At 67.0% G+C, this 113,256-nt stretch carries 105 protein-coding genes, 1 pseudogene and 1 riboswitch (1 of these 107 only partly in view); of the genes and pseudogenes, 30 read left to right on the forward strand and 76 right to left on the reverse strand.

Annotation, left to right across the window (positions count from 1 at the left end):
• Positions 1-59 precede the first annotated feature (59 nt).
• Positions 60-749, forward strand: a complete 690-nt coding sequence (locus AC5Y5O_RS22990; RefSeq protein WP_096286386.1) for an iron-dependent transcriptional repressor DtxR — start codon at positions 60-62, stop codon at positions 747-749.
• Between the two features lie 7 nt (positions 750-756).
• Here the strand turns inward: AC5Y5O_RS22990 and AC5Y5O_RS22995 are convergent, their stop codons facing one another.
• Positions 757-1,815, reverse strand: coding sequence for a DUF4192 domain-containing protein (locus tag AC5Y5O_RS22995; protein WP_096286384.1), 1,059 nt, complete (start codon positions 1,813-1,815; stop codon positions 757-759).
• Positions 1,816-1,928: 113 nt separating this feature from the next.
• Here AC5Y5O_RS22995 and sthA point away from each other — a divergent pair, with 113 nt between their 5' ends.
• Complete coding sequence (gene sthA / locus AC5Y5O_RS23000) at positions 1,929-3,335, forward strand: Si-specific NAD(P)(+) transhydrogenase (RefSeq protein WP_096291012.1); 1,407 nt, start codon at positions 1,929-1,931, stop codon at positions 3,333-3,335.
• Here sthA and AC5Y5O_RS23005 read toward each other — a convergent pair whose 3' ends face one another.
• Complete coding sequence (locus AC5Y5O_RS23005) at positions 3,336-4,157, reverse strand: trypsin-like serine peptidase (protein WP_096286382.1); 822 nt, start codon at positions 4,155-4,157, stop codon at positions 3,336-3,338. It lies immediately after the preceding gene.
• A 205-nt stretch (positions 4,158-4,362) separates the two neighbouring features.
• Between AC5Y5O_RS23005 and AC5Y5O_RS23010 the strand changes: the two genes are divergently transcribed.
• From AC5Y5O_RS23010 to AC5Y5O_RS23020, 3 genes are read left to right on the forward strand one after another with little or no spacing between them, the layout of a single operon-like run.
• Positions 4,363-5,337 (forward strand): proteasome assembly chaperone family protein, encoded by a 975-nt coding sequence (locus tag AC5Y5O_RS23010; protein WP_096286380.1) that lies wholly within the window; start codon positions 4,363-4,365, stop codon positions 5,335-5,337.
• 35 nt (positions 5,338-5,372) lie between these two features.
• Positions 5,373-6,404, forward strand: a complete 1,032-nt coding sequence (locus AC5Y5O_RS23015) for an alpha/beta fold hydrolase (RefSeq protein WP_500027626.1) — start codon at positions 5,373-5,375, stop codon at positions 6,402-6,404.
• 34 nt (positions 6,405-6,438) lie between these two features.
• On the forward strand, positions 6,439-7,125 hold the full coding sequence (locus AC5Y5O_RS23020; protein WP_500027628.1) for a PhzF family phenazine biosynthesis protein: 687 nt from the start codon (positions 6,439-6,441) through the stop codon (positions 7,123-7,125).
• 3 nt (positions 7,126-7,128) lie between these two features.
• Here the strand turns inward: AC5Y5O_RS23020 and AC5Y5O_RS23025 are convergent, their stop codons facing one another.
• The 3 genes from AC5Y5O_RS23025 to AC5Y5O_RS23035 form a co-directional block, all read right to left on the reverse strand.
• A complete protein-coding gene (locus tag AC5Y5O_RS23025; RefSeq protein ID WP_096286376.1) occupies positions 7,129-7,614 on the reverse strand; it encodes a peroxynitrite isomerase in 486 nt (161 codons plus the stop codon).
• Between the two features lie 5 nt (positions 7,615-7,619).
• Positions 7,620-8,084 carry a transcriptional regulator NrdR gene (nrdR, locus tag AC5Y5O_RS23030; RefSeq protein WP_096286374.1) on the reverse strand — a complete coding sequence of 155 codons (465 nt, stop codon included), beginning with the start codon at positions 8,082-8,084 and terminating at the stop codon, positions 7,620-7,622.
• Positions 8,085-8,240: 156 nt separating this feature from the next.
• On the reverse strand, positions 8,241-8,750 hold the full coding sequence (locus AC5Y5O_RS23035; protein ID WP_500027631.1) for a LysM peptidoglycan-binding domain-containing protein: 510 nt from the start codon (positions 8,748-8,750) through the stop codon (positions 8,241-8,243).
• Positions 8,751-9,042: 292 nt separating this feature from the next.
• On the opposite strand from AC5Y5O_RS23035, the gene lexA reads away from it, so the two are divergent.
• Positions 9,043-9,744 carry a transcriptional repressor LexA gene (gene lexA / locus AC5Y5O_RS23040; RefSeq protein ID WP_096286370.1) on the forward strand — a complete coding sequence of 234 codons (702 nt, stop codon included), beginning with the start codon at positions 9,043-9,045 and terminating at the stop codon, positions 9,742-9,744.
• A 17-nt stretch (positions 9,745-9,761) separates the two neighbouring features.
• On the opposite strand, the gene AC5Y5O_RS23045 is transcribed toward lexA, so the two are convergent.
• The 8 genes and pseudogenes from AC5Y5O_RS23045 to AC5Y5O_RS23080 form a co-directional block, all read right to left on the reverse strand.
• Entirely contained in the window at positions 9,762-10,721 is a 960-nt protein-coding gene (locus tag AC5Y5O_RS23045; RefSeq protein WP_500027689.1) for a sunset domain-containing protein, read from the reverse strand.
• 126 nt (positions 10,722-10,847) lie between these two features.
• Positions 10,848-12,170 (reverse strand): annotated as a pseudogene (locus AC5Y5O_RS23050) (LGFP repeat-containing protein); the annotation flags it as partial.
• Positions 12,171-12,696: 526 nt separating this feature from the next.
• On the reverse strand, positions 12,697-13,857 hold the full coding sequence (locus AC5Y5O_RS23055; RefSeq protein ID WP_096286366.1) for an acyl-CoA dehydrogenase family protein: 1,161 nt from the start codon (positions 13,855-13,857) through the stop codon (positions 12,697-12,699).
• A gap of 75 nt (positions 13,858-13,932) precedes the next feature.
• Positions 13,933-15,393 carry a GTPase HflX gene (gene hflX, locus AC5Y5O_RS23060; protein ID WP_096286364.1) on the reverse strand — a complete coding sequence of 487 codons (1,461 nt, stop codon included), beginning with the start codon at positions 15,391-15,393 and terminating at the stop codon, positions 13,933-13,935.
• Between the two features lie 46 nt (positions 15,394-15,439).
• The gene (gene dapF, locus AC5Y5O_RS23065; protein WP_096286362.1) at positions 15,440-16,318 is read right to left on the reverse strand and encodes a diaminopimelate epimerase; all 879 of its coding nucleotides are present in this window, start codon (positions 16,316-16,318) and stop codon (positions 15,440-15,442) included.
• 4 nt (positions 16,319-16,322) lie between these two features.
• Positions 16,323-17,264, reverse strand: coding sequence for a tRNA (adenosine(37)-N6)-dimethylallyltransferase MiaA (gene miaA / locus AC5Y5O_RS23070; RefSeq protein WP_096286360.1), 942 nt, complete (start codon positions 17,262-17,264; stop codon positions 16,323-16,325).
• A gap of 76 nt (positions 17,265-17,340) precedes the next feature.
• Positions 17,341-18,036: a class III extradiol ring-cleavage dioxygenase family protein gene (locus AC5Y5O_RS23075; protein ID WP_096286358.1), complete on the reverse strand. Its 696-nt coding sequence runs from the start codon at positions 18,034-18,036 to the stop codon at positions 17,341-17,343.
• A 35-nt stretch (positions 18,037-18,071) separates the two neighbouring features.
• Positions 18,072-19,010 carry a DMT family transporter gene (locus tag AC5Y5O_RS23080; RefSeq protein WP_165796339.1) on the reverse strand — a complete coding sequence of 313 codons (939 nt, stop codon included), beginning with the start codon at positions 19,008-19,010 and terminating at the stop codon, positions 18,072-18,074.
• Positions 19,011-19,779: 769 nt separating this feature from the next.
• Here AC5Y5O_RS23080 and AC5Y5O_RS23085 point away from each other — a divergent pair.
• Complete coding sequence (locus tag AC5Y5O_RS23085; RefSeq protein WP_096286356.1) at positions 19,780-21,114, forward strand: DUF349 domain-containing protein; 1,335 nt, start codon at positions 19,780-19,782, stop codon at positions 21,112-21,114.
• Here the strand turns inward: AC5Y5O_RS23085 and AC5Y5O_RS23090 are convergent.
• Genes AC5Y5O_RS23090 through recA form a run of 4 tightly spaced genes read right to left on the reverse strand, consistent with a single transcriptional unit; the run spans position 21,111 to position 24,799 of the window.
• The gene (locus tag AC5Y5O_RS23090) at positions 21,111-21,731 is read right to left on the reverse strand and encodes an Rv2732c family membrane protein (RefSeq protein WP_423790869.1); all 621 of its coding nucleotides are present in this window, start codon (positions 21,729-21,731) and stop codon (positions 21,111-21,113) included. The two genes, AC5Y5O_RS23085 and AC5Y5O_RS23090, sit on opposite strands and share 4 nt — an antisense overlap.
• Positions 21,728-23,227: a tRNA (N6-isopentenyl adenosine(37)-C2)-methylthiotransferase MiaB gene (gene miaB / locus AC5Y5O_RS23095; RefSeq protein ID WP_096286352.1), complete on the reverse strand. Its 1,500-nt coding sequence runs from the start codon at positions 23,225-23,227 to the stop codon at positions 21,728-21,730. Before miaB ends, AC5Y5O_RS23090 begins: the two co-directional genes overlap by 4 nt.
• Before the next feature lie 44 nt (positions 23,228-23,271).
• Positions 23,272-23,793: a recombination regulator RecX gene (recX, locus tag AC5Y5O_RS23100; RefSeq protein WP_096286350.1), complete on the reverse strand. Its 522-nt coding sequence runs from the start codon at positions 23,791-23,793 to the stop codon at positions 23,272-23,274.
• Entirely contained in the window at positions 23,759-24,799 is a 1,041-nt protein-coding gene (gene recA, locus AC5Y5O_RS23105; RefSeq protein ID WP_096286348.1) for a recombinase RecA, read from the reverse strand. Before recA ends, recX begins: the two co-directional genes overlap by 35 nt.
• A gap of 155 nt (positions 24,800-24,954) precedes the next feature.
• Positions 24,955-25,090: riboswitch (cobalamin riboswitch) on the forward strand.
• A 43-nt stretch (positions 25,091-25,133) separates the two neighbouring features.
• Here recA and AC5Y5O_RS23110 point away from each other — a divergent pair.
• Complete coding sequence (locus AC5Y5O_RS23110; RefSeq protein ID WP_096286346.1) at positions 25,134-25,808, forward strand: (2Fe-2S)-binding protein; 675 nt, start codon at positions 25,134-25,136, stop codon at positions 25,806-25,808.
• Positions 25,809-25,886: 78 nt separating this feature from the next.
• On the opposite strand, the gene AC5Y5O_RS23115 is transcribed toward AC5Y5O_RS23110, so the two are convergent.
• Together AC5Y5O_RS23115 and AC5Y5O_RS23120 are read right to left on the reverse strand one after the other, a co-directional pair.
• Positions 25,887-26,081, reverse strand: a complete 195-nt coding sequence (locus tag AC5Y5O_RS23115) for a DUF3046 domain-containing protein (RefSeq protein ID WP_423790868.1) — start codon at positions 26,079-26,081, stop codon at positions 25,887-25,889.
• 23 nt (positions 26,082-26,104) lie between these two features.
• Positions 26,105-27,271, reverse strand: a complete 1,167-nt coding sequence (locus AC5Y5O_RS23120) for a glycosyltransferase (protein WP_096286342.1) — start codon at positions 27,269-27,271, stop codon at positions 26,105-26,107.
• Positions 27,272-27,320: 49 nt separating this feature from the next.
• Between AC5Y5O_RS23120 and AC5Y5O_RS23125 the strand changes: the two genes are divergently transcribed.
• Positions 27,321-27,752 (forward strand): limonene-1,2-epoxide hydrolase, encoded by a 432-nt coding sequence (locus AC5Y5O_RS23125; RefSeq protein ID WP_096286340.1) that lies wholly within the window; start codon positions 27,321-27,323, stop codon positions 27,750-27,752.
• Here AC5Y5O_RS23125 and pspM read toward each other — a convergent pair.
• The 4 genes from pspM to pgsA all read right to left on the reverse strand — a co-directional run bounded on the left by pspM (position 27,749) and on the right by pgsA (position 30,489).
• Positions 27,749-28,558 carry a phage shock envelope stress response protein PspM gene (pspM, locus tag AC5Y5O_RS23130; RefSeq protein WP_500027634.1) on the reverse strand — a complete coding sequence of 270 codons (810 nt, stop codon included), beginning with the start codon at positions 28,556-28,558 and terminating at the stop codon, positions 27,749-27,751. The genes AC5Y5O_RS23125 and pspM overlap by 4 nt on opposite strands.
• Before the next feature lie 14 nt (positions 28,559-28,572).
• Positions 28,573-29,403, reverse strand: coding sequence for a phage shock protein PspA (pspA, locus tag AC5Y5O_RS23135; protein WP_096286338.1), 831 nt, complete (start codon positions 29,401-29,403; stop codon positions 28,573-28,575).
• A gap of 102 nt (positions 29,404-29,505) precedes the next feature.
• Positions 29,506-29,841 carry a transcriptional regulator ClgR gene (clgR, locus tag AC5Y5O_RS23140; RefSeq protein ID WP_096286336.1) on the reverse strand — a complete coding sequence of 112 codons (336 nt, stop codon included), beginning with the start codon at positions 29,839-29,841 and terminating at the stop codon, positions 29,506-29,508.
• A gap of 57 nt (positions 29,842-29,898) precedes the next feature.
• Positions 29,899-30,489: a CDP-diacylglycerol--glycerol-3-phosphate 3-phosphatidyltransferase gene (pgsA, locus tag AC5Y5O_RS23145; protein WP_500027636.1), complete on the reverse strand. Its 591-nt coding sequence runs from the start codon at positions 30,487-30,489 to the stop codon at positions 29,899-29,901.
• Positions 30,490-30,545: 56 nt separating this feature from the next.
• On the opposite strand from pgsA, the gene AC5Y5O_RS23150 reads away from it, so the two are divergent.
• Positions 30,546-31,064, forward strand: a complete 519-nt coding sequence (locus tag AC5Y5O_RS23150; RefSeq protein WP_207768497.1) for an amino-acid N-acetyltransferase — start codon at positions 30,546-30,548, stop codon at positions 31,062-31,064.
• 6 nt (positions 31,065-31,070) lie between these two features.
• On the opposite strand, the gene AC5Y5O_RS23155 is transcribed toward AC5Y5O_RS23150, so the two are convergent.
• Positions 31,071-33,599, reverse strand: a complete 2,529-nt coding sequence (locus tag AC5Y5O_RS23155) for an FtsK/SpoIIIE family DNA translocase (RefSeq protein WP_500027639.1) — start codon at positions 33,597-33,599, stop codon at positions 31,071-31,073.
• 217 nt (positions 33,600-33,816) lie between these two features.
• On the opposite strand from AC5Y5O_RS23155, the gene AC5Y5O_RS23160 reads away from it, so the two are divergent.
• Genes AC5Y5O_RS23160 through AC5Y5O_RS23170 form a run of 3 tightly spaced genes read left to right on the forward strand, consistent with a single transcriptional unit; the run spans position 33,817 to position 35,830 of the window.
• Entirely contained in the window at positions 33,817-34,131 is a 315-nt protein-coding gene (locus tag AC5Y5O_RS23160; protein ID WP_096286330.1) for a putative quinol monooxygenase, read from the forward strand.
• Positions 34,128-34,952, forward strand: a complete 825-nt coding sequence (locus tag AC5Y5O_RS23165; protein WP_096286328.1) for a mycofactocin-coupled SDR family oxidoreductase — start codon at positions 34,128-34,130, stop codon at positions 34,950-34,952. The genes AC5Y5O_RS23160 and AC5Y5O_RS23165 overlap by 4 nt, the downstream gene beginning before the upstream one ends.
• A 5-nt stretch (positions 34,953-34,957) precedes the next feature.
• Positions 34,958-35,830 carry an SAM-dependent methyltransferase gene (locus AC5Y5O_RS23170; RefSeq protein WP_500027642.1) on the forward strand — a complete coding sequence of 291 codons (873 nt, stop codon included), beginning with the start codon at positions 34,958-34,960 and terminating at the stop codon, positions 35,828-35,830.
• Position 35,831: 1 nt separating this feature from the next.
• Here the strand turns inward: AC5Y5O_RS23170 and AC5Y5O_RS23175 are convergent, their stop codons facing one another.
• The 3 genes from AC5Y5O_RS23175 to AC5Y5O_RS23185 are packed head-to-tail and all read right to left on the reverse strand — an operon-like array spanning position 35,832 to position 38,221.
• Positions 35,832-36,482, reverse strand: coding sequence for a hypothetical protein (locus AC5Y5O_RS23175; protein WP_096286324.1), 651 nt, complete (start codon positions 36,480-36,482; stop codon positions 35,832-35,834).
• Between the two features lie 13 nt (positions 36,483-36,495).
• Positions 36,496-36,822, reverse strand: coding sequence for a type VII secretion target (locus AC5Y5O_RS23180; protein ID WP_096286322.1), 327 nt, complete (start codon positions 36,820-36,822; stop codon positions 36,496-36,498).
• A 52-nt stretch (positions 36,823-36,874) separates the two neighbouring features.
• Entirely contained in the window at positions 36,875-38,221 is a 1,347-nt protein-coding gene (locus tag AC5Y5O_RS23185; RefSeq protein ID WP_500027643.1) for an EspA/EspE family type VII secretion system effector, read from the reverse strand.
• 232 nt (positions 38,222-38,453) lie between these two features.
• Between AC5Y5O_RS23185 and AC5Y5O_RS23190 the strand changes: the two genes are divergently transcribed.
• Positions 38,454-38,801 carry a YbaB/EbfC family nucleoid-associated protein gene (locus AC5Y5O_RS23190; RefSeq protein ID WP_096286318.1) on the forward strand — a complete coding sequence of 116 codons (348 nt, stop codon included), beginning with the start codon at positions 38,454-38,456 and terminating at the stop codon, positions 38,799-38,801.
• 83 nt (positions 38,802-38,884) lie between these two features.
• Here AC5Y5O_RS23190 and AC5Y5O_RS23195 read toward each other — a convergent pair whose 3' ends face one another.
• The gene (locus tag AC5Y5O_RS23195; RefSeq protein ID WP_096286316.1) at positions 38,885-39,199 is read right to left on the reverse strand and encodes a type VII secretion target; all 315 of its coding nucleotides are present in this window, start codon (positions 39,197-39,199) and stop codon (positions 38,885-38,887) included.
• A 47-nt stretch (positions 39,200-39,246) separates the two neighbouring features.
• Positions 39,247-40,572, reverse strand: coding sequence for an EspA/EspE family type VII secretion system effector (locus AC5Y5O_RS23200; RefSeq protein WP_096286314.1), 1,326 nt, complete (start codon positions 40,570-40,572; stop codon positions 39,247-39,249).
• A 257-nt stretch (positions 40,573-40,829) separates the two neighbouring features.
• Between AC5Y5O_RS23200 and AC5Y5O_RS23205 the strand changes: the two genes are divergently transcribed.
• Positions 40,830-41,177, forward strand: coding sequence for a YbaB/EbfC family nucleoid-associated protein (locus AC5Y5O_RS23205; protein ID WP_096286312.1), 348 nt, complete (start codon positions 40,830-40,832; stop codon positions 41,175-41,177).
• A gap of 56 nt (positions 41,178-41,233) precedes the next feature.
• Here the strand turns inward: AC5Y5O_RS23205 and AC5Y5O_RS23210 are convergent, their stop codons facing one another.
• The 10 genes from AC5Y5O_RS23210 to AC5Y5O_RS23255 all read right to left on the reverse strand — a co-directional run bounded on the left by AC5Y5O_RS23210 (position 41,234) and on the right by AC5Y5O_RS23255 (position 52,457).
• A complete protein-coding gene (locus tag AC5Y5O_RS23210; RefSeq protein WP_096286310.1) occupies positions 41,234-42,910 on the reverse strand; it encodes a ribonuclease J in 1,677 nt (558 codons plus the stop codon).
• Positions 42,911-42,930: 20 nt separating this feature from the next.
• Entirely contained in the window at positions 42,931-43,833 is a 903-nt protein-coding gene (gene dapA, locus AC5Y5O_RS23215) for a 4-hydroxy-tetrahydrodipicolinate synthase (protein WP_096286308.1), read from the reverse strand.
• An 82-nt stretch (positions 43,834-43,915) separates the two neighbouring features.
• Complete coding sequence (thyX, locus tag AC5Y5O_RS23220; protein WP_096286306.1) at positions 43,916-44,668, reverse strand: FAD-dependent thymidylate synthase; 753 nt, start codon at positions 44,666-44,668, stop codon at positions 43,916-43,918.
• Between the two features lie 61 nt (positions 44,669-44,729).
• Positions 44,730-46,304, reverse strand: a complete 1,575-nt coding sequence (locus AC5Y5O_RS23225; RefSeq protein ID WP_243393841.1) for an MFS transporter — start codon at positions 46,302-46,304, stop codon at positions 44,730-44,732.
• A gap of 334 nt (positions 46,305-46,638) precedes the next feature.
• A complete protein-coding gene (locus tag AC5Y5O_RS23230) occupies positions 46,639-47,724 on the reverse strand; it encodes a restriction endonuclease subunit S (protein ID WP_096291008.1) in 1,086 nt (361 codons plus the stop codon).
• Positions 47,721-49,103, reverse strand: a complete 1,383-nt coding sequence (locus AC5Y5O_RS23235) for a class I SAM-dependent DNA methyltransferase (protein ID WP_243393840.1) — start codon at positions 49,101-49,103, stop codon at positions 47,721-47,723. The genes AC5Y5O_RS23230 and AC5Y5O_RS23235 overlap by 4 nt, the downstream gene beginning before the upstream one ends.
• Positions 49,103-50,329 (reverse strand): winged helix-turn-helix domain-containing protein, encoded by a 1,227-nt coding sequence (locus tag AC5Y5O_RS23240; RefSeq protein WP_096286302.1) that lies wholly within the window; start codon positions 50,327-50,329, stop codon positions 49,103-49,105. Before AC5Y5O_RS23240 ends, AC5Y5O_RS23235 begins: the two co-directional genes overlap by 1 nt.
• Before the next feature lie 41 nt (positions 50,330-50,370).
• Complete coding sequence (locus tag AC5Y5O_RS23245) at positions 50,371-51,066, reverse strand: cell division protein DivIVA (RefSeq protein WP_096286300.1); 696 nt, start codon at positions 51,064-51,066, stop codon at positions 50,371-50,373.
• Positions 51,067-51,121: 55 nt separating this feature from the next.
• Positions 51,122-51,592: a dihydrofolate reductase gene (locus AC5Y5O_RS23250; protein WP_096291007.1), complete on the reverse strand. Its 471-nt coding sequence runs from the start codon at positions 51,590-51,592 to the stop codon at positions 51,122-51,124.
• A gap of 64 nt (positions 51,593-51,656) precedes the next feature.
• On the reverse strand, positions 51,657-52,457 hold the full coding sequence (locus AC5Y5O_RS23255) for a thymidylate synthase (RefSeq protein WP_096286298.1): 801 nt from the start codon (positions 52,455-52,457) through the stop codon (positions 51,657-51,659).
• A gap of 42 nt (positions 52,458-52,499) precedes the next feature.
• Between AC5Y5O_RS23255 and AC5Y5O_RS23260 the strand changes: the two genes are divergently transcribed.
• The gene (locus AC5Y5O_RS23260; RefSeq protein ID WP_096286296.1) at positions 52,500-53,249 is read left to right on the forward strand and encodes a dienelactone hydrolase family protein; all 750 of its coding nucleotides are present in this window, start codon (positions 52,500-52,502) and stop codon (positions 53,247-53,249) included.
• Here the strand turns inward: AC5Y5O_RS23260 and AC5Y5O_RS23265 are convergent.
• From AC5Y5O_RS23265 to AC5Y5O_RS23280, 4 genes are read right to left on the reverse strand one after another with little or no spacing between them, the layout of a single operon-like run.
• On the reverse strand, positions 53,246-54,475 hold the full coding sequence (locus AC5Y5O_RS23265; RefSeq protein WP_096286294.1) for a glycosyltransferase: 1,230 nt from the start codon (positions 54,473-54,475) through the stop codon (positions 53,246-53,248). The two genes, AC5Y5O_RS23260 and AC5Y5O_RS23265, sit on opposite strands and share 4 nt — an antisense overlap.
• Before the next feature lie 5 nt (positions 54,476-54,480).
• Positions 54,481-55,578 carry an acyl-CoA dehydrogenase family protein gene (locus AC5Y5O_RS23270; protein WP_096286292.1) on the reverse strand — a complete coding sequence of 366 codons (1,098 nt, stop codon included), beginning with the start codon at positions 55,576-55,578 and terminating at the stop codon, positions 54,481-54,483.
• Positions 55,575-56,756 carry an acyl-CoA dehydrogenase family protein gene (locus tag AC5Y5O_RS23275; protein WP_096286290.1) on the reverse strand — a complete coding sequence of 394 codons (1,182 nt, stop codon included), beginning with the start codon at positions 56,754-56,756 and terminating at the stop codon, positions 55,575-55,577. The genes AC5Y5O_RS23270 and AC5Y5O_RS23275 overlap by 4 nt, the downstream gene beginning before the upstream one ends.
• Positions 56,753-57,535 (reverse strand): SDR family oxidoreductase, encoded by a 783-nt coding sequence (locus tag AC5Y5O_RS23280; RefSeq protein WP_096286288.1) that lies wholly within the window; start codon positions 57,533-57,535, stop codon positions 56,753-56,755. Before AC5Y5O_RS23280 ends, AC5Y5O_RS23275 begins: the two co-directional genes overlap by 4 nt.
• 129 nt (positions 57,536-57,664) lie before the next feature.
• On the opposite strand from AC5Y5O_RS23280, the gene AC5Y5O_RS23285 reads away from it, so the two are divergent.
• Positions 57,665-57,994, forward strand: a complete 330-nt coding sequence (locus AC5Y5O_RS23285; RefSeq protein WP_096291006.1) for a PE-PGRS family protein — start codon at positions 57,665-57,667, stop codon at positions 57,992-57,994.
• Between the two features lie 19 nt (positions 57,995-58,013).
• Here AC5Y5O_RS23285 and AC5Y5O_RS23290 read toward each other — a convergent pair whose 3' ends face one another.
• Positions 58,014-61,241 carry an acetyl-CoA carboxylase family protein gene (locus AC5Y5O_RS23290; protein WP_096291005.1) on the reverse strand — a complete coding sequence of 1,076 codons (3,228 nt, stop codon included), beginning with the start codon at positions 61,239-61,241 and terminating at the stop codon, positions 58,014-58,016.
• Positions 61,238-62,770 (reverse strand): class I adenylate-forming enzyme family protein, encoded by a 1,533-nt coding sequence (locus AC5Y5O_RS23295; RefSeq protein WP_207768496.1) that lies wholly within the window; start codon positions 62,768-62,770, stop codon positions 61,238-61,240. The genes AC5Y5O_RS23290 and AC5Y5O_RS23295 overlap by 4 nt, the downstream gene beginning before the upstream one ends.
• Positions 62,771-62,807: 37 nt before the next feature.
• On the opposite strand from AC5Y5O_RS23295, the gene AC5Y5O_RS23300 reads away from it, so the two are divergent.
• Entirely contained in the window at positions 62,808-63,641 is an 834-nt protein-coding gene (locus AC5Y5O_RS23300; protein WP_207768495.1) for a thioesterase family protein, read from the forward strand.
• Positions 63,642-63,770: 129 nt separating this feature from the next.
• Here AC5Y5O_RS23300 and AC5Y5O_RS23305 read toward each other — a convergent pair whose 3' ends face one another.
• Positions 63,771-64,874 (reverse strand): oxygenase MpaB family protein, encoded by a 1,104-nt coding sequence (locus tag AC5Y5O_RS23305; protein WP_165796337.1) that lies wholly within the window; start codon positions 64,872-64,874, stop codon positions 63,771-63,773.
• A 381-nt stretch (positions 64,875-65,255) separates the two neighbouring features.
• On the opposite strand from AC5Y5O_RS23305, the gene AC5Y5O_RS23310 reads away from it, so the two are divergent.
• Positions 65,256-66,218: a DUF7064 domain-containing protein gene (locus tag AC5Y5O_RS23310; RefSeq protein WP_207768494.1), complete on the forward strand. Its 963-nt coding sequence runs from the start codon at positions 65,256-65,258 to the stop codon at positions 66,216-66,218.
• A 64-nt stretch (positions 66,219-66,282) separates the two neighbouring features.
• Here the strand turns inward: AC5Y5O_RS23310 and AC5Y5O_RS23315 are convergent, their stop codons facing one another.
• The 4 genes from AC5Y5O_RS23315 to dapB all read right to left on the reverse strand — a co-directional run bounded on the left by AC5Y5O_RS23315 (position 66,283) and on the right by dapB (position 71,635).
• A complete protein-coding gene (locus AC5Y5O_RS23315; protein ID WP_096286278.1) occupies positions 66,283-69,438 on the reverse strand; it encodes an adenylate/guanylate cyclase domain-containing protein in 3,156 nt (1,051 codons plus the stop codon).
• A gap of 555 nt (positions 69,439-69,993) precedes the next feature.
• Positions 69,994-70,395 carry a flavodoxin family protein gene (locus AC5Y5O_RS23320; RefSeq protein WP_165796385.1) on the reverse strand — a complete coding sequence of 134 codons (402 nt, stop codon included), beginning with the start codon at positions 70,393-70,395 and terminating at the stop codon, positions 69,994-69,996.
• A 50-nt stretch (positions 70,396-70,445) separates the two neighbouring features.
• On the reverse strand, positions 70,446-70,901 hold the full coding sequence (locus AC5Y5O_RS23325; protein ID WP_096286274.1) for a hypothetical protein: 456 nt from the start codon (positions 70,899-70,901) through the stop codon (positions 70,446-70,448).
• Positions 70,898-71,635: a 4-hydroxy-tetrahydrodipicolinate reductase gene (dapB, locus tag AC5Y5O_RS23330; protein ID WP_096291004.1), complete on the reverse strand. Its 738-nt coding sequence runs from the start codon at positions 71,633-71,635 to the stop codon at positions 70,898-70,900. The genes AC5Y5O_RS23325 and dapB overlap by 4 nt, the downstream gene beginning before the upstream one ends.
• A 111-nt stretch (positions 71,636-71,746) precedes the next feature.
• Between dapB and AC5Y5O_RS23335 the strand changes: the two genes are divergently transcribed.
• The gene (locus tag AC5Y5O_RS23335; protein ID WP_096286272.1) at positions 71,747-73,105 is read left to right on the forward strand and encodes an HNH endonuclease signature motif containing protein; all 1,359 of its coding nucleotides are present in this window, start codon (positions 71,747-71,749) and stop codon (positions 73,103-73,105) included.
• Here the strand turns inward: AC5Y5O_RS23335 and AC5Y5O_RS23340 are convergent.
• Both AC5Y5O_RS23340 and AC5Y5O_RS23345 read right to left on the reverse strand, forming a co-directional pair.
• Positions 73,095-74,183, reverse strand: a complete 1,089-nt coding sequence (locus tag AC5Y5O_RS23340) for an NAD(P)H-dependent amine dehydrogenase family protein (protein ID WP_096286270.1) — start codon at positions 74,181-74,183, stop codon at positions 73,095-73,097. The two genes, AC5Y5O_RS23335 and AC5Y5O_RS23340, sit on opposite strands and share 11 nt — an antisense overlap.
• Before the next feature lie 5 nt (positions 74,184-74,188).
• Positions 74,189-75,214: an aromatic ring-hydroxylating dioxygenase subunit alpha gene (locus AC5Y5O_RS23345; protein ID WP_096286268.1), complete on the reverse strand. Its 1,026-nt coding sequence runs from the start codon at positions 75,212-75,214 to the stop codon at positions 74,189-74,191.
• 215 nt (positions 75,215-75,429) lie between these two features.
• Between AC5Y5O_RS23345 and AC5Y5O_RS23350 the strand changes: the two genes are divergently transcribed.
• Both AC5Y5O_RS23350 and AC5Y5O_RS23355 read left to right on the forward strand, forming a co-directional pair.
• Positions 75,430-76,008 carry a TetR/AcrR family transcriptional regulator gene (locus AC5Y5O_RS23350; protein ID WP_096291003.1) on the forward strand — a complete coding sequence of 193 codons (579 nt, stop codon included), beginning with the start codon at positions 75,430-75,432 and terminating at the stop codon, positions 76,006-76,008.
• 15 nt (positions 76,009-76,023) lie between these two features.
• Complete coding sequence (locus AC5Y5O_RS23355) at positions 76,024-76,548, forward strand: GNAT family N-acetyltransferase (protein WP_243393839.1); 525 nt, start codon at positions 76,024-76,026, stop codon at positions 76,546-76,548.
• A 4-nt stretch (positions 76,549-76,552) separates the two neighbouring features.
• Here AC5Y5O_RS23355 and AC5Y5O_RS23360 read toward each other — a convergent pair whose 3' ends face one another.
• The 5 genes from AC5Y5O_RS23360 to aldR all read right to left on the reverse strand — a co-directional run bounded on the left by AC5Y5O_RS23360 (position 76,553) and on the right by aldR (position 81,441).
• On the reverse strand, positions 76,553-77,647 hold the full coding sequence (locus AC5Y5O_RS23360; RefSeq protein WP_096286266.1) for a PDR/VanB family oxidoreductase: 1,095 nt from the start codon (positions 77,645-77,647) through the stop codon (positions 76,553-76,555).
• 2 nt (positions 77,648-77,649) lie between these two features.
• Positions 77,650-79,416, reverse strand: a complete 1,767-nt coding sequence (locus AC5Y5O_RS23365; RefSeq protein ID WP_096286264.1) for an SDR family oxidoreductase — start codon at positions 79,414-79,416, stop codon at positions 77,650-77,652.
• A 3-nt stretch (positions 79,417-79,419) separates the two neighbouring features.
• Complete coding sequence (locus AC5Y5O_RS23370; RefSeq protein WP_096286262.1) at positions 79,420-80,328, reverse strand: metal-dependent hydrolase; 909 nt, start codon at positions 80,326-80,328, stop codon at positions 79,420-79,422.
• Between the two features lie 120 nt (positions 80,329-80,448).
• Entirely contained in the window at positions 80,449-80,910 is a 462-nt protein-coding gene (locus tag AC5Y5O_RS23375) for an SRPBCC family protein (protein ID WP_096286260.1), read from the reverse strand.
• A 15-nt stretch (positions 80,911-80,925) separates the two neighbouring features.
• The gene (gene aldR, locus AC5Y5O_RS23380) at positions 80,926-81,441 is read right to left on the reverse strand and encodes an HTH-type transcriptional regulator AldR (protein WP_207768492.1); all 516 of its coding nucleotides are present in this window, start codon (positions 81,439-81,441) and stop codon (positions 80,926-80,928) included.
• A gap of 68 nt (positions 81,442-81,509) precedes the next feature.
• Here aldR and ald point away from each other — a divergent pair, with 68 nt between their 5' ends.
• Positions 81,510-82,625, forward strand: coding sequence for an alanine dehydrogenase (gene ald / locus AC5Y5O_RS23385; protein WP_096286258.1), 1,116 nt, complete (start codon positions 81,510-81,512; stop codon positions 82,623-82,625).
• Between the two features lie 3 nt (positions 82,626-82,628).
• Here ald and bla read toward each other — a convergent pair whose 3' ends face one another.
• From bla to AC5Y5O_RS23420, 7 genes are all read right to left on the reverse strand, one after another.
• The gene (bla, locus tag AC5Y5O_RS23390) at positions 82,629-83,510 is read right to left on the reverse strand and encodes a class A beta-lactamase (protein ID WP_423790867.1); all 882 of its coding nucleotides are present in this window, start codon (positions 83,508-83,510) and stop codon (positions 82,629-82,631) included.
• 6 nt (positions 83,511-83,516) lie between these two features.
• On the reverse strand, positions 83,517-84,545 hold the full coding sequence (locus AC5Y5O_RS23395) for a nitronate monooxygenase (protein WP_096286256.1): 1,029 nt from the start codon (positions 84,543-84,545) through the stop codon (positions 83,517-83,519).
• A gap of 59 nt (positions 84,546-84,604) precedes the next feature.
• Positions 84,605-85,987, reverse strand: coding sequence for a M16 family metallopeptidase (locus tag AC5Y5O_RS23400; RefSeq protein WP_096290999.1), 1,383 nt, complete (start codon positions 85,985-85,987; stop codon positions 84,605-84,607).
• Complete coding sequence (locus tag AC5Y5O_RS23405; RefSeq protein ID WP_096286254.1) at positions 85,965-88,241, reverse strand: polyribonucleotide nucleotidyltransferase; 2,277 nt, start codon at positions 88,239-88,241, stop codon at positions 85,965-85,967. Before AC5Y5O_RS23405 ends, AC5Y5O_RS23400 begins: the two co-directional genes overlap by 23 nt.
• Positions 88,242-88,574: 333 nt before the next feature.
• The gene (gene rpsO, locus AC5Y5O_RS23410) at positions 88,575-88,844 is read right to left on the reverse strand and encodes a 30S ribosomal protein S15 (protein ID WP_096290998.1); all 270 of its coding nucleotides are present in this window, start codon (positions 88,842-88,844) and stop codon (positions 88,575-88,577) included.
• 123 nt (positions 88,845-88,967) lie between these two features.
• Positions 88,968-95,501, reverse strand: coding sequence for a PPE family protein (locus AC5Y5O_RS23415; RefSeq protein ID WP_500027661.1), 6,534 nt, complete (start codon positions 95,499-95,501; stop codon positions 88,968-88,970).
• Positions 95,502-95,673: 172 nt separating this feature from the next.
• Positions 95,674-96,645, reverse strand: a complete 972-nt coding sequence (locus AC5Y5O_RS23420) for a bifunctional riboflavin kinase/FAD synthetase (RefSeq protein WP_096290997.1) — start codon at positions 96,643-96,645, stop codon at positions 95,674-95,676.
• A 144-nt stretch (positions 96,646-96,789) separates the two neighbouring features.
• Here AC5Y5O_RS23420 and mntR point away from each other — a divergent pair, with 144 nt between their 5' ends.
• Positions 96,790-97,482, forward strand: coding sequence for a manganese-binding transcriptional regulator MntR (gene mntR, locus AC5Y5O_RS23425; RefSeq protein ID WP_096286250.1), 693 nt, complete (start codon positions 96,790-96,792; stop codon positions 97,480-97,482).
• Here mntR and AC5Y5O_RS23430 read toward each other — a convergent pair.
• The 3 genes from AC5Y5O_RS23430 to AC5Y5O_RS23440 all read right to left on the reverse strand — a co-directional run bounded on the left by AC5Y5O_RS23430 (position 97,479) and on the right by AC5Y5O_RS23440 (position 100,794).
• Positions 97,479-98,735: an acyl-CoA dehydrogenase family protein gene (locus tag AC5Y5O_RS23430; protein ID WP_096286248.1), complete on the reverse strand. Its 1,257-nt coding sequence runs from the start codon at positions 98,733-98,735 to the stop codon at positions 97,479-97,481. The genes mntR and AC5Y5O_RS23430 overlap by 4 nt on opposite strands.
• Before the next feature lie 2 nt (positions 98,736-98,737).
• Positions 98,738-99,928, reverse strand: coding sequence for a lipid-transfer protein (locus AC5Y5O_RS23435; protein ID WP_096286246.1), 1,191 nt, complete (start codon positions 99,926-99,928; stop codon positions 98,738-98,740).
• A 62-nt stretch (positions 99,929-99,990) separates the two neighbouring features.
• Positions 99,991-100,794: a crotonase/enoyl-CoA hydratase family protein gene (locus tag AC5Y5O_RS23440; protein ID WP_096286244.1), complete on the reverse strand. Its 804-nt coding sequence runs from the start codon at positions 100,792-100,794 to the stop codon at positions 99,991-99,993.
• Between the two features lie 66 nt (positions 100,795-100,860).
• Here AC5Y5O_RS23440 and AC5Y5O_RS23445 point away from each other — a divergent pair, with 66 nt between their 5' ends.
• A complete protein-coding gene (locus AC5Y5O_RS23445) occupies positions 100,861-101,637 on the forward strand; it encodes an SHOCT domain-containing protein (protein WP_096286242.1) in 777 nt (258 codons plus the stop codon).
• Positions 101,638-101,794: 157 nt separating this feature from the next.
• Here the strand turns inward: AC5Y5O_RS23445 and truB are convergent, their stop codons facing one another.
• The 3 genes from truB to pptH are packed head-to-tail and all read right to left on the reverse strand — an operon-like array spanning position 101,795 to position 104,372.
• Positions 101,795-102,703 (reverse strand): tRNA pseudouridine(55) synthase TruB, encoded by a 909-nt coding sequence (truB, locus tag AC5Y5O_RS23450; RefSeq protein WP_096286240.1) that lies wholly within the window; start codon positions 102,701-102,703, stop codon positions 101,795-101,797.
• Positions 102,700-103,386, reverse strand: coding sequence for a 4'-phosphopantetheinyl transferase PptT (gene pptT / locus AC5Y5O_RS23455; protein WP_096286238.1), 687 nt, complete (start codon positions 103,384-103,386; stop codon positions 102,700-102,702). Before pptT ends, truB begins: the two co-directional genes overlap by 4 nt.
• Positions 103,383-104,372, reverse strand: coding sequence for an ACP phosphodiesterase PptH (pptH, locus tag AC5Y5O_RS23460; protein ID WP_096286236.1), 990 nt, complete (start codon positions 104,370-104,372; stop codon positions 103,383-103,385). Before pptH ends, pptT begins: the two co-directional genes overlap by 4 nt.
• Before the next feature lie 171 nt (positions 104,373-104,543).
• On the opposite strand from pptH, the gene AC5Y5O_RS23465 reads away from it, so the two are divergent.
• Together AC5Y5O_RS23465 and AC5Y5O_RS23470 are read left to right on the forward strand one after the other, a co-directional pair.
• Positions 104,544-105,122 (forward strand): DUF3558 domain-containing protein, encoded by a 579-nt coding sequence (locus AC5Y5O_RS23465; RefSeq protein ID WP_096286234.1) that lies wholly within the window; start codon positions 104,544-104,546, stop codon positions 105,120-105,122.
• 102 nt (positions 105,123-105,224) lie between these two features.
• The gene (locus AC5Y5O_RS23470) at positions 105,225-106,931 is read left to right on the forward strand and encodes a CocE/NonD family hydrolase (RefSeq protein WP_500027664.1); all 1,707 of its coding nucleotides are present in this window, start codon (positions 105,225-105,227) and stop codon (positions 106,929-106,931) included.
• On the opposite strand, the gene AC5Y5O_RS23475 is transcribed toward AC5Y5O_RS23470, so the two are convergent.
• Both AC5Y5O_RS23475 and AC5Y5O_RS23480 read right to left on the reverse strand, forming a co-directional pair.
• Complete coding sequence (locus AC5Y5O_RS23475) at positions 106,890-107,462, reverse strand: DUF1802 family protein (protein ID WP_500027666.1); 573 nt, start codon at positions 107,460-107,462, stop codon at positions 106,890-106,892. The two genes, AC5Y5O_RS23470 and AC5Y5O_RS23475, sit on opposite strands and share 42 nt — an antisense overlap.
• Positions 107,459-107,728: a DUF2277 domain-containing protein gene (locus AC5Y5O_RS23480; RefSeq protein ID WP_096286228.1), complete on the reverse strand. Its 270-nt coding sequence runs from the start codon at positions 107,726-107,728 to the stop codon at positions 107,459-107,461. The genes AC5Y5O_RS23475 and AC5Y5O_RS23480 overlap by 4 nt, the downstream gene beginning before the upstream one ends.
• A 43-nt stretch (positions 107,729-107,771) precedes the next feature.
• On the opposite strand from AC5Y5O_RS23480, the gene AC5Y5O_RS23485 reads away from it, so the two are divergent.
• A complete protein-coding gene (locus AC5Y5O_RS23485; RefSeq protein ID WP_096290996.1) occupies positions 107,772-108,521 on the forward strand; it encodes an enoyl-CoA hydratase in 750 nt (249 codons plus the stop codon).
• Here AC5Y5O_RS23485 and AC5Y5O_RS23490 read toward each other — a convergent pair.
• Positions 108,518-108,691: a hypothetical protein gene (locus tag AC5Y5O_RS23490; RefSeq protein WP_500027668.1), complete on the reverse strand. Its 174-nt coding sequence runs from the start codon at positions 108,689-108,691 to the stop codon at positions 108,518-108,520. The two genes, AC5Y5O_RS23485 and AC5Y5O_RS23490, sit on opposite strands and share 4 nt — an antisense overlap.
• Positions 108,692-108,715: 24 nt before the next feature.
• On the opposite strand from AC5Y5O_RS23490, the gene AC5Y5O_RS23495 reads away from it, so the two are divergent.
• Both AC5Y5O_RS23495 and AC5Y5O_RS23500 read left to right on the forward strand, forming a co-directional pair.
• Positions 108,716-108,886 (forward strand): hypothetical protein, encoded by a 171-nt coding sequence (locus AC5Y5O_RS23495; RefSeq protein WP_500027671.1) that lies wholly within the window; start codon positions 108,716-108,718, stop codon positions 108,884-108,886.
• 46 nt (positions 108,887-108,932) lie between these two features.
• Positions 108,933-109,514: a hypothetical protein gene (locus tag AC5Y5O_RS23500; RefSeq protein ID WP_096290995.1), complete on the forward strand. Its 582-nt coding sequence runs from the start codon at positions 108,933-108,935 to the stop codon at positions 109,512-109,514.
• A 6-nt stretch (positions 109,515-109,520) separates the two neighbouring features.
• On the opposite strand, the gene AC5Y5O_RS23505 is transcribed toward AC5Y5O_RS23500, so the two are convergent.
• The 3 genes in view from AC5Y5O_RS23505 to infB are tightly spaced (each overlapping or abutting the next) and all read right to left on the reverse strand, a layout consistent with a single transcriptional unit that may run on beyond the window.
• Complete coding sequence (locus AC5Y5O_RS23505) at positions 109,521-110,531, reverse strand: DHH family phosphoesterase (RefSeq protein WP_500027673.1); 1,011 nt, start codon at positions 110,529-110,531, stop codon at positions 109,521-109,523.
• Positions 110,506-110,994 (reverse strand): 30S ribosome-binding factor RbfA, encoded by a 489-nt coding sequence (gene rbfA, locus AC5Y5O_RS23510; protein WP_500027675.1) that lies wholly within the window; start codon positions 110,992-110,994, stop codon positions 110,506-110,508. The genes AC5Y5O_RS23505 and rbfA overlap by 26 nt, the downstream gene beginning before the upstream one ends.
• Positions 110,994-113,256: the 3' portion of a translation initiation factor IF-2 gene (infB, locus tag AC5Y5O_RS23515; RefSeq protein WP_096286220.1), read on the reverse strand. Its footprint extends 569 nt past the window's final position; 2,263 of the gene's 2,832 nt are visible here — the last part of the coding sequence; the start codon falls outside the window, past its right edge — the gene reads right to left on this strand; the stop codon is at positions 110,994-110,996. Before infB ends, rbfA begins: the two co-directional genes overlap by 1 nt.

Below are 113,256 nucleotides of genomic sequence, written 5' to 3' on the forward strand. Positions count from 1 at the left end.
AGCGTTGAACCCATTTCGGCAGCTGGCCAAGTAGACTCGGCGTCAATGGAGGGTGCTGAATGAACGACCTGGTTGATACCACCGAGATGTACCTGCGGACCATCTACGACCTCGAGGAAGAGGGCGTAACGCCGCTGCGCGCCAGGATCGCCGAACGGCTCGACCAGAGTGGGCCGACCGTCAGCCAGACCGTCTCCCGGATGGAGCGCGACGGACTGCTCCACGTGGCCGGTGATCGGCACCTGGAACTCACCGACAAAGGCCGGGCCCTGGCCATTTCCGTGATGCGCAAGCACCGGCTCGCCGAACGACTGCTCGTCGACGTCATCGGTCTGCCATGGGAAGAAGTGCACGCCGAGGCGTGCCGGTGGGAGCACGTGATGAGCGAGGACGTCGAGCGCCGGCTGGTCAAGGTGCTCAACAATCCCACCACCTCCCCGTTCGGCAACCCGATTCCCGGTTTGCTGGACCTGGGCGTCGGCCCCGATTCCGGCGCCGACGACGTCAATCTGGTCCGGCTGACCGAGTTGCCGGCGGGATCGCCGGTCGCGGTCGTCGTCCGTCAGCTCACCGAACATGTCCAGGGCGACATCGATCTGATCGCACGGCTCAAGGACGCCGGTGTCGTGCCGAATGCGCGCGTCACCGTGGAAACCGGGCCCGCCGGGGTCACCATCCTGATACCCGGCCATGAGAACGTCACCCTGCCCCACGAGATGGCGCACGCCGTCAAGGTCGAAAAGGTCTGACTCGCCGCTATCCGGCACAGCGCCCAGATGCCCGTCGCGGCGGTAGCCGTACCCCGAGCCGCTTGGCCAGCCGGTAGCCGCTCGCCGCGAGTTCGCGGATCTGTTCCGGCCGCAGCCCCGACTGCAACGCCGTATCGAGCATGCCCGCCATTCGATGTTCCGGATCGCAGCGCAGCGCGGCCTCCAGCGACACCCCGGCCAGCGGGCCATCCCCGCGGACGTAGGCACTGAACGCGAGCAACACCAGCGCTTCGACCCGCCACGGCGCGGGCAGGGCGCGGGCCAGCGATGCCCACAACGTCTCGGCTTCCCCGGCCTTCTCGCCCACCGCGAGGGCGTACAACGTGTCGCGCACCTGGGCGTCGTCCAGCGCGCAGCCCAGCGCGGCCAGCTCGGTGTCGGACAGCGATTGACCGCCGCAGACGCGAGACGCCGCGGCGATCGCCCGTTTGACGTCTCGGCGGGCGCATCCGGCGGGATCCTTTCGATGGGCCGCCGCACGCCGTGCGGACTGGCGTTGCAGCCGTCCGGCCAGCGCGGCGCTGCGGTCCGGATCGTCGACGGCGATGACGGCCTGCAGGTCGGCGCGACGCGCATACAACCGTCGGCCTTCCAGCACCGCCGCGGCGGCCAGGGGCGACGCGGACGGATCGTCCACCGCGCCGCCCGCGCCGCACTCGTCGACGCAATGCCAATGGCCGCCACGGGCCACCCGATCCACCACATGCGCCGCCAAAAGCTCAATGTTGTTCTCCAACAACACTTCTGCGAGCATTGCGCAGAGCTGCCGGTATTCGTCGTTGCACTGCGGGCAATGGGCGCCCTCGTCGTTGACGATCACGGCGATCGCGGCCTCGGGCGCCGCCGCGGCGGCAACCTCGGCCAGATGCCCGGTCCGGCCGGCGAGCTCGCCGGAGAGATCGACGCGCAGCACGGCGCCGAGCTCGCCGCGATCCAACGACACCAAGACCAATGAATTCTCCGGAACGAAGCCGAGAACGGCCGGTAGCGCCGCAATCAGTGCGCCGGGACGGTTCAGTTCAAAATCGGGTGTGAGCGGTGACATGAGGCCAACGCTGCTGGCCGCCACCGTCAGACGGCGCTCGCGCAACGCGATCGAGCGATCCGTCTGTGGAGAAAGTCTCGACTGTGGGCTCTATCGTCTATCTCATGGGATCGATGCAGGAATACGACATGGTCGTGATCGGCTCGGGGCCGGGCGGCCAGAAGGCCGCCATCGCCTCGGCCAAGCTCGGCAAATCGGTGGCGATCATCGAACGCGGCCAGATGCTGGGCGGCGTGTGCGTGCAGACCGGCACGATCCCGTCAAAGACGTTGCGCGAAGCGGTGCTCTACCTCACCGGCATGAGCCAGCGCGAACTCTACGGTGCGAGCTATCGCGTCAAGGAAAAGATCACCCCCGCCGACCTGCTGGCTCGCACCCAGCACGTGATCGGCAAGGAAGTCGACGTCGTACGTAACCAACTGATGCGCAACCGGATCGACCTACTGATCGGGCACGGACGCTTCATCGACCCGCACACCATCGAGGTCGAAGACCCGTCCCGGCGCGAAAAGCTCACCATCAGTGGCAAATACGTCGTGATCGCCACCGGCACCAGGCCGGCACGACCGTCCGGAGTCGAGTTCGACGAAGACCGCGTGCTCGACTCCGACGGGATCCTGGATCTCAAGACGTTGCCCACCTCGATGGTGGTCGTCGGCGCCGGGGTGATCGGTATCGAGTACGCGTCGATGTTCGCCGCACTGGGCACCAAGGTCACCGTCGTCGAAAAGCGCAGCGACATGTTGGACTTCTGCGACCCCGAGGTCATCGAGGCGCTGAAGTTCCACCTGCGCGACCTCGCGGTGACGTTCCGGTTCGGCGAGGAAGTGACCGCGGTCGACGTCGGCTCGGCCGGCACCATCACCACCTTGGCCAGCGGCAAGCAGATTCCGGCCGAGACGGTGATGTATTCCGCCGGGCGCCAAGGGCAGACCGACCACCTCGATCTGCACAACGCGGAGCTGGAGGCCGACAACCGCGGCCGCATCTTCGTCGACGACTTCTTCCAGACCAAGGTGCCCCACATCTACGCCGTCGGCGACGTCATCGGCTTCCCGGCCCTGGCCGCGACCTCGATGGAGCAGGGGCGCCTAGCCGCCTACCACGCATTCGGGGAGCCGACCGAAGGCATCACCGAGCTGCAGCCGATCGGCATCTACTCCATTCCCGAGGTCTCCTACGTCGGGGCCACCGAGGTGGAACTGACCAAGGCCTCGATCCCCTACGAGGTGGGCATGGCCCGCTATCGCGAGCTGGCCCGCGGCCAGATCGCCGGCGACTCCTACGGCATGCTCAAGCTGCTGGTGTCCACCGAAGACCTCAAGCTGCTCGGGGTGCACATCTTCGGCACCAGTGCGACTGAGATGGTGCACATCGGGCAGGCCGTGATGGGGTGCGGGGGCACCGTCGAATACCTGGTCGACGCGGTGTTCAACTACCCGACATTCTCCGAGGCGTACAAGGTGGCGGCACTGGACGTGATGAACAAGGTGCGCGCGCTCAACCAATTCCGCCGCTGACTAGCAGGTGTCGTCCAAGTCCACGGGTATCGGATCGCCCGGGCCGCCGGCTTCCGCGCGGGTCAGCAACTGGGCGATGTGGTCGTCGAACGGCGCGGAGTAGGACACGTTCTCGGCGCATCCCCCGCGTTCGAGTCCACCGATCAGCCCGACGACCGTCGTGCCGCTGACCCAGGGGGCCCCGCTGGTACCGCCGACGAGCCCCTGGCATACCAACGAGGGATATCCGGTGTCGGTCACCGCTGTGCTGCCCTGACAGCCGATCGGCGAGCCGCCGACGCCGGAGGGATAGCCCACCACGGTGACGCGGCTGCTGGGCGGTGGTGCGGTGCCCAGGGTCAGCGCCAAGCCGGCCCGCGCCTCCACCGATCCGCCATGGTCGCTGTTGACCCGCGCGATCGCGTAGTCGGCGTGCGGGTCTTTGCTAGCAACCCAGCGCGGATCCAGGTAGACGTTGTCGGCCGTCCAGAGATCGGGTGGCACCCCATCGCCGGACAAACCGGGCACGAAGGTGATCTGGGCAGCTCCGGCCAGGCAGTGCGCGGCGGTCAGCACCAGGTTGCCGGTCGCGGAATGCAGTACCGAACCCGTGCACACATGCTGGGTGCTGCCGTCCAGGAAGATTGCTCCCACCCGCCGGTCCGGATCCACCGGGGCCGCAACCGCGCCCGGCTCGGGCTGGCTGAGACGCTGGACGGTCTTACTCGTTTTCGGTGCCTGCGTGGTAGTGGGCAACGACACATGCAGCACCGGACGCCCGCACGACGCCAGTAACGTCGCCAGGCCGACCAGTGGGCATAGCAGCAACATCCGGACGCGCATCGATCCCCATCATGCCCGACCACAGCGGTGGAAGCGGAATTCCACGCTTGGCGCCGCGGTTGTAGATTTGCTGGACTAAACCGATCGGGCGGCATTGTTCCATCCGGATTACGTTCACGCGTCATCCCGTTTCGAGTAACAGTGCCTGTTGATTCGGGAGACACTGGGTAGGGCACCCTGGAGAAACCCCCGGGAGGAGGCAACGATGTCCAACGAGCGCAACGACGACGATCTCTACTACCAGCCAGGGCAACCCGGCATGTACGAGCTGGAGTTCCCGGCGCCGCAGTTGGTGACCTCGGACGGCCGCGGCCCGGTGCTGGTGCACGCTTTGGAGGGGTTCTCGGACGCCGGCCACGCGATACGGCTGGCCGCCACCCACCTGAAGGAAACCCTGGACACCGAGCTGGTCGCGTCTTTCGCGATCGACGAACTGCTGGACTACCGGTCGCGACGGCCGCTGATGACCTTCAAGACCGACCATTTCACCAACTACGACGACCCGGAGCTGAGCCTGTTCGCACTGCGCGACAGCGTCGGCACCCCGTTTCTGCTGCTCGCCGGGATGGAACCGGATCTCAAATGGGAGCGCTTCATCACCGCGGTGCGTCTGCTGGCCGAACGGCTGGGCGTGCGCCAAACCATCGGCCTGGGCACCGTCCCGATGGCGGTCCCACACACGCGGCCCATCACGATGACCGCGCACTCCAACAACCGCGAGTTGATCACCGATTTCCAGCCGTGGATCTCCGAGATCCAGGTCCCGGGCAGTGCGTCGAACCTGCTGGAATACCGATTGGCACAGCACGGGCACGAGGTGGTCGGATTCACGGTTCACGTTCCGCATTACCTGACGCAGACCGACTATCCCGCCGCCGCGCAGGCGCTGCTCGAGCAGGTCGCCAAGACCGGGTCGCTGGAGCTGCCGCTGTCGGCGCTGACCGAGGCGGCCGCCGAGATCCGGGGCAAGATCGACGAGCAGGTCGAGGCGAGCGCCGAGGTCGCTCAAGTGGTGGCCGCACTCGAGCGCCAGTACGATGCCTTCATCGACGCTCAGGAAAACAGGTCGTTACTAACGCGCGACGAGGACCTTCCTAGCGGCGACGAACTTGGTGCCGAGTTCGAGCGATTCCTAGCCCAACAGGCGGAGAAGAAGCGCGACGACGACAACCCGGCTTAACCGCCCTGCGGGGCGCGACAACAAGGGTGGGCGAGATGACTGAGCGGAAGCGCAAGAGCAATCTTCGTCCAGTGCGCGAAGTGACGACTCCCAGGCTCGAGTTCCGCACCATCCACGGATACAAACGTGCCTTTCGTATCGCCGGCTCCGGGCCGGCGATTCTGTTGATTCACGGCATCGGTGACAACTCCACGACGTGGAACACCGTGCAGGCCAAGCTCGCTCAGCGGTTCAAGGTGATCGCCCCCGACCTGCTGGGGCACGGACGGTCCGACAAACCTCGCGCGGACTACTCGGTGGCCGGCTACGCCAACGGAATGCGCGACTTGCTGTCCGTGCTCGATATCGAGCGCGTGACCATCGTCGGTCACTCCCTCGGCGGCGGGGTGGCGATGCAATTCGCTTACCAGTTCCCACATTTGGTCGAGCGGCTCATCCTGGTTGCCGCGGGCGGTGTCACCAAGGACGTCAACGTCGCCTTCCGGTTGGCTTCGCTGCCGATCGGGACGGAGGCGTTGGCACTGCTGCGGCTGCCCCTGGTGTTGCCGGCAGTCCAGCTGGCGGGGCGGCTGGCGGGCCTGGCGATCGGATCGACCGGCTTGGGCCGCGATCTTCCGAACGTGTTGCGCATCCTGGACGACTTGCCCGAGCCGACGGCCTCATCGGCCTTCAGCCGGACTCTGCGGGCCGTGGTCGACTGGCGCGGGCAGATCGTCACGTTCCTGGACCGATGTTATTTGACCGAGGCCATCCCGGTGCAGATCGTCTGGGGCACCAAGGATGTGGTGGTTCCCGTCCGCCATGCCTGGATGGCACACGCCGCAATGCCCGGCTCGCGCCTGGAGATCTTCCAGGGTTCCGGCCACTTCCCGTTCCACGAAGACCCGGCCCGTTTCATCGACGTCGTCCAGCGCTTCATCGACACCACCGCACCCGCCGAATACGACCAAACCGCGCTGCGCGAGCTGCTGCGCACCGGCAGCGGTGAGCGCACGGTCACCGGCCCGGCCGACACCCGCGTCGCTGTGCTCAACGCGATGGGTTCCGACGAGCGCAGCGCGACGTAGACAATTCGTTTGACCGGGCCCGTACAGTCGGGCCATGGGCATCGACGTGACGGTGTTGCGCGTCTTCACCGACCGAGACGGCAACTTCGGTAATCCGTTGGGCGTTGTCGACGCCGGTCAGGTCGCGCCCGCCGATCGCCAGCAGCTGGCCACCCAATTGGGTTACAGCGAAACGGTATTCGTCGATCTACCGCCGGCCGGAGCCACCACCGCCCGTACCACGATCTACACGCCGCGCACCGAGATTCCGTTCGCCGGGCACCCGACCGTCGGGGCGGCATGGTGGCTGCGCGCGAACGGTACGCCGGTCAACACGCTTGCGGTGCCGGCCGGCATCGTGGGGGTGCACTACGAGGACGACGTGGTGGGTGTGCGCGCCCGCCCGGAATGGGGCCCGGAGGTGGGCTTCCACGAATTCGAGTCCGTTGACCAGGTCCTCGCTGCCGACACCAGCGAATTTCCCGACGACTCCGCGCATTACCTGTGGGCCTGGATCGATCAGTCCGCCGGGGTTGTGCGTTCCCGGATGTTCGTCGCGAATCTCGGTGTGCCAGAAGACGAAGCGACCGGCTCGGCGGCCATGCGGATCACCGGCCATCTCTGCCGCGACCTGAGCATCATCCAGGGCAAGGGATCGATGCTGGAAACGTCGTGGAACCCCGAGGGCTGGGCCCGCGTTGCCGGCCGCGTCGTCAACGACGGTGTGACGCAACTCGACTGAGATTCAGGACTTGCGGTGCAGCTCCGCGGACAGATGATGCTGCAGGGGCTGCCCGACCGCACCCATCCGCACCGAGTAGGAGAGCTGGTCGCCGTCGATTCGCACGGTTCGGCCTAACGCGGAAACCTCTTTGGCGGTCGGGGTCAATCCGACCGACGTGGTGGCCAACTCGATTTCGATGACGCCGCCGGTCACCCGGTAGGACCCGACCTCGATTTCGGTCACGCCGCTGGGGTGGGCCAGCACCATCTCGACGTGGCCGGGCCGCGGCACCCGAAGGTAGCCGGTCTCGGCATGCATCGGCTTGCCGTCGTCGGCCCCTTTGGTCTTTTGCCCGTATGCCAGAAACGGTTTCCCCACATGGGAAAACACGATTTCCTCGAGATAGTCGAAGGGCTGGATGGTCGGGTATTCGCCGGAACCGCGGCCGGCCCAGGTGCCGAGCAGCGGCGCGAGCGCCTCGAGATCCGGATGCAGGTCCGGGGGCATCGCGGTCAACTCGGTGTCGATACTTGGCGGTGCTTGCGGAGCGCGGCGATCTCGCGCTCGAAATCGTCGGCCGACGAAAAGGACCGGTATACCGAGGCGAACCGCAGATAGGCCACCTCATCCAGGTCACGCAACGGGCCGAGGATCGCCAAGCCGACCTCGTGGCTGGGAACCTCCGGCGATCCGGCGGCGCGGACGGTGTCTTCCACCTGCTGAGCCAGTAGATTCAGCGCGTCCTCGTCTACCTGGCGGCCCTGGCAGGCGCGCCGCACACCTTTGATGACCTTTTCGCGGCTGAACGGCTCGGTGACACCGCTGCGTTTGACGACGGCCAGGATCGCGGTTTCCACGGTGGTGAACCGGCGTCCGCACTCCGGGCAGGATCGGCGGCGCCGAATGGCTTGGCCTTCATCGGTTTCCCGGGAGTCGATCACCCGGGAGTCGGGATGGCGACAGAACGGGCAGTGCATGACCGCTCCTTCGCTGTGCCGGCATCTCGGAAGAACACTCCGAGCGTACCCGTGCGCTCCCCGGGCGGGCCAATGTAGCCACGACGCATGCGCCGTCACTGACGGCAGGACCGAGGAGCCTTGGCGTAGAGCGGTTTTCGCGATACGCGGCTACGGTCAGCCGACCGGCGCGATCAGGGTCTGGCCGGCAGCCAGCGCCGGGGAACTCAGGTTGTTGAGTTCGCGGATGCGGTCGGCGACCTGGCGGGCCGGCGCTTCCGGCGCGACCCGGTGCGCTACATCCTGAAGCGATTCGCCCGGCTCGACCTGCACGACCGACAGCCGGTCCGGAACAGGAGCAGCCGCGGAGTCGCCGTTGGCGATCTGACCGAGATTCGCGACCAGGCCCAACCACAGCGTGATGACGCCGGCCATCAGGGCCAGACCCACCGTCGTCCCCAGCGTGACCGGGCGGCGGCGATGCGGTGCTTGCGACTCCGCGACACCGGTACCGCGGTAGCGCATCGGCGCTCCCGCCGGCCGGGCCTGCACCGACCGGCGCGACCGCAGCACGCGCTCCTGCTCGTAGCGGGGCCGTGCGACGTCATAGCGAGGCCGCGCGACGAGCCCATCGCTGGGGCGCCGCATGGTGCTGGTCCGCGGCGAGACTGTATGCATGAGCGTCATGGTGCGTTCCTCCGGTCGTCGAATCCTCGCTCGTGTGTTCGACACTATCGCTCGTGTGTTCGAAATCCGAACATTTGAGCGAAGCGTGTCGCACGGGCCAAACGCTAGACCCCGCCACCGACAACTTCTGCCGGTCGCCGTCCCTTCCATGCAGCACAGGTACCCGGTCTACGCAAAAGTTACACACGTGTGATTCGGCCGTTCTAGGGTCTTTAGCCACTATGTGCTTGCCATGACACGCCAGTCGAACACATGTTTGATTCTTCGGGTCAGGGAGGCTACATTCAGTGCCATGAGCGACAGCAACGACACCTCGGCAACCGGCCCGGACGGCCGCACGCGTTCCGTGGATTCATCGCTTACCCAGCGGCAACGCACCATCTTGAATGTCATCCGGGAGTCGGTGACCACCCGTGGTTACCCGCCGAGCATCAGGGAGATCGGCGACGCCGTCGGCCTGACATCGACCTCTTCGGTGGCCCACCAGCTGCGCACCCTCGAACGCAAGGGATATCTGCGCCGGGACCCGAACCGCCCCCGGGCCGTCGACGTCCGCGGCGCCGACGACGCGGTGGCGGCCGCGCCGGCCACCGAGGTCGCCGGGTCGGACGCGTTACCGGAACCCACGTTCGTCCCCGTGCTCGGGCGCATCGCGGCCGGTGGACCGATCCTGGCCGAGGAAGCCGTCGAGGACGTCTTCCCACTCCCCCGCGAGCTGGTCGGCGAGGGCACGCTGTTCTTGCTCAAGGTGGTCGGCGACTCGATGGTCGAAGCCGCGATCTGCGACGGCGACTGGGTGGTGGTGCGGCAGCAGAATGTCGCCGACAACGGCGACATCGTCGCCGCCATGCTCGACGGTGAGGCCACCGTCAAGACGTTCAAGCGCGCGGGCGGTCAGGTGTGGCTGATGCCGCACAACCCGGCGTTCGATCCCATCCCCGGTAATGACGCGACCGTGCTCGGCAAGGTCGTGACGGTGATCCGCAAGGTATAGCGCCGTGCGCTACGGCGTCAGTCGGCTTTCACGAAGCCGTTGACCAGCGCGGCTTCCTCGCTGGAAAGCCAGATCTCGGCGAGCGTGTCGTGGTAGAGGTCGCTGCCCGGCGTGTAATAAAGGCCGAAGCGAGCACTCGCCTTGATCGGGTAGCCGTCGGGCATCTGATACGGGTCCTCCAACGGCAGGTGGATCGTCGGGCGCCCGGCGGGGCCTAATGCCCCGATCGCCGCCACCGGTACTACGTCCGCCTCGTCGTCGGCATCCGCGGCTGCATGCCGCCCCGCCGCTCTGGGTGCGACGCCGGCCGCGGCGCCCAGCGCCGCCGCCAGGCTGGCTGCGGCACCACCCGCGGCGGCTCCAGCGGCCCCGCCGGCAGCACCGGACGCGCCACCGGCGCCGGCCAGATCAGGAGGCGTGTGCGGCACGGCGACATCGGGGTACGCGGTCTCCTGCTCCTCGGCGGGGTAGGCGGCCTCGTCCTCCTCGGCGCCCGGGAAGCCCGCCTCCGGGTAAGCGGCGGACGGGTAAGCGGCGCCCGGATAGCCCGCCTCCGGGTAAGCGGCGTCCTCGTCGAGGAGTTCGGGATAGCCGGCCTCCGGATAGGCGCCTTCGGGTGAATAAGCGCCTTCCGGGCCCGCGGCAGCGGCGTATTCGTCCTCGGCGACGACGTCGGGATACGCGCTCTCCGGTACGTCGGGACTAGCCGGATAGCCGACTTCCGGCAGCTCATCGCCGTAACCGGCGTCGGACAGATCGTCGGCCGACACGACTGGGATGGAATCGGTGTCGACCGAGTCGGGATCCCGCTCGTCGACCGCCAGCTCATCCCATTCTTCCTCGGTGACGGGATGCGACGGCTCGTCATACCCGCCGTCCTCGTCGATTTCGGCCGTTTCGGGTGCGTGCGGCCACCTGGCCAGCGGCGCGTGCTCGGCGTCCCGGAGATCCTGTTCGTGGGTGTCGGTGAACGACATGTGCTCGGCGTAGTCGGGACCCCAGCGCGGCTCACCCGTGTCCCCGTAGCCGCCGACGGCGTCGCGCTCCAGGTCGTAGGGTGCGCTGTTGCGACCGGCACGATGCCGGCGCCAGCGCAACGCCACGAACACCGCCAGCAGCACCAGAATCAGCAGCGGAACCAGGGCGAACAGATACCACCAGCTCCAGCTGAACCACTTCTTGGCGTGCGCGGGCATCGCCGAACCGCTCGGCTGGTTCTGCCCCGACACCTGCAGACCCGATAGCAGCGGAGCCAGGTTGGCCGGGTCCGTGGAGAAGGTGTTCTTCGCGCGGTTCCACGAGATTTTGCCGCCGGTGAACTTCTGCGAGATCACGTCGCCGTCGACGGTCTGATCGCCGACCGGCGCGCCCAGCTTTCCGGTGGGACCACGCAGCTTGTCCCAGGCGGCCTTCATGGCGCCGCGCACCACGAAGGCGCCGTGGTCGGAGGTCCAGAAGATGACCGGCTTGTCGGCCCCGGAGAAGGTGGCGATCCGGCTGTTGGGGCTGATGCCGCCGTCGGATTCGTTAGCGGTCGGGAAACCCAGGTCACTGCTGACCGGGCCACCGACCGACTCGTACTTCGCCAGGATGTCGCTTTCCAGCGCGCTCGCACCGGTCGCCGGGCTGAAGAACACCTTGCCGCCGGCGAAGTTCTGGACGATGCCGTCACCGCCGATGGGGTTCGGACCGCCCTGCTTGGCGCCCAGCGGACCGTTGGCACCGCCGGCCGCGCGCCAGGCCATGTTGATGGCCGCGGTGGGATCGATCGCTACCTGCAGGCCCTTGAGCTGCTCGGCCAAATTCGCTGGCTCAGTGGTGAATTCCTTGGTTTTGCGGTTCCAGGAGATCTGGCCGCCGCTGAACTTCTGCGAGGACACTTCGCCGTCGTAGGTCTCATCGGAGACCGGGGCTCCCAGGACGCCACCGGAGCTGCCGAGTTTGTCCCAGGCGGCGTTGAGGGCGCCGCGCACGACGAACGCGCCGTGATCGGGCGTCCAATAGATCACCGGCTTGTCGCTGGCCGAGAACGTCGCCACCCGACTGTCCGGGCCCGCCAGACCGGGCACCTCGTTGATGGTCGGAAAGCCCAGATCGCCGCCGGCCGCACCGCCGAGCATGTCGTATTTTTCCAGGATCGGCCCGTAGATGAATTTCGCCCCGGTGGCCGTGGTGAAGAAGAACTTGCCGCCGTCGAAGTCACACGCGAAGCCGTCGGCAACCGGGTAGACGTCGCCCTTGCGGGGACCCAGCGGAGAGGTGTCGCCGCCGGCCTTGGTCCACTCGGCCATGATGGCGGCTTCGGCGTCACCGATCGGAGACGCCGAAGCGGTAGGTGCCAACAGCACGATGGCCAACGCTGTGGTCGCCACGCTGATGAGCGCCCGACCAGCGAGCCTGCGCACGTGACCTCTCTTCCCGTTCACCAAGCCTCCCAGCCGACGGATATGCCCTTTTGTATGGCCATGCCCGTACCCTGCGGCCCCTGCGCGCGGTTGGTGCCCCAAACGCGGGTTACGAACCCCACCGAGTTCGTATTATCGCCGGGCTCGCATAACTTTGCTCCAGCGAACAAGAAATACGAAGGCAATTCGCGAATATTACGAAAACGGAGACCACTCCGATGTCGAAATGATGCGGGACGACGATCATGTCGCGACCGATCCTGCCTCAAGACACGCCGGGGGCGGGTGATTACGCGCTCCGAGCACCCGATGGACATGCGCCGACCGTACGCGAGGCGCCGGCTATCCACTCGAGCAAAGGAGCTATTCATGGGCATCGACTATTTTGCCGTAAACCCAAGCAATGACAGCGTAAGCCGACTATTTGTGCGTGGTTCGTGTCACCATCCGCACGGATACCGCGCGTCTGCCGACGATTCGTTGTTGCGTGACAGCAAGATTGGTCCACCGACGCCGACGTTAGCCGATATGCGTCATGATCACGCGGCTAGACCCCGAGGCTGCGCCCGACGATCTCCTTCATGATCTCGGTTGTGCCGCCGTAGATCGTCTGCACCCGGGCATCGAGATAGGAACGAGCAACCGAGTATTCGCGCATGTAGCCATAGCCTCCGTGCAGCTGCAGACACCGGTCGATCAGATGCACCTGCTTTTCGGTGGAGTACCACTTGGCCATCGCGGCCTGCTCTGCCGTCAGCTTCTTGTCCAGGTGCAGCCGCAGGAACTCGTCGACCATGATGCGCACCACGGTTGCCTCGGTCGCCAGCTCGGCCAGCACGAAACGGCTGTTCTGGAAACTGCCGATCGGCTTGCCAAAGGCCTTGCGCTCCTTGGTGTATTGCAGCGTCTGTTCGAGCACCTGCTCCATCGCCGCGGCGGCCATGACCGCGATGTTGATCCGCTCCTGCGGCAGGTTCTGCATCAAGTAGATGAAGCCCTTGCCCTCCTCACCGAGCAGGTTTTCGACGGGAACCTTGACGTCGGTGAACGACAGCTCCGCCGTGTCCTGGGCGTCGAGGCCGATCTTGTCCAGATGGCGGCCGCGCTCAAAGCCTTCCATGCCGCGTTCGACGGCGAGCAGCGAAAAGCCTTGTGAGCCCTTGTCCGGATCAGTCTGCGCGACGACGATCACCAGGTCGGAGTTGATTCCGTTGGTGATGAACGTCTTTGCGCCGTTGAGCACGTAGTGATCGCCCTGTTTGACCGCGCGGGTCTTGATGCCCTGCAGGTCGCTGCCCGTGCCCGGTTCGGTCATCGCGATTGCGGTGATCATTTCGCCGGTGCAGAACTTCGGCAACCAGCGTTGCTTCTGCTCGTCGTTGGTCAGCTCCAGCAAATACGGCGCGATGATGTCGTTGTGCAGTCCGAAGCCAATTCCGCTGTATCGCCCGGCGGTCGTTTCCTCGGTGATGATCGTGTTGTACCGGAAGTCGGCATTGCCGCCGCCGCCGTACTCTTCGGGCACCGCCATGCCCAGGAATCCCTGCTTGCCGGCCTCGAGCCAGACGCCGCGGTCGACGATTTTCGCCTTCTCCCACTCGTCGTGGTACGGCGCCACATGGCGCTCGAGGAAGGCCCGGTAGGACTCGCGGAACAGATCGTGTTCGGGTTCAAACAGTGTGCGCTGGTACTTGATTGCACTGCCCATGGATAACCTCCGGCCGCCGGGAACTCTGCCGCCCAACATATACCAACCAGACGGTTGGTAGGCAGCCGCCCAGGTCTAGCCCTGGGGAGTCGAACCGTTGGCCGTGGCGAATTGACGCAGGCTCGCGGCCAGCGCCACCGGAACCCGGGCCTTGATCCGCGTGCCAAAGGAGTCGTGCTCCTCTTCCTCGATGCGGCCGTCGGCGTGCACCCGGGCCACCAGATCGCCGCGGTCGTAGGGAATCACCACGTCGACGGCGGCGTCGATGGGGGCGGCCAGTTCGGCCATCCGCCGGCGCAGCTCGTCGATGCCCTCGCCGGTGCGCGCGGAGACGAACACCGCACCCGGCAGCCCGTGCCGCAGCTTGGCCAGCATCAGGTCGCTCGCGGCGTCGATCTTGTTCACCACCAACAACTCCGGCGGCGGCTCCCCCTGGTGGTCGGAGACCACTTCGGAGATCACCTGGCGCACCGCGTTGATCTGGGCGACCGGGTTGACGTCGGAACCGTCCACGACGTGCACCAACAGATCGGCGTCGACGACCTCCTCGAGCGTCGAACGGAATGCCTCGACCAGCTGGGTGGGCAGGTGCCGCACGAACCCGACGGTGTCGGTGAGCACGAGCGGACGGCCGTCGGGGAACTCGGCACGCCGGGTGGTGGGCTCCAGGGTGGCGAACAACGCGTCCTGCACCAGCACGCCGGCCCCGGTGAGCGCGTTGAGGAGGCTGGACTTGCCGGCGTTGGTGTACCCGACGATCGCGACGGACGGCATATCGCTGTGCACGCGGCGACTGCGTTGGGTGTCGCGGGCCTGCTTCATGTCCTTGATCTCGCGGCGCAGCTTGGACATTCGCTCGCGGATGCGGCGCCGGTCGGTCTCGATCTTGGTCTCTCCGGGACCACGCAGCCCCACCCCGCCGCCGCTGCCGCCGGCGCGACCACCGGCCTGCCGGGACATCGACTCACCCCAGCCGCGCAGCCGCGGCAGCATGTACTCCATCTGCGCCAGCGACACCTGCGCCTTGCCTTCGCGGCTGGTGGCGTGCTGAGCGAAGATGTCGAGAATCAGCGCGGTGCGATCGATGACCTTGACCTTGACGGCCTTTTCCAGGGCGGTCAGCTGCGCCGGGGATAGTTCACCGTCGCAGATCACGGTGTCGGCGCCGGTGGCCACGACCACGTCGCGCAACTCCTGGGCCTTGCCCGAGCCGATGTAGGTCGACGGGTCGGGCTTGTCGCGGCGCTGGATCAGCCCCTCGAGCACCTGCGAGCCGGCGGTTTCGGCCAGCGCCGCCAGCTCGGCCAGGCTCGCCTGGTTGTCGGCCGCGCTGCCCTCGGTCCACACCCCCACCAGCACGACGCGTTCCAGCCGCAGCTGTCGGTATTCGACCTCGGAGATGTCGGCGAGTTCGGTCGACAGCCCGGCGACGCGGCGCAGGGCCGAGCGGTCTTCGAGGGCGAGTTCACCGACGCTGGGCTCGGACGCGGGATGGTCGGCCGGCGGATCGGGGTACGGCAGTTCGGGATGTGTCATAGGCAATTAGCAATAGTGCACGCCAATTCCGCGGCGTGCATCCGAATTATTGGGCGTTCCACCAGTCCTCGCTCACTAGGCCACGGGCCAGCAGCACCGACGGCCCGCGCAGGAAGCTGGTGGCGTCGGTGATGGTGACGACGACGTCGCCCCCGGGTACCCGGACGGTCAGGGTGCCGGTGTCGGACCCGGCGTCCGCGAGCGCGGCCACCGCGGCCGCGACGGTTCCGGTTCCGCACGAACGGGTTTCGCCGACCCCGCGCTCATGGACCCGCATCCGCACCACGCCCTCGACAGCCGCGGTGAGTACTTCGACGTTGACGCCTTCGGGGAACTGCGCCCGGTCGAACTGCACCGGCGCGGCGACATCCAGCGCGGCGAGCGCGTCGCTACTCAGCTGCGGGTCGACGCACGCCAGGTGCGGATTGCCCACGTCGATCGCCAACCCGCTCAAGCGCCGGCCGCCGACTACGGCTTCAAAGGCCGGTCCCCCGCTGCCCATCCGGTTGGCCTTACCCATGTCGACGGTGACGTCGGCGCTGGTGGCGTCGACGTGGTGCATGGTGACCATCCGCGGCCCCGCCAGCGATCCGACGACGAACTCGTCGCGGGTCTCCAGGCCGCTGGCACGCAGGTAGTGGGCGAACACCCGCACGCCGTTGCCGCACATCTGCGCGGTCGACCCGTCGGCGTTGCGATAGTCCATGTACCAGTCGTCCGCGCCGACACCGTCGGGCAGCCGATTGAGCACGCCGACTTCCACGGCCGCACCCGCGGTGGTGATCCGCAGCACGCCGTCGGCGCCCAGCCCGCGGCGGCGGTCGCACAGCGCGGCCACCCCGGCCAGGGTGAGCGACAGCTCGGCGTCGAGGTCGGGCAGCAGCACGAAGTCGTTCTGGGTGCCGTGGCCCTTGGCGAAGATCACCTGTTCAGGGTACGTGCCGCCACGCCCGCAAGGTGTCGGCGACGACCCGGGCGCGGTCGGACCCGGTCGCGGCGCCCACGTCGACCCAGTGCACGCGGTGATCACGGCGAAACCACGACCGTTGCCGTCGCACGTAGCGGCGGGTGCCCACGAACGTCAGCTCCTGCGCGTCGCGCAGCGCCGCGGGGTCGTCGGTATCGAGCGCGGCAAGGACCTGCGCGTAACCCAGCGCGCGTGACGCGGTGACGCCGTCGCGCAGGCCCTCGAGGAGCAGCGCACGCACCTCGTCGACCAGACCCTCGGCGAACATGGTGTCGGTGCGTCGGGCTAATCTCTCGTCGAGAATCGTTGTGTCACAATCTAATCCGACGATAATGCTGCCCCAGCGAGGAGCGCCGATGCGGGGCGCGGACGCCGCGAACGGCCGGCCGGTGAGCTCGACAACCTCGAGAGCGCGCACCGTGCGGCGGCTATCGGTGGGCAGGATCGCCGCGGCGGCGGCCGGGTCGCGGCGGCCCAGCTCGGCGTGCAGCGCGCCCACGCCGACCTCGGCGAGCCGTTGTTCCCAGCGGGCCCGCACCGCGGGATCGGTGGCCGGAAACGTCCAGTCGTCCAGCAGCGACTGGACGTAGAGCATCGAACCGCCGACGATGACCGGCACCGCGCCGCGGGCCGCGATCGCCTCGATATCCGCGGCGGCGGCTCGCTGATAGCGGGCGACGGTCGCGGTCTGGGTGACGTTCAGGACGTCGAGCTGGTGATGCGGGATGCCGCGACGTTCGTCGACGGGCAGCTTGGCGGTCCCGATGTCCATGCCGCGGTAGAACTGCATGGCATCGGCGTTGACGATCTCGGCGCTCACCTCGCCGCTGAGTTGCTCGACGACGTCGAGGGCCAGCTGCGACTTGCCGGTCCCGGTGGGCCCGATGATCGCCAGTGGTCTCATGCGTCGACCCTCCCCCGCAAGCGGGAGGTGCCCCCACGCGCCCGGCGGGCCGCCGAGCTTGCGATCGCCGCGGGCCTCACGGCTGCCAGGCTCCGGCGAAGTACCCCACACCGTAGGGCGCTCCCCGGTACAGCTCCTTGGCCGAACGTGGCCCCGGCTCGGTCAGCCCGGCCAGCACCTGGAATGCGACCCGCCCCAGGATCTGTTCCGGCAGCCCGGCCAGCGCGGCGATGTCACCGCTGGCCAACGCGTCGTCCAGGGCCCGCTGGGCATCGGGGCTCGCGGGGTCGAAGGCGCCCGGCGCACCCGCGGTCAGGGTGTTCGCGCCATCGGCGACGACCAGCACGCCGAGCGGATCGGACGCCCGGTCGATCTCGGCCCGCAACCGCCGACCCATCTTCAGCGCGGTGTCGGCGTCGTGATCGCCGCGATAGACGCGAACCTGCGCGTCGGCCTCGGGACGGACCTGGCCACGCAGCCAGCCGGCAATCAGCGCACAGAGCGGGAAGTCGGCCACCGCATCGGTCGGCCCGGCGGCCCGCGCCGACAGGCGGACGCGCACATCGGCGCCGTAGCCGCCAAAACTGCCGATCCCGTCGGGTCCCACCACATCGTCGGTGTCGGCCGTGCCGATCACGACCCACCGCGGCGGCAACAGCGCTGCCCCCGCCAGCACCGCCGTCGCCAGGTCGGCCAGTTCGGCGGCCGCCGCGCCGGCGAGCTCGGGAACAAGCAGCGGCGTGGCGGGAACGATCGCAATGGCGCTCAGCACGACATCAAACTAATCGACGCCCAGTACACCGACCGTCAGCTGCGGCACTCCGCCTCGGCGAGGCGCACCTCGCCCGATCGGCGCAGCGCTTTTTTCGCCAGCTTCTCCGCGAAGCTGCTCGACATGGTCGCCGCCTCACCGCGGGCCAGGGCCACGGTCGCGACCACCACCACCACGACGCCGACGGCGAGCACCACCTTCGCGGTCCCGTTGCAGTCGAGGTATTCACCGAGCACGGCCATGCCGAGGATCGACCCGACGACCGGCTTGGCCACCACGGACGTCGGCAGCGAGGCGGTCAGCGAGCCGGCGCGGAAGGACGACTGCTGGAAGATCATCCCCGCGAGGGCAGCCGCTATCCACGCGTAGAACTCGGGCGCGGTCAACAGCGCACCGACACCGTCTCCGACGATCACCACCACGGCCTTCGTCAGGACCGCGAACAGCGCCAGCGACGACCCGGCGACGATGGCCAGCAGTACGGCGGCGACCGAGCCGGGCCACTTGCGCGCACCCCACACGCAGAACACCAGCGCGGGGCCCATCACCAGGGCCACCACCAGCCAGGTTTGCACCGAACCGCGCGAGGCGCCGGGGTCCGGATCGCCGACGACGACCACCACCGCCAACGCGGCGGCCAGCAGCAGCGCCCAGGTCCATTCCCAGCGGGTGACCGCACGCCGGGTCATGCGCGCGTAGATCGGCAGCGCGAACAGCAGGGCCGTCACCTGCAGCGACGTGACCAGCATGACGGAGCCCAGTGTCAGGGCGGCGGCCTGCAGGGCGTAGTTCGCGATGGCTCCGCCGGCCCCCAGCCACCACTTGCCGTCGCGCACCGACATCCGGAAGAGCTCGAGGTGGCCCACCGGCTTGTCGGTGATCTCCTGTGCTGAACGCTGACGGACGACATTGCCCAGTGCTGACGCGAACGCGGCGAGCAGGGCGAGAAGAACCGCGATATCCGTCTTCTCCATCTGCGACCTCCTCCCCGGCACCCGGCCACGTGGGCCATCATTCGCGACGGGTATTCACTACCCGTTTCGGAGCCGTTTCCGTCGTGTGAGCGTTCAGATTGCCCGCGCCACTGCGGAAGAAACGGCCCTGCGCAATAAGTAGTTCACGAACCTATGTAGAGCCTGTGGCAAGGCTGTGGCCGGCTGGTGACGCCCGACAGGACCGACGAACCGGCCCCCATGGTGTCACAGCCCGGCGATCGCCCCCCGCCCCGGCTTGCGCGGGGATGACGATCCCGGTCGCGCAACCGCAGGCGAAATCCGCCGCCGCGGGGACCCCACCCCTGGCTATCTTGACGCGCCCCCTCCAGCCCCACAAGTACCAACAACACCAATTGTCACTACCACGGTACCGGGTGCCGCTTGCCCGCCCTACGGCCCCGGCAACGGTGGAATCGAACCGTTACCCGTTTGCTGGTCGCGACGCACCGCGCCGAACTCAGCGGGGGCAACGCGGCGATGTCCACCTTGGCCAGGTGCGGTTTCTCTCCGAAGTCGAGCGCCGTTCACCGGAAAAATGCTGGGTGCACCGGCTGTTTCACAGAGGCTGTCAAGGCGGTGACGATCAGGTTGCGGCATACGGTCCGCCAAGCTGCTTGAATACTGGTGGAATCGGTGACGGAGCAGCTGTCGAGCGCAGCACGTCTCCCGACCGTAAAGGTGCCGCTACGCGCGGCAGGTGCGCGGGACAGCGAGCGCGCGAAAGGGTGCAAGAGATGGTGACGAGCGCATGACCGATGACGAGCCCCGCTCCAGCGACGCGCCCAAACCGGCACCACGTCCTGGACCGCGACCGGGTCCCCGCCCGGGGCCGACACCGCGACCCAGCGCCCACCCGGTCGTGTTGCCACCGGCCGGCAATCCGCATCAGTACGGACGCGTCGACGACGACGGGACGGTCTGGCTGGTCAGCTCGGCCGGCGAACGCATCATCGGCTCCTGGCAGGCCGGCGACCGTGAGGCCGCATTCGCCCACTTCGGCAGGCGATTCGAGGACCTGAGCACCGAGGTCACGCTGATGGAGGAACGGCTGGCCTCCGGAAGCGGCGATGCCCGCAAGATCAAGGCCAACGCGGCCGCGCTGGCCGAGACGTTGCCGACGGCCTCGGTGCTGGGCGACATCGACGCGCTCGCCGGCCGGCTGACCATTCTGGTGGAGAACGCCGAGGCGTCGGTCGCCGCCGAACGCTCCCGCCGCGACGAGCATCGAGCCGCGCAGACCGCCCGCAAGGAGGCGCTGGCCGCCGAGGCCGAGGATCTGGCCGCCAACTCGACGCACTGGAAGGTCGCCGGGGACCGGATGCGCGAGATTCTCGATGAGTGGAAGACGATCACCGGACTGGATCGCAAGGTCGACGACGCGCTGTGGAAGCGCTATTCGGCCGCGCGCGAAGCGTTCAACCGGAGGCGGGGCTCGCACTTCGCCGAGTTGGACCGCGAGCGTGCGGGCGTGCGGCAATCCAAGGAGCGGCTGTGCGAGCGAGCCGAGGAGCTGTCCGATTCGACGGACTGGGCCGCGACGAGCGCCGAATTCCGCAAGCTGCTGACCGAGTGGAAATCGGCGGGACGCGCGACCCGTGAGATCGACGACGCACTGTGGAAGCGCTTCAAGGCTGCCCAGGATGCCTTCTTCTCCGCCCGCAATGCCGTGACAGCGGAGAAGGATCAGGAGTTCCGTGCCAACGCCACCGCCAAGGAGGCGCTGCTGGCCGAGGCCGAGAAGATCGACACCAGCAACCACGAAGCGGCCCGGGCGGCATTGCGGTCGATCGCCGACAAGTGGGACGCGATCGGCAAGGTGCCCCGGGAACGGTCAGCCGACCTGGAGCGGCGGCTGCGTGCCGTCGAGAAGAAGGTCCGCGACGCCGGCGAATCGAATCGGTCTGACCCCGAAGCGCAGGCACGCGCCGAGCAGTTCGCCACCCGCGCCGAGCATTACGAGCAGCAGGCCCGCAAGGCGGCCGCGGCCGGCCGGACCAAGGAAGCCGAAGAGGCACAAGCCAACGCCGAACAATGGCGGCAGTGGGCGCAAGCGGCCGCCGAGGCGCTGACCCGCAGGTCCTAGCGCCCGGCCGCCTGGTCCGGCGGTGCCTGGACGTCGGGACCGTCGGGGACGTCCGGGTCGCCCAGGCTCTCCAGCAGCGTCCTGGACTGTTGCTCGGCGCTGATCCGGCGCCGCTGCTCCTCGGCCGTGAGCTGCACGACCGTGCGCGACCACACCACGCGGGCCCAGTGGAACGTCAACAGGATCACCGTGATCCACGCGACCCACAGCCCGATCCCCGGACCGGGATGACCGGCGGCCGCGGTCTGGCGCGACCACACCGCCAACAGCCCGGTCGCGCTGGCTATCGACGAGCCCGCCAGTGCGATCCAGGCCAGCGCCCAGCGGCGGGTCAGCAATGCCAGCATCGAGAACCCGACACCGAAAACCAATGTGAACCAGAGGAATACCTTGGACGGCAGCGACAATGCGGCCGCACCGGCGCCGTGGCTGCTGAACAGTACATCCCAGCCGCGGACCTGGCCGGTATGCGGCAAGATGAACGACCCGAGCAGCACGAACACCAGGATGGCGACGATCAATGCCCTTGGGCCGGGGTCGATTTCGCGTGCAACTCGGCGTTCTGCGGCCTCGATCTCGGCGCGCAGCGCATCAAAGTCCGTGTGTTCTTTCGTCATCGGGCACATCCCTGAGTTTCGACTGTTTGCATTGCCGGCCCCATGCCGGGCATGCCCAAACCGACGCCGCTCGGGCGCCGTCCGGCGGCGTGCGCGTCACCGGCCCGGGTGCGGCGGTGGGTCAGGATGCCGGCGTCGGCGATCAGGTGGTGCGGCGCGGCCTCGGTGACCGCCGTGGTGATGATGTCTCCGGGGCGCACCGGGGTGTCGGCAGTGAAGTGCACCAGCCGGCCGTCGCGCGCGCGCCCGGTCATGCGGGCGGTGCGCGCATCCTTGCGGCCTTCGCCGGTCGCGACCAGCAATTCGACCTGCTGGCCGATCAGTTCGCGGTTGCCCTCCAGTGAAATTTGCTCCTGTAGTTCGATCAGCCGCATATAGCGTTCCTGCACAACGTCTTTCGGCAGCTGCCGAAATTCGGCGGCGGGTGTTCCGGGCCGTTTTGAGTACTGGAAGGTGAACGCGGCCGCGAACCGGGCCTGGCGCACGACGTCGAGAGTGGCCGCGAAGTCCTCCTCGGTTTCGCCGGGGAATCCGACGATCAGGTCGGTGGTGATGGCCGCGTGTGGCATCGCCGTCCGCACGCGGTCGATGATGCCGAGGTAGCGCTCGGCGCGATACGAGCGCCGCATCGCCCGCAGCATCCGGTCCGACCCCGACTGCAACGGCATGTGCAGTGCCGGGCACACGTTGGGCGTCTGGGCCATTGCATCGATGACGTCGTCGGTGAACTCGGCCGGGTGCGGGGAGGTGAACCGTACGCGTTCCAGTCCGTCGATGTCCCCGCAGGCCCGCAGCAGCTCGGCGAAGGCGCCGCGGTTGCGGGGCACAGCGGCATCGGCGAACGAGACACCGTATGCGTTGACGTTCTGCCCGAGCAGCGTGACTTCCAGCACGCCATCGGCCACCAACGATCGCACTTCGGCGAGAATGTCGGCCGGGCTGCGGTCCACCTCCTTGCCGCGCAGCGACGGGACGATGCAGAACGTGCAGCTGTTGTTGCAGCCGACGGAGATGGAAACCCAAGCAGCATAGGCGGATTCGCGGGCGCTCGGCAGCGACGATGGAAATTCCTGCAGCGCCTCGACGATCTCCACCTGGGCGACCTTGTTATGCCGGGCCCGCTCCAACAGGGTGGGCAGCGACCCGATGTTGTGCGTGCCGAAGACCACATCGACCCAGGGCGCCTTGCGCAGCAGTGAGTCTCGGTCTTTCTGGGCCAGGCAGCCACCGACGGCGATCTGGAAGTCGGGGTTGTCGCGTTTGCGCGGGGCGAGGTGGCTGATGTTGCCGTACAGCTTGTTGTCGGCGTTTTCGCGCACCGCGCAGGTGTTGAAGACCACCACATCGGCGTCGGCGCCCTCGTCGGCACGCTGGTAACCGGCGGCCTCGAGCAGACCCGCCAACCGCTCGGAGTCATGGACGTTCATCTGGCAGCCGTAGGTGCGCACCTGGTAGGTGCGCGCCCCCGAGACATCTCGGGCCACGGTCGAAGTCACGGGGCCATGGTACGGCGACCGGGCCCTATGCCATGAACCCCCAGCTAGACGCGGCGGCGTTCCCGCTCGGCGTTCAACTCGGCGAGGACAACTTCGCAGGCCAGGTTCTGGCCATAGCCGCGGCGAGCCAGCATGCCCACCAGCCGGCGGGTGATCCGCGCGTCGTCCCCGCTCAGCGTTTCCCGCCGCAGCTTGGCCCGCACCAGTTCTTCGGCCCGGCTTCGCTCGGCACCGGCGTCGATCCCGGCCAGTGCGGTGTTGATGACCTCTTTGTCGACGCCCTTGGTGTGCAGCTCGGCGGCCAACGCGCGCCTGCTTTTCCCCGCGTGAGCGTGCCGGGACCGCACCCATTGCTCGGCGAAGTCCCGGTCGTCCACCAGCCCGACGGCGGCGAGCCGGTCGAGCACCCGCGCACTGACGTCACCGGGATATCCCCGTTTGGCTAGCTGGCCGGACAATTCGGCCCGGGTGCGCGACCTCGCGGTGAGCAGGCGCAGGCACAGCGCCCGCGCCTGCTCCTCGCGGGCCGGCTCAGAAATCGACGGGGGCGGGGAGGACGTCGTCATCGGTCAGCACCGCGCCAATGCCCAATTTTTCCTTGATCTTCTTCTCGATCTCGTTGGCGATATCGCCGTTCTCCACCAGGAAGTTGCGGACGTTCTCCTTGCCCTGGCCGAGCTGCTCGCCCTCATAGGTGAACCAGGAACCGGACTTGCGGATGAAGCCCTGATCCACACCCATGTCGATCAGCGACCCCTCCCTGCTGATGCCGCGGCCGTAAAGGATGTCGAACTCGGCCTGCTTGAACGGGGGCGACACCTTGTTCTTGACGACCTTGACCCGGGTGCGGTTACCGACCGCATCGGTGCCGTCCTTGAGTGTCTCGATCCGGCGCACATCCAGGCGCACCGACGCGTAGAACTTCAAAGCCTTTCCACCCGTGGTGGTTTCGGGGCTGCCGAACATCACCCCGATCTTCTCGCGGAGCTGGTTGATGAAGATCGCGGTGGTCCCCGAATTGTTCAGTGCGCCAGTCATTTTCCGCAGCGCCTGGCTCATCAGCCGGGCCTGCAGCCCGACGTGGCTGTCACCCATCTCGCCCTCGAGTTCCGCGCGCGGCACCAATGCGGCCACCGAGTCGATGACCAGAATGTCCAGGGCGCCGGAGCGGATCAGCATGTCGGCGATCTCGAGGGCCTGCTCACCGGTGTCAGGCTGGCTGACCAGCAAGGAATCAGTGTCGACGCCGAGTTTCCTGGCGTAATCCGGGTCCAGGGCGTGCTCGGCGTCGATGAACGCCGCGACACCCCCGGCGGCCTGGGCATTGGCCACCGCGTGCAGGGCGACGGTCGTCTTACCCGAAGATTCCGGGCCGTAGATCTCCACGACCCGGCCGCGTGGCAGGCCGCCGATGCCCAGGGCCACGTCCAATGCGATGGATCCGGTCGGAATGACCGAGATCGGCTGACGCTGCTCGTCGCCGAGACGCATCACCGAGCCTTTGCCGTAGCTCTTCTCGATCTGGGCCATCGCCAGTTCGAGAGCCTTCTCACGGTCGGGCGCTTGCGCCATGGTGCTCTCCTATAGTCGGTGTTCTTCTGACCGGTATCGGTCGGTTGGCCGTGACACTAGAGATGGCCACCGACAAGTCGTCTTCTTCGAGTGATCCCCACAGTAGACGAACACCTGTTCGATTCAAGTTCGACACGCCGTGGCGGCCGCGTGTGGCAATATCGGCTACCGACAGTGCGCCGACGGGCCTGCATGACGAGGAAACCGGTGCGAATCCGGTGCGGTCCCGCCACTGTGATCGGGCACATTGCGACCCGAGAGCCAGATACTCACCGCCGGCGCTTCCTCACGAGACGCTGGGGCGGATCTCCCCAGAGAGGCTGGTTGCGCACGCATGGATATCTCCGGTGAGCTTGCCGAAATATCTTCCTATAAAGGGTTTTTCGCATTGACCGTGGGCGGCGGCGCCGCAGGATGGCACCCGGTCCGCCAGGACTACGCCGACGGCTTTGCGGGTTTGATCGACACCACCGCCCAGCGATACCACACGACAGACCCGCGGATCGGCGCCTCCCTGGTCCACCTCGGCCACGCCACCCGGCTGTGGTCACCGGCGCTGGCCTGCGCGTTGGCCCACGGCGTCGTCCCGGACCTGCAGCACCTGGAACGTGCCGACGACGGGGCCCAGCTGCGCCTGCCCGAGCCCATCGGAGAGCCGGTCGAGGACAGCGCGGCCGAGTTGTATCGCCTTGTGGTGCAACACCATATGCAGCCGTTCGCGGCCGGCCTGCGGGTAAAACTGGCGCCCGCCCTGCTGGCGGGCAACATCGCGTCCGCACTCGTCGGCGCATCGCGGGCGCTGCTCGCGGCCCGACCGGACCTGCGGGCACGGATCGTCGAGATCACCGCGTCCCTGCTCGACACCGGCGTGCTGTCCGGATCCGGCACCATCACCGGCTCACACCTGGGCTTCAGGCGCGACAGCTGCTGCCTGTTCTATCGCCTGCCCGGGCGATCGGTCTGCGGCGACTGCGTGTTTCGCCAGGCGCCGCGCTCGACCCGGCGTTGAGTGTGCGCTGGCGACGGCCAGTGTGCGCACAGGGCGCCGTAGCCGCACACTCGACGGGAGGCCCGGCGAGCGAAAAGCTCACCATTGCTCGCGGGGCACGTCGAAGTCGGCGCACAATGCCCGCCAGACGTCGCGGGGTTCGATGCCGTCCTCGATCGCCTGGGCGGCGGTCCGGCCGTCGAAACCCGGCAGCACGTGATCTACCAGAACCGATGCGCCGTAGGCAGCACCGAATCGCAGCACCACCCGCTCGTTGAACTCCGTCAGCCGCACGCCAGCCAACATACCGAGCCCGGCTACTTCGCGAGCGCCAGCGCTTGGTGGCACACCCGAACCGGGTCGGCGACGCGGTGGATACCGGAGGCGGCGGTGCGTGCGGCATCGCGGTAGCCCGGCGTGGACAACACGTCGTTGACCGCGTCGGCCAGGGCATCGGCGGTCAGTGGCCGAATCAGTCGCGCGCTCCCCTGCCGCTGCACCCGGTTGGCGATCTCCCACTGATCCCCGCCGCCGGGAACCACCACCAGCGGTACCCCGGCCAGCAGCGTCTTGGCGACCATGCCGTGGCCGCCGCCGCAGATCACGACGTCGGCGTGGGAGAGCAGCTCGTCCTGACGACCCAGCCCCACGACCGCCCACGGCGGCACCGTCAGGTCCGGTCCGTTCAACCGCGACACCAGCAGGCGCGAGCCCGCCGGCAACGTCTCCCCCGGCGTCAGGCACCCCAGCGCGACTTCGGCCAGCCCCTCGGTCCCGATCAAGGCCGTCGACGGCGCGATGACGATCACCGGCCCGGACTCGGCCGGCACCTCGAGGATGCGATCGGTCGGCTCGAAGTGCAGCGGCCCGACGACCACGGCCTCGGCCGGCCAGTCCGGACGGGACACCTCGAGTGCGGGCAGCGTGGCGATCAGCCGTCGCAGCGGACCGGGATCGCGCGCCGGCAATCCGATCTCGGTGCGCGCCATCTCGCGCTGCTGCAGACCCGTGCGCACCGAGCGCGCCGTCAGCGCCCGCATCGCGGCGTCGCGCAACCGGCCGCGAATGCCGGTACCCGGCGCCAGCCCGCTGCCGATCGGCGGCAACCCGCGAGACGGCAGGTACAGCGGGTGCGGGTTCAGCTCGATCCACGGGATCCCGAGCAGCTCGGCGGCCATGCCGCCGCCGGCGGTGATGACGTCGGACACCACCAGGTCGGGCGCCAGCTCGCGCAGGGCCGGAACATTGAGCACCGCCATTCGCGCCGCGCGCCGGTGGATTCGGGCCCCGGCGTCGACGTCTTCGTCGGTCGCGGCCAGCCCGTCGAGCGCGAGCGCCTCGATGCCGACGTCGCGGGCGGCTTGCAGCCATTCCTCGCCGGTGAACAGGGTCGGCTCGTCGCCCGCGTCCCGGAAGCGCTGACACAACGCGATCGCGGGAAACGAGTGCCCGGGATCCGGCCCGGCGACCACGGCGACTCGCACCGCCTTACCCTGCCACAGCGCCCCACGGAGGCGCGCCTACGCTGGCACCATGACCGAGCTGACTGGAACAGCCGTCGCGAACACGCGCACGGTCGAGACTTTTCTGAACGCCCTGATGGACGCGGACTTCGACACCGCGGATGCCTCGCTGGACGACAACCTCGTCTACGAAAACGTCGGATTGCCGACGATCCACGGGCGTGCCCGCGCCATGAAGCTGTTCCGGCGAATGGACGGCCGCGCGGGGTTCGAGGTGAAGATTCACCGCATTGCCGCCGACGGTGCCGCGGTGCTCACCGAGCGCAGCGATGCACTGATCCTGGGCCCGCTCCGGCTGCAGTTCTGGGTGTGCGGCGTGTTCGAGGTCCACAACGGACGTATCACGTTGTGGCGGGACTACTTTGACTTCTTCGACATGACCAAGGCGTTGCTGCGCGGGGTGGCCGCGCTGGTGCTGCCGTCGCTCCGAGCGTCGTTCTAGCGTCGCGGTAACCCGCCGAGTTCGTCGAACGCCTGCGCCCAGCCGGTCAGGCGGTCGGTAGCCTCTGCCAGCTCGGCCCGGTAGCGCTGGTGTGCATCGGCCAGCCCATCACCGTTCGCCGAGGAAACCAATTGCGCAGCGGCGGTGACCATTTCGTTGTACTGCCGGACGCCGGCGCCCAGCTGCGCGGTGAACGCGTTGATGCTGGGCACCAGATACGCGCGCGACGATTCCGAGTTGTGCGCCGCGCGCTCCATCGACACCACCTCCGCGGCGGTCGAGGCCATTGCCGCCGAGGTCCTGTTCGCCGCCGCGGTCAAGTCGCTGATCTCGTCCGACGGCAACATGGCGCCTCGCTCGATGACGCCCAACAGCGAGAAGAACCCGCGCTCGGAGGCGCCCAGCGCATACATCGCGGGTCGCGCCGCGGAGCCGGCTGGCGGCAGCCGGCGAGCATTGGCGGGCCGGCTGACCGGCAGCGGCTCGGCCTTCAGCCAGTGGTAGCGAAAGAACAGCAGCGTCGCGGGAATCGTCTCGAGCACCGCGATCCCGCCGGTGACCTGCAGCAGTAATACGAACCAGCCCCACCACGCCAGCACGGCCGTGACCAAACCCCAGAACACGCTGCCGATGGTGAAGATCCAGGCCCAGCGCAGGGCACGACGGCGGCGGCGCAGCAGCCGCGCTCGCGGGTCGGCCGCCGCGCTGATCTTCTGGGCGACGAAGCCGGTCAGGTCGGCGGCGGTCTCCAGCCCCTGCTGCAGCAGTGCGCGCCAAAGCCCGCGCTGCGTTGCCTTCACCGCCATCTCACACCGGCCGGCTACTGGCCGAAGGGTTTCTCGGCCACCTGTCCGCCGGCGCCCTCGGCCGGCGCGGGGGTGGCCGGCGTGGCTCCGGGAGCCGCCGCGGTTCCACCCGTCGGCAGGGCCTCGCCACGCATCGACGCCCGAATTTGCTCGAGCCGCGAGTGACCCGCCATCTCGACGCTGGCCTGCTGGACCTCGAGCATGCGGCCCTGCACCGAATTCTGGGCGAGCTCGGCCGAGCCGATCGCGTTGGCGTAGCGCCGTTCGATCTTGTCGCGGACCTCGTCAAGGCTCGGTGTGTTGCCCGGTGCGGCGATCTCGCTCATCGACCGCAGCGACGCGCTGACCTGCTCCTGCATCTTCGCCTGCTCGAGCTGGCTGAGCAGCTTGGTGCGCTCGGCGATCTTCTGCTGCAACACCATGGCGTTGCGCTCGACCGCCTTCTTGGCCTGCGCCGCCGCACCCAAGGCCTGATCGTGCAACGTCTTGAGGTCTTCCACGCTCTGCTCGGCGGTGACCAGCTGAGCCGCGAACGCCTCGGCGGCGTTGGTGTACTCGGCGGCCTTGGCGGCGTCTCCGCCGGCGGTGGCCTGGTCGGCCAGCGTCAGCGCCTGGCGCACGTTGACTTGGAGCTTCTCGATGTCGGCCAGTTGCCGGTTGAGCCGCATCTCCAGCTGGCGCTGGTTGCCGATCACCTGCGCGGCTTGCTGGGTCAGCGCCTGATGGGTGCGCTGGGCTTCCTCGATGGCCTGCTGAATCTGGATCTTGGGGTCGGCGTGCTCGTCAATTTTCGCGTTGAACAGCGCCATGACGTATTTCCACGCTTTGACGAACGGATTGGCCATGAGTTAGCTCCACCTTCGTTTCCGTGTGCCGGAGGACCCCTGCTGAGCCCTGGCGATCACCCTGCCGCTCAATTTAACGGGTTGGAGCCGTTCGCCCCACCCTCAGGCCACCGCGAGCGACGCTACCTGCGGGATGACGACCTTCGTGGTGGCGTCGATGGTGGACGCACTGGCCTCGGCGGTCTGCGCGGCCGCGGCGCGTTCCTCGTCCGCCATTCGCTCACCGGCGTCGGTGAGCACCGTCGACAGCGGGACGTCCAGCGCGTCGCAGATGGCGTTCAGCAGCTCGCTGGAGGCCTCCTTGCGGCCACGCTCCACCTCGGAGAGATAGCCGAGGCTCACCCGCGCGGTGTCCGAAACCTCGCGCAGCGTCCGTCCCTGGGTCGTTCGGGCCAGGCGCAGCACCTCGCCGATGACCTCGCGCACCAATGGCGACATCCTGCTCTCCTTCGTCCGGCAAAGCTGCTTCATCAGGTCAACGCCGGCAGCCGCCGTCTAGGTTCCCGTCCGCCGCACTTCCTTGACGGTCGACGCCACGTAGTCGATCCCGGTGACCACGGTCAGCACGATCGCGGCTCCCATCACCACCGACGCGCCGACCAGGAACGGTCCCGACAGCGGCAGCACGAACAACCCGATCGCCACCGCTTGCACAAAAGTCTTCAGTTTCCCGCCCCAGCTGGCCGGAATGACGCCGCGGCGAATCACGGCCAGTCGCAACAGCGTCACGCCGATCTCGCGGGCCAGGATCAGCACGGTCACCCACCAGGGCAGGTCGCCGAGCATCGACAGTCCGACCAGCGCCGACCCGATCAGCATCTTGTCGGCGATCGGATCGACGAACGCGCCGAATTCGGTCGCCATGCCGTAGTTACGGGCCAGCAGTCCGTCCAGCCGGTCGGTGATACACGCCACCGCGAACACCACGAAAGCCACGATCCGTGCCACGGTTTCGTGGCCGCCACCGGCGAACAAAGCGAGCAGGAAGATCGGAACCAGTACCAGCCGCACCAGCGTGAGGACATTGGCCAGGTTGGCGATGCTGACGCGTCCCGCCACCGGTCCTGTCTGCGGCTGCCCCGACACGGCATCAGAATAACGGTTGACCAGTACAGCCGCCCCCGATGTCAATACTGTTACCCGTGACCGAACGTTCTCGGGATAACCAGACAGTGGTCGTCCGGCGCGCGCGAACATCCGACGTCCCCACGATCAAGCACCTCGTCGACACCTATGCGGGCAAGATCCTGCTGGAAAAGGCCCTGGTGACGCTGTACGAGGCCGTCCAGGAGTTCTGGGTGGCCGAGCTGGACGGCAAGGTGGTCGGCTGCGGGGCGTTGCACGTGTTCTGGTCGGACCTCGGCGAAATCCGCACCGTCGCGGTCGACCCCGCCGCGACGGGTCATGGTGTCGGCCACGCGATCGTCCAGTGCCTGCTCGACGTCGCGCGCGAGCTGCAGCTGGAGCGGATCTTCGTGCTGACCTTCGAAACCGAGTTCTTCGGCAGGCACGGGTTCACCGAGATCGAGGGCACGCCGGTCACCGCCGAGGTGTTCGAGGAGATGTGCCGCTCCTACGACATCGGTGTCGCGGAGTTCCTGGACCTGAGCTACGTCAAGCCCAACATCCTGGGCAACACCCGGATGCTGCTGCTGCTCTAGCCGGGGCTAGTCGCCATCGTCGTCGCCGCCGTCGGCGTTCGCCCCGCCGCGGATCAGCGCCAGCGTTCCGGCCAGCTCGTCGGGCTTGACCAGCACCTCGCGCGCCTTGGATCCCTCGCTGGGCCCGACGATGCCGCGGGTCTCCATCAGATCCATCAGCCGGCCGGCCTTGGCGAAGCCGACGCGCAGTTTGCGCTGCAACATCGAAGTCGAGCCGAACTGGCTGGACACCACGAGCTCGACGGCCTGCAGGAAGACGTCCATGTCGTCGCCGATGTCGGGGTCGACGTCGGTGCGCTCCGCGGTGGGCTTGGCGGTGGTGACGCCCTCGGTGTATTCGGGTTCGGCCTGGTCCTTGCAGGCGTTGACGACGGCGTGGATCTCCTCGTCGGTGATGTAGGCCCCCTGCAGCCGCAGCGGCTTGTTGGCGCCCATCGGCAGGAACAGCCCGTCGCCCATCCCGATCAGCTTCTCGGCGCCCTGCTGGTCCAGGATCACTCGGCTGTCGGTCAGCGACGACGTCGCGAACGCCAGTCGCGAGGGCACGTTGGTCTTGATCAGGCCGGTGACGACGTCGACGGACGGGCGCTGGGTGGCCAGCACCAGGTGGATGCCGGCGGCACGGGCCTTCTGAGTGATCCGCACGATCGCGTCCTCGACGTCGCGCGGTGCGGTCATCATCAGGTCGGCCAGCTCGTCGACGATCGCGACGACATACGGGTACGGCCGGTACTCACGCTGGCTGCCCAGCGGCGCGGTGATCGCGCCGGAGCGAACCTTGGCGTTGAAGTCGTCGATGTGACGCACCCGCGAGGCCTGCATGTCCTGGTAACGCTGCTCCATCTCCTCGACCAGCCAGGCCAGCGCGGCGGCGGCCTTCTTCGGCTGCGTGATGATCGGCGTGATCAAGTGCGGAATGCCTTCGTACGGCGTCAGTTCCACCATCTTCGGGTCGATCAGGATCATCCTGACCTCCTCCGGCGTGGCCCGCGTCAGCAACGACACCAGCATCGAGTTGACGAAGCTGGACTTACCGGAACCGGTGGACCCGGCCACCAGCAGGTGCGGCATCTTGGCCAGGTTGGCCGAGATCATCTCGCCCTCGATGTCCTTGCCCAGCCCGATCACCAGCGGGTGGTGGTCGCGGCGGGTGGACGGATCGGTGAGCACGTCGGCCAGCCGCACCATCTCCCGGTCGGTGTTGGGCACCTCGATGCCGACGGCGGACTTGCCGGGGATCGGCGCCAGCATGCGAACGCTCTCGGTGGCCACGGCGTAGGCGATGTTCTTCTGCAGCGCGGTGATCTTCTCGACCTTGACACCCGGCCCCAGCTCCACCTCGTAGCGGGTGACCGTCGGACCGCGGGTGCAGCCGGTGACGGCCGCATCGACCTTGAACTGGGTCAGCACCTCACCGATGGCCTCGGCCATCTGGGTGTTGGCCGCGCTGCGCTTCTTCGGCGGGTCACCGGCGACCAGCAGCTCCATCGAGGGCAGCGTGTACGGGCCTTCGACCACCCGATCCAGCACTTGGGTGTCCAGCTTCTTGGCGGCACGCCGGCGGCTCTTGGCTTCCCCGGCTTTCAGCGCGGGTTCTGGAACCGTCGGCGTTTCGTCCGGCAACGGGTCGTCGAGAACGACCGGGGGCTTGCCGGCCGACGGCCACGCCTTCGGCTCCTCGTCGGGCGCGCCGTCGTCGTTGTAGCCGTCGGAGAAGCCTTCGTGCGCGTCGTCGTCGGCGTAGTCGTAGTCGTTGTCGTCCTCATCGGCGTACAGGTCATCGACGAACGGGGTGCCCACCCAGGCCCGCACCATCTCGGGCAGCTCGCGCAAGGTGGTGCCGGTCAGCAACAGCAGCCCGAACAGTGCGCCGATGAACAACAGCGGCGCGGCGATCCAGGGTGTCAGCCCGTCGGCCAGCGGTCCGCCGATCGCGAAGCCGACGAATCCTGCTGCACGGCGGCGCAATTCGGGATCACCCGGCGAACCCGACCACAGGTGGCGCAGGCCGAGCAGCGAAAAGCTGATCATGCTCGCGCCCAGGATCAGCCGCGGCCGCGCCTCGGGGTTGGGCTGGGTGCGCATCAGCACGATCGCCACCACGCCGAGCACGGCCGGCAGCGCCAGGACGCCGGCACCGATGAACGTGCGCAGCACCTGGTCGACCCACGCGCCGATCGGCCGCGCGGCGTTGAACCACGAGCTCGCGGCGATCACGACGGCAAAGGCGAGCAGTACCAGCGCGATTCCGTCGCGACGATGTCCGGGATCGATGTCGCGGGCGCGCCCGATCGACCGCGCCGCACCCCCGGTGCCGCGCGCCGCCATCAGCCAGGTGGCTCGCATCGCGCGCCCGCCGGTCACCCCGGCGGCGACGAGCAGCGACCGGTGGTGCCGCTTGGCCGGCCGGCGCACCGTCTTGGCGGCCTTCTTGCGGGCAGGTGCCGGTCGCGCACTTCGAGACCCGCTGGAGCGCGAAGTGGCCTTTGACCTGCTCGTTCGGGTTCCTGAGCGGGCAGCGGTCTTACTAGCCATGGGGTCTAGCCTAGTCGCATCAGCCCCATATTCACCATCTGCCACACGGGTCACAAACCCGTGTCGATTCGGTCGCCAACGCGCCACAGCATCCCGAAGCGGCCGCCAGGGCGCAAACCGCGGCCTTCTCCTGCTGGGTGGGCGCAGCCTGGCATCCGCCACTGTCGCCTGAGTAGGGTGACAACGATCCCCTAAGTCACCCCTCAAGGAGCTCCGTATGCCCGTCGTCGTCGTCGCCACCTTGACCGTCAAGCCCGAATCGGTTGACACCGTCCGCGACATCCTCAAGACCGCGGCCGAGGAGGTGCACGCTGAACCCGGCTGTCAGCTGTATGCGGTGCACGAGTCGGGTGAGACCTTCGTGTTCGTCGAGCAGTGGGCCGACGAAGAGGCGCTGAAGGTGCACAGCACCGCGCCCGCGGTGGGCAAGATGTTCGCCGCGGCCGGAGAGCACCTCGCCGGGGCGCCCGACATCAAGATGCTGCAGCCGGTCCCCGCGGGCGACGCGGATAAGGGACAACTGCGGCGGTGACCGCTCCCGGCCCGCTGCAGGGAAAGGTCGCGCTGATCACCGGCGCGGCCCGCGGCCAGGGCCGTGCGCACGCGGTGCGACTGGCCACCGACGGCGCCGACGTGATCGCGGTCGACATCTGCGCGCCGATCGCCAGCGTGCCCTATGCCCTGGCCACACCGGAGGACCTGGCGGCCACCGTCAAACTCGTCGAAGACACCGGCGCCCGAATCGTGGCCAAGCAGGCCGATGTGCGTGACCGCGCGGCGCTTTCGGCCGCCGTGCAGGCCGGTATCGACGAGCTCGGCCGTCTCGACATCGTGGTGGCCAACGCCGGTATCGCGCCGATGCAATCCGGTGACGACGGCTGGCGCGATGTCATCGACGTCAACCTGACCGGTGTCTACAACACGATCAAGGCTGCGATACCGACCATGGTGGCCCAGGGTGACGGTGGCTCGATCGTGCTGATCAGCTCGGCGGCCGGACTGGCCGGCGTCGGCAGCCCGGACGCCGGTTCCGTCGGTTACGCCGCCGCCAAGCACGGCGTGGTGGGGTTGATGCGGATATACGCGAATTTGCTTGCGAGGGAGATGATTCGGGTCAACTCGATTCACCCCTCCGGTGTGGAGACGCCGATGATCAACAACGAGTTCACCCGGGAATGGCTGGCCAAGATGGCCGCCGCGACCGACGCGCCCGCGGCGATGGGAAACGCCATGCCGGTGGAGACGCTGGACGCCGAGGACATCGCCAACGCGGTGGCCTGGCTGGTGTCCGACCAGGCGCGCTACATCACCGGCGTGACGTTGCCGGTCGACGCGGGCTTCTTGAACAAGTAGCCGACATGGCGCGAAACCCCGCTGCGCAGACCGCTTTCGGCCCCATGGTGCTGGCCGCCGTCGAGCAGAACGAACCGGTCGGGCGCCGGTTGGTCGACGACGACCTCGCGGATCTGTTCCTGCCGGCTCCATTGCGCTGGCTGGTCGCCACGACCCGGGCGACGCCGATCCGCCGCCTGATGATTCGTGCATCCGAATACAGCGGGCCCGGATTGTGGGCAAACCTGGCCTGCCGCAAGCGATTCATCGCCGACAAGATCACCGAGGCCCTCGACGACATCGATGCGGTGGTCATCCTCGGCGCCGGACTGGACACCCGCGCCTACCTGCTGAACCGGCGGGTCCGGATGCCGGTCTTCGAAGTGGACCTGCCGGTCAACATCGCCCGCAAGGCCAAGACACTGCGGCGGGTGCTGGGCGGTCCGCCGCTCTCGGTTCGCTTGGTGGCCTTGGATTTTGAGCGCGACGACCTGCTCACCGCCCTGGCCGAGCACGGCTATCGCACCGACTACCGGGCCTTCTTCGTCTGTGAAGGCGTGACGCAGTACCTCACCGAGGAGGGGGTGCGTCGAACGCTGGACGGACTGCGGGCCGCGGCTTCGGGCAGCCGGCTGGTGTTCACCTACGTCCGCCGCGACTTCATCGACGGGACGAACCGCTACGGCACCCGCACGTTGTACCGCACCGTGCGCCAGCGCAAACAGCTGTGGCATTTCGGCTTGGAGCCCGACGAGGTCGCCGACTTCATCGGCGAATACGGCTGGCGGCTGGTCGAGCAGGCCGGGCCGGACGAACTGGTCGCGCGTTACGTCGCACCCACCGGTCGCAAACTCAAAGCGTCACAACTGGAATGGTCGGCCTACGCCGAGAAGGTCTAACTCATTTGTTACGGCCGTAGCGGGCAGCGAACACTTCCGCGCGAGCCGCGTCCGCCTGATCCTGCGTCGTCAGGCCGAGGCCGTTCTCCATGAACTCCCGTACCACCTCGGAGCCGTCTGACCCCAATTCGCGCATGGTTTCCGCCAGGGAGTCCCCGCCCAACAAGTACGCCTGCTGGCCCGCCAGCGCCTGTCGGCGCGCCAGGTCGGCAATGATGAGTATCTCCTCGGCGAGCTCGGCTTCACTCATGCTCGTCACCTTCGCCGAAAGCGCGACACGCCCCGTTGTGCCGTCCAGCAGTGCCGATACGGACACGGTCTCCGGGGGGTTGATCACCGTGTACATGCCGACAGCGCCCTGGCCGGCTTGCGCGGTCGGTAGCGGGGCGACGGCGTCCAGCGCGGTTTCGGTGTCGTCGGGCCCGGGGCCGGTTGGCTCGGGCACGTACGTGTCCAGCGCAGCATCGGACTGCTCGACAACGTCGTCGTGGCTTGCGTGAGCCGGATAATCCAGAAAGGCCAGCTCGTCTGACTCCGCGTCCGAGGCGGGCTTGTCTTCGACGAAATCCAATGCGGCCAGCGGATCTTGGTCGTCGTACTGCGGCATGGCCCCTTCTTCCTGAAATCGCTGCGCTGCCAGCGCAATGAGCACCCGTGCGGAAACGTCAGCGGTACCGATATTCCGCAAACTGCGCCGCGAGGCTGTTGCTCATGGCCTCGTCGGTGTTTTGGTAAGCGTTCTTGGCGGTCTGCAACTTCTGGGCGAGCGCAGCCGCGGTCTTGCTGACGGCTTCCGCCGTCTTAGCGCGGGCGGCCGAAGCTTTGGTGAAGGCGACATTGGACGCCCCGCTGATGACGCCGTGGGTGACCCATACCGCGTCCCGCAGATTGGAGCCCGTAGCTCCCGCCCTCAGCGCCTGGGCTGCCGCGGATTCCTGGGCGGTCGCCAGCGCGACGATGTGTTGTGGTGTGGCGTCCAGCTTCTTGTCCATGGGCTCACTCCTTTGATTCTCTGTCTATCAGCGGCAACGACTCGGCTCCGCTTCACCCGGTCTTGGCGGCCACGCTTGACACCGGCCCGACAAACCCGGCAGCGACGTACGCATCAAGGTTCCCTAGGACCAGAGCGGGCAGGTTCTCGCTTGCCTCACCGGCACGTGCTCCGTCCGGGCCCAGAGCCGCTTCGCCCGGTCGACTCTTGCTCTGCTGGGCAGGCTGAGCGAGAAGCTGTGCCCTGGCGCGGCTGAACAGCTCCGCGTGGGGAGTCAGCTGGCTGGCCACCGACGCGGCCGACCCCGACCTCGAAGCCAGCTGAACCAGAGTGGGCATGGTGGCCGTCGCCGCAGCCGGTGCGCCGTGCTCGCGCGCCTTCGGCGTGGCAGGCGTCGCGATGCCGACCGTGGCAGCCACACCCTGCTGAGCCACGTGTCGCCCTTCCCCCCGGCCCGCATCCGAAGCGGTCACCGGATGACCGCCGACGGCCGAAACACCTTGCCCGCCTGCCGGATTGAAGTGCGGTACGGTGGACGATTTGGACTGTGGAATCGGCGTCGGCGGGGCCGAACGCTGACTGAGCGGCGTAGGGGCCAGCTCCGCATATCTGTTGGCCAAAGCGTTCGCGCCTTGGGCGCGCTGCACCGAATAGCCGAGCACGGTGGACAGGAAACCGAGCGAGGCCGCAATGGCAGCCACCGCAACTGAAATCGCGAACGCCATCGCCAACGAGGGGCCGACCGGCGCAGGCACCAACATGGTGATGGCCAGTTCGGTGACCAGAGCACCGAGCAGGGTGGCTTTCAATGCACCGAAGGCCAACCGCATTTGGGCGACCAGTTCGGCATGCTCCTTGGTCAGGGCCGCCAACTCGAGATCAAGCTGGGCCAGCTTCGCTGCGATGTCCGCCAGATTCCTGTTGACCTCGGCATAGGCTTCGGAAGCCGCGCCTGTCCAGTCGGCACCGGGGAGGGCGGACTGCAGTTCGGTGGCGAGTGCCTGGAATTCTTCCGACCCGCTTTCGACGCTGTTTCCCTCGTAGGGATATCCGAATCCGGTCGTCAGCGAAAGAAGTTCCACGATGGTGATCGTCCACGAGATGATGCTCATCCCCTGTGCATACCGCGCTGCTCCCGCCGACCCGCCCATCTTGGCCATCATCGCCTCGCGCCCGAGATGGGACGAATGTTGAAAGACCTTGCCCACGAACCCATCTGCGGCGGGAACGACCACCACCCCGAGACCGGTCGCAGCAATGCCGGTACCCGTCGCGGCCTTCGCCATCGTGCTCGGTGTCGGGTTGCTCCAACCGGTGGAATCCAGGCCGAGGGTTGCGGCCTGTCCGCCCACCGAGCCCAGATTGGCGAGGACCTGCGCGACTGCCGAGAACACGGACATCGGTGTTGGTTCCCCCTACGTTCACCCTCGGTGCCCCGCGCCGCCGAGTTTTGCCGAACAACCTAACCCGAGCCCCGCGATGTCGTGTCCGAATAGCAAACAGTTAACTGGCTCTTTGCAAGGCGTGCACCAGAACTCGGGCCACAGTCTCGGGTGGCCGGAAACACCTGCAGGCAGCGGACGAGCCGATCTACACTGCGGAGCGACCGGAGACCAAGCCAGTAAGGACACCATGACCGACGATGTGCACCCCGAGGTCGCCGATGCGCTGCGGCAGGCCCACCAGTTTCAGTCGGCCCTCGACAACCAGGTGCATCGAACGGCCACGAATAGCGTTACCGCCACCGACGAAGCCAAGAGCGTCGAGGTAACGCTGGACGGACATCGTTGGCTATCCGGACTCTACATCGAAGAAGGCCTGCTCAGGCTCGGCGCCGAGACGGTCCAGCAGCGCGTGAACGAGGCGCTGTGCAATGCCGTGGCCGCGGCGACCGCGGCCGACGCCGCCGACGGCGAGCGTTTCGTCGAATCACTGGCCGCAATAGCCGGCTCGCTCAAGAACAGTTTCGGGCTGAACTAACCAGACCATCTCTGCCGCAACGTTTTCCGCCGACAAGCACGAGTCTCCTTGCTACGGAAATGTCCCACTGCGCTTCGACGTGATCAGCGATCCAGGAGCTGTCGGTCGATGCTCTTGCCCGCTTCGTCGTCGGCGCTTCCGTAAACGGCCTTCGCGGTGCGCAGCTTGCCGGCGAGCCCGGTCGACGCCTTGCTCATCGCGTCGGCCGTCTTCTTGCGCGCGGCGGCGGCTTTGGTGAAGGCCACGTTGGATGTCCCGCTGATGACGCCGTGGGTGACCCATACGGCGACTTCTACATTGGAGCCCGCAGACCCCGCGGTCTTGGCCTGAGTACTGGCCTGGTCTTGCTTGGTCGCCAAATTGTCGAGGTGTTCTGGTGTGACGGCTAGATCAGTCATGGTTACTTCTCCTTGAATACTGCTGAATCACATTGGTCCGCAACGAATTACACGCTGCGCTGGAATGGGCTCGGCACCTCCGCCGGTGCGGCGGCCGCCGGCGCCGCCCCGATCGGTGCGCGCTCGGTCCCATAGCCACCCGCACCGTCGTCGGCGCGGACCTCGTTGACGGGTGCAGCGGCCTCTTCGTGCGGGTCTTCTTGGGCGAGGCTGCGCACCTGCGCCTTGGCCTGGTTGACCAGGCTTTCAGGCTGGGACACCCGGCCGGACAGGTTCGTGCCGGACATTGCGGCGGCCTGAACCAGCGTGGGCATGGTGCCGGTAGGCGCATAAGCCGGTGCCGCGGGCGCCGCCGGTGTCGTGGGCGCAGCCGGTGCCGCGGCGTCTTGCCGCAGGCGCCGCTCCGGGCGATCGTTGGCCACCGGCGGTGCGACTCCCGGCGCGCCGGCGAAGACGGAATTTGCGGACAGATTGGCCGAGATGGTCTCGAAGTTCGACATCGCCGAGTTGGACTGGCGGGCGACGGCCACCTGTGCCTGAGCCACCGTATTGTTTTGAACGATTCCCGCGACCAGCGCCGCGTAGCGCTCGGCCAAGGCATCGGCCTTTTTGCCGTTCTCGATCGAATAGCCGAGCAACGTCCCCAGGAAGCTCACGGCGGCCGCAATCCCCAAACTCGCAACCGTGATCGCGAAGATCTTCGCCACGGCGGGCCCGACCGGCGCCGGCACCGCCATCGTGAGAATCAACTCGATGATCAGGGCCGTGGTGAGCAGACCGTTCAATATGCTGAAAGCCAATTGCATATGGGTGACCCACTCGCCCTGGTTTTTCACCAGAGCCGCCAGCTGGGTGTCCAGGTCGGCCATTTGCTGCGCCGCTGTCTGCAGCGCCGCGTCCAGGTCGGCATAGGCTTGCGACGCATCGCCCTGCCACTCGGTGTCGGGAAGTGCGGACTTCAGCTGCCCGGCGAGCGAAGTGAATTGTTGCGAACCGGTTTGCAGGGCAGCGCCGTCATACGGCGTCCCGAATCCGGTCGTCAGCTGCAAAAGCTGGACGGTGGTGATGGTCCAGGAGATGATGCTGGCCGCTTTGGCGAAGTCGTTGACGCCCTTTTGTCCGCCCATCCGGTTCTGCAGCTGGATCAGTTCAGCCTGAGACATGTTCTTGATGGACCGAGACATCATCTTGCCGCCGATGGCGGCCCCGATCGACCCAAGGTCGGCCGCGGTGTTGGTGGCTGTCGTCGCGTAGCCTTCAGCGCCCGGCGTTGAGCCGCTCCAGCCACTGAAATCGAGGCCCAGGCCGGCGCCCTGCTGACCCAGGTTGGCCAGGCTGGCGATGCACCTGGCGGCAGAAGCAAAGATAGACATCGGAGATTCCCTTCGTTCGAACGTTGCACCTAGGCAACAGTTGCGCATACGCAACGTAACACGGCATTTGACGCCATCCGCGCACCAATTTTTTGCGCACTAATGGCATATGAAAATTGGATTCACTCAAAAAACACTGCCTAAACAAATGCATTCGTGGCGGGTAATTCGCTTTAAACTTGAGGAGATACTGGACCGAAAACATCACCAGTTCAGCCCCCAAAAATACTGTTCCTGACAAGGGAAGGACGGCGCTGATGACCGCCCAAATACACCCGCAGGTCGCCGAGGCGCTGGCGCAAGCCCAGCAATTTCAGTCGATCATCGACGACCATATCCATCGAACGAACACCGCTACCGTTACGGTCAGCGACGAAACCCAAACCGTCGAAGTGACCGTGGACAGGCACCTGGTATTGACCGGCCTCACCATCGAGCCGGGACTGCTCAGGCTGGGCTCCGAGGCCGTCGAGCAGCGCATCAACGACGCGCTGCACAGAGCAGAGGCCGCCGCCACCGCGGCCGGCGACGCCGACGACGAGCGCCTGGTCGCGTCACTCGCCGAAGTTACCGGCTCGCTGAACAGCATTTTGGGCTTGACCTGAACAGGCTGACCAGGCACCGAAAAGTACTGCGCCAAAATATATTTCGCGAAACGGCGTCACACTTCGATGACGGTCGGAACGATCATCGGCTGGCGGCGATAGGTTTCGCCCACCCACTTGCCGACGGCGCGCCGTACGCCTTGCGCGATCCGGATCGGGTCGGTGACGTTGTCGGCGACCAGCGCTTCGAGTTCTTCGGTCACCTTGCGCACCGCGGGCTCGAGCGCCTTGGGATCCTCGGAGAATCCGCGTGAGTGCAGGTGCGGCGTCGTCACCGGTCGCCCGGTGCCGCGGGTCACCACCACAGTCACCGCGACGAAGCCCTCGGACAGAATCAGCCGCTCGCCCAGAGTGATGTCGCCGACGTCGCCGGTGATCAGCCCGTCGACAAACATCTTGCCGACCGGCACCGCACCGGCGATCGACGCCCTCCCGCCGACCAGATCGACGCTCACACCGTTCTCGGCCAACAGGATTGACTCCTCCGGCACCCCGGTGGAGGCGGCCAGCTTGGCGTTGGCGCGCAACATGCGCCAGGTGCCGTGCACGGGCATCACATTGCGGGGCCGCACCCCGTTGTAGAGGAAGAGCAATTCGCCGGCGTAGGCATGGCCCGAAACATGCACCCGGGCTTGGGCGTTGGTGACCACTCGGGCACCGACCTTGGCCAGCGCGTCGATCACGCCGTAAACGGCCTCCTCGTTGCCCGGGATCAGCGACGACGACAGCACGACCAGATCCCCCGCGGTCAGGGTGATACTGCGATGCTCGCCGCGCGACATCCGGGACAACGCGGCCATCGGCTCACCCTGGGTGCCCGTGGTGATCAGCACCACCCGCTCCGGCGCCATCATCTCGGCCGCCCCGATGTCGATCAGGTCGGAGTCGTCGACCCGCAGGAACCCCAGGTCCCGGGCGATGCTCATGTTGCGCACCATCGAGCGCCCGACGAACGACACTCGCCGGCCCAAAGCCACTGCGGCATCGATGATCTGCTGCACTCGGTCGACATTGGAGGCGAAGCAAGCCACGATCACGCGGCCTTCGGCGCCGCGGATCAGGCGGTGCAGCGTCGGGCCCACCTCGCTCTCCGACGGCCCGACCCCGGGGATCTCGGAGTTGGTCGAGTCACACAGGAACAGATCCACACCGGCGCCGCCGAGCCGCGACATGCCGGGGAGGTCGGTGGGCCGGCCGTCCAGCGGCAGTTGGTCGAGCTTGATGTCGCCGGTGTGCAGAACCGTTCCCGCGCCGGTGTACACCGCGATGGCCAGTGCGTCCGGGATGGAGTGATTGACCGCGAAGTATTCGCACTCGAACACGCCATGGCGGCTGCTCTGTCCCTCTTTGACTTCGACGAACACCGGCTTGATCCGATGCTCGCGGCACTTCGCGGCCACCATCGCCAGGGTGAACTTGGAGCCGACGACCGGGATGTCGGGCCGCAGCCGCAGCAGGAATGGGATCGCCCCGATGTGGTCCTCGTGCGCATGGGTCAGGACCAGCGCCTCGATGTCGTCGAGCCGGTCTTCGATGTGGCGCAGGTCGGGCAGGATCAGGTCGACGCCGGGCTCGTCGTGGGTGGGAAACATCACCCCGCAGTCGATGATCAGCAGCCGGCCCAGATGCTCGAAAACCGTCATGTTGCGCCCGATTTCGCCGATGCCCCCGAGCGCGGTCACCCGCAACCCACCTGTGGTCAACGGACCTGGCGGGCTGAGGTCTACATCCACTTTCTAAGCCACCCCTTGGGTCACCGAAGTACCGAGGCCGCACGCATGTCGGCGGCCAGCGCGTCGATCTGCTCGGGCGTCGCGGGCACCTGCGGCAACCGGGGATCGCCGACGTCGATGCCCTGCAGGCGCAGACCCGCCTTGGACAGCGTCACTCCGCCCAGGCGGCTCATCGCGTTGCACAGCGGCGCTACCGCGACGTTGATCTTGCGGGCAGTCGCGATGTCTCCGGAACCGAAGGCGGACAACAACTCCCGAAGCTGGCTCGGGGCGAGGTGAGAAATCACGCTGATGAAGCCCGTCGCGCCCATCGCCAGCCAGGGCAGGTTGAGCGCGTCGTCTCCGGAGTAGTAGGCCAACCCGGTTTCGGCGATGATCTGGCCGCCGCTGTGCAGATCGGCTTTGGCGTCCTTGATCCCGACGATGTTCGGGTGTGACGCCAGCACGCGGATCGTGTCGGGTTCGATCGGGACCACCGACCGCGGCGGGATGTCATACAGCAGCACCGGCAGGTCCGTGGCGTCGGCGACGGCGGTGAAGTGCGCGATCAGCCCGCGCTGCGGCGGCCGCGAGTAGTACGGCGTGACCACCAGCAGTCCGTGTGCGCCCTCGGCCGCGCTGGCCTTGGCCAGCTTGATGCTGTGCGCGGTGTCGTAGGTGCCCGCCCCGGCGATGACACGCGCCCGGTCTCCCACGGCTTCGAGGACCACGCGCAGCAGTTCGAGCTTCTCGTCGTCGGTGGTGGTGGGCGATTCACCAGTGGTTCCCGAGACGACCAACCCGTCGCAACCGGCGTCCACCAGGTGGTTTGCCACGCGCGCCGCCGCGGCGGTGTCGAGGGAACCGTCGGGGCCGAACGGCGTCACCATTGCGGTCAGCAAGGTTCCCAGACGCGCGGGGGCATCGAATCCGACAGAACTCACGGGTCCAAGATTACCTGGCGGTGCCAACCCGATTTCGCCGCCGCGCGGCTCAGGCTTCGGTGCGCGAGCCGGCGCAGTCGGCTCAGGCTTCGGTGGCCAGCGGACTGGTTGCGACCTCGGTGCCATCGGCCAGGGTGGAGATCTCGAAATCGGCGAACACCGCCGGCGCGACGTCGATGAGCTGACGCAGGCATTCGATGGCCAGCCGCCGGATCTCCACGTCGGCATGCTCGCTGGCACGCATGGCGACGAAGTGCCGCCAGGCGCGGTAATTCCCGGTCACGACGATGCGGGTTTCGGTGGCGTTCGGCAGCACCGCGCGGGCCGCCTGGCGCGCTTGCTTGCGGCGCAGCACCGCATTGGGCTGATCCGCGAACTTGGCCTCGAGCTTGGCCAGCAGCTCGGTGTAGGTGGCGCGGCTGGCGTCAGCGGCCGCGGCCAGGATCTCGCGCAGTTCGGGGTCGTCTTCCATGCCCGGCGGCACCACGATCTGCGACTCCGTCTCCGGGACATAGCGCTGCGAAAGCTGCGAGTAGGAGAAATGGCGGTGCCGGATCAGTTCGTGCGTGCACGACCGCGAGATGCCGGTGATGTAGAACGACACCGTCGCGTGCTCGAGCACCGAAAAGTGGCCGACGTCGATGATGTGTTTGATGTAACCGGCATTGGTGGCGGTCTTGGGGTTGGGTTTCGACCAGCTCTGGTAGCAGGCGCGCCCGGCGAACTCGACCAGCGCGGACCCGCCGTCGGCGTCGGTGGTCCACGGCACGTCGGGCGGCGCCAAGAACTCGGTCTTGGCGATCAGTTGCACGCGCAGCGGCGCGGTCTCGGCCACGGCGCTCACCCTAGCCCGGCGGCACGCGCGCCGCGCCGGGGGAACCGCCAAACGCGAAGGCTCAGGACAGCTCGTCGGAGGGTTCGGCATACCGCGTGACGTGGCGCAGATGCGCTCGCAGGGGCATCGGGCCGAGCGTTCTTTTCATCGCGTGCCCGACCCGAAGCCGCGGCGGCCGCTGCGGTTCGGGTGCGGTCGGCCAGACGGGCGTGGGCGTTTCGCCCGCGGTGTCCCCGAGGGGCAGCTTCTCGGTGATCGGTTCAGCGGGCACTGCCGGGTTGGCGACGGCCATCGCAGCGACGACGGCGCCCGCGAGATACAGCAATGCCGAAACCTCCAGTAGCCGGGTGAAACCGGCGTTGTTCAGTGGGCCTGCGGTGATTACCCCCAGGCACGCCACGGCGGTCAACGCGGAAGTCCGACCTACCGCGTTTTGGATCGCTGCCGCGATTCCGCTGTGGACGGGCTCAACCGAAACCAAGATGACCGAGCTCAGCGGCGTGATGGTGAGGACCAACCCGGCAGCCAGCATCAGCCGGCCCGGCAGCAGGTTTGTGAGGAAATCGAAATGATGACCGGAAGGGCAGATCGTCAGCAGTCCGATCGCGGCCAACACCGGGCCACCGGTCAGGAAGATCCGCGGGCCGACACGCGCAGCGGCGTTGCCCACCCGGCGGGCGAACAGCATCGACGCAACGGGAGTGGGCAGAGTGATCAGACCCGCCAGCAGGGCTGAATAACCCGCAACCTCTTGTAGATATAGCGCCATGGCGATGGAACCCAGCGTCAGGCCGCCGTAAATGAATGCGGTCGCCAGATTGGCCCCGGCGAAGTTGCGCATGGCGAATAGTTTCAGCGGCACCATCGGTTGCGGGGCGCGACGCTCCCAGGCCACAAACGCGAGCAGCGCCGCGACACCCACCGCTAATAGGGTCGCGACCAAGGGGTTGCTCCAGCCGCCCCGATTGGACTCGATGAGCGCGTACACGATGGCGCCGAGCCCGATCGCGGTCAACGCAGCACCGGCGAAGTCAACGCGGGCGCGTTCGACGGGACGCGGTGTCGGGCGCAGCCAGTATGTCAGCGCGAACGCAACGATGGCGGGCACCATCAGCAGGAAGTAAATCCACCGCCAGCCGAGGTAGTCGACGGCCAGTCCTCCGAGCACCGGGCCCAGCGCGAAGATCGTGCTGGTCCAGGCGGTCCACGCTCCGATGGCGGCGGGACGTTCGGTGCGGTCGAAGGTGGAATTGATCAGGGCTAGCGAACCCGGGACCAGCAACGCACCGCCCAGACCTTGGACAAGCCGAGCGACGATCAGCATCGCCGGCCACGCGGCAACGACCGCCAGGGCCGTACCCAGCGCGAAAGTCACCAAGCCGACGCGCAGCATCGGCAGTCGCCCGAACAAATCGGAAAGAGAGCCGCCCGGCAGAATCGCCACCGCGAGCGCCAGCAAATAGCCGTCGACAATCCACTGCTGCAGCGTCAAGCCCCCGCCGAGTTCGTGCGCTGTGGCGGGCAGGGCCAAGTTGATGATGTTGCCGTCGAGAAAGGTGACCATCGAAGCCACGATTGCCACAACCAGGACCCGATTCTTCGGAGCGACCTGGCGCGCATCAATGCGAAAGTTCACACGCCGCCCCTGGCATGTGTGAGATCGCCTGCAGCGCACGGCTATTTCCGCTGCATGATTAATTGCCCACGGGATCGCTTCGCAACTCTCCGGCGTGGGTGACATGCGAGTTGATTGACTTCCGTAGTGCCAAAGGCTATGCGATGCAGGCGATCTCTCCGCCAGCAGGTTGCTATAACCACCCACCGCTCCCGCCACCGCCGAGAACGCGGCCCCCGGCGCCGCCGCCCCCTTGGCGTGCGATGCAACTCGACATCTGCCCCTCCTCTCGGAACGACCACGTGTCCCCTCCCGACGAGGCGACGTCAGTGATGTATTCCAGCGTAAGGGCGATTTATGTCGACAACCTGTGAGTTGCGTGGGCATTGACTTCTGGTTTTATTACCCCCGTTATCAGCAACGGCAGCAACGCATCACGAAATGCTTCCAGCCTTGCCGACTCGGCACGTCGCGCATGGCACAGCGCGCCCGCAGCGGTGATCGTCTGTGCCGCATCGGCGCTCAGGCGCCGAACGTCGCGCACCTCGACATCGGTCAGGTCTCGCGGCTGGATGCGTTGGTGACTGGGCGAGGTTCCGGCGGCCTGTTGCTGCAGTCGATGCGAGACGTCGGGTTGCCCCACCGCGGCCCACAGCGCCGAGGTATCGACGCCGTCGGGAGTGAGCACGGCGAATTCCATACTCGCCAACGCCATTTCGCAAGGCAACTGCACGACATTCCAGATACGCGGAATCCGCGGGTTGAGCTTGGCGAACAACACGCACGGTTGCGACAACACGAACTTGTCGCTTTTCACCGTCGCCCGCTCGACGCGCCGTGCAGTGGCGCCGTCGTCGAACGCCGGAAGACTGAAATGCGCTACGAAGCCGTCGAATTGACGCGGTTTGCGAACGACCGTGGATAGTTGCGCCAGTTTCGACAGCGGTATGTGGTCACCGATCGGCTCGACAAGGCCCAGCATCAGCCGCTCGGCGGCGTTGATCACGCGTTCGTTGGACGCCACTTTGTCGTCGAAGGCGCCGAGTAGTGCGGCGATCCGCTGGCGTTGGCGTCCGGGAACGGTCCGCACCGAAACGTCGCGCAGAATCGCCTGATTGAGCAGGGGCTGGCCCGACCCGGCCCGATGATCGCCGAGCCGGCAGGTCTGTAACGCGTAATACCAGTAGCGGGTCTCGGCAGGCTCTTTGGCCCGGCACACCAGCGCGTTGTCGGTGACCCACGCATCGGAGTCGCAGTAACGCACACTGCCGCAATACGACCCGACGCGACCGAGCACGATCAGTGGGCCACTCGCGTTGGACTGCGCCGCGTACCCGATCGCGCCGTTGGCACCGTAGACGGGAAACCGCCCGCCGGGCACCCGGGCCGGCGCGCCGCTTCCGGAGCGGAAGTCGAGATACTCGCCCAGCGTCGCGTTCAGCACAGGCGACGCACCTGTTCTCGCAGCACCATTTCCATTCGCGCGGATTCATCCAGCGCCACCAATAGGTCCCGGGTCAGCCGGGCGATCTTCTCGTCGGGCGGCTCCGCGTCCTCGGCGGTCGCCGGTGTACCGACGTAGCGCCCCGGTGTCAGCAGGTAACCGGCGGCGGCGATGTCTTCCAGCGAAGCGGATTTGCAAAATCCCGGAATATCGTCGTATACAACATCTTTCGCCGACGACGACCCGCACCAGGCGTGGTAGGTGCCGCTAATCCGGACGACCTCGTCGTCGGTCAGCGCGCGTTCCGCCCGATCGACGAGATAGCCGAGCCCGCGCGCGTCGATGAACAGCACCTGCCCCGACCGATCACCTTTATCCATCGCAAAGAACCACAGGCACACCGGTATTCCGGTGCTGCGAAACAACTGAGCGGGCAGTGCGATCATGCAGGACACCAGGTCGGCGTCGACGATCCGCGCGCGAATGTCGCCCTCCCCGGCCACATTCGACGACATCGAGCCGTTTGCCATCACCACCCCGGCCTGACCCCCCGGCGCCAACTTGGCCAGGATGTGCTGAATCCAGGCGAAGTTGGCGTTGCCGGCCGCGGGAACACCGAAGCGCCAGCGCGGATCGTGCTCGTCGCGGGCCCAATCCTTGATGTTGAACGGCGGATTGGCCATCACGTAGTCCATGCGCACGCCGCAGTGCAGGTCTTCGACGAACGTGTCACCGTGGGCCAGGCCCGCGTTGTCGATGCCGTGAATAGCGAGGTTCAACTTCGCGATTCGCCAGGTCTGCTCGACGCCCTCCTGACCGTAGATGCGGACGTCGTTGGGGTCGCCGTCGCGGGCGGCGATGAAATTCTCGGTCTGCACGAACATGCCGCCGGAGCCGCAGCACGGGTCGTACACCCGCCCGCGCACCGGTTCCAGCACCTGCACGATCAGCCGCACCACGCTGGGCGGGGTGAAGAACTCACCACCCCGTTTCCCTTCTGCTCGCGCGAAATTGCCCAGGAAGTACTCGTAGACCTCCCCCATCAGGTCCCGAGGGCCCGGGCCAACCAACCGCGCGTTCTCCAACAGCTCGACCAGCTCGCCGAGCCGGCGCTGGTCGAGGTCCTCATAGATCCGCGGCAACAGTCCGGCCAGGGCCGGGTTTGCCGCCATCACCGCGCCCATCGCGTTGTCGGCGACCCGACCGATGCCAGGGGATTTCGCGTTGTCCACCAAGGTATTCCAGTGCGACGCGGAGATGTACTTCAAAAACACCAGCCCGAGCACAACGTCCTTGTACTGACCGGACGACAGGGATCCGCGCAACTTGTCAGCCGCTTTCCACAGCGTTGCTCTGAGCTCCTTGGACGACGTCATCAGCTGATCCGCTTGCGCAGTTCCGTGGCCAAGTCGCCGCGGCTCGAGACCGTAATCCCGCCCAGGCCAAGCCATGACGCCATCGACTCCAGCTCGCCGGCCAGTGCGGCGGCCACCCGGGCGCGCGGGGCTCGATCGGCTTCGGAGGGCTCGCCGAACGCCCCCACCACCCGCAGCGTGTCGGCGGTGCGATCGGCCTTGAGGTCCACCCGCGCCATCAGCTGACCGTCCACCAGCAGCGGCCACACGTAATAGCCGTACTTCCGCTTGGCTGCCGGGGTGTAGATCTCGATGCGGTAGTGGAAATTGAACAGCCGCTGGACCCGGGGCCGGAAGAAGATCAACGGGTCGAACGGGCACAGCAGCGCGGTGCCGCGATCCTGTCGGGGCACGGCGCGGCCGGCGTGCAGATATGCGGGCGCGGACCAGCCGTCGACCTCGACCCGCTCGACCTCGCCGGCCGCGGCCAGCTCGGCGATCGCCGGTTTGACCTGCTGCGCGGACAGCCGGAAGTAGTCGCGGATGTCGGCCTCGGTGGCCACGCCCAGCGCGGTCGCCGCGCGCAGGCTGAGCTCGCGGATGGCTTCGGCGTCGTCGACCTCGCGGGCCAGCACACTGGCCGGCAGCACCCGTTCCACCAGGTCGTAGTGGCGGGCGAACCCGACCCGGGTGGCCGTGGTGAGCACCCCGGAGGCGAACAGCGCCTCGGCTACCCACTTGGTGTCGCTGCGAGTGCCCCACCAACTTCCCCGCGGGCCAGCTGTTTCCGCCTCGAGATGAGCCTCGATCTGTCCGGCGGTGCTGGGCCCGAGTTCGGTGACCGCCTCGACGATCTTGTCGGCGAGCTCCGGGTTCGCCTTGACGATGTGGGTACCCCACCGGCCGTGCCGGTAGTGGCGCATCCGCCAGCGCAGCAGCGGCCAGTCCTCGACGGCCATCAGCGCGGCCTCGTGCGCCCAGTACTCGGCGAGCAACCGCGACGAGCGCGGCCCCCAGGCGGCACCGTCGAGCACGTCGCGATCGTAGGGGCCGAGCCGGCTGAACACCGGCGCGTAGTGGGCGCGCACCGCCACGGAGACTGAATCCAGTTGCAGCACTTGGATTCTCGAGATCAGCCGACGCAGGTGAGCGCGGGTGATCGCGCCGCCGGGTCGCGGCTCGGTAAACCCTTGGGCCGCAACGGCTATCCGCCGTGCCTGCGCGGCGGTCAGCCTCCTGATCGACACGCGCCGAGAATACCGGTCGACCGGTCACCTTCAGCGAAGGCTCACCCCGTGCTGACCTTCTCGTCCGCCGCGCCGGTGCTGTCCGGCGGATTCTTCTGTTCGTGGTATGCCGCCTCGAGTGCCGCCGGAACCGATTCCAGGTCGCGGTAGACGCCCATCAGTTGTTCCAGCACCTTGATCCGCCGGTCGGTCGCGGCGTTCACCGCGCGCCGCGCCTGCTCACGATCGCGGTCGATTCGCTCCTTGGCGTCGGCAAGCAGCTGCTCACGCGCCTTGTGGGCATCGTCGCGCATGCCGGCCAGTTCGGCCTCGAGCGTTTCCCTGGTTTCGCGGTATTCGGCTTCCATGGCCTTTTGCTGCGCGGCAAAATCCGCCAACACCTCGCGGTGCTTTCGTTGCTCGGCCTCGATTTCCGCTTCGGCCGCGCTGATCAGCGCCTCCGCCTCGGCTCGTGCCTCGGCCTGCATCTCGGAAATCTCCTCGACGGCGCGGCTCAGCATCTTTGCCATTCGCTGTTGCATCGCGTGCGGCGCGGGCGAGGTGTCGGTGAGCGCCGCGACCTCCTTGCGCAGCGCGGCCGCTTCCTCGCCGGAGTCCTTCAACCGGGCCCGCAGGCTCTCGACGTCGTTGAACAGCAGATTCTGCTTGGTGGTCAACATCTCGATGTGCGCATCGACCGCGGCCGAGTCATAGCCCATCCACTTGCGGGCAAACGCCGTTGTGGGTTCGGTGATCACTGCCAATTTCCCCTCCCTGGAAATTCCGTACACCGCCTAGCGCCGAGGCGAGCGGTCAGGACCGACGATAGCTGTGAAACCGATACCGCAGCCCAGAGCGGCTGACCTGCCATTCCCCCGTCTCGCCGAGCCATGTCTCGTCGAGCACCGGCGCCATCGCGTCCTCGTCCTCGCGGATCAGGTCGATCTCGATCTCGGTGACTTCACAACGGGTGGCGTGCGGCAGCGCGAGCCGATAGATCTCGGCACCGCCGATCACCCAGGCTTCGGGGTCGGTCAGGGCCCCGGAAAGGGAGTCAACCACGTCGGCTCCCTCGGCGACGAAGTCGCTGCGGCGGGACAACACGATATTGCGGCGGCCGGGCAGCGGGCGCACCCTGGCCGGCAACGAGTCCCAGGTCAGCCGGCCCATCACCACGGTGTGGCCCACGGTCACCTGCTTGAAGCGGGCCAGGTCTTCGGGGACGTTCCAGGGGATGTCGCCGTTGCGGCCGATGACACCGGATGTGGACTGAGCCCACACCATGCCGACGGTGGTCAAGCGCGCCACTCCTCCTCATCGCTTCGCTTTGCATCGTCGTCGGCGCGAGTCATACAGCGACGGGAGCTTTGATCGCCGGGTGCGGATCGTAGTTGCGCACCACAATGTCGTCGTAGGTGTAGTCGAAGATCGAATCCCGTTGGGCTAGAACAAGTTCCGGGTACGGCCGTGGATCGCGACTGAGCTGCGTGCGCACCTGCTCGACGTGGTTGTCATAGATGTGGCAATCGCCGCCGGTCCAGACGAACTCACCGACACCCAAGCCGGCCTGGGCGGCCATCATGTGGGTCAGCAGCGCATAGCTGGCGATGTTGAACGGCACACCCAGGAACAGGTCCGCGCTGCGCTGGTAAAGCTGGCAACTCAGCCGCCCGCCGGCCACGTAGAACTGGAAGAACGCGTGACACGGCGGCAGGGCCATCTGCGGGATTTCGCCGACGTTCCAGGCCGAAACGATGTTGCGCCGGGAGTTCGGATCGGTGCGCAGCATTTCCAGGGCGGCACTGATCTGGTCGATGTGCTCACCCGACGGGGTCGGCCAGGATCGCCACTGCACGCCGTAGATGGGTCCGAGATCGCCTGTGTCGCTAGCCCATTCGTCCCAGATCGTGACGCCGTGCTGCTGTAGCCAACCGACGTTGGAGTCGCCGCGCAGGAACCACAGCAACTCGTAGATCACCGATTTGAGGTGGACCTTCTTGGTGGTCAGCAGCGGGAACCCGGCCGAGAGGTCGTAGCGCAACTGCCGACCGAACAGGCTGCGGGTTCCGGTGCCGGTGCGGTCCGATTTGACCGAACCCGTCTCGAGGACCAGGCGCAGCAAGTCCTCGTAGGGTGTGGGGATCGGCACGCGGAAAGCTTACGTCTAGACCCCAGGAGTAGAACGGGTGCCATGCCGAACATCACCGACACCATCACCACCGCCGACGGGACTTGCACGGTCCACCTGTTCACCCCCGGGGGCCCAGACACCCAAGCCCCCCACCCCGGCGTGATCATGTATCCCGACGCCGGCGGCGTGCGCGACACCTTCCAGCAGATGGCGGCCAAACTGGCCGGATTCGGTTACACGGTGCTGTTACCGGACGTGTACTACCGCAACGCCGGCTGGGCCCCGTTCGACATGGCCAGCGTGTTCGGCGACGAACAGGAACGCAAGCGCCTGTTTTCGATGATCGGCAACCTGACGCCGGACAAGATCACCAGCGACGGCCGCGCGTTCTTCGACTACCTGTCGGACCGCCCCGAGGTATCCGGTGAGCGCTTCGGCGTGTGCGGCTACTGCATGGGCGGGCGCATCTCGCTGCTGGTGGCCGGCCGGATTCCCGACCGCGTCGCGGCCGCGGCGTCCTTCCACGGCGGCGGCCTGGTGTCGGACACCGCGGACAGCCCACATCTGCTGGCCGAGAAGATGACCGCCACGGTCTACGTCGGCGGCGCCGAGAACGATGCGTCGTTCACCACCGACCATGCCGAACAGCTCGACAAGGCGCTGACGGCTGCCGGTGTGCGCCACACCATCGAGTGGTACGCCGCGGCTCACGGCTTCGCGGTCCCGGACAACGCCCCCTATGACGAGGCCGCGGCCGAGCGGCATTGGCGAGCGATGGCCGAGCTCTTCGCCTCGGCGCTGCCGCGCTAAGGGCTGTTCTGACTCACCGCGTCGAGCAACAACTTCGCCGCCACCGCCGCACCGTCGCCGCGGGTCATGGCCGCCACCGCGTTCGCCCGGGCGCGGGTTTCGTCGGCCAGGACCATCTCGAGCGCGGCCGGCAGCGAGCCCGGGGGCGGCGTCGGACCGTCGCAGGCGGTGCCGATGCCCAGCTCCGCCACCCGGCAGGCCCAGTACACCTGGTCGGCCCCCTGCGGCACCACGAGCTGAGGCACGCCGGCGCGCGCTGCCGTCGTCGTCGTGCCCGCGCCGCCGTGGTGCACGACGGCGGCCACCCGCCCGAACAGCGCTTGCTGGTTGACCTCACCGACGGCGAGGCAGTCGTCGCGGTCGTCGATCGGCACCAGCTCGGCCCAGCCGTGCGAAAGCAACACACGCCTGCCCTGGGCGCGAATGGCCTCGATCGCCATCGGGACGACATCCTTGGAACCCCACAGCGGCATGCTGCCGAAGCCCAGGTACACCGGTGGCGTGCCGGCGTCCAGGAACTCCTCCAGCTCGGCCGGCAGGGGACGCGCGTCGGGCAGCACCCAGGCGCCGGTTTGCACGACGTGCAGGTCCGCGAGCGGCTGCCAGGGGCCTAAGGTCGGGTCGGCCGCCAGCCACGGGCGGTTGGTGTAGGCGTAGCCGCGCACGTCGTCCACCGGGGCGAGGCCGATCGCGGCCCGGTGACTGTTGAGCGTCGGACCGAACAACATAGTGGCGTTGTGGGCGTTGTGGTTCCACATCATCCGGTTGTCGATCTCGCTGGTCCCCATTGCCCGGCCCACGAACTCCGGCGGCGGGTGATACGGCGACGGCAGGTGGGTCGGGTGATAGCTGCCGTAGACGTAATGGATGCCGAGTTTGTCGGCCACCGAGCGTGCGCCGGCCGCCGTCCACACCAGGGCGGTCGCCACTATCGCGTCGCAGCCCTGCGCAGCGGCAGCGACCGTGTCGAACTGCGCGGCGAGCAGACCCAGCACATGCGCGCGCACGTCCGCCTCCGACGACTGCGCCGCGGCGGTCGTCATCGCGCGCACCGGCGGACCGAATCCCACCAGTGGTATCCCGAAAGCGGCTGCCCGCTCGGCGAATTCGTCGTCGGGCGGCGCACACACCACGGCCTCGGCGCCGAGCGCCTGCAGCTGCACCGCGACTGCCAGCAGTGGTTCGACACCGCCGCGGGTGTCGTACGTCGACAACAGCACCCGCATGGCGATTACGCGACCGGCAGATCGACCAGGGCGGCCAGCCGGGCCCGATGACGGTAGGCGGTGCCGAAGGCCAACTGATCGCTCTTGGCCCGCTTGAGGTACAGGTGTGCGGGATACTCCCACGTCATGCCGACGCCACCGTGCAGTTGCACGCACTCCTGCGCCGCATGCACCGCGATGCCACTGCAGTAGGCCTGCGCGACCGCCGCGGCGATGCTGGCGTCCGGATCTTCCCGAGCGCAGGCGTCCGCGGCGTGGCGCGCCGCGGCCGTCGCCGACCCGACCTCGAACCACAGATCCGCCAACCGGTGTTTGATCACCTGGTAGGACCCGATCGCGCGGCCGAATTGCTTGCGCTGCTTGGCATAAGCCAGGGTGGTCTCGAAGCACCACTGCGCCACCCCGAGTTGCTCGGAGGCCAACAGCGCGGCACCGGTCTCCAGCGCCGCGGTCAACGATTCGCCCGCCGGCCCCACAGGCGTTGACGGCGCCGCCGAAAACTGGACATTCGCAAGGGGTCTCGTCATATCCAGAGCCAGCAGCGGGGACACCTCGACCCCGGCCGCACTCCTGGAGACGGTGTGCAACTCGAGTCCGTCGGCGCCCGCGACCGGCACCACCAACACGTCGGCCTCGGCGGCGCCCGCCACGCTGCTGACCGCCCCGGTCAAGCCGTCCGGGCCGGTGCTCACGCCGGCGATCGGATCGCCGGGAGCGATGGACAGCGGCACCACCAGCGTGGCGGTCTGCTCCCCCTGAGCCAGCGCGGACAGGGTGTCGGTCTCACCGGCACGCGACAGCGCAACCGTGGCGAGCACCGCGCTGGACAGAAACGGTACCGGCGCGACCGCGCGGCCGATCTCCTCCATCACCACGGCGGCCTCGCGCGCGCTGGCGCCCGCACCGCCGAGCGACTCGGGCACTAGCAGGCCGGCTATCCCCAGGTCACCGGCCAGTCGCCGCCACACGTCGGAAAAGTCCTGTGGCGCTGGATCATAGGCCTGGGCCACCACCTCGGGTGGACACCGGTCGGCGAACAGGTGACGGACGCTGTCCCGCAAGGCGTCCTCGGTATCGGCGTACAGCAGATCACCGATGCTCATCGAGCCAAGTCCTTCCAGGCGATATCCTTGTCGACGCGGTGTTCGCCGGGCAGGCCGAGAATTCGCTCGGAGATGGTGTTGCGCAAGATCTCTGACGTGCCACCCTCGATCGAGTTGCCCCGCGCGCGCAGATACCGGTAACCGGGTTCGCGACCGATCAGGTCGACCGTCTCGGGTCTGCGCATGGTCCAGTCGTCGTACTGCAGTCCCGCCTCGCCGTGCATTTCGATCTCGAACCCCGAGATCGCCTGCGCCAGCGTCGCAAAGGCGATCTTCATGCCGGCGCCCTCCGGCCCGGGCTGGCCGGTGCTGGCCTGCTGCCCCAACCGTTCGCCGGCCAGCCGCAGCACCTCCGCCTCGACCCACAGTCGCATCAGCTCGTCGTGCATCGCGGGATTACGCAGTGCGGGCTCGTTTCGCCACGCCTGGGCGACCTTGCCGATGTGGCCGCTTTCGCGGGGCACACCGGAACGAGAGCCGATCGCGACCCGCTCGTTGTTCAGCGTGGTGGTCGCGACCCGCCAGCCACCGCCCACAGGTCCGAGCCGATTCGCGTCGGGCACCCGGACATCGGTGAGGAACACCTCGTTGAACTCGGCCTCGCCGGTGATCTGGCGCAGCGGCCGGATCTCGACACCGGGCTGGGTCACGTCGCACAGAAAGTAAGTCAGGCCAGCGTGTTTGGGCACCGTCGGGTCGGTGCGGGCAACCAGGATGGCCATCTGGGCGTTCTGCGCCTGCGACGTCCAAACCTTCTGCCCGTTGACAATCCAGTCGTCGCCGTCGCGGACCGCGCGGGTGGCCACCCCGGCCAGATCCGATCCGGCACCGGGTTCGCTGAACAACTGGCAATAGATCTGTTCACCGGTGAACAGCGGACGCAAGAACTTTCGCTTCTGCTCGTCGGTGCCGAAGGCCGCAATCGTGGGAGCGGCCATGCCCATGCCGATGTAGTTCTTCACCGTCCCGCCCACCGGTGCACCGGCCGCGGCGAGCCGGGTGTCGACGTACTCCTGAGCTTTGCGTGGCAGGTCCAGGCCGCCGAAACCCCGCGGCAGGTGGACCCAGGCCAGCCCGGCATCGAATTGCGCGCCGAGGAAATCGCGCGGGTCGCTGGCCGCCGGGTCGTGCTCGTCCAGCAGTGCCGTTACCCGTACGTCCAGGTCGTCGCTACTCATCGGTTGTCCCCGGGGCGCATTTGGAAGCCCTGCGCGCCGCCCAGCAACAGCCCCCCGTCGATCACCATCGTCTCGCCGGTAATCCAGCTCGCCGCGTCGGAGACCAGAAAAGCGACCGCGTTCGCGACATCGACGGGCTCGCCGATGCGACCCAGCGCGATCTGCGCCCCCAGCGGATCCTCGTGGTCCTTCCACAGCGCCTCAGCCAATCTGGTGCGGACGACGCCTGGGGCGATGGCATTGACTCGCACGCGCGGCGACAGCTCCAGAGCCAATTGTTTGGTGACGTGGATCAGCGCTGCCTTGGTGGCGTTGTACATCCCCATCCCCGGCGATTGGTGCAGCCCGCCGATGGACGCGGTATTGACGACGGCGCCACCGTGCTCGCCCATCCATGCCTTGACCACAAGCGATGTCCACAGCAGCGGAGCCCAGAGATTGACGTCGAAGATCTTGCTGAACCGTGCGTGATCCTGGTCGATCAGCGGGCCGAATGCCGGATTGGTACCCGCGTTGTTGACCAAAATGTCCACCCTGCCGAACTTTTCCAGGGTGATCTCCACACAGTTGCGCGCGGCGTCCTCGTCGACCGCGTGAGCGCCGACACCGAGCGCCCGTTCCCCTACTTCAGCCGCCGCCGCCTCGGCCGCTTCCTGTTTGCGGGCGGTGAGCACCACATTGGCGCCCGCGGCCGCCAGCTGTTGCGAAATAGCCAATCCGATTCCGCGCGAGGCCCCCGTGACAATCGCCGTACGGCCGGTCAGATCCAGTGTGGTCATCGTTGTACACCTTTTGTGTCGTGGGGCCCGCGTCAGCGACGAACGTCGATTGCAATCAATCTTTCGCAGAGAGGTTTTGTCCGCGCGCGTGCGTGGTATGCGAGTCGCATGTTAGCGAAATTGACCCTCCTGAAACCACTAGTCATCGGCGGCGCCGTTGCTGCTGCGATCGCCGCTGCACCGATGGCCGCGGCGGATAGTTTTGCGACCGCACCGGCAATGACCAGCCCCGCGCCCACCCACATCGTCTTCAAGGACGACCCGGGCGGCGGCGGTTGCGACCCCAACGGCAACTGCGGTTCCGGCGGCCAGAACGGCGGACCCGGTGGAGGACCCGGTGGCACCGGCTGCATCCCCGGTGTCGGCTGCGGCTCCGGCGGCCAGAACGCGGGCCCGGGTGGCGTTCCGGGCGGCACCGGATGTCTGCCGGGCGTCGGCTGCGGATCCGGCCACGCCTGATTCCCCCAGAGACGACCCTTCAGACTCTCGCGAGCCTGGTGATCCAGGCCCGGGAGTCTGAAGGGTCGATTACGTCGTCCAGCTCGAACGTGGTGGCGGCCCGAAGCGCCTTGCCGTGTTGATAGGCCGCCGCCACCAGCTTCTCGAACAGTTGCTCACGCTCCTGGGCATCGGCCGCCGCGGCCAGCTCCTTGCTGAAGCCCAGGCGCACCGCGCCTTCCAGGCCCATGCCGCCGATCTCCCCCGTCGGCCACGCGACGGTGAACTGCGGAGCGTGAAAGGAACCGCCCGCCATCGCCATTGCGCCCAATCCATATCCCTTGCGCAAGATGATCATTCCGAGCGGCACCGTCAGCCGGGCACCGAGCACGAACATCCGGCCGAACCGGCGGACGGCGGCCTGTTTCTCGGCATCCGGTCCGACCATGAATCCCGGTGTGTCGCATAGCGAGATCACCGGCAGCCGAAACGATTCGCACAGGGTGAGAAAGTCACCGGCCTTGTCGGCCGCCTCGGCGTCGATCGCGCCGCCCAGGTGATGGCTGCTGTTGGCCAGCAGCCCATAAGCCTCACCCTCGACTCGGACGAGTGCGGTGACGATGCCGACGCCGTAGTCGGGCCGCAGCTCGAGGACGGAGCCGACGTCGACGATGGCCTCGATCGCGCGGCGCACGTCGTAGGCGCGTAACCGGTTCTCGGGCACCACATGCCGGGCCAGACGTGGGTCGGGCGCGGCCCAGTCGGCGATGCTGCCCTGGAAGTACGACAGGTACTGCTTGGCCAGTGTTACCGCGTGCGCCTCGTCGCGCGCGACCAGGCTCACCACCCCGTTGTGGCGCTGCACGTCGATCGGGCCGATCGCCTCGGGCGGATACACCCCGAGCCCGCCGCCCTCGATCATCGCGGGCCCGCCCATCCCGATGTTGGCGTCCGGGGTCGCGATGATCACATCGCACACCCCGGCCAGCGCGGCGTTGCCGGCGAAGCAACGCCCGGACACGACGGACACCAACGGCACCCGCCCGCGCAACCCGGCGAGCACCCGAAACGTCGGCACGTCCAGCCCGGCCGCGCCACCGACGTCGGTGTCACCGGGCCGCCCGCCACCGCCCTCGGCAAACAGCACCACTGGCAACCCTTTTCGCGCGGCCACGTCGAAGACACGGTCCGTCTTGGCATGGTTGCGCATGCCCTGCGTCCCGGCCAGCACGGTGTAGTCGTAGGACACGACGACCGCCTCGGCCGCGGCCCGCCCGAATCGGTCGGCACCGATGGTCGCCAAGCCGGCAACCAGACCATCGGCCGGCGTGTTGGCAATGAGATCCTCGTCCGTGCGCCTGCTGCGTTGCGCCGCGATGGCCAGCGCACCGTATTCGACGAAGCTGCCGTCGTCGATCAGATCGGCGATGTTCTCCCGGGCGGTGCGACGACCCTGCTTGTGCCGTTTGTCGACCGCCGGCTGGCGGCCCTCGTCCAGGGTGATCAGGTGGCGCCGCCGCGCCTCGTCCAGGTCGGCTCGGGGCCGGTCGAGATCGACTGCGGCGCTGGCGGACTCGCGACCGACGCCGTCCCCGGTGCGGGTGAAGACCACCAGCGGATCACCGGTGCCGACGACCTGGCCGGGGGCCACGAGGTTGCGGACCGTGCGCAGCGCATCCGGCGCGACGAGCACATGCTGCATTTTCATCGCCTCCAGCACGACCAGTTGACCACCGGGCGAAAGCTCGGCACCCTCGGGCGCCACCTCCACCACGGTGCCGGCCAGCTGGGCACGCAGCGCGTCCTCACCGGGATACAGCTCGACGGACGCGACCCGGGTGTCATGCTCGTGGGTCAGCGCCGCGGCCGCCAGCTCGGGGAGCCTCGCGTCGAGGAAGGTCGTTGCCACCACACCAGATTGAACCTGACTGTCGGACAACAACTCTCGCAGAAAATTGATGTTCGTCCGGACACCCTCGACCTCGAATTCTGCCAGCGCGGTCCGCGACTTACGCAGCGCCGCGCTGAACGAGGATCCGCGGACATGGGTGACGACCTTGGCCAGCAGCGAGTCGTATCGCGTGCTCAATGTCAGGCCGGTGCGGCCGAAGGTATCCACCCGCACTCCCGGACCACTCGGCGGCGAAAACACCGTCAAGGCACCCGCCGTGGGCACCACGCTGCCGTCTGACGTCAGGGTTTCCATATTGACCCGGGCCTGTATCGCAATGCCGCGCCGAACAGCCGGCTCACCGATGACTTCTTCACCGTCCGAGGCGATTCCCGAGGGCAACCCCAACTCGTAGTAGGAGGCGCCACCGGCGATAGCCAGCTGGGCGGCCACCAGGTCTACCCCGGTGGTCTCCTCGGTAATCGTGTGTTCGACCTGAATGCGGGGGTTGATCTCGAGGAAGACGAATTTCTCACCGGCGACCAGGAATTCGACGGTGGCCAGTCCGCGCAGACCGGCCCGCGCGCACAACCGGGCCGCGGCCACCTGCAGATCACGGCGCAACACATCCGAAAGCCCCTGTGCCGGCGCAATTTCCACGATCTTTTGGTAGCGCCGCTGGATGCTGCAGTCGCGATCACCCAGGGCGAGCGCATGCGTTCTCGGCCCGGCCGGCGCGGCGACGACCTGCACCTCGATGTGCCGGGCGTCGTCGAGAATCCCCTCGGCGAATACCGCCGGATTGCCGAATCCCAGTTGCGCCTCTGCCGCACATTGGCGGTAGGCGTCGTCGATTTGAGCCGCACTGTCCACGCGGCGCATCCCGCGTCCACCCCCGCCGGCCACCGCCTTAATCATGATCGCCCCGTCTCGAGCGGCGAAAAATGCCCGGACATCCTCGACGCTGCTGGGCCCGTCGGTCGCCGGCAGCACCGGCACACCCGCGGCGATGGCGGCGGCACGCGCGGAGGTTTTATTGCCGACCGCCTCGAGCACTTCGGCATCCGGACCCACGAACGTGCACCCGGCCGCGGCGCAGGCACGGGCGAAATCGGCGTTCTCGGAGAGGAAGCCGTAACCCGGATGAATCAGCTGCGCGCCGGCGTTTCTCGCTGCCGCCAGAATCGAGGACTGGTCCAGGTAGGCGCCCGGCCCACTGCCCGGCAGACCGAGCGCTTCGTCGGCCGCATGCACGTGCGGGCTCTCGGCATCGTCGGTGGCGTAGACCGCAACTGTCGGCATACCCAATTCGGTTGCGGTGCGGACGATCCGCAGGGCGATTTCACCGCGGTTGGCGATCAGCAACATCGCATTCATCGCAGCGGGTCGCCCCATTGCACCTCACCGCGGAGCTTGGCTTTGAGCAGCTTTCCACCGGCATTGCGTGGCAACACTTCTGACGCGATCGTGACGTATTGCGGAACCTTGAAGTCAGCGAGTTGGGCACGGCAATGCTCGAGCACGGCCGGCACGTCAATCCGCGCTTCGCCGCCGAACAGCACCGCTCCGACCTTTTCTCCCATCACCTCGTCGGGTACCGCCAGCACGCAGGCATCGGCGACGCCGGGTGCGGCCAGCAGCACCCCCTCGACCTCCACGCTGGAGACGTTCTCGCCGCCGCGGTTGATGATGTCCTTGAGCCGGTCGACGATGTGCACCCGGCCCGCGGCATCGACCCGGACCACATCGCCGGTGCGCAGCCACCCGTCGACGATGGTGGCCTCGGTGGCCTGCGGCCGGTTCCAGTATCCGGCCGTGATGTTGGCCCCGCGCGCCACCAATTCGCCAACACCGGGATCCGCACCGCTGGGGATCACGCCGAGATCCACCGACGGGATCGCGTAGCCGACCGAGTCGGCGTGCTCGATGGCGTACGAGTCGGGTAGCACGGTCATCAGGGAGGCCGACTCGGTCATGCCGTAGCCGTTGAACACCGTCGCCCCCGGGAACGCGTCCTTGATCGACCGCACCATCGAAGGGGCGGTGGGCGCGCCACCGTAGCCCACCCACCCGACGCCGGACACGTCCGTAGTAGCAAACCGCTTGTGCCGCAACATCAGAGAGTAGACCGCGGGAACCGTCACCAGCTGTGAAATCCGCTCGGCGGCCACGGTGGCGATCAGTTCGTCCAGGTTGAGCGCCGGCAAGATCACCGACGTTCCCCCCGCCCGGGTGGCCACCAAAAGCTGTGTGTTGCAGCCGGTCACGTGAAACAGCGGAACCGATATCAGGGTGCGCATCCCCTCGCCGAGGTCCCGTGGAATTCCCGAGCACCGGATCGCATTCTCGGTGTTGATGACGAACGCCTCGTGGGTGGTCGGCACGCCTTTGGGGTGCCCGGTGGTCCCCGAGGTGTAGAAGATCGCGGCCGTGTCGCCGCGCGTGAGTCCTTCGGCCACATACGGTTGTCCATCGGGCAACGGCGTGCCCGCGGCCAGATCCACCCGTGCCCCCGAATCGGACAACACGAAGTCGACCTCGGGCTGCGCCGAGCGCGTGTTGACCGCCACCGCAATGCCGCCGGCCATCACCGTGCCCCAGAATGCCAACACCCAGTCGAGGCCCGCGGGGTAGCGCACCGCGATGCGGTCACCGCATTGCCCGCCGCCTGCCCGCAGCCCACCGGCGACCCGCGCCGCGCCGTCCCAGAGCTGCCGGTAGGTCAATCGGCCGGCGCCTACTTCAACGACCGCCTCGCTATCGGGACGCCGGGCGACCTGCTCGGCCAGCATGTCGAGCAGCGTGGCCGGCAGATCGTCGTAGCGCGGGACACCGTCGCGATCGCGGGAGACGCCCGTCGTGGCGAACGGGTTGTGGTCACGCGAAATTTCGATCACTGGAGGCATGCCCGGTCCTTACTATCCGGTGTCCTATCGTGATGCGGTGACGATCGACGATTCCGCCATCATGCCCGAGGCGTTCTTCACTGTCGACGGCGACTCCTACATTCCGGGCCCGCTGACCAAAGGCCCGTGGGGCGCGGCGATGGGCGGCCAGATCGTCGGAGGCCTGTTGGGTTGGGGCATAGAACAATCGGGCATCGATCCGGACTTTCAGCCCGCCCGCCTGACCGTCGACTTGTTGCGACCCGTGCTACTGCGCCCGGTGCAGATTCAGACCTCGATACAACGGGAAGGCCGCCGCATCAGGCTGATCGACGCCGCCCTGATGCAACGCGGCGAGATCGTCGCGCGGGCCAGCGCGCTGTTCCTGCGCCGCGGCGATCATCCGGACGGCCAGGTGTGGTCCTTCCCGGTGCAGATGCCGGAGCTGCCGACGTTCTACGAGGGCTTCCCGGCCGACATGCCGTTTCACATCTGGGGATACGGCGCGACCTTCGAAGGCAGTCCCGGCATCTCCGCCGGCGAATGGGAGCAGTCGCACGCGCAGAAGTTCGCCTGGGCGAGGCTGTTTCGCCCGATGGTGCACGGCCACCCGCTGACGCCGTTTACCCGTCTGGCCTTCGCCGGCGATATCACCAGCTCACTGACGCATTGGGGCACAGGCGGATTGCGCTACATCAACGCCGACTACACCGTGACCGCGAGCCGACTGCCCGACGGTGAGTTCCTGGGGCTCGCCGCCCAAAGCCACTACGGCACGGCCGGTGTGGCCACCGGTGCGGCGACCCTGTTCGACTGCCACGGCCCCATTGGCACCAGCTCCGCGCTGGCGGTGGCACAGCCCGCGGACGCATTCAAACCGACCCACGCGTAGTACCGCCGCGTGGCTTGCACATCACTATCCGTGCACAGCCGCGGGACCAACTATCTGTTCCAGGTTCGTGCGCCCGAGAAGCGGGCATTGTCTCAAATTCGACAGCTCGGACGAATTATTGCCCGCCGGTCACTTCGAAAGCTCCCAGCTGCGGGCGAGATGATCAGGCAAGGCGAACTGCGCCCGCTCGCCGCCCCGCTCGAGTTTGAACATCTCGCGCAGGAGCTCGCCCGTGAACGGACGGACAATGTCCGAGACGAAGCCATAGCGCTCGGAATCGCTTTTGCCCGGGTTGCCAAAAACGCGAACGAAAAACCAGTTGGTGATGCACTGTATCCGCCTGACATCACCCCCCAGATTGGACCGCGGCACCAGTAGCAGGTCCGCAGTCTTGTCGCCGATCAGGTGGCGGATCAGTGGCGGGATCGTCTTGTCGAAGGTGTGCCCCGGCGTCAGCTGGTCGAGCAACAAGAGGAGCGCACGGGTCATGTCCTGCCCTTCTGGCGAAGCCCTGAACTGCCTGCGCCGGATGAGGTCGATTAGCGCGTCGGCCTCGGCGACGTCAAATACCAACAGCTCATCGCGCACGCCGAGCTGATGCCCGATGACATTCCATAAATGCAGGTAGGCGTCCTTGTCCTCGGCGAGCACCGGCGTGCCGAGATGATCCATCGGTTCGCCGACGACGAACCAGAAAACCAGCAACGTCGCGGCCAGGTCCTCCTGGTTGATCGGTGTACCCCAGTGGCGACGCCATAGGTTCGGCTGCTGTTGGCTGCGCTCTTGGATCAGCCGGCGCACCGCCGCGTGCATTAGCCGAATCTTCTGGATGGTGCGCCGGCCCACACCGTTCTCATCGAGGCCGCCGGGGTTGAGCACGTCGAACAGGAACTGGGCGGTCTCCATCACCCGTCGGCGTGCGTTGGTATCCAGCTGCGCGGTCAGATACAACACCTTCACGGCTTTGGCTGCCGCGTATGCCGACGGGAGCGACGCGCAGAACAAGCACAGCGTGATCTGGAGACCCATAGTCTCGAAAAGCTTCTGTCCGCGCGCGATCTTGTCCATGTCGGCCCACTCGGGCAGGTCTACGGTGTCTTCCAGGTACCTCTGGACTGCCTCAGGCAGCTCCGCGGGGACTGGTTGGTCGACGCGCACCAGCTTGTGAAGCAACGCATTGACCTCGCTGACACCGCCGTCTTCAAACACCGCATCGACCGCGCGGTCAGCCACCGGATCGCCTTGCTTCCGCATTGCGTTGAGCTTTGCGTTCGTCAACCCGGAGTCCCCTATTGCGCGCGACATACGCACAGCATGGCAGATTTTGCGTTCTTCGCAGGTTCTATTTTGGGGTGAAAATGCCGCGAACAACAACGACCCAAGACAAACGGGACCGAGTCCCGCTCCCCGACAAACCACCAAATGACGATTGGATGGCCGGTAGGTAACTGCTGGTGTAGAAGTATTTGACAACTTGCGATGTCTAATTTCAGAGGGCAGCGAAATCATCGAGGTGAATGAATGTGGGCGTCGGGGTGACCAGAAGTGTCGCGGGTACCGATCGGTCACGTTAGTCTTGGAGATTCTTGTTGCCACCGCATTTGTCTCCGAGTCGTGAGGACTGACGAGATGGTCGACGCGAATGACGAATTCATGCACGACCCAGGACCGCACCGTGTCTGGCAAGAAAGCTTCTTTTTCAGTTGGTTCGATCCCCAGTCGGACGCAACGGGCTTGGCCCGCATCGGATATCGTCCCAGCAATCACACCGCTGACGCGCTGCTGTACACCATGCGAAACGGCCGGGTTGAGGGCGGCTACGCCAGACTCAACGCCCGCTACACCGGCACCCCCGATCCTGGCCGCCTCGGCATCGGGGCCCTGGAGTTTCACATGAGCGAACCGATGTCGAAGTGGCGGGTACTGCTGCGGGGCCGCGACGAGGTGGATCTGACCTTTACTGCGCTGCACGCGCCGTACGATTTTCGCGCCGAAGCGCCTCCGGGCCAATACATTCCGCCCGGAATTGCCGATGTGCACATAGAGCAGTCCGGGCGGGTCACAGGCACGATAACGATGAACGGAGCGACCTACGAGATTGACGGCCTCGGTCAGCGAGACAAGTCCTGGGGAGACCGCGATTGGCGCACCATCGAAGGCTGGAATTGGATTCCGATGCTGTTCGGGCCAGACTTCACCATGAACTGCACCCTGCTGATCAACGGTGGACGGGCATACCCCTGCGGCTACATCCACCACGATGGCGCGAACCACGCGGTGACGGAGTTGGCCGTGGACTACGGAATGGCCGGCCTTCATGTACCGCGTACGTCGCGGATCACGGTCACCGACGTCAGCGGCTTGCGACTCGAGATTCAAGGCAGCGCTACCGCCCAATCATGCTTGTACCGAAAGGGTTTGGTGATCCAAGAGTCGGCGGCACGCTTTGAAACGACCATTGACGGTCAGCGCCGCAACGGGATTGGCTTGACCGAGCACGCGTGGCATGGCGGGCCACTCGGTCTGCTACGGGTGCTGCCACGCCTGCGCCCAGCGGCGCGGATGGTCATGCGATGATCACCGAGCTGAGATCCGCCACCCACCCGAGGGATTTACGTTGTCCAGCCACCGAGTTGCGCTGTCATGGCATTTCTTCTGCCCAAGCTAGGTGCCCATCAAACTCAAGCGATCTCGCCCTCTCGCTGTGTCGATCTCTGAAGTACACATAAGCCTCGGCGTCGCCTCGAGCCCGCGCCAGGAGAGCTTTTAGTCGCAGCTGCCAGATGTCGCGTATCACGAGACCCTCGTGTGCTGGCGCGGCTGCTATGTGCTCGATCGCGGCCTCGGCTTCGGCCAGGTCAGCCTCGGCCCCGCGGTCTAGCAGTGTCTCGACCAGAACACCGGTCGCTGGATCCTGCCAAACCCCGCACGCCAGCAACTGTCCCTCGCGCATGAGCGATATCGCCTCGTCGCGATCTCCGCCCCTAGCTCTTTCGCGCGCCAAGTACATCTTGACGATTGGCAATTCGCCCAGGTTGTGTCCTCCGCGCACGAACGCGTCGCCGACTTCCGCCAGGAGCTCCTGCCCACGGTCGCGCGCCGAAGCCGTCTGGCGGTGCACCAACGCGACGCCCAGGGCCATCCGGGTGTAGGCCAAAGCCACGTCATCCCCGGATCGTTCGACAATCCGGAGAGCATCTTCCGTCTCGCGCACCGCGCGATCGTCTGCCGTCAGGACTCCAAGCGGTATCCCCGCGTTGTAGATGTAGGCGACGGCCAAGGCGTATGACATTGGGTCGGCGTCGCGGGCCATGGCGAGGCCGTGCCGTAGGTCGTCTCGCCATCCGGGACGGCCCAGGCAATAACGGGCAATGGCGCGCGTCGTAAAGGCGCTCGCTAGCGGAGACCCGATAATGAAGTTGCCTTTGGATGGGTCGCCGTCGGCCAGGTCGATGACTCTCTGTGACCACCGCAGCACGTTACCCAACTCACCACTTGAACCTTTGCCGTAAATAGCCGCGGTGGACAGCCCCACCGTCAGGGCCGGATCGCCGATCGACTCGGCGAGGGCCCAGACTTCCGATGCCAGCTGCGAAGCCTCGCACGTCCGGGCCTGATGCGCGTGGTCCATCACTAGCCCCGCCATTGCGATGACGAGTGACGCCTTGTCGTCGGCGATGTCACACAACTCTCGCAATTCGTCGAAGCGGTCCCCTGCCGGATGTGCATGGACTCGCCAGGCGATCCCGCACAACATGGTGCGCGGGGCTATGCGCATGGCGGTGCGGTGCGCGTCCTCGGCGGGAAGTGCATCGGAGATTTTCCGGGCGCGCTCCCAGCTCAGACGCGCGGCGGCGATATCGCGATTGGTCGCCCACGTTGCGGCACGCATGTGCCAGCCGAACGCGGTGTGCCCATCACCGGCGGCCTCCAGGTGTTCGGCGATAAGGGCCGCGGACTGGTCGGCCGATCCTGGCTCGTTGGCTTCGATCATGGCGGCCAGCTGCCGATGCATCTGCGCTCGATCGGATTTGAGTTGTGATTCGTAGGCCACGGTGCGGATCAGTGGATGCCGAAACGCGTACTCGGCGCGTGGAGTGAACCGCACTTGATCGATGAGCTCAGCGTTGATCAGCTCGTCGACCCGCGGGTCGATGCCCAGGCTTGCCAGCAGATCGTAGCTGAACCGCGACCCGATGACCGCGGCCGCGGCAAGGGTCTGTTTACCCGCCGGGCTGAGCCGGTCAATACGCGCAGCGATCGCCGCCTGCAACGTTGCCGGCACACCGACCGCTGCCACATCGGTGCGACAGGTATAGCCGCCACGCTGCCCCACTAGCACGCCGCGTTCGGCGAGCTCACGCGCTATCTCCTCGGCGAAGAACGGATTACCGGCAGAGCGCGCGGCGATGATTTCGGCGACCTCGCCGACGGACGGATCGGGCCCCAGCAGTTCGGCGACCAGCATGGAGGTTTCCGATTTGCTCAGGGGCACCAGAGCAATCGTCTGTGCGCCTGGGACACGGTGCAGGGCTCCGTGGTATTCGGGGCGATAGGTGATTAACAGCAACGAGTGAGTCTGGGGGAACACCGCGACGAAATCAGCAAGCATGGATTCGCTGGCCTCGTCGATCCAGTGCGCATCCTCCACGATGAAAATTGCTGGTTGGGTGCGGGCCAGCTGAGCCGTGTTGATCAGCGCGGTCAAGCGCCGACGCCGCGCGTCCGGATCGATCTTGGGCAGCTCCACGTCGGGACCGGCGATGCCCAGCAGGTCATCGAGCAACAGGAGGTCCTGCGGATCGGCGTCGGGAAATTGTGCCCGCACGCGCGCCTGCGCGGTCTGATCGTCCAGACCACTCAACTGCCCGACTGCGCGCAACAGGCGCGCCACTACCCGGAACGGAACGTCGCTGGCATGTGATTCGCAGAATGTGAAAAACACCTCGACGCCACGGTCTTTCGCCAGCTGCACGGCTTCGCGGGCAAGTCGGGTTTTGCCAATACCAGGAGGACCGGTCACGCCCACCACCGACCCGCGTCCAGCCATCGACCGATCCAGCATCGCCGCCAGTGTGCCCAACTCCCACTCGCGGCCCACCAAAGTTGAATACGACGGACCGGTCTGCTGGCGCTGCTCGACTACTCCGAGCAGCCGTCGCGTCGGCACCACGTCGTCGCCTTTAATGTGCGTCATCTCCGGCTCTCCCAGCACCGCCACGCCCTCGACCAGCCGCGCAGTGGTTTCGCTGAGCACCACCCCACTCGGCGGAGCCACGGACTCCATCCGCTGAGCCAGCCCTACCTGCTCGCCAACTGCCGTGTAGCCCAACGCAGCCGAACCGATCTGACCGGCAATCACCTCGCCGGAATTCAGCCCTATCCGCAGCTGCAGATCGACAGCGTCGCGGCCTTCGACCACAACCGCCAGCCGCTTGGCCTCATCCTGAATAGCAAGAGCGGCCAAACACGCCCGCAGCGCGTGATCTTCCAAAGCCGCGGGCGCACCAAACACAGCCATCATGCCGTCACCGGTGAACTTGTCGACCCGACCGCCGTAGCGGCGCACCACCGTGGATGAACGGTTGAGCAGCTCGGTCACGATCTCGCGCCAGCGCTCTGCGCCGACCGCTGCCGCGATATCCATCGAGTGCACCACGTCGGCGAACAGCACCGTCACCTGCTTGAACTCGGCAAGGGTGCTCGACACCGCAACTGGCCCACCGCATTCATCGCAGAACTTAGCGTTCGACCGCAATTCTGCGCTGCAGTTCATACATGCGAACGTAACCGGCATACAGCACCACCGATCCCGAAGTACCACCCAACAATACGTCGAAAGCGTAACGTCAATACGACCTGTCGCGCGCGAAATGCAAGAGTGGTATTCACAAGGCGAATGACCTTGCGAATACCAGAGGCGTGCGCTGTGGTACCGAATTGTCCGCGGAGTACAGCGCTTGTGCGCGAGCGCATCGGTCATTGTGGCCGAGGCACAGCGGGACTAAGACAAAAAGAGCGAATTCTCGGGGCGCTGAGCAACGTCATTTTGACGTCCGCCCGCGCTGGGTGCTTCCCGTCTGACGTCTGGGCCATGACCGTCGTTTGGGTGTTCGCGGCTAATCAGTCGACGCATTGGCTCCCCCGCCAGCCATCCCACCGACCGGCCCGGCCGCGTCAGCGGCCCGGCCCGCAACCTCGCAACCTGTAGCGGAAGCGCCCCCCGCGGGAGTGGGTTCGCCGTTCCTTCGCGCAATGAGTCGCGTCGAGCCCGGTGCGTCGCCACCGATCATGCGGAGATCGCTGTTGTCCACTCCACGGGCTACGGAAACACGTTCGCCCTAAGTGATTTTCACTCCATCAGCTGGGCCGCGACGCTCGCCCCGAGGTTCCAGCATGCCTCGACGTCGTCCTTGCCCGGCTTACCCGAAACCGCCACGGTCGCAGCGGCTTTCACCCACCCCAGGCCCGTCGTGATGGCATCGACGGCGCGCTCGGCACCCTCAGTGCCCTCGTTGCCGTGCAGGTACAAGCCGAACGGGCGTCCCTGCGTCGAATCGAGCAATTGGTAATAGGCGCAATCGAATGCGTGCTTGAGAGCGCCCGACATGTAGCCGAGGTTGGCAGGCGTGCCGAGCAGATAGCCGTCGGCCGCCAGCATCTCGACCGGCGAGACCGTCAGCGCCGCCCGACGCACCACGTCCACCCCTTCGATCTCGGGATCGGTCGCCCCGGCCACCACCGCCTCGAACATCTCCTGGCAGTGCGGCGACGGCGTGTGGTGCACGATCAGCAGCGTCTTGCTCACGGGCGCCCCTCCAGCTCGACCGCCGTCTTCATGGCTTCCCGGGCGCGGCGGCGATCTCCCGCGTAGTCGTAGGCCCGCGCCAGCCGATACCAATGCCGCCAGTCGTCGGGGTGGGCTTCCACTTCGGTGCGCACGGTGGCGAACAGCGCGTCGGCGGCATCGCGCTGGATACGACCCGACGGCCGCCGCGGCAGCTCGCCGGCATCGAGTTCCATCCCCTCCTCGGCGATCAGCCGGGCCAGCTTCTGGTGGGCGAGTCCGGCGCGCAGCGTGGAGATCATCGCCCACAGCCCGATCACCGGCATGATCAACACCGCCAGCCCGAGGCCGACGGCGGCGGCCCGGCCCGAAGCGATCATCGCGACGGCCAACCGCCCCAGCAGCACGAAGTACAGCAACATCGCCGCGCACAGGAACGCGATCAGTAATTGCGTGCGCAGCAACCTGCTCATTGCAGGTTGAGCAGGGGCTCCAGCCCCACCGTCAGCCCGGGGTGTTCTTTGATGCGGCGCACCGCCAGCAGCACGCCCGGCACGAACGACGTGCGGTCCAGGCTGTCGTGGCGGATGGTCAGGGTCTCGCCCTCGGTGCCGAACAACACCTCCTGGTGGGCGACCAGCCCGGCCAGCCGCACCGAGTGCACCGGAATTCCGTCGACGTCGGCGCCGCGCGCTCCGGGTAAGCCGGTGCTGGTGGCATCGGGGTTGGGCGGCAAGCCTTTTCGAGATTCGGCGATCAGCTTGGCGGTTCGAGTCGCCGTGCCAGACGGCGCGTCGGCCTTGTGCGGGTGATGCAGTTCGACGACCTCAACGGAGTCGAAGAACGGCGCGGCCTGTTTCGCGAAATGCATGGACAGCACCGCCCCGATCGCGAAATTCGGCGCGATCAGCACGGAAGTTTTCGGGCTGTCGGCCAGCCACGACTCCACCTGTCGCAGCCGCTCGGCGGTGAAGCCGGTGGTGCCGACCACGGCGTGAATCCCGTTGCCAATCAAGAACTCCAGGTTGCCCATCACCACGTCGGGGTGGGTGAAGTCGATCACGACCTCGGTGTCGTGATCGGTCAGCAGACTCATCGGGTCGCCGGCGTCCACCTCGGCGGACAACGTCAGATCGTCGGCGGCCCGCACACCGGCGACCATCGCCGACCCGACCTTGCCCTTGGCTCCCAGCACTCCTACCCGCATGGCCTTCACCCTAGACGGGGGTGGGTCGTGGCTTTGTCCACAGTTGGGCGTTTGTCCACAGCCTTGGTATTCGCCGGGGCCGGGCCTGATGAAGACCGATAAAATTCGAACATGTATTCGATCGAAGTGGGCACGGAAGTGGCCGCCGCCCTGGACGCACTCGACGCGGGCGACGCCGCGATCAGCGCCCTCGACTTCGAGGTTTTGAGCCCCACCGTCCGGCTGCGAGTGCTCGAACGGATGGAAGCCTCGCGCCGACGACAGATTGCGTTGAGCCACGACATCATTGCGCGCTTGTCCGACGAGGAGCCGGCGAGGGTGGGTGGCCCGATCCACCAGGTCATTGCCGACTGCCTGCGGATCAGTTATGCCGAAGCTCGCCGACGGGTCAAGGACGCCGAACAACTATCCGGCCGCACCACCCTCACCGGTGCGGACCTGCCACCGGAGCTTCCGGCCACCGCAACGGTCTGGCGAGAAGGCCGGCTCGACGCGCAGCATCTGCGGGTAATTCAGGCTTTCGTCCGCGACCTTCCGGAAGCCACACCCGCCGACGAGGTCGAGGATGCCGAACGATTTCTCGCCCGGCAAGCCACCAAGCTACGTCCCGATCAGTTGCAAAGGGCCGCATATCGAATCGCGCTGCACATCAATCCCGATGGGAAGTTCTCCGATGCCGACCGAGCGCGCCGGCGCGGCTTCGCGTGGTGCGGCCAGCGCAGCGACGGGATGAGCATCGGAAAGCTCATCGCGTCACCAGAATTGCGTGCAAATCTCGAAGCGTGGTTCGCCCGATTCGCCGCGCCCGGCATGTGCAACCCAGACGATGAATACCCTTGCACTACCGGCGAACCCGCCGAGGCGGGCGTTGGCCGGGATGCGCGTACTCCGGGGCAACGTCAGCACGACGCGCTCAATGCGTTGGTCCGGGGCCAGTTGGGCGACCCGAAGCTCGGTCAGCACAACGGATTGCCGGTAAGCGTCATTGTGTCGACCACGCTGCAGGAGCTGACGACGGGCGCGGGCCGAGCGGTGACGGGTGGCGGAACGCTGCTGCCCATGCGGGATGTGATCCGGATGGCGGGCCACGCTTACCACTATCTTGCCGTATTCGACGACCATCAGAGCCGGCCACTGTATCTCGGCCGATCGCGCCGAGTTGCCACACCGGATCAGCGGGTGGTCCTGTACGCCAAGGACCGCGGCTGTACGCACCCGGGCTGCGACGCTGCAGGGTATTGGTGCGAAGTCCACCACATCGAGGAATGGGCCGGCGGCGGCGCAACCGATGTCGACAACCTCACCTTCGCGTGTAGACCCCACCACAAACTCGCGGGAATAGGTTGGCGGACAAGGAAATCAGCCAACGGTCGCACCGAATGGATTCCACCGCCGCAGTTTGAATCCGGCCCGCGCACCAACGACTACCACCACCCGGAGAGAGTTCTGGGCGATGACGCTACCGCTTGAACCGCCCGGCGAATGCGCGCAGCGGAAGGTCGGCACTGGTGATCAGCCCGGGCGGCGCCGCTACCACCGACCTGATGGAGGCCAGGGCGGGCATGCCGGTCACCGTCATGCCGATGGAGGCGAAGTTGTCCGGGTTGGACAGGTCGACGCCGGGCTTCGGGAAGATCATGTGTTTGTTGTAGATACACGGGTCGCCCTTGATCTGGGTGATGTAGCAGCCCTTGATATCCCAGTGCGGATCGGTGTGCGGGGTCATCTGCCATTCCAGGTGCGTCTCGACTCGGGGCACCCCGTCCACCATGCCTTGATACTTGATGTAGTTGCCGCCCAGCGAACCCTTGGGCAGGATGTACCAGCCCAGGTCGACATCCTTTGTGCACGCGCCCAACTCGTAACTGAACTTGACCTCGTCGAGTTTGACGTCGAAGCAGTCGGCCATCAGCAGCACACTGTCGGCGAACACGCGGGTGTACTTCTCAAGCTTGCCCGGGATCGACGGATCGTCAACCGGCAGGCCGTAACCCACCTCGATCCAGGTGTCCTTGGAGTGGTGACACGACACATCGACGGACTCGATCGTGGTGACGTTTTCGATGTCGGCGACGTCGGCCGAGCACACCACACCGAGAATCTGGTTGAGCCCCGGGTTCATCCCGGTGCCGTAGAAGGTCGCACCGCCCTTCTCGCACGCCTCGGCCAGCAACTGGGTCACCAGTTTGCCGGACGGGTGCGGATGGTTGGTGTCGCGGTGCCAGCCGGTGATCCAGTCGGCGGTGGTGACGATATCGATGCCCGCCTCAAGCACTTTGACATAGAGGTCCTCGTCGGGAAACACGCCGTGGAACGTCAGCACGTCGGGCTTGGCAGCGATGATTTCCTCGATGCTCCCGGTGAACTTCACCCCGTTGGCCCCCATGCCGGCGAACTCGCCGGTGTCCTTTCCGACTTTCTCCGGCGAATAGGCATGCACACCAATGAGTTCGAGATCAGGCTGGGTCGCGATCCGCCTGATCATCTCCGACCCGACGTTTCCACTTCCGACTTGGAAGACGCGAATCGGTCCAGCGGGTGCATTCATTGCATTCAGCCTTTCTGGGATGCTGCGTACACTTCGGCGGCGCTGCCACCGATTCCGTCGGGATAAAACTGCTTGGCCCACTTACGGATTGCCGTGAACCCTTCGTACTCGTCATTGGCGAGCGCGGGCGGATCCGAATAGCGCTGGTGTCGCCAGATTTCGATGTCCTGCTCGAACTGCCGGATGACTTCTCGGCCGAACTCCTGGGCCTTCGCCTCGGCGCGCACCGGATCCTTGTGCGGCGCCCGGCCGATGTACACCATGAACCGCACATCGGACGTGCACTCGTCGACCGGGGTGATCGCCGAGATGGTGCGGTTGTCGACCATGCCCCAGCTCTTGGTCACCGCGATGCCCAGCCCGCCGTTGATCGCCTCGACGCCGCTGTTCACGTCTTCGATCCGCTGCCCGTCGTCGCCCTCGAAGGTGATGGTGAAGTCCACGAAAGACACGGGTTCGCCGAAGTCGTGGCGAGTGAACACCGGCACGATCGGCGTGTTGTGCACGTACTTGAAGTGCGCGAAGTCCACCCCGTTTTCCAGCACGTACTGCGGGTGCAACTCCAGGCCGGCGCGGTACAACCGCTGCTGCGGGTAGTAGCCGTCGGCACTGCTGCCGTCGCCGAACGCGGCGAACACGTCCGGGGCGTCGAAGAACGGCTCGCGACGGTCGACGTCGTGCCAGATGTAGACCGACTCGTTGCGCTCCACCACGGGATAGGTGCGCACCCGGCGGCCGCGATTGGGGCGGTCCTGATACGGAATGCACACGTTGCGGCCCTCGTTGCTCCACTGCCAGCCGTGGAATGGGCACTGCAACACCTCGCCGACGACCTTGCCGCCGTAACCCAGATGCGCACCCAAGTGCTCGCAATAGGCGTTCATGACGGTGAGCTGCCCGGAGTCAGCCCGCCAGGCGACCATTTCCTGGTCGAAGTACTTCATCCTGTGGACGTCCCCGACGCCGATCTCCTCGGACCAGGCGACCTGGAACCATCCGGTCGGTTTCATCGACAACGGCGGCTTAGCCATCGAACTCAGGCATCAGAGCTGTCCTCCTCGCAACGAATGATAGCGGCGCCAGTCAATAATCAACGTACCCTCTATGAAAATCTAGTCCGCTCCGCCGCGGCGTGCAAACAATCGATTAGGATCGGCCGATGGCACAGCGGGCTACCAGGCACGTTTCGGAGGCCGGCATCGTGGGCCGGCGGCCGAACCGGCGCGGCAGCGCTACTCGCGAGAACATGCTCGAGGCCGCATTGCGATCGCTGGGCTCGGGCGAGCCGGGGTCGGTGTCGGCCAATCGCATCGCCAAAGACATCGGCGCCACCTGGGGCGCGGTGCAATACCAGTTCGGCGACACCGACGGGTTCTGGGCGGCCGTGCTGCACCGTACCGCCGAGCGACGGGCGGCGACGTTCTCGTCACTGTCGACGCCGGTCCAACCGAACGCCCCCCTGCACGAGCGGGTCAGCGCCATCATCGAAACCTTGTACCGCGGTCTGGCGTCGCCGGATTCGCGCGCGATCGAAAATCTGCGTGCCGCCCTCCCCCGCGACCCCGCCGAGCTGGAGCGCCTGTACCCGCGCACCGCCGCCGAGTTGTTCTCCTGGGGCAAGAGCTGGCTGGAGACCTGTCAGAACGCCTTCGCGGGGCTCGACGTCGATCCGGACCGGGTCCGGGAACTGGCCGCGCTGATCCCGGGCGCGATGCGCGGCCTGGTGTCCGAGCGTCAACTGGGCTCCTATGCCGACCTGGACATGGCGCGGCGTGGTCTGACGAACGCCCTAGTCGCTTACCTCGAGCATTCCCGGGCGGATTGACCTTAAGGTGGCCCTGTGAAATCGAAGGACGTCAAGATCCGCAGGGCCGGACCGGGCGATTTCGAGAAGGTCGCGGCGATGCACTATCCGGTGTGGCGGCGGTCGTTCGCCGGCATCCTGGACGATTACCTGCTCGACCTGATCGCAACGCCGCAATTGTGGGCCACGGTGAAGTACCCGGAAGCGCTCAATCAGCCGGGATGGGGCATGTGGGTCGCCGAGGCCCGCGGCAAGCTATTGGGGATGACGGTCTTCGGGCCTGAGTCCGCCAGCAGCGATGACCTGCAAATCGACGCCCTCTACACCTGCGACGATGCCAAGGGCCTCGGAGTCGGTGTGCGCCTGCTGAACAAGGCCGTCAATGCCAATCCGTCGGGCGACGTGGTTCTGTGGTGTGCAGAAAAGAATGACACGGCGCGACAATTCTATGAAGACAACGACTTTCAACTTGACGACCGCACGCTCGTCTGGCAGCCGCTGCCCGGCGTCACGGTGCGCCATGTGGGCTACCGGCGTCATCGGTCGGCGCCCGCAGGCTGAGCGCTCAGGCGTCGATGACGAGCCGGCCGGCTTTCGCCCGCGACACGCAGACCAGCATCTCGTCGCCGCCGACCGCCGTGCGCCCGCGGTGGTCGACCTGTCCGGCAAGCACTTTGACTTTGCATGTCCCGCAGAAGCCTTGCTGGCAGGAATAAGGCGTGGTCGGGTCAAGGTCTCGCATCACGTCGAGCGCGGACCGATTCGCCGGAACATCGAGGCGCCGCTGTGAGCGCGCGAGCTCAAGTTCGAATGCAACGCCGTCGACGACCGGTGGCGGACTGAATCGCTCGTAATGCAAAGGCGCATCGGCGTGTTCGTTGCGGGCTATGCGAACCGCCTCGAGCATCCCGGCCGGGCCGCACACGTAGACGGCGGTCATCGGCCCGGCGCCGACGAGCAGGTCATCGACGGCGGCACAGCGGCCCTGTTCGTCGTCGGCCCAGATGGTCACCCGGTCCGGGGCCACCGCCGTCACTTCGTCGAGCAACGGCATGTATTCCCTGCTGCGCCCGGCATAGATTGCGCGCCAATTGATTCCGCGTTGCCGGGCGATCTGGATCATCGGCAGAATGGGCGTCACGCCGATGCCGCCGATCACGAACAACACGTCACGCTCGGCCGAACCGAGATAGAAGGCGTTACGCGGGCCTTCGAACTCACATGTGGAGCCGACGTCGAACGCGTCGTGCATTTCAATCGAACCGCCTCCGCCGTCGGCGATTCGCCGTATCGCGATGCGGTAGTCGGTGCGCCGGCCGGGCGGACCGCACAGCGAGTACTGGCGGCGCCGGCCCGAGGGCAGCACCATGTCGATGTGACCGCCGGGCGTCCAGGACGGGAGCAACCCGCCATCCGGGTCGGCCAGGGTCAGCGCGACGACATCGGGTGCGACGAGTTCACGCTTGGTCACGACGGCGACCCGGGTGCGCCGCACCGGCTTGATCCGCGACGGCTCCCACCGCGACACCGCGCTGAATCCGTCGTACAACGCCCGGATCCCCCACAACGCCGTGCCGAGACGGTCGCGTTCGCGCCGACCGTAAAGATCGGTGGGCCTACTGGCCCAGATACTCTCCCGCACAGTCAAATCCCCCACCATGCTTACGTCGGCCGAATGTCCAGCCGGGCAAGCAGCCGCACGGCGCCCGGACTGATCCGGCGCATCGCGTAGCCGATTCTGGACTCGGCGGCGACCGGTAGCACCGCTGGCCCGGTCTTGATCGCCCTGACGATGGCCTCGGCCACGGCCTGCGGGGTGTAGTTGCGGCGCCGGTAGGCCGCGTCGGCCCTGTCCCGGGCCCGCTCCTGCTCGGCATCCGACATCCCAGCGTAGACAGTGCTTTTGGCGATATCGGTGTTGACGAATCCGGGGCACACCGCGGTGACGGCAATGCCCTCGTCGGCGAAGTCGGCGCGCAGCGACTCGCTGAACCCCAGCACCGCCGCCTTCGTGGTGCTGTAGGCGACCATGAATTTCGACGGCAGGTACGCCGACGCCGAGGCCACGTTGATGATCGTCCCGCCCTCGCCACGCTCGACCATCTGCGCGCCGAAAGCCCTGCTGCCGGTGATGACACCACGCAGGTTGACCCCGATGATGTCCTCCCAGTTCCCCGGGCTGGTCTCCAGGAACCGGCCCGCCATGCCGATGCCGGCGTTGTTCACCAAGATGTCGACCACACCGTGGTCGTTGAGGACTTGGGCGGCAAGGTCGTTCATCGACGCTTCGTCGCTGACGTCGGCTTGGTACACCACGGCCTCGGCGCACGCGGCACGAACGGCATCCGCAGTTTCGTTGGCCGCGTTAAGGTTTCGATCGACGATAATCACCTTGCGAGCACCATGGCGGGCAAGTTCCACCGCGGTGGCCCGGCCGATGCCGGCACCCGCGCCGGTGATCAACGCGAGCTTGCCCGGGATCTCGTGCGGGCCGCCTTGCACCGCGGGCTCGCCGGCGGGGGCCGCGCCGCCGACGCTGCGATCGACCCACTCGCTGGTGAGCCGGGCCACCACATCGGGGCGAGACGTCACCACCCAGTGACCACCCTCGATCGAAACCACCCTGCCCCCAGCGGGAATCGCGCCGGTGAAGCGCTGCAGCGCGGGAGTCACGAAGAGGTCCATGCGCGGCACCAGCACCTGAACCGCGACGTTGGTCTTCGGCAGTTCGCGTCCGGGCCTCAACATCGGCGCGGGCATGTTGGCCCGGTACAGGTTCAACCCGTTGACATAGTCCGCGGTCGATCGCGGCGTCGCGCGACGTTGACTGCGCGTGCTCGACCGGCCGATGCGTTCGATGGCCTCAACGACTTTGGCGCCGATTCCGGAATGAAACGCCGCTTCCGGCACGCCCGGGCACAGGAAGAAGCCGATGTAGGTCGAAGCCATCAGCTGGCCCGCGACCTGGGCCAGCCCCCGCGGGTTGCGCGCCGAGCGCAAGAACCTGCCCGCGTATTGCAGATGCGGTCCCGAGATCGAGGTGAACGTCGCGATCTTGTCCATCATCGATTCATCGGTGATGGCCGCCCAGGCCTGGATCGAGCCCCAGTCGTGGGCCAGCAGATGGACCTTCTCGACACCCAGGCTGTCGATCACCGCGCCGAGATCGGAAACCAGATGCTCGAACGCGTACCCGGATTGCTTTGCCGGACGCGATGATTCGCCGGCGCCGCGGACGTCGTAGGCAACGAAGTTGTATCGGCCGGCGTAGTTCTGCCCGAATTCCTCGGCGATCGGGTCCCAGACGTGATGGTTATCGGGCCAGCCGTGAATGGCAAGAATGGTCGGGCGCGACGCGTCGATTTCGGTGTAACGATGGACGGCCAGGGCCACACCGTTGGATGCGGTGAATCCGAAGTCAATGGTCATAGCTCAGTGCGACGCCCTCGCTGCAGGAGAGACGGCCAGATAGTCGACTGCTTGCCCAAGCCCGCCCAATTGCGACGGGTGGAAGCCCGGCCGGTAGTAATCGGCGATACCACGCAGGAATCGTAGCGGGCCGGGCAACAGGCCGCGGCGGACTGCTTTGACGTAGTCACGCCAGCGCGGCTTGGTGCCCGGCGACAGCAGCGGGTCCACCGAATAGAGGTAGCGCACGCCACGGATCCACAGCAGCAACATCGCCGGAGAGACCACCAGCTGCGCACGTACCTGCCGCCAATACCCGGCCCGCAGGTGCTTCATCGTGTCGAAGGCGACCGCCTTGTGCTCGACTTCTTCGGCGCCGTGCCAGCGCAGCATGTCCAGCATCACCGGATCGGTGCCGATCGCGTCGTGTGCGGGGGTGTTCAGGATCCACTCACCCAAGATCGCGGTGTAGTGCTCGATCGCGGAGATGAACGAGACCTGCTCGAGCAGCCAGCTGTCCTGGCGCCGTTTGCTCCACCCGGGCCGCGACCCCAGTACCTTCTCGAACATCCACCTGACCTGGCCGGTGTAGGGCGTCACGTCGATGCCGCGGGCGTCGAACCGGGCGAGCACGCCCGAGTGCGCCTGCGAATGCACCGCCTCCTGACCGATGAAGCCCTGCACATCCAGCCGCAGCTGGTCGTCCCGGATCAGCGGCAGCGCGCGCTTGAACACCTCGACGAAAAACTCCTCGCCGGCCGGCAGCAGCAGGTGCAAAACGTTGAGCATGTGGGTGGTAAACGGCTCGTCGGGCACGTAATGCACCGGCAGCGTCGCCCAGTCGAAGGCCACGTCACGCGCCTCGAGCACGAGGCGCTCACGATCGAGCGACGCGTCATGCGGACCCGCGGCCTGGTCGTCGACGGTGAACATACGGCCCCCTACCTCAGCGTTTACTTTGACTGAAAGTCGTCTCGGTGAACATCGGGCATGGCAATTATAGGTTCGCCGCACGAATATGCGAAACCGGCGGTACCGGGTTCCTCGCGAGGTCTACCCGGCTTCGGCACGCTGCTTGAGGCGCTGCAGCGTGAGCTCGATGTTCTTGGTGTTGGCGGCCACCCGGTCGGTGACGCCGGTCGCCCTGCCGGAGAGCTTGCGGAACCAGCCGGGCCGCCGGTCCCAGGTGCTTTCGGTCACCAGGCAGCCGCCGTCGGACGCGACGATGTCGTATTGCCAGCGCGCAATGGGAAAAACGGTGTGCCGCACGTCGAACGCGAACCGTCGGCCCGGCTCCGCGTCGGTGACGGTGCACCTCGTGTTCCACCGCTTGCTGCCGTTTTCGTTACGGCCGGTGAACACCGCGCCCTGACCCGCCGCGTCGCCCTTGCACCACCGCATCGCAACCGCCTCTTCGGCCAGCGAGGTCAGCGTCGGCAAATCGGTGATCAGCGAATAGACCACATCGGGACGGGCGTCGATCTGGACAGTGGCCGACACGCACGGGTCGCTCATCCGCAGATCCTAAGCCTAGATCGGCGCGGCTCCACGGAGATGTTCGAAGATCAGCGAGGTCTGAGTTCCGGCGACGTCGGCGTCGGCGTTGAGGTTCTCCACCACGAAGGAACGCAGGTCCTCGGTGTCGCGGGCGGCGACATGCAGGATGAAATCGTCGGCACCCGCAAGGAAATAGACGTCCATCACCTGGCGGCGCCCCCGGATCTGGTGGATGAAGCTGCGGATCTTGCCGCGCGCGCTGGATTGCAAGGTCACCGAGATCATCGCCTGCAGCGGCATTCCCACCGCGACCGGATCGATGTCGGTGAAGAAACCGCGAATCACGCCGAGGTCGACCAGCCGCCGTACCCGCCCGTGACACGTGGACGCCGCGATGCCGACCGCCTCGGCCAGGGCGTTGTTGGTTATCCGGGCATCGGCGTGCAGCAGGCTCAGAATTCTGTGGTCCACCGCATCGAGATCGGCGGGCCGAAGATCCTTCGGCCTGTCGCCCGCCAGGCCCACGAGTTCCGTTGACTCATCAGTCATACGCCGATCTTATGGAATTAACATCAGCCTGTTTGCCGCTTGCCCGAACTTTCTTCACAATTGACGGCATGCGAGTCGGCATTCCCACCGAGACCAAAAACAACGAGTTCAGGGTGGCCATCACCCCGGCAGGCGTCGCCGAACTGACGCACCGCGGCCACGAGGTGCTGGTGCAGGCCGGCGCCGGAGAAGGGTCGGCAATCACCGACATGGAGTTCAAGGCCGCGGGTGCACAGCTGCTCAGCTCCGCCCAGCAGGTGTGGGCCGATGCCGACCTGCTGCTCAAGGTCAAGGAACCGATGCCCGCCGAGTACGCGCTGCTGCGCGCCGGGCAGGTGCTGTTCACCTACCTGCATCTGGCCGCGTCGGACACCTGCACCAACGCGCTATTGTCTTCCGGCACAACGTCGATCGCCTACGAGACCGTGCAGACCGCCGATGGCGCACTGCCGCTGCTGGCCCCGATGAGCGAAGTCGCGGGCCGGCTGTCGGCTCAGATCGGCGCCTACCACCTGATGCGGACGCAGGGCGGACGCGGCGCATTGATGGGCGGGGTGCCGGGCGTCAAGCCCGCCGACGTCGTGGTCATCGGCGCCGGCACGGCCGGTTACAACGCGGCCCGGATGGCCAGTGGCATGGGGGCCAGTGTCCGGGTGCTCGACCTCAACATCGACAAGCTGCGACTTCTCGACGCCGAGTTCACCGGCCGTATCCAGACCCGCTACTCGTCGACCTACGAGCTCGAGGGCGCGGTCAGACACGCCGACCTGGTGATCGGGGCCGTGCTGGTGCCCGGCTCCAAGGCGCCGAAGTTGATCTCGAATTCGCTTGTCGCACAGATGAAAAAAGGCGCCGTGCTGGTGGACATCTCGATCGACCAGGGCGGCTGCTTCGAGGACTCGCGGCCGACCACCCACGACGACCCGACGTTCACGGTGCACGACGTCCTGTTCTACTGCGTGGCGAACATGCCCAGCGCGGTCCCGAAGACCTCGACCTACGCGCTGACCAACGCGACGATGCCGTACGTGCTCCGGCTCGCCGACCAGGGCTGGCAGCAGGCCTGCCGGTCGGATCCGGCTCTGGCAAAAGGCCTTTCGACACACGAAGGCGCGCTGCTGTCCGAGCGGGTGGCCGCCGACCTGAGCCTGCCGTTCACCGACCCGGTCGGCGTGCTGGCCTGACGCTCAGCCGGTCAGCCATCTCAGCACCGATTTCGTCACCTCGACGATCAGCGGCCGCAGCGCATCGGCGTTAGAGTTGGCCGACCGCGAACGCGTCATCACCGACAGCAACGCGCGCTGCCCGGCCGGCCCGTACACCATGCCGACGTCGTTGGTGCTGCCGTAGTCCCCGGTGCCGGTCTTGTCGGCGCTGGTCCACCCCGGCGGCAGGCCCGCCCGCATGCTCGAGGTCACATTGTCGCGCATCCACTGTTCCAGCTGACGGCGCTGCGCGTCACCCAGAACCGTTCCGCTGAGCAGGTTTTGGACTCCGGTGCCAAGCGCGCGCGGGGTGCTGGTATCGCGGGGGTCGCCGGGGATCGCGGTGTTCAATTCGATCTCGCAGCGATCGAGCCGGGTGCGCTCGTCTGCAATGGAGCGAGCGAAGTCGGTGATGGCGGGCGGTCCGCCGATCTGCGCCAGCAGCAGGTTGGCGGCCACGTTGTCGCTGCGCTGCAACGCGGCCGCGCACAGTTGCGCGAGAGGCACGGTGTTGCCGGCCCGCGGCGCGGTCACCGGCGAGTTGGGCAGTAACGCGGCGGGATCGATGAAAATCGGTTGCTGCAAATCCAATTCGCCGTGCTGTGCCATCTGCAACACCCGCGCCGCGGCGTAGACCTTGAACGTCGAGCACATCGCGAAGGGATCGTCGTCGCGATGGGCGCAGGTGCGCCCCGACCCGGGATCTGCCGCGAAAAGGCCGATGTAGGCGTCGTATTGGCGCTCGAGCTCAGCCAGGCGACCGTAGACCGGCGGCGGATCGGCATGTGCGGGTGGTGCGCACGCGCTCAGCACCGGGGTCGTCATCGCGGCCACCAACAACCGCCGGCGGGTTAGTTCTGACACGCTCGGTTAGTCGTCGGGGTTCAGGCTCGCGACGATGTCGGCCACCGGACCCGCCTGCGCCTCGCGGAACGACGTTCCCGCCCAAAGGCTCATGCCCTGGGGATCTTCCCGCTCGGTCGCCGCCTCCCGAATCGGCAACGTCATCTGGTTCACCTCGGGATAGCCCAGGGGCGCCACGTTGTCGAACAGGCGAATGAATTCGTTCTCCAGGCTGCGCGCATACCGTCCCGAGAACGCCCGCGTGACGATGGTCTTGGAAAAGAGTTGATTCTTCATGGCGACGCGTTGACCGGTGCTGGTGCCGGCTTCGTCGCTGAGCAGCAGCGCGGTGCCCACCTGCGCGGCCACCGCGCCCCGGCGCAGCACACCCGCGACATCCTCGGCGGTGCCCAGGCCACCCGCGGCGATGATCGGGACGTCGCGATGTGCCCGATGGATGCGGTCGATCAGCTGATGCAGCGACTCGCCGCCGGGATCCATGTCGGGTGCGAAGGTGGCGCGGTTCCCGCCGGCATTCGGACCCTGGACCACCAGGCTGTCCGCGCCGGCGGCGACGGCCACCCCGGCTTCATAAAGCGACGTCACCGTCACCATCACCAACAGTCCGAGAGCACCGAAGCGCCGGATCACATCCGGCGACGGCACTCCGTAGGTGAACGACACCAGTTCCGGGCGCAGGTCGGCGACGACTTCGAGCTTGCGCGCCCAGTCGTCGTCGTGCCCGAATTCGGGCCGGCCCACATAAACCTGGTAGTGCTCGGCGATCGCTTCGAGGGCCTCCGCGTAATAGTCCAACGCCACCCAGTCGGCGACACTGGGTTGCGGCACAAGCAGGTTCACCCCGAGCGGGCCGGTGGTGGCAGCGCGCGCCGCGGCGACATCCTGCGCAAACTGGTCGGCACTGACGTACCCGGCGGGAACGAAACCGAGTCCGCCCGCGTTGGACACCGCCGCCGCCAATGCCGGGCTGCCGGGTCCGCCCGACATCGGTGCGCCCACGATGGGCACCGCGATATCCCAAAAACCCAGCACCATCTGGCTAGTCCGGCGACGACGAGCGCCGGCACGGCGGAAGTGATAAGACGGACATTGAGCTACCGTACCATCGCCCGAAGTTGTTGCGGCAGTGATCGTTTCGAAGCATACGGGCCAACCACCGCGGCGCCGTAACGCTTGGTCAGCAGCTGGCTGGCCACCGCGTTGACCTCGTCGACGGTGACGTCATCGATCTTCCGCAGGGTGTGCTCGATGCTGCGGTGCTTGCCATAGTTCAATTCGCTACGACCGATGCGGCTCATACGAGAACTGGAGTCTTCCAGGCCAAGGACGATCCCGCCACGCATGGAGCCCTTGGCGATGCGGCACTCCGCCTCGGTGATGCCGTCGCGGGCCACCGATTCGAGCACCTCGGTGGTCACCCGCATCACGTCGGCGAACCGCTCGGGCAGGCAGGCCGCATAGACCGACAGCGCGCCGCTGTCGGAGAACATGTCGACCGAGGAGTAGACCGAGTAGGCCAGTCCGCGCAATTCGCGAACCTCTTGAAACAGCCGGGAGCTCAACCCGCCACCCAGCGCGGTGTGCAGCACCGACAGCGCCCACCGGTGTTCCCACCCGCGTCCGGGCGTGCGCACCCCCAGCAAGACGTGGGTCTGCTCGGCGTCGCGTTTGGCCATCGACAGTCCCGGTTGGCCGTTCACGCGCCCGGTGCCCTTGCGCGGCGAAATGGGCTGGCGCCCACGCACCAAACGAGATCCGAAGTGCCGGCGCACCAAGGCGACCACCTCGTCGTGGTCGACGTTGCCGGCTACCGCGACCACCATCCGCTCGGGTGTATAGCGCCGCACGTGGAAGGAGTGCAGCTGCGCGCGGGTCATCGCCGACACCGATTGCGCGGTACCGATCACCGGGCGCCCGACCGGATGATCGCCGAAGAGCGCCGCGAGGAACATGTCCCCCAGCGCGTCTTCGGGGTCGTCATCGCGCATCGCGATTTCTTCGAGGACGACGTCACGTTCGAGCTCGACGTCTTCGACGGCGCAGCGGCCGTTGAGGACCACGTCGGCGACCAGGTCGACGGCCAGCGCGAGATCGCTGTCGAGCACGTGCGCGTAGTAGCAGGTGTGCTCCTTGGCGGTGAACGCGTTCAGTTCGCCGCCGACGGCGTCCATCGCCTGGGCGATGTCGACCGCGGTGCGCGTCGGCGTCGACTTGAACAGCAGGTGCTCGAGGAAGTGCGCCGCACCGGCGACGGTCGCGCCCTCGTCCCTCGACCCGACACCGACCCACACCCCGACCGACGCGGACCGCACCGCGGGCAGGTATTCGGTGACCACCCGCAGACCACCCGGCAACGTGGTGCGGCGCACCGTGGCCTGCAGCGCAGGTTCAGCCTCGGCGGCGTGCTTGCCCCGCCGCAGGGCACCCACTCGACCGGGGCGCGCCCCGGGTAAGTCAGCTGCTGGCTGTCGCGGCATCGGCCGGCGCGGTCTCCGGGGAATCGGCAGCGGGGGCTGCGCTGTCATCCTCGACCAGGACCAGCGAGATCTTGCCCCGCTTGTCGATGTCGGCGATCTCCACGCGCAACTTGTCACCGACGTTCACCACGTCCTCGACCTTGGCGATGCGCTTGCCCTTGCCGAGCTTGGAGATGTGCACCAGACCGTCGCGGCCCGGCAGCAGCGACACGAAGGCACCGAAATCCGTTGTCTTGACCACGGTTCCGAGGAATCGCTCACCCACCGTCGGCAGCTGCGGGTTGGCAATGGCGTTGATCCGGTCGATCGCGGCCTGTGCCGAGGGACCATCGGTGGCGCCGACGAACACCGTGCCGTCGTCCTCGATGGAGATCTGCGCGCCGGTCTCCTCGGTGATCGCGTTGATGACCTTGCCCTTGGGCCCGATGACCTCACCGATCTTGTCGACCGGCACCTTGATGGTGGTCACCCGCGGGGCGTACGGGCTCATCTCGTCGGGGGCGTCGATGGCCTCGGCCATCACCTCGAGGATCGTCAACCGCGCATCCTTGGCCTGGGCCAGCGCACCCGCGAGCACCTGCGACGGGATCCCGTCGAGCTTGGTGTCCAGCTGCAGCGCGGTGACGTAGTCCTTGGTGCCGGCGCACTTGAAGTCCATGTCGCCGAAGGCGTCCTCGGCACCCAGGATGTCGGTCAGCGTGACGAAGCGGCGCTCGGTCGTACCGTCGACTTCGACGTCGTCGGAGACCAGGCCCATCGCGATACCGGCCACCGGCGCCTTCAGCGGAACCCCCGCGTTCAGCAGCGCCAGCGTCGACGCGCAGACCGATCCCATCGACGTCGAACCGTTGGAGCCCAACGCTTCCGACACCTGACGGATCGCGTAGGGGAATTCCTCGACGCTGGGCAGCACCGGGATCAGCGCCCGCTCGGCCAGGGCGCCGTGCCCGATCTCACGCCGCTTCGGCGAACCGACGCGGCCCGTCTCGCCGGTGGAGAACGGCGGGAAGTTGTAGTGGTGCATGTACCGTTTGGAGGTTTCCGGCCCCAGCGAATCGATCTGCTGAGCCATTTTGACCATGTCCAGCGTGGTCACCCCCAGGATCTGGGTCTCACCCCGCTCGAACAGCGCGCTGCCGTGCGCCCGCGGCACGATGGCCACCTCGGCCGACAGGGCGCGGATGTCGGTGATGCCGCGACCGTCGATGCGGAAGTGATCGGTCAGGATGCGCTGGCGCACCAGCTTCTTGGTCAGCGAGCGGAACGCGGCGCTGACCTCTTTCTCACGGCCCTCGTAGGTCTCGGCAAGCCGCTGGGCCACCTCGGCCTTGAGCTCGTCGGTGCGCGCGTCGCGCTCGGCCTTGCCGCCGATGGTCAGCGCCTTGGCCAGCTCGTCGGTGGCCACCGAGGCGACCGCGTAGTAGACGTCTTCGGCGTAGTCCGGGAACGTCGGGTAGTCACCGACGGGCTTGGCGGTCGCGTCGGCCAGCTCCTGCTGCGCGGTGCACAGCGCCGCGATGAACGGCTTGGCGGCTTCCAGGCCTTCCGCCACAACGGTTTCCGTCGGCGCCTTGGCGCCGCCCTCGACGAGCTCGATGAGCCGTTCGGTGGCCTCAGCCTCGACCATCATGATGGCGACGTCGGGCTTGCCGTCGGCGTCGGTGCCGACAATGCGGCCGGCCACGACCATGTCGAACACGGCCCGCTCGAGCTGCTCGACGGTCGGGAACGCGACCCACTGGCCGTCGATCAGCGCGACCCGCACGCCCCCGACGGGGCCGGAGAACGGCAGCCCGCTGATCTGGGTGGAGGCCGACGCGGCGTTGATCGCCAGCACGTCGTACAGGTCGTTGGGGTCCAGGCTCAGAATCGTGACGACGACCTGGATCTCGTTGCGCAACCCGGAGATGAACGAGGGCCGCAGCGGGCGGTCGATCAGCCGGCAGGTCAGGATCGCGTCGGTGGACGGTCGGCCCTCGCGACGGAAGAACGAACCGGGGATTCGCCCGGCGGCGTACATCCGCTCTTCGACGTCGACCGTCAGCGGGAAGAAGTCGAAGTGTTCTTTGGGTGCCTTGCTGGCGGTCGTGGCCGACAGCAGCATGTTCTCGTCGTCGAGGTAGGCGACGACGGCACCGGCGGCCTGCTGGGCCAGCCGGCCGGTCTCGAAGCGAATGGTGCGGGTACCAAAGGTCCCGTTGTCGATTGTGGCGGTCGACTCGAACACGCCCTCATCAATTTGAGCTACAGACATTAGGTGTCCGTACAGCCTCTCTGAGTATTCAGCTATTTCGCGTCGTCACGCGCGAGTGCCCAAAGAGCTTCCCGGAAGGAAAAGTCTGAATACGGCTACGGCCATCGATCGAAGCGGCCGACCTGCCCCTGATCCGGGGAGCCCGGCTGCCACTACCGAAGACCGCCCGATACAGACTGGGCTGCTCTCTCGGAACGTGCGCAGTGACACGCTGGAACGGCACCCGCGGATCTGCGTGGACCGCACCATTTGCTCGGGCCAGACAGGCCCAGAACGCATCCACTCTACATGGGCGAACTTAGCCCGCCAGAGTGACGTGGGGGTGGCGCCGCGTCAGCGACGCAGGCCCAGCCGATCGATCAGCGAGCGGTAGCGCTCGACGTCGACCTGCGAGATGTACTTGATCAGCCGGCGCCGGCGACCGACCAGCAGCAGCAGACCGCGCCGCGAGTGGTGGTCGTGCTTGTGCACCTTGAGGTGCTCGGTGAGGTCGGCGATCCGCTTGGTCAGCAGCGCGATCTGCGCCTCCGGCGATCCGGTGTCGGTGTCATGCAGGCCGTACTGGCCCAGAATTTCTTTTTTCTGCTCGGCAGTAAGCGCCACGAAATTAACTCCATCGATCGGTCCGCGAATGTTCACAATCAAGGCACGGCCGCCGCGAACCGCAGCACGCGCCGATGTCGTCCGGAAGTTTAGCAGCCGCGGGCTGCCAGGCCCGAATCGTGGCTAGTCGCCGACGAAGTCGAGGGTGCCCCTGAGCGCGTCGTCGAGGGCATCAAGAGTGTCCTGGAACGCGTCGCGCAGCGCATCGGCGTCCAGCTGCGGCTGGATGCCCGAGGTCCCGGACAATCCCGGTGCACCCGCCAAGGCGGGCAGCCCCGCCGTGCCCCCGGGAGCCGGCGGCAGCGCTGCCGGCGGCAGCACCCCGGGCGCGACGGTCGCGGGACCGAACAGGCCGGTGGGCCCCGACGAACCACCGGGGTAGACGGTGATGATGTCGCCCACGCCGACGGTGAAACTGCCGCCGTCGGTGATGGGGACCGAACTGCCGGCGTTGACGGTCAGGTAACCGCCGCCGTCGACGGCGAGGGTGCCGCCGCTGTCGACGACCAGTGTGGCGGTCGCGCCGTTGCCGCCCACGCCGACGGTCATAGTGCCGTCGGGGCTAATGGTGAGGGTGGCGCCGTCGCTCACGGTGAGGGTGCCGCCGTCGGCGAGAGCGAGGCTGCCACCACCGTCGACGGTGACGGTGCCGCCGTCGGTGAAGATGCCGCCGTCGACGAGGCTGCCGCCCGGGGAGACCGTCAGGCTGCCGCCGTCGCCGACGCCGAATGTGGCGCCGCCGTCGACGGTGAGCGTGCCGGCGTCGATCAGCGTGCCGCCCGGTCCGACGGCGACGACGCCCTGGTCGGCGAAGGTAGCGCCGGGGTCGACGATCAGGCTGCCGCCGTCGTCCAGGAGGCCGCCTGGGCCGACCGTCAGCGAGCCGGCATCGGTCAGGACACCGCCGGGGTTGACCGTCAAAGTCCCCGCGTTCGCCAGGAAGCTGTCGGGGCTGACGGTCAGCGTGCCGCTGTCGGACAAAACTCCGCTGGCGTCGACGTTGAGCGTGCCGGCGTCGATCAGCGTGGCGCCGTTGTTGACGGTGAGGACGCCGGTGTCGTTGAGGATGCCGCCGTTGGAGATGGTGAGCGTCCCGTATTCGTTGAGAGCGCCACCGGTGTCGACGTTCAGCGTCCCGTTGAGATTCACGATGAGGTGGCTGTAGTCATTGAGCGCGCCGCCGGCGTGAACCGCGAGAACCCCGGGGTCGGTGAGCGCACCGTTGTTCACAGTAAGGGTGCCGTAGTTGTCGAGAATGCCGTAGTCGTCCAAGCTGCTGCCGGGATAGACGGTGAGGGTGCTGCCGTGGTCGAGGGTGAGCGTGCCGCTGTTGCTGACAAATCCGAAGTCGTCGAAGGTGCCGTCATTGGTGAGCGTGCCGCCCGCATCGACGGTCAGCGTCCCGGTGTTGGTCAGGGTGCCGCTGTTGGTGAAGGTGCCGAAGTCGTTCAGGCCGCTGTCGGGGAAGACGTTCAGCGTGCCGCTGTTGGCCAGTGAGCCACCTTGATCGATGGTGAGCACCCCGGCGTCGTCGAGGGTGCCGCCGGCCTGGACGGTGACGGTGCCGCCGTCGCTGAGCGAAGCGCCCGGGTTCAGGTCGAGCACGGCGCCGTTGCCGACGGTCACGGCACCGCCGGAGTCGACGTTGAGGGTGCCGCCGTCGGTGACCCCGAGGAAACCGCCGTCGGTGAGGGTGCCACCGTCGGCGACGGTGAGCGTGCCGCCGTCGGTGGACAGCACGCCACCGGAGTCGACGGTCAGGCTGCCGCTATCGGTGAGGGTGCCGTAGTCGACGAGCACACCGCCGTCGCTGACGGTGAGGATGCCTTGAGAATTGACGATCAGATTGCCGTCAAGGTCGACCGTCACCGTGCCGGCGTCGGCGAGAGTGCCCCCGTCGACGACGGTGAGGCTGCCGCCGTCGCCGAGGGTGAGCGTGGCGCCGTCGTTGACCGTGAGCATGCCACCGTCGGTCACGACGCCGCCGTTCTCGGAGACGAGACTGCCGTCGGCGATGACGTTGATGTTGCCGCCCGAGTCGATCGTCAGGCTCCCGAAGTCGGTGAGAGTGCCGCCGTCGGTGACGAAGCCGCCGTCGGCGACGGTGAGGGTGCCGCCGTTGCTGACGGTGAGCGCGCCCGAGTCGTCGACGGTTATGGTGCCGCCGGCGTTGACAGTGAGGACGCCGTCGTCGTTGATGGTGCCGCCGGGGAACGCGCTGAGGCTGCCGCTATCGGAGAGGACACCACCGTGGTTCACGGTGAGGATGCCGCCCGGGTCGACCGTGAGGGTCCCACTGGGGTCGATGGTGGCGGTCCCGCCGTCGGTGACGTTGAACGTACCGAAGTCGTTGACGGTGCCGCTGTCGAGGAACGCGCCGCCGTGGCCGACGGCGAGGGAGCCTCCGTGGTCGACGGTGAGCGTGCCGCCGGAGTCGACACTGAACGTGCCCAGGTCCGTGACGGTACCGCCGTCGGTGACGGTGAACATCCCACCGTCGTTGAGGATGCCGCTGGTTTCGATGTAGAGGTCGCCGCCGGAGTTGACCGTCAGGGCGCCGCCGTCGTTGACCGCGAGGGTGCCGCTGTCGTCGAGGAAGCCGCCGGTGTCAACGGTGAGAGTGCCGCCGTCGGCGACGTGGAAAGTCCCGGCGTTGTACAGGTTGCCGCTGCTGGTGATCGTGCCGCCGTCGTTGAGGGTGCCCCCGGCGGAGACGTAGAAGGTGCCCCCGTGGTCGATGGCGACGGCTCCTTCGTTGGTCAGGATGCCGTCGTCGAGGAAGTTGCCGCCGGATTGCACGATGATGCTGCCGTTGTTGGCGAGGACGCCTTCGTTGTCGAATACGCCGGCGTCGGTAAGGGTGCCGCTGTTGGTGAGGGTGCCGTAGACGGTGAAGTTGCTACCGCTGTTGAGGTTGGTAAGGGTGCCGCTGTTCGTGAAACTGGCGTCGGTGTAGACGTTCAGGCCGCCGTTGACGGTGAATTGGCCGGCGTTGGTGACACTTCCGGAGTCGAGAAGCGTGCCGTTGCTGGTCAGGACGCCGCCGTTGGAGAGGCTGCCGCCCTGTGCGACTTCGATGAACCCGCCGGTGTCACTGGTGACGGTGCCGCCGGACTCGACGGTGAAAGCGCCGCCGGACTGGATGTTGAGACTGCCGGCGTCTTCGAGCGTGCCGGTGTTGGTAACGCTGAGCGTGCCGGAGTCGTAGATGGCCCCACTGTTGGTGAATGTGCCGCTGTCGGTGAGGATCCCGCCGTGAGCGACCGTGAGCGAGCCGCCGTTGTCGACGGTCAGGGAACCCGCGTCGGTGAGCGTACCGCCGCTGTTGACGATGACGTAACCGCCGGTATCGACGGTCACGGTGCCGCCGGGGTCGACGACGAGGCTGCCGTTGGCGGTGAGGACTCCGCCGTCGGTCAGGGTGCCGCCGCTGGAAACGGTCAGGGTGCCCTCGTCGGTCAAAGTGGCACCGGGGCCGATGGTCAGCGTCCCGCCGTCGGTCAGCGTGCCGTTGTTGGTGAGGATGGCGCCATTGCTGATCGCGACGGTGCCATTGTTGTTAAGGATGCCGCCGTTGCTGACGGTCAGGGTGCCGCCGTCGGTAAGCGTGCCGCCGCTGACGTTGAGCGTGCCGCCGTCGGTGACGGTGCCGCCGGTATCGATGGTCAGGGCGCTGTTCGAATAGATGTTGATGCTGCCGTAGTCGCTGAGGGTGCCGCCGTCGGCGACAGTCAGAGTGCCCGGCTTCAGGCCGAGCATGTCGCCGTCGTTGAGGCTGCCGCCGGCGTTGACGGTGAGGTCGCCCGCGTCGGTAATGGTGCCGCTGTTGGTCAGCACACCGCCGGAGTTGACCGTGAGGCTGCCGCCGTCGTCGATGTTGAGGGGGCTGCCGGTGCTGACGGTGACGGTGCCGGCGTCGTTGAGTGCACCCCCACTCTGGACGGTCACGGTGCCGCTGTCGGTCAGGGTGCCGCCGCTTTGGACCGTCAGGGTGCCGGCGTCGTTCAGCGTGCCGCCGGATTGGACAGTCACGACGCCGTGGTTGTAGACGAGGAGGGTGCCGGCGTCGTTCAGCGTGCCGCCCGATTGGACCGTCAGGGTGCCGACATCGCTGAGCGTGCCACCAGTTTGGATTGTGACGGTGCCGGCGTCGTTAAGAACGCCCCCGGTGTAGATGTTCAAACTGCCGGAGTCGTTCAGGGCGGCGCCGCTTTGGACGTTAAGGATGCCTTGGTTATTGACGATCAGAGTGCCGGCGTCGTTGAGAGTGCCGCCGGATTGGACGGTCAGCGTGCTGGCATCGTTCAGGGTGGCACCGGTTTCGACGGTCAGGGTGCCGTGGTTGCCGACCGTGAGGACGCCGCCGTTGGTGAGCGTGCCGCCGTTGTTGACGGTGACGGTACCGGCGTCGTTGAGGGTGCCGCCCGATTGGACAGTCAGGGTTCCGGCGTCGTTGAGCGTGCCGCCGCTTTGGACAGTCAGCGTGCCGTGGTTGTAGACGACGAGGGTGCCGGCGTCATTGAGAGTTCCCCCGGTTTGGACGGTCACGGTTCCGGGGTCGCTGAGAGAGCCGCCGCTACTGACGGTGACGGTGCCGCCGTCGTTAACCGTGAGGGCGCCGGAGTCGTTGAGTGCGCCGCCGGTACTGACGGTGACGGTGCCGCCGTCGTTAACCGTGATGGTGCCGTTGGATGGGACGGCCAGGGTGCCGCTGTCGGTGAGGCTGCCGTTGACGGTGAGCGTGCCCGCGTCGGTCAGGCTGCCGCCGGTGTTGATGGTGACGGCGCCGCCGTCGTTAACCGTGATGGCGCCGTTGGACTGGACGGTCAGGGTGCCGCTGTCGGCAAGGGTCCCGCCGTTGTCGACGGTGATCGTGCCCGCGTCGGAGAGGGTGCCACCGCCCTGGACGTTCACGGTGCCGCTATTGGCAAGGGTGGCCCCGTGATTGACGTTGAAGGTCCCAGCGTTGTTGAGGGTGCCGCCGGCCTGGACATTGAGCGCGCCGGCGTCGGTGAGCGTGCCGGGGTTGGTGAATGTGCCCGAAGCGGCGCTGGTGCCCTGGTAGACGTTGAGAGTGCCGCCATCTTGGATATTCAGGGTGCCGGTGTCGGTCAGCACTGCGCCGGTGGGGTTGATGGCAGAGCCGTTGAAGACGTTGACTGTGCCGGCGTCGTTGAGGGTCCCGCCGGTCGGGACGCTGAGGGTGCCGTAGTCATTGAGCACGCCGCCGTTCACGTTCAGCGTGCCAGCGTCGGTGAGCGTGGCGTTCTGGCTGATGGTGAGGCTGCCACCGCTCTGGACGTTGAGGGTGCCAGCGGCGTTGACGGCGAGCTGACTGGTGGAGTTGATATTGAGAACGCCGGCGTTATCGAGCGTGCCGCCGTTGACCGTGACGTTGCTTGCGACGCCGACCGTAACGGTGCCGTTGTTGGTGAGCGTGCCGGTGTTGGTCAGGGTGCCGGTGTCGGACAGATTGATGAGGGCGCCGTTGTTGACGGTCAGGGTGCCGCCGTTGGCCAGATTGCCGGCGCTGTTGACGGTGATAGTGCCGCTGTTGGAAATGGTGCCACCGGAGCTGATGTTGAGATTGCTGTTGCCGACGACGGTGATATTGCCGATGTTGGTAACGCTGCCGCTGTTGGTAAGAATGCCGGTCCCACTGCTGACGGAGAGGGTGCCGCTGTTGGTGAGAACGCCACCGGGACTGATGGTCAGGGTGCCGGTGTTGGTGAGGATTCCCCCGGTGTTCACGGTGAGCGTGCCCGCGTTGGTAAGGAGACCGCCGTTGGTGAGGGCGCCGTTGACGGTGAGGCTACCGGCATTGGTGAGGGTACCGCCGGTCTGAACCGCCAGGCTGCCGCCGGTGTTGACGGTCAGGGTGCCGCTATTGATCAGGGTGCCGCCGGCTTGGACGGTGATCGAGGTGTACGTCCCGCCGGGACCGACGGTGACCGTTTCGCCGGAGCCGATGGTCACGGTCTGTTGCCACCCGATGGTGAGGTTTCCCCCGGCATCAACGGTTCCGCCGTTGGCGGCGGGTTGTGCCAGCTGGGTCAGGTTTTGGGTCTCGGCCTTCGCGGAGTCGGCCGCGCTCTGCGCCACCGCACGGGCCTGAGCATCCTGCCCGCTGTCGTTGGTCCTTTGCGGGGGCTCGTCATAGGAGGTCAAGTCGCCGGCGACCGAGGAGTCGGCGGCATAGCCGTACATGGCGGTGGCGTCTTGGACCCACATCTGCGCGTACTCGGCTTCGGTCGCGGCGATCGCCGAGGTGTTCTGGCCGAAGAAGTTCGTGGCGACGAGCGTCATCAACTGCACCCGGTTGGCCGCGATGAGCGGCGGCGGGACCGTCATCGCGAACGCGGCGTCGTACGCCGCGGCGGCCGCGTATGCCTGGGCCGAGGTTTGGGCCGCTTGGGCAGCGCTGGTCTCTAGCCAGGCCACGTAGGGCTCGGCCGCCGCGGACATCGCCAGCGATGACGGGCCGGACCACGCCGAACCGGTCAGCCCCGAGACTTCGGACGAGTAACCCGCCGCAGCGGCTTCCAATTGTGCGGCCACCGCGTCCCAGTTAGCCGCGGCGTCGAGCATCGGCCCCGACCCGGGGCCGGTGTACATCAGCTCGGAATTGATCTCAGGCGGAAGCAAGCCAAAATCCACGACAAGTCCCCCAGTCGGCGCGTCGGTATCAGCCCAAAAAAGCCCGCGCTGCGAAACTAACACGGATCAAAAGTGATCACTTAGTGAACCATCGTGAACATCTTGAGAATCCCAAGCGGTCACTTAATTAAGTGAGCTCAAAAACAGAGTCGGAGCCGAAGGAGATGCGTGATCAGTCGCCGAGCAGAGTGCGGGTCCGGTCGGTGTCGACGCCGATCTCGTCCACCAGTTCTTTTACCGAATTGAACTTGTGCTGGCCGCGGATGCGCGCGACGAAGTCCAGCGCGACGTGCTGTCCGTACAGGTCAGCCGTCGTATCGAGAACGAAGGCCTCGACGGTTCGGGTACGCCCGGAGAACGTCGGGTTGGTGCCCACCGAGACCGCGGCCCGGTAGCGCTCCCCCGGGACGACGGTGCCGGTCACCGGTCCATGCCCCAGCACGGTGAACCAGGCCGCGTACACGCCGTCGGCCGGGATCGCCGAGTACATCGGCGGGGCGACGTTGGCGGTGGGAAAGCCCAGCTCGGCGCCCCGCCCGTAACCGCGTACAACGACGCCTTCGACGCGGTGCGGGCGGCCCAGCGCCTCGGTGGCCGCCACCATGTCGCCGGCGTCCACGCAGGAGCGGATGTAGGTCGACGAGAACGTCACGTTCTCGTTGCTGTGATGCTCGGACAGCAGCGACATCGACTCGACCGCGAATCCGAACCGGTCACCGGCCTTGCGCAGGGTGTCGACCGTGCCGAGCGCCTTCTTGCCGAAGGTGAAGTTCTCCCCCACCACAACCTCGACGACATGCAGGTTCTCCACGAGCAACTCGTGCACGTAGCGCTCCGGCGTGAGCTTCATGAAATCCGTGGTGAACGGCATCACGAGGAAGACGTCGACACCCAGCTCCTCGACGAGCTCGGCGCGGCGGGTCAGAGTGGTCAGCTGCGCCGGGTGACTGCCCGGATAGACCACTTCCATCGGATGCGGATCGAACGTCATCAGCACGGCCGGCACATTGCGTGCCCGTCCGGCTTTCACCGCGTGCGCGATCAACTCCGCATGACCGCGGTGCACACCGTCGAACACCCCGATCGTGAGCACGCATCGGCCCCAGTCAGTGGGAATCTCGTCTTGGCCGCGCCACCGCTGCACGATCGCAAGCCTACGGTGCGCTGCGACCCGACGCGCCGTAGGATCCGGATTCCGCAGTACCGGGGCCGGTGTTTTCGGCACGGCGACACCGGCCGGGCCGGTCACCACGCCAGACCAGACCCAGATTGCCTAAACTTTTTGTTTGTGAGGGCTGACGAAGAGGCCGGCGGTCTCACCGCGGTCGGCCAGGACTATCTCAAGGTCATTTGGAATGCCCAGGAGTGGTCGGTGGAAAAGGTCAGCACCAAGATGCTGGCCGACCGCATCGGCGTCTCGGCCAGCACGGCCTCGGAATCGATCCGCAAGCTCGCCGAGCAGGGCCTGGTCGACCACGCGAAATACGGCGCCGTGACCCTGACCGAAGCGGGCCGGCGCGCGGCGCTCGAAGTGGTGCGGCGACACCGGCTGCTGGAGACGTTCCTGGTCAACGAGCTCGGCTACGGCTGGGACGAGGTGCACGACGAGGCCGAGGTGCTCGAGCACGCGGTATCGAACCGGCTGGTGGACCGCATCGACGCCAAACTGGGCTTCCCGCGCCGCGACCCGCACGGCGACCCGATCCCGGCTTCCGACGGCCAGGTGCCCACCCGGCCGGTGCGCCAGCTGTGGGCGTGCGGCGAGGACGAAACCATCACGGTGGCCCGCATCTCCGACAAGGACCCGGAGATGCTGCGGTATTTCGACAGCGTCGGGATCAACCTCGACTCGCAGGTGCGGGTGGTGACCCGCCGCGAATTCGCCGGCATGATCTCGGTCGCGATCGAAGCCGCCGACGGCGCCGAGATCACTGTTGATCTGGGCAGTCCCGCCGCCCGGGCGATCTGGGTCGTGCCCTAACCGGCTAGCAGGCCCTTGGCGATGTGGGTGACCTGGACCTCGTTGCTGCCGGCGTAGATCATCAGCGACTTGGCGTCGCGGGCCAGCTGCTCGACCCGGTATTCGGCCATGTAGCCGTTGCCGCCGAACAACTGCACGGCCTCCATCGCCACCTCGGTAGCCGTCTCCGAGGAGTACAGCTTGACCGCCGACGCCTCGGCCAGCGTCAGCGGTTTACCGGCCTGTTGACGCTCGATCGTCATGAACACCATGTTCTGCACGTTCATCCGGGCGATTTCCATTTTCGCGAGTTTGAGCTGGATCAGCTGGAACTGCCCGATGTTGCGGCCCCACAGCGTGCGGCTCTTCGCGTAATCCACACAGAGCCGGTGGCATTCGTCGATGATGCCCAGCGCCATCATCGCGATCCCGATCCGCTCGGCGGCGAAATTGTCGCGCGCGCTTTCGCGGCCGTCACTCTGCTGTTCGCTCTCGCCGAGCAGCCGGTCCGGGGTCAGCCGCACGTTGTCGAAGAACAGCTCCCCGGTCGGCGAGGACATCATGCCCATCTTCTTGAACGGCTTGCCCTGCGTCAGGCCTTCCATCCCCGCGTCGAGCACGAACACCAGCACCGGGCGGTTGCGCTTGTCTTGCTTGTCCGGTGCCGCGTCGCCTTCGTCGAGCTTCGCGTACACCACCAGCACGTCGGCGTACGGCCCGTTGGTGATGAATGTCTTCTGTCCGTTGAGGATGTAGTCCTGCCCGTCACGCTTGACGTAGGTCTTCATGCCGCCGAACGCATCCGATCCGGAGTCCGGCTCGGTAATCGCCCACGCCGCAATCTTTTCCAGCGTCATCAGCTCCGGCAGCCAGCGCTCTTTCTGGGCCAGCGTGCCGCGGCTCATGATCGTCGCCGCGCCCAGACCGAGGCTGACCGACGCGGTACTCAGCAACCCGATGCTGACCCGCGCGATTTCGGACACCAGCACCGCGACCATCGACTGCTGGCCCCCCAGGCCACCGGAATCGTCTGCGCCGTCCCGCTTTTCAGTTTTGGGTTCACCGTTGGTCTTGGCGCGCTCGCGGTCCAGCATCTTCTTGACCGACTCGGCGGCCATCGCGTCCAGGCCGAACTGGCTGAAGAACTTGCGCGCGATCGGATACGGCGACAGCGCACCGGTTTCCAGTTCGTCGATATGCGGGCGGATCTCCTTGTCCACGAACTGACGAACGGCATCGCGCATCATCAGATCGGTCTCGGACCATTCGATCATGCTCAGCGCTCGGCCCGCTGGTATGCGGTGACGACGGCGGCGCCACCCAGGCCGATGTTGTGTTGCAGTGCGGCACTGACGTTGTCGACCTGACGCTTGTCGGCGCGGCCCCGCAGCTGCCAGGTCAGCTCGGCGCACTGCGCCAGCCCGGTCGCGCCGAGCGGGTGACCCTTGGAGATCAGGCCACCGGACGGGTTGACCACCCAGCGTCCGCCATAGGTGGTGTCGCCGTTGTCGATCAGCTTCGGCGCCTCGCCCGGCCCGCACAGCCCCAGGGCTTCGTAGAGCAGCAGCTCGTTGGCCGAGAAGCAGTCGTGCAGCTCGATCACCTGGAAGTCCTCCGGGCCGAGACCCGATTGGTCGTAAACCCGTTGTGCCGCTTGCACATTCATGTCGTAGCCGATCAGGCCCTTGGCGCTGCCGTCGAAGGTGGACTTGAAGTCGGTGGTCATGGCCTGCCCGACGATCTCGACCGCCTGGCTGGCCAGCCCGTGCCGGTCGACGAAGCCCTCCGAGGCCAGGATCGCCGCGCCAGAGCCGTCCGAGGTCGGCGAGCACTGCAGCTTGGTCAGCGGGTCGTAGATCGTCTTGGCGGCCAGGATGTCGTCGAGGGTGTACTCGTCCTGGAACTGCGCGAACGGGTTGTTCACCGAGTGCTTGTGGTTCTTGTAGCCGATCTTGGCGAAGTGCTCGGCGGTGCTGCCGTACTGCTTCATGTGCTCACGGCCCGCCGCGCCGAACATCCACGGCGCCGCCGGGAAGGCGAACTCGCTGATCTCGGCCATCGCCTTGACGTGCTTGTCCATCGGATTGGTGCGGTCCTCATAGGTCGTCGCCAGCGATCCGGGCTTCATTTTCTCGAACCCCAGCGCGATCGTGCAGTCGGCCAACCCCCCGCGAATCGCCTGCGCGGCCAGGAACAGGGCCGTCGAGCCGGTCGAACAGTTGTTGTTGACGTTGACGATCGGAATTCCGGTCAGGCCCAATTCGTAGAGGGCGCGCTGCCCGGAGGTCGACTCGCCGTAAACGTAGCCGACGTAGCCCTGCTCAACGTCGCTGTAGTCGATGCCCGCGTCGGCCAGGGCGTTGGTGCCCGATTCGCGCGCCATGTCCGGGTAGTCCCAGCCCTCGCGGCGGCCCGGCTTCTCGAACTTCGTCATGCCGACGCCGATGACGTAAACCTTGTTGGACATAGCGAGCCTTCCGGAGATGTGGGCGAGTTGACACCCGTCTAGTCCGGAGCTTAGCCAGCGGGTCAAGCGGGGTCGACGAAGACTGGGTCCTCCCCCGACATTCCGGCCACCACCGCGGCAAGCTGATTGGGTTTGCCGATCAGGCCGATCTGCAGCTCGGATTCGAGTTTGAGCGCGCCGGCGGCGTCGTTGCTGACCCATGTTTCGTCGTAGAGACGCTTGGCGGCCCGCACGGCGTCCGGGGATTTCCGCACGATCTCATCGGCCAGCGCCAGCGCGGAAGCCAACGGATCATCACTGGTCCGGGTGACCAGTCCGAGCGCCAAAGCCTCGCTGCCGGGCAGCACGCGGCCGGTGAACGTCAGCTCCTTCGCCACATCGATACGGACCAATCGCGGCAGTGACTGCGTGATGCCCATATCGGGAACCAGCCCCCACTTGACCTCCATCACGGACAGCTTCGCGTCCGGCGTGGCGATCCGGATGTCGGCGCCCAGCGCGATCTGCAGACCGCCGCCGAAGCAGTTCCCGTGAATCGCGGCGATGACCGGCGCCGGCACCAGCGACCAGTCGTAGGCCACGCGCTGCGCGAAGTTGGCCAGCCGGTCGCCGTCGCGTTCCAGCAGCACGCCGGTGCCACCCTGTCCGGACATGAAACTCGCGATGTCCAGGCCGGAGCAGAAGCTCTTCCCCTCGCCGTGCAGAACGACCGCACGAACCGAACTATCTTGTGCCAGTTGATCTGCGGCACCCATCAAGCCTTCGAACATGGCTTGGTCAAGTGCATTGTGTTTGTCGCTGCGCACCATCGTCACGGTGGCTACGCCACCCGCCCCGACGGAAACCCGGACCCTGTCTTCGCTCACGTGTCGGAACTTACCGCGACGTCGTCGTCCCCTGCTCGTTCCCCCGGGTTTGCGTAGGCTCGGAGCATGAACGCAACGGTCACCCCCGAAGCCACCAAAGCCGTTGGCGAGATCGCCGCGCGTCACGGACTTTCCCGCGACGCGGTGCTGAGCATGTTGTTCGCCCTGCGCGCCGGCAACGGCACCATGGCCCAGTTCAACATCCCCGAACTCGGCGGCAGCGGGCAATGGATGCGGGGTGGGATGACGATGGTCGGCGACATGTTCGACAACGCGCTCAAGGCACGCGTCGACGCGCTGTGTAACGAGTTGGTCCAGCTGCTCGCGACCACTACGGTCTTTCCGGCGTCGACTACGCAGTCCCAGATCGGATTCTCGGCGAACAACTGGTGGCCGGCCGATCTCGGCGTCCCGAGTGCGGTGGGCGCGCAGAACGACGTGCGCTACGCGTTCTTCCCGTCCTCTCGGCGGTTGGTGATCGAGATCGGCGGCGTGACAAGGGTTTTCGATACCGGCGAGCACCACATCGGTGGCGTGCAACAGCAGCAGGGCGGCGGGATCAGCTCGGTCGGCTTCACCAGCCAGCTCGGCACGTTCGGCGTCCTCAGTTTGCGCGAGCTCGGTGCGCAACCCGCCGAAACACCCACGCCGGAGACACCAGCGCCCGCGGCAGCCGCGCCGAGCGCCGCAGCAGGCGGGCCCCCGGACGCCGCAGCAGCCGCGCCCACAGACGCCGCGGCCATCATTGCCGCCATCGAATCGCTGGCCGGATTACACGAACGCGGCATCCTCTCCGACGAGGAATTCGCCACGAAGAAGGCCGAACTGCTCGGCCGGCTCTGAGGAGCCACAGCGTCGCCGGGCGCCGCCTGATTGCCCGACTCCTCCTCAGAACGTGCCGTTCTGCATCGTCGCCGGGCGCCGCCTGATCGCCCGACTCCTCCTCAGAACGTGCCGTTCTGCATCGTCGCCGGGCGCCGCCTGATTGCCCGACTCCTCCTCAGAACGTGCCGTTCTGCATCGTCGCCGGGCGCAACACCACCACCGACTTGGTTCGCGAACCCTCGTCGCGCAGCAGCGCGATCACCCGGCCATCGTCGTCGCTGGCGGCATAGACGCCGTCGATTCCGGTCGGCGACAACGGCCGGCCGTGCCTGGTCGCCTCGACCTCCTCGGGCGTCAAGACGCGGCGCGGGAACACCAGCAGGCACGCCTCGTCCAACGTCCAGCTCAGCCGCGGCCGCTGCGCGAGTTCGTCGAGGGTAAGGGCCTGGTCAAGCTCGAAGCGCCCGACCCGGCTGCGCCGCAACGCCGTCAGGTGCCCACCCACCCCGAGCGCGGCGCCGACGTCGCGCGCCAGCGCGCGGACGTAGGTCCCCGACGAGCAGTCGACGTCGACGTCGAGATCGATCACGTCGCCGCAGTGCCGCGTCGCCGACACCTCGAACCGGTCGATGCGCACCGGGCGCGCCTTGAGCTCGACGGTCTCGCCCTCGCGGACCCGTTGGTATGCGCGCTTGCCGTCGACCTTGATCGCGCTGACCGCCGACGGCACCTGCTCGATGTCGCCACGCAGCCCGGCGATCGCTTCGGCGATGGCCTGGTCCGTCACATGTGCGGCCGAAATGGTTTGCAGCAGTTCACCTTCGGCGTCCTCGGTGGTGGTGGTCTGACCGAGGCGGATGGTTGCGGCATACGACTTCTCCGATGCCGTGAGCAGGCCGAGGATCTTGGTGGCGCGGTCGACTCCGATTACCAGCACACCGGTGGCCATCGGGTCCAGCGTCCCCGCGTGGCCCACCCGCCGGGTGGAAAACATTCGCCGGCAGCGCCCCACCACGTCGTGACTGGTCATTCCGGCGGGCTTGTCGACGACGACCAATCCCGGACCGGTGGGGCTTACGCTCATAACACGATCGCGGTCAGCACGAGTTCTCGCTCGACCGACCAGCGGCCCCGCAGCGCCGTCAGCGGCGGACCCGACAGCGCCTCGGGATCGATCAGGATCCGGGAGACGAACGTACCGGATGCCGGACCGTCGGCCTCGAAGCTGATGTGGGCGTCTTCGAAACCCAGCCATCGCTTGGTCAGCGGGAACCACGCTTTGTACGTTGCTTCCTTGGCGCAGAACAGGATTCGATCCCAATGCAGACCATCCGGCATCGCCTGCGGAATTTCGGTGCGCTCGTCGGCCAGGCTGATCGCGTCCAGCACGCCGCCCGGCAACACGTCGTGCGGCTCGGCGTCGATACCCACCGAACGCACCGCGGCACTGCGCCCCACCACCGCACCGCGATACCCCGCGCAGTGCGTGAGGCTGCCGACCACGCCCTCGGGCCAGCAGGGTTCGCCCTTGTCGCCCTTGAGGATCGGCACCGGCGGCAGGCCCAGCTCGCCCAGCGCAATCCGCGCGCAGTACCGAACGGTGACGAACTCGTTGCGCCGCTTGGCCACCGACTTGGCGATCAGCGGCTCCTCCTCGGGCAGCGGGGTCAGGCCAGGCGGGTCGGAGTACACCTCCGAGTACGCCATCGCATCCGCGATCTCGACGGTCGCCGGCAACACCGACGACACCAACGTTTCTGCGCTCATCGTGACTGTCGCTGCCGCAACTTTTCCCGGAACTGTTCGGACTGCGCCTTCATCTCGGGGGTGATCACGAAGTGACCGCCGAAGTCGTTGAGGTAGCCGGGCGCGTATTTCGGATCGGGAAGGATCTGGCGCAGCCAGCTGTACGGCTTGCGGCGCCGCCACTCTCGCGGGTAGCCCACCGAGACCTCCTCGAAGCGCACGTCGTCGTACCACGTGGTCCGGGGGATGTGCAGGTGCCCGTAGACCGAGCAGACGGCGTTGTAACGGGTGTGCCAGTCGGCGGTCTTGGTGGTCCCGCACCACAGCGAGAACTCCGGATAGAACAACGCGTCGCAGGGGTCGCGCACCAACGGGAAGTGGTTCACCAGAACGGTCGGTGTCATCCAGTCGAGTTGCTCCAGGCGGGCCCGGGTGATGTCCACCCGCTCACGACACCAGGCGTCGCGGGTGGGGTATGGCTCCGAGGAGAGCAGGAATTCATCGGTGGCCACCACATTGTTCTCCCGCGCGATTTCCAACCCCTGGGCTTTGCTCAGCGCCCCCTCTGGCAAGAAGGTGTAGTCGTAGAGCAAGAACATCGGCACGATCGTCGCCGGGCCGCCGCGCTCGGTCCACACCGGGTAGGGATGTTCCGGCGTGATCACGCCCATCTCGTCGCACATGTTGACCAGGTAGTCGTAGCGAGCCTTGCCGAAGACCTGGTTGGGGTCGCGATTGGTGGTCCACAGCTCGTGGTTGCCGGGCACCCAGATCACTTTGGCGAACCGGCGTCGCAGCAGGTCAAGGGCCCATCGGATCTCGTCGGTGCGCTCGGCCACGTCACCTGCGACGATCAGCCAGTCATCCGGCGACGACGGATGCAGCGACTCGGTGACCGGCTTATTGCCCATGTGGCCGGTGTGCAGGTCGGAGACCGCCCACAGTGTCGGTTGGGGGGTCGGCTGTCCCCCATTGGCCGAGTCCTGCCCCGATTCATTCCCTACCACGACTAACCAGCCTAACGACCCGGTGCGGCGACCCTTTCCCGCTGCGGCTTTGGACCCAAGTCCGCCGCCTTTGCCACCTGCCAATTAGAACAAGTTCAGGTTTGGCTGTGACCTCGCGCACGTGACTTGTAAACTCCCCGCAAAAGGGACGGCCGAGGGCTAGGGGGTGTCATGTTTACCAAGGTGCGCCTGATCGGGGCGCTCGGTGCGGTGATGACAGCGGTCGTGCTGGGCTGGCACAGCGCGCCGCCCGCACCAACCGGCGGCGGCAACGCCGTCGATCTGCGGTCGACGGCGCTGCCGTTGGGAACCACGATGAAGAGCCCGATCATCGCCACCACCGACCCGAGCCCGTTCGATCCCTGCCGGGACATCCCGTTCGACGCGCTGCAGCGGCTCGGGCTGGCGTTCACCCCGCCCGAGCCCCAGGACGGCCTGCGCTGCCAGTTCGATGCCGGCAACTATCAGCTCGCCGTCGAGCCCATCATCTGGCGCACCTATGAGCAGTCCCTGCCCCCCGACGCCCTCGAGACCACGATCCAGGGACACCGCGCCGCGACGTACTGGGTGCTGAAGCCGACCTACCACAACAGCTACTGGTTCTTCTCCTGCATGGTGGCGTTCAAGACCAGCTACGGCGTGCTGCAGCAGGCGCTGTTCTACTCGACGGTCTACTCCAACCCCGAGGTCGACTGCCCGTCGACCAACCTGGCGCGGGCCAACGACCTGACGCCGTACTACAAGTTCTAGCCGCGCCGTGCCGATCCGCGCCGCTGAGCACGATGTTTTGTGGCCGAAATGAATTCGCGTCGGCGTCAATAACCACCGCCGGTCGGCCTTAACCTGATGAGCGTGAGCATGACATCGACGCGACCCGCCGAACCGGCGCTGCACGGCCTGACCGAGGCCGGCGTCAACGCCGCGGGCCGGCTGCTGGGTCTGCGGCCGGCCACCACCGGTTACCGCGTGAACCGAGTCGAAGTCCCGATGCGCGACGGAGTGCGGCTGGTCGCCGATCACTACGCACCGGACACGTCCAGCCCGGTCGGCACCGTGCTGGTGCGCGGGCCCTACGGGCGCGGATTTCCGTTCTCTCTGTTGTTCGCCCGGCCGTACGCCGCGCGGGGCTACCACGTCGTGCTGCAAAGTGTGCGCGGGACGTTCGGTTCCGCCGGCGCATTCGAGCCGATGGTCAACGAGGCCACCGACGGCGCCGACACGGTCGCCTGGTTGGTCGAGCAGCCCTGGTTCACCGGCAGCTTCGCCACGATGGGACCGTCCTATCTGGGCTTCACCCAATGGGCGATATTGCAGGAGCCGCCGCCCCAGCTGGTCGCGGCGGTGATCACCGCTGGCCCGCACGATTTCGCGGACTCCGTGTATGGCACCGGGTCGTTCGCGGTCAGTGACTTTCTGGGCTGGAGCGATCTCGTCGCCCACCAGGAAGACCCGATTCGCCTCCTGTCGGGCATCCGGCAAATGCGAGCGCCGCGACGGATCGCGAAGGCGGTCGCCGGGGCGCCGTTCGGCACGTCGGCCCGCCGGATGCTGGGAGCCGGGGCGCCGTGGTTCGAGTCATGGGTGGAAAACGCCGACCCGGATCACCCGTTCTGGCAACGACTGCGGTTCGGCTCGTCCCTGGATCGCGTGCAGGTGCCAGTGCTGTTGCTCGGCGGCTGGCAGGACGTCTTCGTGCGGCAAACGGTGCAGCAATACGGCCACCTGCGCCGCCGCGGCGTCGATGTCGCGATGACGATCGGCCCCTGGACACACACCGAGCTGCTCACCAAGGGGCTGCGCACCAGTCTGCGCGAGACGCTGGACTGGCTGGACACCCATCTGGCGGGCACCGCGTCGCTCGGCCGCCCCGGCAGGGTTCGCGTCTGTGTCACCGGCCAGGGCTGGCGCAACCTGCCGGACTGGCCGCCCGCCACGTCGCAGCGCGCGCTATACCTGCGGCCCGGCCGCTACCTGGACGAGACGTCGCCCACCGACCTGCCGAAGCTGCCGCCGGCGACCTTCCGCTACGACCCCGCCAACCCGACGCCGACCATCGGTGGAGGGCTGCTGTCCCCGATCGGCGGCTACCGCGACGACAGTAGCCTCGCGTTGCGCGACGACGTGCTGACCTTCAACAGCGCGACCCTGCTGCGCGATCTGTGCGTATACGGAAACCCGGTCGTCGAGCTGGCGCACCGCTCGAACAATCCGAACGCCGACCTGTTCGTCCGGGTCAGCGAAGTAGACGCCAAGGGCCGGTCGCGCAACGTCAGCGACGGCTACCGCCGACTGTCCGCGGCGACGAAGACCGTCACGATCGAACTCGACCCGATCGCGCACCGCTTCCGCGCCGGCTCACGGATCCGGCTGCTCATCACCGGCAGCTGGTCGCCGCGCTACGCGCGCAACCCGGGCACGGGCGAGCCGACGCTGACGGCGCGGCATCTGAAACCGGCTACCCACAGCATCGCTTATGGGCGCTCCCGGCTGCTGCTTCCGATCGGCCCGCTCGACCTGTCAGCCAACGGCGTCGCGAACCCGGGCGGCGACGGCGCTTAGCACCGTTTCGTCGTGAACGGGGTCGTGCATCGGCGCGGCAGCGCTGCCCCGCACGGGCAGCTGCACCCAGCTGATGCAGCCGCCGTACTCGGGAGTGCGGGGCAGGCGTATCGGCTCGACGAGCGGGCTCACCGACACCACCAGCGCGGCGAGTTTGTGCTTGGGCCGGAAATCAAGCCGGTCGGCGCGCACCGACTCGGCGGTCCAGATGTGCAGATCCTCGATCTCCGGCAGCCGCTCTGGCCGGTTAACCTGAAGTGCCGCAACTACTTTCGCCGCCGCACGGATCACCAGATGATCCACGGTGCTGTCGTCGGCCGCGGCGGCCAGCAGGTCGCGGTGCTCGGGCCGGACCCGCTCGGCGTGGCTGTGCGCAACCGTCGGGAACAGCAAGAACTCACCGGACGCGACTTCGAACCGCTTCTCTGCGATGCCACCCTTGCGCAACAGCACATACTGGCGGCCGAGCAGCAATGCGTGCACGGCCGCGCTCCACTCCTTGAGCGCGGTCGCCGTTGCGGTGAGCGTCATTTCGTTGCGGCGAGACGGGCGACGACCTCGGGTCGGCGCAACGGGGGCACCGTCTTGGGCGGTTGGCGCCGCGGCGGCAGCGACTCCAGCAAGCGCGTCGTCGTCTGCGTGACCTCGGCGACCGCGGCCTCGAAAGCCTCGACGTTGGCCGCCGACGGGCGGGTGATGCCGCTGACCTTGCGCACATACTGGCGCGCGGCCGCGGCGATCTCCTCAGCCGTGGCCGACGGCTGCAAACCGCGCAGTTCGGTGATGTTCCGGCACATGTCTCAACGATAGGCGCAGCGAGTGACCCTCTACGGTGAAGCCATGACCGACGACATCCTGCTGATCTCCACCGACGAGCGGGTGCGCACCCTGACGCTGAATCGGCCGCAATCCCGCAATGCGCTGTCCTCGGCGCTGCGGGATCGGTTCTTCGGGGCGCTGACCGACGCCGAAGCCGATGACGACGTCGACGTCGTCATCCTCACCGGGACCGATCCGGTGTTCTGCGCCGGGCTGGATCTCAAGGAACTGGGCGATTCGACGGCGCTACCCGACATCTCGCCGCGGTGGCCATCGATGACCAAGCCGGTGATCGGCGCGATCAACGGCGCCGCGGTGACCGGCGGGCTGGAGCTGGTCCTGTACTGCGACATCGTGATCGCCTCCGAGCAGGCCCGCTTCGCCGACACCCACGCCCGGGTGGGCCTGCTGCCCACCTGGGGACTGTCCGTGCGACTGCCCCAGAAGGTGGGGGTGAATCTGGCCCGGCGGATGAGCATGACCGGCGACTACCTGTCGGCCGCCGACGCGCTGCGGGCCGGGCTGGCCACCGAGGTGGTGGCGCACGACCAGCTGCTGGCCACCGCGCGTCAGGTCGCCGCCTCGATCGTCGGCAACAACCAGGACGCGGTACGCGCATTGCTGGCCTCCTACCACCGCATCGACGAATCGCAGACCAGCGAGGGCCTGTGGCTGGAGGCCACGGCGGCCAGGGCGTTTCGGACCACCGGCGACGACATCGCCGCCAATCGCGAAGCCGTGCTGCAACGCGGGCGGGCGCAGGTGCGCTAGCGGCGCCGCTCAGCCATGCGCTCGACCGCCGACATCGTCGCGACCGCCCTGCTGTTTGCCGGACAGCTGGCGGCGAGCAGTTCGATAGTGGTTGTCCCGGGGCTGCTGGGGTCGACGATGGCCGATTCGGCGGTCGCTGCGATAGCGCCGAGCTGTCCCACGTCGTCCACAGCACCTGGACCGGGGCGCTGATCATGGTGGCCGGGGTGGGTGTCGCGCTGCTGGTGGCGGCCTGCGGAACACTCGTTTCCGGTTTGCGCGGAACCTGGATGTGGAAGTGGCCCGCATTCGGGCTGACCATTGTCATGGTGTGCTTTCTGATCAACATGGGGCTGTGGGTGAATGCCTTACCCACGGCGAGATAAATGACCGGTGATCGCCACGGGTGTCAATTGCCAATACGATCCCAAGATGCGCAATGTCGTCGACCTCACAATGCGGGCTCTTTGCGTCCTGACGCTGGTCATCGCATCGCTGATCGCATCCGGGCAGCACGCGACCGCACAGCCGCCACCTCGTTTTCCCAATCTGGACGGATTCACCCCGGTGCCGGCGGACGGTTATGTTTCGACGGCGCTGCCGGGCAACGCGCCGCGAATCAGTTTCTCGACGCCGAATTCGGTGGTGTGCGACTTTTATGGCGGACCGGCGCCCGCGCCGCAGCAGTCACAAGATATTCGGTGCAATGGCGAAGTGCCCGGAATAGACGACATCACGTTTCCCGGCGGCGGCCATCCGAGGCCGGGTGACTGTGTGGAGGGGGCGGTGAATTTCAAGGGACCCGGCTACGAGTTGAGCCGGATGACTTACGGCGGATGCGGCGGCGGCCCGGCCGCCTTGCCCTTTGCCGGTAAGCCGCTGGCCGCGGGGCAGAAATTGTCCTATCTCAACGTCACCTGCGCGGTGAGTGCCGACAACGTCATCGCCTGTCTGGACACCACCAACGGGGATCACGGGTTCGTGCTGCAGTCGGTCGGAAGCTGGGCGTTCTAGACCGGCCTAGTCAAGCGCCGTGCGCAGCGAGGCCACCACTTCGGCGATCGACCCGGTGGTCGAATATCCGGCGGCCAACCGGTGGCCGCCGCCACCGAACACCGATGCCACCGCGGCCAGGTCGACGTCGGCCTTGGCCCGCATCGACACCGACCACTGTTGCGGGTCAACCTCTTTGAACACCGCGGCGACCTCGGCCTGCTGCGTGGTGCGCACGATGTCGACGATGCTCTCGACTTCCTCCGGACGTGAGGTGGTCCAGTCCTCGTTGCCGACGACCGCATACACCAGCCCACGCCCCTGCACCGCGTCCGGCACCAGTTGCGCCGAGCCGAGCACCCGCGACAGCAGCGGCAGCCACACGAACGGGTGCGTGTCCATCAGGGTGCGGCTGATCTTGGCGTTGTCCACACCGAGCTCGACCAGCCGGGCGGCCAGCCGGAACGCGCGGGCACTGGCCCAGCGGAAAGAGCCGGTGTCGGTGGTCAGCCCGGCGTAGATGCAGTGCGCGACGTCGCGGTCGATCGGCTTGTCCCAGGCGTCGAACAGTTCGGCCACTAACAGCGTCGTCGAATCCGCGGACGGGTCAACGTAATTCGCGGTACCGAACATTTCGTTGGAGGCGTGGTGATCGATCACCAGCAGCGGCTGGTCGCGGCCGAACGCGTCGCCGAGCGCGCCCAGCCTCTTGCGGCTCGGAACATCCACCGTCACAACCAAATCGACGTCTCGGCGCATCGCGTCGGGGCTCACCAGCAGCTGGCACCCGGGCAGCGAACGAAGCGACTCCGGCAGCGTGGCCGGCGCGGCGAAGCTGACCTCGACGTCTTTGCCGGTCCGGTCGAGCACTGTAGCGAGCGCCAAGCCCGCGCCGATGGTGTCGGCGTCGGGATGGACGTGGCAGATCACCCCGATTGTCGTTGCGGCCGAAAGCAACTCGGCGGCACCGACCGCGTCCAGGCGCGCCCCCGCGCCCGGGGGGCGCGCCAGCTCAGTCTTCGGGTCGATAGTCGTCACCGCGGTCCTCAGCGTCCGCTGCTCCCGTCGCCGCCCCGATCTCGCGGTAGGGATCGGCCTCCCCCGCCGGTTTGGCCCCCACCCGAACCCGCGCCACGTCAGCGTCGGCCGCACGGGCACGCGCAAGCAGCTCGTCCATTCGCGCCACGGTGTCCGTCGTCGTGTCCCGGGTGAACGTCAGCGTGGGAGTGAACCGCACACCGGTGCCCGCACCGACCATGGTGCGCAACGTGCCCTTGGCCCGGTCCAGCGCGGCAGCCGCGCCCTCGTAGTCGGGCTCGTCGTCCAGCGTCGGTCCCATCACGGTGTAGAACACCGTCGCGTCGTGCAGGTCGGCGGTGACCTTCGTGTCAACGACGGTCACCCCGTCCAGTCGCGGATCCTTGATCTCGAATTCGATCGCCGAGGCGACGATGGTGTTGATCCTCTTGGCCAGCCGGCGCGCCCGTGCAGGGTCTGCCATCAGGCGCGCTCTTTCTCGACGAGCTCGAAGGACTCGATGATGTCGCCTTCCTTGATGTCGGAATAGGTCAGCGTCATACCGCATTCGAAGCCGTCGCGAACCTCGGTGACGTCGTCCTTCTCGCGGCGCAGCGAGGAGATCGTCAAGTTGTCGGCGACCACGATGTTGTCGCGCAACAACCGGGCCTTGGCGTTGCGCCGCACGACGCCGGAGGTGATCAGGCAGCCGGCGATGACACCGACCTTGGAGGACCGGAAGATCGCGCGGATCTCGGCGCGGCCCAGCTGGTTCTCCTCGTAGATCGGCTTGAGCATGCCGCGCAGGGCCTTCTCGATCTCATCGATGGCCTGGTAGATCACCGAGTAGTAGCGGATGTCCACGCCCTCACGGTTGGCCAGCTCGGTCGCCTTGCCCTCGGCACGCACATTGAAGCCGATGATCACCGCGTCCGAGGCCGACGCCAGGTTGACGTTGGTCTCGGTGATGCCACCGACGCCGCGGTCGATGACGCGCAACTCCACCTCGTCGTCGATCTCGATTCCCATCAGGGCCTCTTCGAGCGCCTCGACGGTACCGGCGTTGTCGCCCTTGAGGATCAGGTTCAGCTGGCTGGTTTCCTTCAGCGCCGAGTCCAGGTCCTCCAGGCTGATCCGCTTGCGCGAACGTGCCGCCAGGGCGTTGCGCTTGCGGGCGCTGCGCCGGTCGGCGATCTGGCGGGCGATGCGGTCCTCGTCGACGACCAGCAGGTTGTCCCCCGCGCCGGGCACCGACGTGAAACCGATGACCTGCACCGGCCGCGACGGCAGCGCCTCGTGGACGTCCTCGCCGTGCTCGTCGACCATCCGACGAACCCGGCCGTAGGCGTCGCCGGCGACGATCGAGTCACCGACCCGCAGCGTGCCGCGCTGGATCAGCACGGTGGCCACCGGTCCGCGACCGCGGTCCAGGTGCGCCTCGATCGCCACACCCTGGGCTTCCATGTCGGGGTTGGCGCGCAGGTCCAGGGCCGCATCGGCGGTCAGCAGCACCGCCTCTTCCAGCGCCTCGATGTTGGTGCCCTGCTTGGCCGAGATGTCGACGAACATCGTGTCGCCACCGAAATCCTCTGCCACCAAACCATATTCGGTGAGCTGACCGCGGATCTTGGCCGGGTCGGCGCCTTCCTTGTCAATCTTGTTGACCGCCACCACGATCGGCACGTCGGCCGCCTGCGCGTGGTTGATCGCCTCCACCGTCTGCGGCATCACGCCGTCGTCGGCGGCAACCACCAGGATCGCGATGTCGGTGGCCTTGGCACCACGGGCACGCATGGCGGTGAACGCCTCGTGACCCGGGGTGTCGATGAAGGTGATCAGCCGCTCGGTGCCCTCGAAGTCGACCCCGACCTGGTAGGCACCGATGTGCTGGGTGATGCCACCGGCCTCGCCCTCGCGGACGCTGGCGTTTCGAATGGTGTCCAGCAGTCGGGTTTTACCGTGGTCGACGTGACCCATGACGGTCACCACCGGCGGACGGGTCTGCAGATCGTCCTCGCCGCCCTCGTCCTCGCCGTAGGTGAGGTCGAACGACTCCAGCAGCTCACGGTCTTCGTCCTCCGGACTGACGACCTGGACGACGTAGTTCATCTCGCTGCCCAGCAGCTCGAGCGTCTCGTCACCGACCGACTGGGTCGCGGTCACCATCTCGCCGAGGTTGAACAGCGCCTGCACCAGCGAAGCCGGGTTGGCGTTGATCTTGTCGGCGAAGTCGGAGAGCGACGCGCCACGGGCCAGCCGGATGGTCTCGCCGTTGCCGTGCGGCAACCGCACCCCACCGACGACCGGGGCCTGCATGTTCTCGTACTCGGCGCGTTTCGCCCGCTTCGACTTGCGACCGCGCCGCGGCGCACCACCCGGACGGCCGAACGCACCGGCCGCGCCGCCGCGCTGGCCGGGACGGCCACCACCGGGACCGCCGCCGCCGGGACGGCCCTGGAAACCGCCGCCGCCACCGGGCGCGGCACCGACGCCGCCTCCGCCGCCGCGGTAATTACCACCGCCGCCACCGCCGGGACCACCGGGACGGCCGCCGCCACCGCCGGGACGCGGACCACCGCCACCACCGGGACGCCCCGATCGCTGGAAGCCGCCGCCGCTGCTACCGCCGGGACGCGGCGGCATGCTCCCGGGCGAAGCGCCGCCGCCGGGGCGGGGTGCGCCGGGACGGGGTGCGCCCGGGCGCGGCGCCTGCGGACGCGGAATGGGCCGGTCGACGGGCTGCGCC

The organism is Mycobacterium sp. NGS40 (assembly GCF_059812735.1).

What these genes read in the sequence shown, in the direction of transcription:
- AC5Y5O_RS22990 (WP_096286386.1), top strand. Translation starts at nt 60, where the DNA reads ATGAACGACCTGGTTGATACCACCGAGATGTACCTGCGGACCATCTAC.
- AC5Y5O_RS22995 (WP_096286384.1), bottom strand. Translation starts at nt 1,815, where the DNA reads ATGTCACCGCTCACACCCGATTTTGAACTGAACCGTCCCGGCGCACTG.
- sthA (WP_096291012.1), top strand. Translation starts at nt 1,929, where the DNA reads ATGCAGGAATACGACATGGTCGTGATCGGCTCGGGGCCGGGCGGCCAG.
- AC5Y5O_RS23005 (WP_096286382.1), bottom strand. Translation starts at nt 4,157, where the DNA reads ATGCGCGTCCGGATGTTGCTGCTATGCCCACTGGTCGGCCTGGCGACG.
- AC5Y5O_RS23010 (WP_096286380.1), top strand. Translation starts at nt 4,363, where the DNA reads ATGTCCAACGAGCGCAACGACGACGATCTCTACTACCAGCCAGGGCAA.
- AC5Y5O_RS23015 (WP_500027626.1), top strand. Translation starts at nt 5,373, where the DNA reads ATGACTGAGCGGAAGCGCAAGAGCAATCTTCGTCCAGTGCGCGAAGTG.
- AC5Y5O_RS23020 (WP_500027628.1), top strand. Translation starts at nt 6,439, where the DNA reads ATGGGCATCGACGTGACGGTGTTGCGCGTCTTCACCGACCGAGACGGC.
- AC5Y5O_RS23025 (WP_096286376.1), bottom strand. Translation starts at nt 7,614, where the DNA reads ATGCCCCCGGACCTGCATCCGGATCTCGAGGCGCTCGCGCCGCTGCTC.
- nrdR (WP_096286374.1), bottom strand. Translation starts at nt 8,084, where the DNA reads ATGCACTGCCCGTTCTGTCGCCATCCCGACTCCCGGGTGATCGACTCC.
- AC5Y5O_RS23035 (WP_500027631.1), bottom strand. Translation starts at nt 8,750, where the DNA reads ATGACGCTCATGCATACAGTCTCGCCGCGGACCAGCACCATGCGGCGC.
- lexA (WP_096286370.1), top strand. Translation starts at nt 9,043, where the DNA reads ATGAGCGACAGCAACGACACCTCGGCAACCGGCCCGGACGGCCGCACG.
- AC5Y5O_RS23045 (WP_500027689.1), bottom strand. Translation starts at nt 10,721, where the DNA reads ATGTCGTTCACCGACACCCACGAACAGGATCTCCGGGACGCCGAGCAC.
- AC5Y5O_RS23055 (WP_096286366.1), bottom strand. Translation starts at nt 13,857, where the DNA reads ATGGGCAGTGCAATCAAGTACCAGCGCACACTGTTTGAACCCGAACAC.
- hflX (WP_096286364.1), bottom strand. Translation starts at nt 15,393, where the DNA reads ATGACACATCCCGAACTGCCGTACCCCGATCCGCCGGCCGACCATCCC.
- miaA (WP_096286360.1), bottom strand. Translation starts at nt 17,264, where the DNA reads ATGAGACCACTGGCGATCATCGGGCCCACCGGGACCGGCAAGTCGCAG.
- AC5Y5O_RS23080 (WP_165796339.1), bottom strand. Translation starts at nt 19,010, where the DNA reads ATGGAGAAGACGGATATCGCGGTTCTTCTCGCCCTGCTCGCCGCGTTC.
- AC5Y5O_RS23085 (WP_096286356.1), top strand. Translation starts at nt 19,780, where the DNA reads ATGACCGATGACGAGCCCCGCTCCAGCGACGCGCCCAAACCGGCACCA.
- AC5Y5O_RS23090 (WP_423790869.1), bottom strand. Translation starts at nt 21,731, where the DNA reads ATGACGAAAGAACACACGGACTTTGATGCGCTGCGCGCCGAGATCGAG.
- recX (WP_096286350.1), bottom strand. Translation starts at nt 23,793, where the DNA reads ATGACGACGTCCTCCCCGCCCCCGTCGATTTCTGAGCCGGCCCGCGAG.
- recA (WP_096286348.1), bottom strand. Translation starts at nt 24,799, where the DNA reads ATGGCGCAAGCGCCCGACCGTGAGAAGGCTCTCGAACTGGCGATGGCC.
- AC5Y5O_RS23110 (WP_096286346.1), top strand. Translation starts at nt 25,134, where the DNA reads ATGGATATCTCCGGTGAGCTTGCCGAAATATCTTCCTATAAAGGGTTT.
- AC5Y5O_RS23125 (WP_096286340.1), top strand. Translation starts at nt 27,321, where the DNA reads ATGACCGAGCTGACTGGAACAGCCGTCGCGAACACGCGCACGGTCGAG.
- pspM (WP_500027634.1), bottom strand. Translation starts at nt 28,558, where the DNA reads ATGGCGGTGAAGGCAACGCAGCGCGGGCTTTGGCGCGCACTGCTGCAG.
- pspA (WP_096286338.1), bottom strand. Translation starts at nt 29,403, where the DNA reads ATGGCCAATCCGTTCGTCAAAGCGTGGAAATACGTCATGGCGCTGTTC.
- clgR (WP_096286336.1), bottom strand. Translation starts at nt 29,841, where the DNA reads ATGTCGCCATTGGTGCGCGAGGTCATCGGCGAGGTGCTGCGCCTGGCC.
- AC5Y5O_RS23155 (WP_500027639.1), bottom strand. Translation starts at nt 33,599, where the DNA reads ATGGCTAGTAAGACCGCTGCCCGCTCAGGAACCCGAACGAGCAGGTCA.
- AC5Y5O_RS23160 (WP_096286330.1), top strand. Translation starts at nt 33,817, where the DNA reads ATGCCCGTCGTCGTCGTCGCCACCTTGACCGTCAAGCCCGAATCGGTT.
- AC5Y5O_RS23170 (WP_500027642.1), top strand. Translation starts at nt 34,958, where the DNA reads ATGGCGCGAAACCCCGCTGCGCAGACCGCTTTCGGCCCCATGGTGCTG.
- AC5Y5O_RS23180 (WP_096286322.1), bottom strand. Translation starts at nt 36,822, where the DNA reads ATGGACAAGAAGCTGGACGCCACACCACAACACATCGTCGCGCTGGCG.
- AC5Y5O_RS23185 (WP_500027643.1), bottom strand. Translation starts at nt 38,221, where the DNA reads ATGTCCGTGTTCTCGGCAGTCGCGCAGGTCCTCGCCAATCTGGGCTCG.
- AC5Y5O_RS23190 (WP_096286318.1), top strand. Translation starts at nt 38,454, where the DNA reads ATGACCGACGATGTGCACCCCGAGGTCGCCGATGCGCTGCGGCAGGCC.
- AC5Y5O_RS23195 (WP_096286316.1), bottom strand. Translation starts at nt 39,199, where the DNA reads ATGACTGATCTAGCCGTCACACCAGAACACCTCGACAATTTGGCGACC.
- AC5Y5O_RS23200 (WP_096286314.1), bottom strand. Translation starts at nt 40,572, where the DNA reads ATGTCTATCTTTGCTTCTGCCGCCAGGTGCATCGCCAGCCTGGCCAAC.
- AC5Y5O_RS23205 (WP_096286312.1), top strand. Translation starts at nt 40,830, where the DNA reads ATGACCGCCCAAATACACCCGCAGGTCGCCGAGGCGCTGGCGCAAGCC.
- AC5Y5O_RS23235 (WP_243393840.1), bottom strand. Translation starts at nt 49,103, where the DNA reads ATGACGTCGTCCAAGGAGCTCAGAGCAACGCTGTGGAAAGCGGCTGAC.
- AC5Y5O_RS23250 (WP_096291007.1), bottom strand. Translation starts at nt 51,592, where the DNA reads ATGGTGTGGGCTCAGTCCACATCCGGTGTCATCGGCCGCAACGGCGAC.
- AC5Y5O_RS23260 (WP_096286296.1), top strand. Translation starts at nt 52,500, where the DNA reads ATGCCGAACATCACCGACACCATCACCACCGCCGACGGGACTTGCACG.
- AC5Y5O_RS23265 (WP_096286294.1), bottom strand. Translation starts at nt 54,475, where the DNA reads ATGCGGGTGCTGTTGTCGACGTACGACACCCGCGGCGGTGTCGAACCA.
- AC5Y5O_RS23270 (WP_096286292.1), bottom strand. Translation starts at nt 55,578, where the DNA reads ATGAGCATCGGTGATCTGCTGTACGCCGATACCGAGGACGCCTTGCGG.
- AC5Y5O_RS23275 (WP_096286290.1), bottom strand. Translation starts at nt 56,756, where the DNA reads ATGAGTAGCGACGACCTGGACGTACGGGTAACGGCACTGCTGGACGAG.
- AC5Y5O_RS23280 (WP_096286288.1), bottom strand. Translation starts at nt 57,535, where the DNA reads ATGACCACACTGGATCTGACCGGCCGTACGGCGATTGTCACGGGGGCC.
- AC5Y5O_RS23290 (WP_096291005.1), bottom strand. Translation starts at nt 61,241, where the DNA reads ATGAATGCGATGTTGCTGATCGCCAACCGCGGTGAAATCGCCCTGCGG.
- AC5Y5O_RS23295 (WP_207768496.1), bottom strand. Translation starts at nt 62,770, where the DNA reads ATGCCTCCAGTGATCGAAATTTCGCGTGACCACAACCCGTTCGCCACG.
- AC5Y5O_RS23315 (WP_096286278.1), bottom strand. Translation starts at nt 69,438, where the DNA reads ATGCCGGTTACGTTCGCATGTATGAACTGCAGCGCAGAATTGCGGTCG.
- AC5Y5O_RS23320 (WP_165796385.1), bottom strand. Translation starts at nt 70,395, where the DNA reads ATGTTCGAGGCGGTGGTGGCCGGGGCGACCGATCCCGAGATCGAAGGG.
- AC5Y5O_RS23325 (WP_096286274.1), bottom strand. Translation starts at nt 70,901, where the DNA reads ATGAGCAGGTTGCTGCGCACGCAATTACTGATCGCGTTCCTGTGCGCG.
- dapB (WP_096291004.1), bottom strand. Translation starts at nt 71,635, where the DNA reads ATGCGGGTAGGAGTGCTGGGAGCCAAGGGCAAGGTCGGGTCGGCGATG.
- AC5Y5O_RS23335 (WP_096286272.1), top strand. Translation starts at nt 71,747, where the DNA reads ATGTATTCGATCGAAGTGGGCACGGAAGTGGCCGCCGCCCTGGACGCA.
- AC5Y5O_RS23340 (WP_096286270.1), bottom strand. Translation starts at nt 74,183, where the DNA reads ATGAATGCACCCGCTGGACCGATTCGCGTCTTCCAAGTCGGAAGTGGA.
- AC5Y5O_RS23345 (WP_096286268.1), bottom strand. Translation starts at nt 75,214, where the DNA reads ATGGCTAAGCCGCCGTTGTCGATGAAACCGACCGGATGGTTCCAGGTC.
- AC5Y5O_RS23350 (WP_096291003.1), top strand. Translation starts at nt 75,430, where the DNA reads ATGCTCGAGGCCGCATTGCGATCGCTGGGCTCGGGCGAGCCGGGGTCG.
- AC5Y5O_RS23360 (WP_096286266.1), bottom strand. Translation starts at nt 77,647, where the DNA reads ATGGTGGGGGATTTGACTGTGCGGGAGAGTATCTGGGCCAGTAGGCCC.
- AC5Y5O_RS23365 (WP_096286264.1), bottom strand. Translation starts at nt 79,416, where the DNA reads ATGACCATTGACTTCGGATTCACCGCATCCAACGGTGTGGCCCTGGCC.
- AC5Y5O_RS23370 (WP_096286262.1), bottom strand. Translation starts at nt 80,328, where the DNA reads ATGTTCACCGTCGACGACCAGGCCGCGGGTCCGCATGACGCGTCGCTC.
- AC5Y5O_RS23375 (WP_096286260.1), bottom strand. Translation starts at nt 80,910, where the DNA reads ATGAGCGACCCGTGCGTGTCGGCCACTGTCCAGATCGACGCCCGTCCC.
- aldR (WP_207768492.1), bottom strand. Translation starts at nt 81,441, where the DNA reads ATGACTGATGAGTCAACGGAACTCGTGGGCCTGGCGGGCGACAGGCCG.
- ald (WP_096286258.1), top strand. Translation starts at nt 81,510, where the DNA reads ATGCGAGTCGGCATTCCCACCGAGACCAAAAACAACGAGTTCAGGGTG.
- AC5Y5O_RS23395 (WP_096286256.1), bottom strand. Translation starts at nt 84,545, where the DNA reads ATGGTGCTGGGTTTTTGGGATATCGCGGTGCCCATCGTGGGCGCACCG.
- AC5Y5O_RS23400 (WP_096290999.1), bottom strand. Translation starts at nt 85,987, where the DNA reads ATGCCGCGACAGCCAGCAGCTGACTTACCCGGGGCGCGCCCCGGTCGA.
- AC5Y5O_RS23405 (WP_096286254.1), bottom strand. Translation starts at nt 88,241, where the DNA reads ATGTCTGTAGCTCAAATTGATGAGGGCGTGTTCGAGTCGACCGCCACA.
- AC5Y5O_RS23430 (WP_096286248.1), bottom strand. Translation starts at nt 98,735, where the DNA reads ATGATCGAATGGTCCGAGACCGATCTGATGATGCGCGATGCCGTTCGT.
- AC5Y5O_RS23435 (WP_096286246.1), bottom strand. Translation starts at nt 99,928, where the DNA reads ATGTCCAACAAGGTTTACGTCATCGGCGTCGGCATGACGAAGTTCGAG.
- AC5Y5O_RS23445 (WP_096286242.1), top strand. Translation starts at nt 100,861, where the DNA reads ATGAACGCAACGGTCACCCCCGAAGCCACCAAAGCCGTTGGCGAGATC.
- truB (WP_096286240.1), bottom strand. Translation starts at nt 102,703, where the DNA reads ATGAGCGTAAGCCCCACCGGTCCGGGATTGGTCGTCGTCGACAAGCCC.
- pptT (WP_096286238.1), bottom strand. Translation starts at nt 103,386, where the DNA reads ATGAGCGCAGAAACGTTGGTGTCGTCGGTGTTGCCGGCGACCGTCGAG.
- AC5Y5O_RS23465 (WP_096286234.1), top strand. Translation starts at nt 104,544, where the DNA reads ATGTTTACCAAGGTGCGCCTGATCGGGGCGCTCGGTGCGGTGATGACA.
- AC5Y5O_RS23475 (WP_500027666.1), bottom strand. Translation starts at nt 107,462, where the DNA reads ATGACGCTCACCGCAACGGCGACCGCGCTCAAGGAGTGGAGCGCGGCC.
- AC5Y5O_RS23480 (WP_096286228.1), bottom strand. Translation starts at nt 107,728, where the DNA reads ATGTGCCGGAACATCACCGAACTGCGCGGTTTGCAGCCGTCGGCCACG.
- AC5Y5O_RS23485 (WP_096290996.1), top strand. Translation starts at nt 107,772, where the DNA reads ATGACCGACGACATCCTGCTGATCTCCACCGACGAGCGGGTGCGCACC.
- AC5Y5O_RS23495 (WP_500027671.1), top strand. Translation starts at nt 108,716, where the DNA reads ATGGTGGCCGGGGTGGGTGTCGCGCTGCTGGTGGCGGCCTGCGGAACA.
- AC5Y5O_RS23500 (WP_096290995.1), top strand. Translation starts at nt 108,933, where the DNA reads ATGCGCAATGTCGTCGACCTCACAATGCGGGCTCTTTGCGTCCTGACG.
- rbfA (WP_500027675.1), bottom strand. Translation starts at nt 110,994, where the DNA reads ATGGCAGACCCTGCACGGGCGCGCCGGCTGGCCAAGAGGATCAACACC.